Raw genomic sequence first — 115,343 nt, 5'->3', positions numbered from 1 at the left:
TGTTTTACCACTGTAAATTACAATCTCATCAAGAACTGCATTTTCTTCTTTTAAAACAATTTTAAGGTTTAAGTCACGAGGTTTTACATTAATTGTTTTGGTTTCAAATCCAATAAATGAAACTTCGATTTGTTTGTAGGTTTTGTCTGCTTCTAAATAAAACGTACCATCATCATTGGAAACAGTTCCGATGATAGAGTTTTTAAATACAACAGAAGCAAAAGGAATTGGTTCTCCTTTGTCATCAACAACTTTTCCTCCAACTTTCACTTGTGCAAATGTGAAAACGGATATAAAGAGGAAAAGAAAAAAGAATAATTTATTTTTCATCTATTTTTTTAAAATAAAAGCCTTTCACTTAACGTTGAAAGGCTTTTATTATTGTGTTAAAATTTTCTTATTTTACGTACATTACTTCTTTTACAGCATTTACTACATCGTCAGCATTAGGAAGCCACTCTTCTAATAATACTGGTGAATAAGGTGCTGGTGTGTCAGCAGTCGTAATTCTTTTGATTGGTGCGTCTAAATAATCGAAAGCTTGTTCTTGCATTTGGAAAGTAATTTCTGATGAAACACTTGCGAATGGCCAAGCTTCTTCTAAAATAACAAGTCTATTTGTTTTCTTAACTGATTTTAAGATTGTATCAAAATCCATTGGACGTACAGTTCTTAAATCGATAACTTCAGCAGAAATTCCTTCTTTTTCTAAAGTTTCAGCAGCTTTATAAGCTTCTTTGATAATTTTACCAAAAGAAACAATTGTTACATCTTTTCCTTCTCTTTTAATATCTGCAACTCCGATAGGCAATACATATTCTCCTTCAGGTACTTCACCTTTATCTCCATACATTTGCTCCGATTCCATAAAAATAACTGGATCGTTATCACGAATTGCAGCTTTTAATAAACCTTTTGCATCATATGGATTAGAAGGAACAATAACTTTTAAACCTGGTGTATTTGCAAACCAATTTTCAAAAGATTGAGAATGCGTTGCAGCTAATTGACCAGCAGAACCAGAAGGACCTCTAAATACGATTGGAATATTGATATTCCCTCCAGACATTTGTCTCATCTTAGCAGCATTGTTAATAATTTGATCAATACCAACTAATGAAAAGTTAAATGTCATAAATTCAACGATTGGTCTGTTTCCGTTCATTGCTGCACCTACACTGATACCTGCAAATCCTAACTCAGCAATAGGAGAATCAATAACTCTCTCAGGACCAAATTCGTCTAACATTCCTTTAGAAGCTTTGTATGCACCGTTATATTCTGCTACTTCCTCTCCAATAAGGAAAATAGATTCGTCTCTACGCATTTCTTCGCTCATTGCTTCAGCAATGGCTTCTCTAAATTGTATTGTCTTCATTTTAAATTGCTTTATGAAATCACAAAAATAAGGATTTATAATACACATTTACATTTAAAATCTAAGATTTTTTCTAAGCAAAAATTATTAAATATGGAATTCTTTAATTGACATGATTAAAATCAGTAGTTTTTGCTAGAAAAGAACTACCTTTAGGACGAAAATTTAAACGGAAATATCTTTAAGATGCCAATTGAAAAAATAACAAAAAACAGAAGTTATTTATAGTGTAAAGTTCTTTAAAAATAGATGTTACGCACCAAAAAAGGAGACATTTCAGCAATCCCCAAATTGAAATTTCTACGAATGATAGATATAAAACGAAATAATGTAAGTTTCATCGTTTTATAAAAAAAAATCATAACTTCGTAGCGATTATCATTAAATCACAGAAAAATTAAATAGAAATCTTCAAAATATATATTGAAAATGAAAATATTGGTTTGTATTAGTCATGTTCCAGATACGACTTCAAAAATCAACTTTACAGATAACGATTCAAAGTTCGATACAAATGGTATCCAATATGTAATTAATCCACATGATGAGTTTATGCTTACAAGAGCTATGTGGTTTAAAGAAAAGCAAGGAGCTACAGTAACAGTTGTAAATGTTGGAGATGCTTCAACTGAACCAACTTTACGTAAAGCTTTAGCTATTGGAGCTGATGATGCTATTAGAGTAAATGCAGAAGCAACAGACGGATTTTTTGTTGCAAAGCAATTAGCTGAGGTTGTAAAAAATGGAGGTTATGATTTAGTTTTAGCAGGAAGAGAATCTATTGACTATAATGGAGGAATGGTTCCAGGAATTTTAGCTTCATTATTAGGATTTAACTTCGTGAACGCTTGTATCGGAATTGAAGTTGAAGGTACAGATGCTAAATTAATTAGAGAAATTGACGGAGGAGAAGAAACTTTAAAAGCTTCATTACCATTAGTTGTTGCAGGACAAAAAGGAGTTGTAGAAGAAAAAGATCTACGTATTCCAAACATGAGAGGAATTATGATGGCTAGAAAAAAACCTTTAGCTGTTGTAGAACCAGTTGACGCTTCAGCAATGACATCTTCACAAAAATTTGAGAAGCCAGCAGCAAAAGGAGCTGTAAAATTAGTTGATGCAGATAATATTGATGAATTAATCAATTTATTACACAACGAAGCGAAAGTAATCTAATTGTCAAATCGAAGAAATCTAGCTTTAAGCTATTTATCATAAAAAATTAAAAAATTATGTCTGTTTTAGTTTTAGCCGAAACATCAGAAGGAAAATTTAAAAAAGTTGCTTTAGAAGCTACTTCTTATGCGAAGAAAGTTGCAGAGCAATTAGGAACTAATTTAGTTGCTTTAACAATTAATGCTGAAGATAATTCAGTATTATATAATTATGGAGCAGAAAAAGTTTTAAGCGTAAAAAATGATGCTTTAAAAAACTTTGATGCTAAAGTTTATGCAGGAATCGTAAGTGAAGCTGCAAAAAAAGAAAATGCTGAGGTTGTAGTTATTGATTCAAGTAGTAATGGAGTTTACTTAGCGCCAATCGCTGCTGTAAATTTAGAAGCTGGTTATGCTTCAAACGTTGTTGCTTTACCAGAATCAATTTCACCTTTTGTAGTTAAAAGAAAAGCTTTTTCAAACAAAGCATTTAATCATACAGAAATTTCTACATCAGTTAAATTAATCGGTTTAGCTAAAAACTCATTTGGAGTAGTAGAAAATAATGTTTCTGGAACTGAAGAAGATTTTGTACCTTCATTAGCAGATAGTGGAATTTCAGTAGAAAGCGTTGAGAAATCTACTGGAAAAGTTTCTATCGCAGATGCTGACATCGTAGTTTCAGGAGGAAGAGGATTAAAAGGACCTGAAAACTGGGGAATGATCGAAGAATTAGCAGACGTACTTGGTGCAGCAACAGCTTGTTCTAAACCAGTTTCTGATTTAGGATGGCGTTCACACGAAGAACACGTAGGACAAACAGGAAAACAAGTTGCAGCAAATTTATATATCGCGATTGGTATTTCTGGAGCAATCCAACATTTAGCTGGAATTAATGCTTCTAAGGTGAAAGTAGTAATTAATACAGACCCAGAAGCACCTTTCTTTAAGGCTGCAGATTATGGTATTATAGGGGATGCTTTTGAAGTAGTTCCAAAATTAATTGAGAAATTAAAGGAATTTAAAGCAAATAACGCATAATTTTTAGTAAATTGCACCCTCAAAAAAGCTGTCTAATTTTTTGAAGTCATTTCCCTTTAATTAGACAGCTTTTTTTATCATAAAATTTACTCGTATAAAATTAAGATACATGAGTTTAGTACGCCTAACAATAAAAGGGATTTCATATAGTCAAACGCAAAGTGGCGCATACGCACTTGTACTTTCCGAAGTAGAAGGTAGTCGCACACTTCCTATTGTCATAGGAGCATTTGAAGCACAATCAATCGCAATTGCATTAGAAAAAGAGATAAAACCTCCAAGACCACTTACACACGATTTATTTAAAAGTTTTGCAGACAGATTTATGATTGCAATACGTCAAGTTATAATTCATAAACTTGTGGATGGAGTTTTTTATTCTAGTTTAATTTGTGAAAGAGATGGAATCGAAGAAATTATTGATGCAAGAACTTCAGATGCAATTGCATTAGCAACTCGATTCAACGCCCCTATTTTCGCTTACGAAAATATCTTAGATAAAGCTGGTATCTATTTAAAAGAAAAAGAAGAAACAAACCCTGACGATGATCCGTATTCTTTAGAAGAATTTGAAGATGAGAATACATCACAAGAGGAAACTACTACCGAAAATGAATATGCTCATAAAACATTGAGTGAACTGAATACAATGATGGATGAGGCAGTAGCGAATGAAGATTATGAAACTGCTGCGAAAATCCGTGATGAAATTAACAAACGCAAATCTAAATAATACCCAAAGTAAAGATGATACGCAAAATCTTACTAACGATCTTTTTATTCTTTAACATTTTTATTGTAAACGCTCAAGAAGCAGCTACAAATAGTCCAATAATTGAAAGCCAAGGATTTTCAATGAACTCTTTAATAAGAGGTGTAATTGGAATGATAACTTTAGTCGGTCTGGCATATATTTTAAGTTCAAACCGTAAAAAAATTAATTGGAAAACTGTTGGAGCTGGTTTATCAGCACAATTATTATTAGCAATCGGAATTCTTACTGTTCCAATCGTACAAAGTGGATTCGAAAAAGTAAGTGGTCTTTTTGTAAATGTTTTAGAATATACAAAAGCAGGTAGTGAGTTCCTTTTAGGAGGAATGATGAATGTAGAAAGTTTTGGATTTATCTTTGCTTTTCAAGTTTTACCTACAATTATTTTCTTTTCTGCTTTAACTTCTGTTTTATTCTACCTAGGAATTATTCAAATTGTTGTAAAAGGTTTAGCATGGCTTTTTACAAAACTTCTTCATATTTCAGGTTCAGAAAGTTTATCTGTTGCAGGTAATATTTTCTTAGGACAAACAGAAGCTCCTTTAATGATTAAAGCTTATTTAGAAAAAATGACAAAGTCAGAAATCTTACTTGTAATGGTAGGAGGAATGGCAACTGTGGCTGGAGGTGTTTTGGCTGCATATATTGGTTTCTTAGGAGGAAATGATCCTGCTTTGAAATTACACTATGCAAAACATTTATTAGCTGCTTCAGTAATGGCTGCACCTGGTGCAATAATTATTTCTAAAATGCTTTATCCTGAAACTGAAGAAATCAATACAGATGTAAAAGTTTCTCATGACAAAATTGGTTCAAACATTCTTGATGCAATCGCAAATGGAACAACTGAAGGTTTAAAATTAGCTGTAAATGTTGCTGCGATGTTATTGGTTTTCGTTGCTTTTATCGCAATGATTAACGGGATTTTTGGATGGATTGGAGATTGGACAGGATTGAATAATTTAATGGCTGCAAATACGCCATACAAACAATTTTCTTTAGAATCAGTTCTTGGACTTGTATTTTCTCCACTAATGTGGTTAATTGGTGTAGCAAAAGAAGATATGATGTTAATGGGACAATTATTAGGAATTAAACTTGCCGCAAGTGAGTTTATCGGATATATCCAATTAGCAGAACTTAAAAATGCTACAAATGCAATTCATTTAACATATAACAAATCTATCATCATGGCAACTTATATGCTGTGTGGATTTGCAAACTTCGCTTCAATTGGAATTCAAATTGGAGGAATTGGTTCTTTAGCACCAAACCAAAGAAAAACATTATCAGAATTTGGTATCAAAGCATTAATCGGAGGTTCTATCGCCTCATTACTTTCTGCAACAATCGCTGGAATGATTATCGGTTAATAACTTTGTTCAAAATAAATTTCAGAATGCCTTTTAATTATTATTTAAAAGGCATTTTTTTGTACCTTATTCATACGTTATAATTTTCTCGGTTTGGGCATTTCCCTATCGGGTCGGGCTTTCCGCTATATCTTTTGCTGCAAAACTGCAAGCAGCAAAAGGATGTCGCTGCAATCCCTAATGCAAAAAAGAAAGTATCATGAGACAGTATTTAGATTTAGTACAACATATTTTAGAAAATGGAAACCAAAAAGGAGATAGAACAGGAACAGGAACAAAAAGTGTTTTTGGCTATCAAATGCGTTTTGATTTATCGGAAGGTTTTCCAATGGTTACAACTAAAAAATTACATTTAAAATCAATTATTCACGAGTTACTTTGGTTTATCAAAGGAGAAACAAATATTGCATATTTAAAAGAGAATAATGTAAAGATTTGGGATGCTTGGGCAGATGAAAATGGTGATTTAGGTCCTGTTTACGGACACCAATGGAGAAATTGGAATAGCGAAGGAATTGATCAGCTTTCTGAAGTAATTGAAACCATAAAAACAAATCCAAATAGTAGAAGAATGATTGTTTCTGCTTGGAATCCTAGTGTACTTCCTGATACTTCTGTTTCTTTTGCTGAAAATGTAGCAAATGGAAAAGCAGCTTTACCTCCTTGTCATGCTTTTTTTCAATTTTATATAAATGATGGAAAACTTTCTTGTCAACTTTACCAAAGAAGTGCTGATGTCTTTTTAGGAGTTCCTTTTAATATTGCTTCTTATGCTTTACTAACATTGATGGTTGCTCAAGTTACAGGATATGAACCAGGTGATTTTATTCACACTTTTGGAGATGCACATATTTATAATAATCATTTTGAACAAATGGAATTACAATTGTCAAGAGAACCTAAAAAACTTCCAAAAATGCTGATAAATAAAGATGTGAAAAGCATTTTTGATTTTACTTATGATGATTTTAAATTAATGGATTATGAAGCACATCCACATATAAAAGGAGCTGTTTCTGTATAAAAATATTTAGTAAATTTATAGGAAGAAACTTAAAAAGTACATCCTATGAACAATCTGGAACAGCATGAGTTATATGAAGCAGCGAGAAAAAGGGTAAGACAAAAAAAAGGAGTTTTTGTTCATTTGATAATTCTAGTAATTGTTTCTGTTTTTTTGTACATAGGAAATACAGTTTTTGACTACGGAAAACAAGAATATGGAAATTGGTATGAAGTTGTCGTATTTGTTTGGTTGTTCTTCTGGATACTTCACTTTATAAATGTTTTTATTACTCAACAATTTATGGGGAAAAAATGGGAGCGTGAGCAAACAGAAAAATTGATCAATAAATATAAAAATAAATTAGAATCTATTGAAAAAAGAATTATAGAAGACGAGATATCAAAGAAAAAAGAAGATGGTGAAGAAATGGAATAAGGAAAGAGAAATATCAAAAACAAAACCTCATTAAAACATGATTACATTAATTGCAGCGATAGGAAAAAACAATGAACTCGGAAAAGATAACCAGTTGATTTGGAAATTATCTACAGATTTAAAACGATTTAAAAATTTAACTACAGGACATGTAGTTATTATGGGAAGGAAAACCTATGAATCGATGAACAAACCTTTGCCAAATAGAACAAATATTGTGATTACTAGAAATCCAAATTTTAAAGCAGAAGGTTGTATCATAGTTTCAAATATAGAAGAAGCTTTAAAAGAAGCAGAAAAATATGATGAGAATCCTTATATAGTTGGAGGAGGAGAGATTTATAGACTTTCAATGGATATTGCAGATGTTTTAGAAATTACACATGTTCATCATTCATTTGATGCAGATGCTTTTTTCCCTGAAATATCTTTAAATGATTGGGAAGCAGTTTTTGAAGAAGATCATGTTGCAGATGCTAAAAATGAATATGATTTTAGCTTTATAACGTATCAAAAAAAATAAAACATGATAATCAAAGAAATTTTAGGAAAGAAACCACATATAGGTGAAAATTGTTTTGTTGCAGAAAACGCAGTAATAGTTGGAGATGTAACAATGGGTGATGATTGTAGTGTTTGGTATAATGCTGTAATTCGCGGAGATGTTCACTTTATTAAAATGGGAAATAAAGTAAATGTTCAAGATGGAGCAGTGATACATGCAACTTATCAAAAATCGCCAACAACAATTGGAAATAATGTTTCTATTGGTCACAATGCTTTAGTTCACGGTTGTACTGTTAAAGACAATGTTTTAATTGGAATGGGAGCAATTGTGATGGATGATTGTATAATTGAAGAAAATGTAATTATTGCAGCAGGAGCTGTTTTAACAAAAGGAACAGTTGCAGAATCAGGAAGTGTTTATGCAGGAATGCCAGCTAAAAAAATTAAAGATCTAGATGTGGATTTATTAGAAGGAGAAATCCATAGAATTGCCAATAATTATGTCAAATATGCCTCTTGGCATCATTAAAATACAAAAAGCATCTTAGAGTAAATAAGATGCTTTTTTTATCTCTATAAGTTCATTATTGTATTTCTTCAATTTTTAAACTTGGAGAAGTGAAATTCGTTAAGTTTTCATTTTCGTCTACATAAATTAAAAATGCTTTAATTTCTTTATGTTTTTCTAAAAATTCTTTTGTTCTATCTAATCCCATTGCCATAAAAGCTGTAGCATAAGCATCAACATCAGCACAATCAATTTCAGAGATTACGGTTGCACTAATCAAATCACTTTCATAAGCAAAACCAGTTTTAGGATTTATAGTATGAACAAATTTTTCACCTTTATCATTCTTTTTAAATTTTCTATAATTACCTGAAGTAGCCATAGATTCATTTTTAAGTTGTACATATTTTGTAAAACTTCTTGTTCCGTCCGTGTTTGGATCTTCAATTGCAATTGCCCAAAAAGAACCTTTTTCCAAGTTTTTACCTCTAGCTCGTACTTCTCCACCAAGCTCTACTAAATAATTATGAATTCCTTTTTTTTCTAAAAATCTGCCAATTAAATCAATTGTATAACCTTTGGCTATTGAATTAAAATCAAGATATACTTGCTTTGAATCTTTAATTATTGTTCCATTTTTAAGCTTAATTTTTTCTAATCCAACAAATTTTAAAAGCTCGGCAACTTTTGTAGAATCTAAATTTTCCAATTCTTTTTCAGGGCCAAATCCCCATGCGTTTACAAGAATTCCAACAGTAGGATCAAAGAATCCGTTAGTGTTTTCATGTATTGTTTTAGATTTTTCCATATTCTCAATAAAAAGTTCATCTACAACTATTGTTGAATCTCCTTTATTGATTTTTGAAATGTCAGAATCTTTGTGATAAGTGGAAAGAGATTTATTAACAGCATTAATTATACTATCTACACTTTTTAGATAATTTACTTGATCGGTATCAAAATATTTAATGTTAAAAGTAGTTCCTAAAGCATTTCCTTTTAGAAGAATTGAATCGTTTTTAGTATCTTGTTTACAGGAAATTATTAGTATTGTTAATACCAGAAGTATAATTTTTTTCATACTATGAAATGTTTTGATTTAAGTTCTTTAACATTTAACAAAGATACATGATATTTAATCATAAATTAATCTTAAATATGATTACATTTTCTAATTTCCATATTAATATTTTATAAATTTGGACAATATTAAATTTTTGAAATATGAGAAAACTACTTATCCTAACTGCAATTTCGTCAATTGCTTTAACGTCTTGCGTTTCAACTAAAAAGTATAATGCTTTGCAGCAAGAAAACGAGCAGAATAAAGAGCATTTAACGAATGCAAAAGCTAACCTTGAAAAGTGTTTGATTGATAAAGACAAAATAGGTAAAGAGAATCAAGAATTGGCAGAAAGAGTTGATTATTTGAAAAAGAATAATACTCAAATGTTAAGCAGCTTAACGGAACTTTCTGTATTATCTAAAAGAGAAGCAGAAAATGTAAAACGCTCATTAGAGAAAATTGAGAATCAAGATTCTTACATCAGAAATTTACAGGATGCTGTTGCAAGAAAAGATTCATTAAATCTTCAATTAGTGCTTAATTTAAAAGGAGCATTAGCGAATGTCAATGACGAAGATATTCAAATTGAAGTAGAAGGAGGAGCTGTTTTTATTTCATTATCTGATAAACTTTTATTCCGTACAGCAGGATATACTTTAAATAAAAGAGGTATTGAAGTTCTGGGGAAAGTTGCAAAAGTTGTTAATAACAAGCCTGATATTGAAATTATGGTAGAAGGTTTTGCAGATTCTCGTTCTTATGCTGGAAAACAAGGTGTATTAGTGGATAACTGGGATTTATCTGTAAAAAGAGCGACATCTGTTGTTCGTATTTTAGAAGATAAGTATAAAGTTGATCCAGAAAGAATGATTGCGGCTGGTAGAGGTAAATATCACCCAATTGCTTCAAATGATACTTCTGAAGGTAGAGCAAAAAACAGAAGAACTAAAATTGTAATTTTACCTAAATTCGATCAATTCTTTGAATTATTAGAGAAAAAGTAAAACATATTTTTTCATAAAAAATTTACTACCCTAAAGAGCGCATCCTTTATCTTTTCTAAAAAACTTTGCTCTTCAGGGTAGTTTTTTTATACCCAAAAATTGCTATCACGTTTTTTTATCACTGTTTTTTTTGTTCAAAAAAATACTTTTTTAAAATTTTCTACAAAATTTTCTACAAAATTTTTAGCTCCATTTGAAAGAATTTTGGTGTTAAAAATTTATTCTTTAAAGATTTTTTAAAACTCTAATTTAAAATTAATTAAATCAATATATTTAAATGTAAAGTATTGGTTTTAAGGTAAATGAAATGTTATTTCTTCGGTTTGTTTTTCATTTTTTTTATTAAAAAACTATAGATTTTGTAATAACTAGAAATAAATTTTTAAGTTTGTTTTAAGTTAAAAACAAGCAAGAAATTTAGACTAACTGAAAACGGTGATGTCGAAAAAACACATTTTTTGTGTATTGTGTCGAATTATGAATTACTATAGTTTTGTAAACGGGAAAAGATGAAAAAGATAAAAGTACACATTGCAGATGACCACAAGATATTAATTGACGGTATCAGCGCTGTATTGAAGATTCAAGAGGATATCGAGATTGTTGGATGTTCTCTTGATGGAGCTCAGACCATCGAATGGTTTGAAGAAAATACAGCAGATGTTTTAGTTTTAGATATTAGTATGCCAAACGTCAATGGTATCGAGGTTATGCAGTCGTTCCAAAAGAAAAGGGTAATTCCTAATATAATCATTTTATCCAGCTATGATGAAATGAAGCTTATTAGGGAAGTATTAAAAATTGGAGCAAAAGGTTTTTTGACTAAAAAATGTGCTGGAGAACATATTGTTGAGGCGATTAGATCAGTTAATTCTGGTAAACAATATTTTAGCGAGAGCATCCAGAAGAAGATGGTAGATTTTCTATCTGGAGCAGGGGAAGAAAATAATCCAGAGAGTACATTTTTTAGTCCACTAACTGAAAGAGAAAAAGAAGTATTAAAATTGATAGGTAATGAGCTTAGTACAAAAGAAATTGCTGAGAAATTATTTATCAGTGTTAATACGGTTGAAACACACAGAAAAAAATTAATGAAAAAGTTGGGAGTAAAAAATGTAGTAGGGCTGGTAATTTATGCCATGAAAAATAGGATTATTTAACATTAAAATATAAAGATAGTATTTGGGGGAAAGGAGAGGAATTCTTATAACATTATTGGACCTCTCCTTTGTTTTTGTATTTTAATTAAAAATGATTTTGTTTTTAGAATACCTCACAAATAATTTTCTTGAAGTAAATTATAAGTGTAAAGAAAGGTAAAAAATGAAATTATTTACTTATATAATTATAACATTATTTAGTTCTTTTAATTATTATTGTTTTTCTGAAGTAAAGTTTAATGATTTTACAGAAGAATTTCAAGAGAAAGACTCTATTCAAATTCAACAGCAAGAGAAAATAAAAAATTTGCTGGTGTATTTGCATAAGCGTATCAAAATAAATGATACTAAACTAATTAATGAGACTTATGATTCGATAGTGACTATTTTATCGGAAAATAAACTTTATAAAAAAACTATTTATTATTTAAAAGAATCTGAAAAATTTGCACAAACAGATTTAAGAAGAGGAGATTTAAAATTTAGAATTGGTTCACATTTTTTTCGATTAGAAGAATATGATTCTGCTAAAGTTTATTTTAATAAAGCCCTAGAGATCTTTCCAAAAAATGCCAAAAAAGGCAGGGCAATGACTTATAATAATTATGGAGCTATTGAATATTATTCAGGAAATTTTAATCAAGCTGCAAATTTTTTTGAAGAAGCTCGAAAACTACAAAATGAATTAGGAAATGTTATAATAGAAATGACAATCCTAAATAATTTAGGAGGACTTTATCACATTAATAAACAATTTAATAAAGCAATAAGTTCTTACGAAAAATCCCTGAGAATTTTAGATTCCCTTCCAGATTTAGATCATCACTCACTTAAAACAAAATACACAGTTTATTTTAATATTAGCGATGCTTACGCAGCTAAAAAAGATTTTGAAAAAGCGTTTCACTTCAAAAATGCTTATCTAGAATTAAAAGAAAGTACTGATCAAAAAATAAGAACACAAGAAATTTCTGAAATTGAAAATAAATATAAAGCTGAAAAAAATAAATCACTTATCGAATTAGAGAAAAATAAAAGATTAAAAGCACAATATATTTCAGCAATATCATTAATTGGAGTTATAGTAATTTGCATAATACTTTGGGGAATAGTTTATAATAGGAAATTAAAAAGTAGAAATGAAGCTTTAAGAAATTCTAGAGAAAGATTAAAACAAAGAAATAAACAAGGACAATTAGAAAAACAAAAAGTTGTTCAAATAGCTAGTACGACAATTGATAAAAAAGAAGCTGAAAGAAAAATTATAGCTCAGACGTTACATGATAGTGTAAGCGCATTATTATCTTCTGCAAATCTTCATTTAATGGCTTCTAAATCTCAAATGAAAGACGAAATTCCTCTAGAGATTTTAAAAACACAAGAAATTATTGAAGAAGCTTCTGAAAAAATTAGTAACCTTTCTCATAATATATTTTCAGCTGTATTAATCAATTTTGGATTGAATGAAGCAATTCAAGATTTAACAGAAAAATATTCAAATAAAAATCTAGAAATTACTTATGATTCTTCAATAAATGCAAGATATTCTCAAAGTTTTGAAATTAAACTTTATCATATAATTGAAGAATTATTAGAAAATATAAAACAACACAGTGATGCAAATCACGCTTTAGTAACTGTTAGAGAAGTCGATTCAAATTTAGAATTTAAAATTTCTGATGATGGAAAAGGTTTTGAAAAAGATGACATCAAAGATAAAGAAGGTTTAGGATTAAGCCAGATTCATCTTAGAATTAAAGCAATGCAAGGAATTATGGCGATTAATTCTGAAAAAGATTCAGGTACGGTTGTTTATATTTCTGTTCCAATTGTGAGAAAACAAGAAGTATCAAACTTTATGTAAGTTATTTTTTACCTAATTCTACAATTTCCAAATTTTCGATTTTTCCTTTATCTAAGGTAAACCTTAACATCGTTCTTACTTGATGAAATCCGTATTTTCCAGCAGCTCCAGGGTTTAAATGTAAAAGATTTAATTTTTTGTCAAACATTACTTTTAAAATATGAGAATGCCCAGAAATAAAAATTTTTGGTGGATTTTTAGTCAATATTTTTTTAATTCTTGGATTATATTTCTCTGGATAACCTCCAATATGTGTTATTAAAACATCTACATTTTCAACTGTAAATCTATTATCTAATGGAAATTCTTTTCTAGCATCTGTTCCATCAATATTTCCATAAACTGCTCGAAGTGGTTTTAGTTTTTTAATAGTATCAGTCACTTTTAAATCACCAATATCTCCTGCATGCCAAACTTCGTCAGCTTGCTTGACATATTTTAAAATTGTTTCATCAATATGACTATGTGTATCAGAAAGTAAAAGAATTTTTTTCATATGATTTAATTTAGAAAATCAGTTTTTTAAGAAAATATTTAGAAAAATCAGCAAGTTTACAAGCTGTAAAAACGGATAAGAATTTCTTATCTTTGCTCTTTCACAAAAGTAATTTATTCCTTTGAGATATTTTATAGAACTTGCGTATAACGGAAAAAATTTTCATGGTTGGCAAATTCAACCTGATGCTATTTCAGTACAAGAAGTAATTGAAAAAGGTTTATCCAAAATTTTAAGAGAAGACATACAAATTGTAGGAGCAGGACGAACAGATACTGGAGTTCATGCTTCTCAAATGTTTGCTCATTTTGAAACAAATCAAGATTTAACAAAAGCGGATTATGCTTATAAATTAAATGCTGTCCTTCCAGATGAAGTGGCTATTTACGAGATTTTTCTAGTAAATGAAGAAGCACATGCAAGATTTCATGCAACAAGCAGAAGTTATGAATATCGAATTTTCTTAGGAAGAGATCCATTTTGTTTAGATACAACTTTACAATTACATCATCAAAAACTTAACATTGAAAATATGAACAAAGCTGCAAAAGTGTTGTTTAATCATATTAATTTTAAGTGTTTTTCAAAGAGTAAAACAGATGTCAAAACATATAATTGTAAAATTTATGAAGCAAAATGGGTTTTAAACGAAAAAAACTTAACTTTTCATGTAAGTGCAGATCGTTTTCTTAGAAATATGGTTCGTGCAATTGTAGGAACTTTATTAGAAATTGGTTTAGGAAAGAAAAAAATAGAGGATTTAGAAAAAATTATTTTAAGTGAAAATAGATCTAAAGCTGGAGTTTCTGTTCCAGCAAAAGGATTGTTTTTAACAAAAGTGGAATATCCAGCAACTATCAGAGAAAATGAGTAGTAAAGTAACAGGGAAAGCATTTGATGCAAAAATATTTAATCGTTTATTGAAATATGCTTTGAAATATAAATGGCAATTTTATATTTCTGGAATTTCAGCTATTTTGTTATCTGTTTTCGCAGGTGCAAGATCTGTTTTAATCATTGATTCAGTTGATGATTATATTGCCAAAAAAGACTTAGAAGGATTATTATTTTATACAGTTTTATTACTTCTTTTTCTTTTAGGAGAGGTGATTTTACAATTGATTTTTATTTATATCGCAAACTGGCTTGGACAAAATGTAATTAAAGATATTCGTACGAAATTATTTAAACATTTAGTCTATTTCCGAACTTCATATTTCCATAAAAATGCTGTTGGAAAATTAGTAACCAGAGTTGTTTCAGATATCGAAACGATTGCTGCTTTTTTCAGTCAAGGTTTATTTATGATTGTAAGTGATATTCTTAAAATGGCTGTTGTAGCTGTAATTATGTTATATCAAAATTGGAAATTAGCTTTGATTACTTTTTTAGTTTTACCTATTTTAATTTATGCTACTAAATTATTCCAAATTGCTATAAAATCTTCTTTTCAAGAAGTTAGAAATCAAGTTTCAAACTTAAATTCTTTTGTTCAAGAGAGAGTTACAGGAATGAAAATTGTTCAGCTTTTTAATCGTGAAAAAATTGAATACCAGAAGTTTTATGAAATAAATAATAAACATAAAAAAGCATACATTAAAACAGTTTGGTACTATTCTATTTTCTTCCCAATTTCGGAAATTTTAACTTCAATTGCTATTGGGCTTTTAGTTTGGTATGGAGGTTTAAAAGCAGCTGTAGATAGTACAATTACAGTAGGAGAAATTATAGGATTTATTACGATGGCTCAAATGTTATTCCGTCCTTTACGCCAAATTGCAGATAAATTTAATACACTTCAAATGGGAATGGTAGCTGGAGATAGAATTTTTGAAGTAATGGATACGGAAGAAACGCAGCCAGATTCTGGAACGAAAACTGCACCGAATTTTAGAGGAGATATTGCTTTTGAAAATGTTCGATTTAGTTATATTCAAGGTGAAGAAGTGTTAAAAGGTGTTTCTTTTGATGTAAAAGCAGGAGAAACGATTGCAATTGTTGGTGCAACTGGAGCAGGAAAATCTACTATTATTAATTTGATAAATCGTTTCTACGAAATTGATTCTGGAAAAATTAAGGTAGACAGAACTAATATTACAGAATATACGATGGATTCTCTAAGAAATCAGGTTTCTGTTGTTTTACAAGACGTTTTTCTTTTCTCAGATACAATTTATAATAATATTGTTTTAGGAAATAAAAATATTACTTTAGAAGAAGTTCAAGAAGCTGCAAAAGAAATTGGAATTCATGATTTTATTATGTCTTTACCAAAAAATTATCATTATAATGTAAAAGAAAGAGGGGTAATGCTTTCTGCTGGACAAAGACAATTGATTGCATTTTTGAGAGCTTATTTAAGTAAACCAAGTATTTTAATCTTGGATGAAGCAACTTCTTCCATTGATTCACATTCAGAGAAACTTTTGCAAAAAGTAACAAAGAAAGTAACAAAAAATCAGACTTCTATAGTGATTGCGCATCGTCTAGCAACAATTAAAAAAGCTTCAAAAATCATTGTAATGGATAAAGGAAATATTGTGGAACAAGGAAGTCATAAAGAACTATTGAAAAATCCAGAAGGATATTATAAAACACTTTATGATATGCAATTTGCTAACGAAAAATCTGCTTAGATTTAAAATATAAAACACCTTATGGAGAAATATTGAATTGTGAAATTTGATGTATAATAGATATTAGAGATCATATTTCTCCAAAAGATGTTTCTAAAAATATATTATCAATAAGAGTTTGATTCATGATTTTAAATTAAAAATTAAATTGTAATTCGAACAAAATGGAACCTTCAAAAACCAATTCATCCGTTGCAGCGCTAATATCTTTACGCCAATGTTGGTAGTCGAACTGAAGATTTAAAATTCCAATTCCTAAACCTTCAGGAGTTTCCGCATAATCAAAATTACTATAACTTGACCTTTCTGGAGTTAATTTAAAAAAGAAATCATTTTGGAAATTATGATCTTCTTCTGGAAAACTCCAAGATGTCCAATAAGAAGATTCATCATAAGGATTTTCTCCATTAAATTCATTTGCTTCCGATATAAATAACTTTTTATCTAAAGGATCAGAATTATCTAAAGTGATAAAAATTTCTCCACCATCAAGTGTTTTTCCATCTTGATAGCCAACAAAATACTGATTTAAAATATTTGAAACTCGATACGTTGCGGCAACGGTATCCAATTCTTCATTTAATTCATAAGATTCCAATTGGAAATCCATTTTTGTTGTATAAGGAATACTCATATTGAAAAATTCATCTCCATTTGCTTCTCTATTAAATGTACTTGGTTTGAAATCAAAGTAAATATTAGAATTAGATTCATTTTCAACTCGAGTAAAATCGGTCATGTCATCATCACTAAAACAGGAGGATAATAATAGGAAAAGAATGAGTAGAGCACTCATTTTAAGTTTTTTGAATAAGCATTTCATAATAGTTAAGTTTTAAGCTAAATTCTTTTCAAAAATTAATCCTTAGTGATTTTAATTTTCATTTTTATCTAAAAATTAGCTTTTTTTATTAAATTTTTCTTTCTAAAAGTTTTATTTATATAATTGATTATCAATGTTAAAGGTGTTTATTTTTTAACAAAACTTTCGTAAATTAGAAAGAGAGAAGAGTGATTAATTCCAATAAGTTTATAATGTTTTCATTGAATCCCCTGAAGAAATACCTAAATATTATAAATAGGAATTTTGATGGAAAATAATGAATCTATTTTTAAGAAAAACAAACCAAAGTTTGCGAAGGACACAAACAGATTATGGTTTAAAGAATTACGAAAAGAGGCATACAAAATTGTGTATGAAAAGTCGAAAACAAGACAGAAAGAGATTTATTTCAAGGCTTTCTTTTTCCCTTTTTTATTCTTTTTAAATTATGCAGCAATCTTATATTTTGGGATGAATATTTCCTTATTTTATTTCTTTAATTTTTTACTTGGATTTACTTTAGTTTTCGTTTTTTTAAATATCATTCATGATGCTGTGCATGGAACAATTTTTAAAACAAAATGGATAAATAAATATTATGTTTATTTGTTCGATTTGATGGGAGCAAATAGTTATATCTGGAAAATTCGTCATTTGTATTTTCATCATAATTTTCCGAATGTAAAAGATTGGGATACAGATATGGAACAAAATGCTTTATTTAGAGTTTTTTCTCATGCTCCATATAAAAAGCATCATAAATATCAACATCTTTATGTTTTACCAATTTATCCAATCTATCTTGTAAATTGGTTAGTTTACAGAGATTTTAGAGACTTTTTTGCGAAAGATCAAATTATTCATAAATGGGGAAAAATTCCAAAATTTGAATTTTTTAGATTGATTTTTTTTAAAGGATTATTTATTTTCTATACAATTATTTTTCCTAAATATTTTCTGGATTTAACTTGGACTCAAGCTTTTGTTGGATTTGCAATTTATATGGTTACAGCAAGTATTTTTGCTTTAAGTATTTTATTGACATCTCATCCAAATACAGAAGCAATTTATCCTGAAGTTGATGAAGAAAATAAATTGCCAAATACATGGTTTATTCATACTCTTTTGACAACAAATGATGTCGATATGGATAATCCATTTACAAGATTTATGATGGGATCTTTTCAATTTCATGTAGTCCATCATCTTTTTCCGAAAATAAATCATGTATATTATCCAGAAATTACAGAAAAACTTGTTGAAATATCAGAGAAATACAATTTACCTTATCGCAAATATACACTTGGATATGCTTTGAAAAGTCATTATCAAATGTTGAAAGAAAATGGCATTTCACCAAAAGAATTATTGGAAGAAGCAATGTGAAAACATTGCTTTTTTTATGTAATTAAAATTAAAAAACCAATTGGCGTAATAAAGATGATTAAAGTTAAAATACATAAAAACAAAGCAAAAAATCTTCGTTTGTTTTTATGAAAAACTCCAAGAATAGCGAAAATTAAAGAAACTAAAAATGGAATTAAAAGTAATGAGATTAAAAACTTTACATCATTATAAATAATTGTTGATGAAATAATTCTTGAAGCTTCAATGGATTGTTCATTGGATTCTGAAAAAAAACTTATTTCAAGAATTAATTTTAATAATAGAATTACAAATGAAATTACGATTGAAATTTTAGAAAATTGTTTTTTCATGACCTCATGGAATAAAAATGAATAAACTTGCTGGGGTTACGGAAACAATTAATGTAATAATACAAAAAAATAATCCAAAATAACGATGACGATTGTAATATCGAACTCCTAAAATTGCTAAAATTAATGCTGCTAAAGATGGAATTAAACCGACAGTTATTAAATTTTGCGATTGATCCATAATTAATGAAGAAGCAAAATCATTTAAATTTCTTTTTGACGAATTGTTATTTATTAAAGTGAAAAAAGTAAATTCTATAACTAATTTAATTAAAAGAATTAAAAAAGATAACAGAATAGATAATCTTGTATAGCTATTTTTAATTTTCATGTGGCAAGTTTTTATTTGTTTTGAAAATGCTTTTATTTTCAGATAGATAAGTTTATTTTATCCAAGCCAAATGTAATAAAATTATTTACTTTTTTTTAAAATAATAATAAGTTTTGAGATAAATAAAATTAGGATAATTACAAAAGTTAAATAAAGAAAAATCCACTTTCCTTGCGTCAACATTGAAGTAATTTCTACTTGTGTTTCCGTGATATTTGGAAACTTTTTAAGAAGCCGAATTATATTGAAATTTTCAAAATAATCAAAAATGACAGTCATGATTGGGAAAATTGTCAACAAATAAGATTTGTTATCTGCATTTTTGGTCAAATTAAGAATGATAAAAAAAGCTAATAAACCATAAACAATCGGATAGACAGAATCAATTACACTTGACATATAGATATAGACATCTCTTCCTTTTTCTCCCATTGCATTGAAAAGTTTGTCAACATCATTTTTACTATAATCAAATAATTCATCAAGAATTACAACTTCACCATTTGATACGTCATTAATTATTTTCTGATATTTTGGAAATAAATAAAGAGTAAATAGTAAAAAAAGAATAAATAAAATTAATATTGTTTTCCAATTTGCTAGTTTCTTAAGTTTTTCCATATTCAATAATTTTTGAAATTTTTAGAAAATGAACCTTTAAATTTAATTATAAATTGTTGGAAATGGAATAGAAATTTAAATTAAACATTCCTTACATCTTTGTGTTAAACATTAATTTATACCATTTTTACCCGAAAAACTACTTTTTTAATAAACAGAAAGTATAGTAACTTTGCAAACAGAATGAAATCTCATTCTTTTATAAAACATGCATAAAATGATAAATAATAATACAAATGGTGTAAACATAGAATTTGTTGCGCTAATGGCTTCTTTGATGTCTATCGTGGCTCTTTCTATCGACGCTTTACTTCCTGCACTTTCTGAAATTGGAATTGCAATCAAAAGTCAAAATACTGCCGATAATCAATTGTTGGTTACAATGATTTTTCTTGGTTTAGGTTTTGGTCAACTTTTATTCGGTCCACTTTCTGATAGTTTTGGAAGAAAACCAATTATTTATATTGGATTTTCAATTTATACTTTAGCAAGTTTCCTTTGTGTTGCTGCAACTTCTCTTGATGTGATGATTATGGGAAGACTTCTTCAAGGAATAGGTTTGGCAGCACCTTATACTTTGTGTATTTCCATTGTGAGAGATACATATAAAGGCGATTTTTTAGCAAGAATTATGTCGTTTGTAACTGTAATTTTTATCTTAGTTCCAGTCATTGCTCCAAGTTTAGGAAAACTAATCTTAAATAATTTTGATTGGAAGTCAATTTTCTATTTTCAAATTGTTTTCGGTGTTTTTGTTTTATTTTGGTTCTGGAAAAGACAACCTGAAACGTTAAAACCTGAATTTAAAAGTAACTTTAATCTAAGCATTTATAAAAATGGAGTTAAAGAGTTTTTTAAATTTCGAGAAACTGTTGGTTTTACCTTAATTTCTGGATTTATTACTGGTTCTTTTATGACATACATTAGTTCTTCACAACATATTTTTGAAAATCAATATGGATTAAAAGATGAATTTCCTTTTGTTTTTGCTGGAATGGCTTTAACTGTCGGAATTGCTACTTTCACTAACGGAATGCTTGTAATGAAACTTGGAATGCATAAATTGGCATTAACTGCTCTAACAGCATTTTCAATTTTACCAATCATTTTTCTTATGACTTTTTCAAGTTCTGCAAATCCTTCTTTAATTGTTTTAATCGCTTTTATGGCTTTACAATTTTTTGCTATTGGATTTTTATTTGGAAATATTAGAGCAATTTCCATGCAGCCAATCGGACATATTGCTGGAATTGGAGCTGCAATTAATGGATTTATTTCTACTTTAATCGCTGTTCCTATTGGAGTTGTTGTTGGAAGATATATTGAAGTTTCTGTATATCCTTTATTTATTGGTTTTGCAATTTGTGGAATTCTTTCTTTTATCACATTTTTTATTGCTAGAAAACCTAAAGAAGCAAAAGTTATGTAAATAAAAAAAGAAGAGTTCTTTATTTAAAGAACTCTTCTTTCTATTTTTTATAAGCCAAAGCGTCAATTTCAATCAACATTCCATCTAAAGCCAATTTTGGAACTGGAATTAATGTACTGGTTGGATTTTTTTCTCCCCACACTTTTAAAAATTCTTCTGTTAAAATCTCTAGTTTTTCATTGTCGTGATCCACAATTAAAACAGTAATTTTTACAACATCTTCTGTAGAAACATCGTTCGCTTCTAAACCGTAAATGACATTTTGAATCGTGTTTTTTACTTGTGTTCTAAAATTTGTTGAAAATTCGCGATCTTCTTTTTTGGAACCTAATTGCCCAGAAACAAAAACATATTCCCCTTTTGCAGGAACTTTAATTGTTTGTGTAAATCCATATTTGGAAGGATTGTATAAAGTCGTAGGATTTTGTCTTATAATTTCATTTGAATTCGATGCACAAGAACCACAAATAATTCCTAAAAGTGCTATACATAATTTTTTCATGATTTCTAATGATTTAATTTTAAAACAAAATTACAATCGGTTTACATGAAAAATGTAGTTGTATTTTATGTTTTTAAGGTGATTATTTATGTTAGTTGTTTTTTCTAAAATTACTTGGAGTAATACCTGAATGTGCTTTGAAATATTTAATAAAATAAGAAGTATCTTCAAATCCTAGTAAATAAGCAATTTCTGAAACACTTAATAAAGATTGAGAAAGATGTGATTTTGCTTCTAAAACAATATATTCATCAATTACTTGTTTTGGTGTTTTCTGAATTGTTTTTTTAATGCATTCTGCTAAATAAATCGAACTGATATTTAATTTTCTTGCATAAAAAGCAATCGGTTTTCTTTTAAGTTTTGTTTGTTTGATTAATTGTTCAAATTTATAAGTAATTTCTTGACTTCGATTCTTTAAAAAACTAATATTTTGCTCAAACTTCAATTCTCTTTTTGCATTAAAAAGTAAGATATTCAAATAAGAACGTATAATTTCTAAACTATCTTTTTCATTTCTTTTATATTCTTCATTAATTTTCTCAAAAAAATCTAGAAAAATTTGCTGTTGATTTTCATTTATCTGATAACTTGATAATGTATGATGGTTGAAAAATGGAAAATTTTCATAAACATTAAAAATACTTGGTGAAAATGGTAAAAATTCGGGTTTTAGTAATATTAAAAAAGCAGAACTTTCCTTTTTCAAATGATTCACTTCCCATTTTACAATTTGTCCTGGAGAAACAAAAGAAAAATTAGTATCTATAGCATTTACTTTTTGATTTCCAATTGAAACATTTGCATCATAACCTATCGAAAATGCAATTTCAAAATATGAATGTGTATAGGAAGTTTTAGGATTTTGCAGATTTGCCTGATGTTCTTCAAATTTCACAATATAAAAATCGGAATGTCGAAGGATAGGCACACCAAGTTCAGAAAGAAAGTCATTTATATGAGAATAGGTTTTAATTTCTGACATAAGAGAATCTAAAAATAGAGGTTAATTTACTATAAAAATAAGCTATTTTTGTCAGATGACGGAAATTATAAATCGTAAATAAAAGTAGCAATTTGATTTATAATTATTGCTACTTTTAAGGAAATTGCTAATTAACTATTTTATAAGGAGTTTTGTTAATAGCATTTTTAATTTCCGTCTCATTACATCTTTGCTTTTCATACCAAACGGTTATTTGCTGTTTTTTAGTATTTGCTTCCGACTTTTTAAAGCCATCTACTTTTTTCAAAGAATACGCAACAATTCCAATACAGCATGATTTATTGAAGTTTTTTAAAGTATAAGTTTTCTGAATAATCTGATTTTCAGTTTTTTCGACTTTTGTTTGTTTTTTTTTAGTTGTTTCTGAAGTTTGACAAGAAACAGAAAGGCTAATTAATATTAAAAATAAAATATTTTGAAATTTCATAAAATTGATTTTAAAAATGGATAAATGGTAATAGTAAAATGAATAATGTAAGAAGTGCAATCAACCATAAAAATGTTTTTGATTGAAGAATTTGAACAAATTTTGATTCTTTTTTGTTCAATTTTGTAATAATTTCTTGCTGATTTAAATCACAACAATTTTCTTTTTCTTTTGGGGAATAAGCACGATATAAATTATAACTAATAGCAATCAAACTAATGAAAATAAGATAGTTTTTAATGTCTGAAAGCCAAATTAATTGAGAAGTGCTTACACCTAAAAATCCTGCGATACTTAAAAAAGGAGCCACACAACATGTACATGATAAAAGTGCTGTAAAAACAGCACTTATTGAGGTTAAAAATGATTTCATATTGCTGGTTTTAAAAAATGAAATTAAAGAAGAAACCAGATAAAATCATTCCAATTCCGATGGTTGAAAAAAATGCGAAAATCAATTTTTTTTCCATTACTTTTTTAAGTAAAAGAGCTTCAGGAAGCGATAATCCGATAGAAGCCATCATAAAAGCAATTGCAGTACCGAGCGGAACACCTTTACTCACTAAAGAATCAATAATTGGTAAAATTCCTACAGCATCAATATAAAGTGGAATCGCTGTGATTACGGCAATTGGAACAGCAAACGGATTTGATTTTGAAATATAAGTTTCAAAAAATGTTTGTGGAACATAACCATGAACAAAAGAACCAATTGCTAATCCAATAAAAATATATGGAATCAGTTTTTTCAGCGTTTTTTTTGCTTCTGCATTAATCTCGGGAAGTCGTTTTAATAAACTTCTTTTATCTTCAGATAACTCCGTCTGATTTTGCTCCAAATTTTTAATCCATTTTGCAACATAAGCAGCCATTCCCAATCTTTCTAAAATAATTCCTCCTAAAACACCTAAAGTAATTCCAGTTAGAATATAAATTAAAGTTACCTTCCAACCATAAGTTACCCAGAAAATTGCTATTGCAATTTCGTTAACTAGAGGAGAAGTGATTAAAAATGAAAGTGCAATTCCAAGTGGAATTCTTGCCTGCATCATTCCAACAAAAAGTGGAATTGATGAACAAGAACAAAATGGTGTAATTGCTCCGAGAAGTGAAGCTAAAATATTTCCTAAACCTGATTTTTTATGTTTTTCTAGATAAAATCGAATTTTATCCATTGGCAAATAACTTGTAATTATTCCCATCAGATATGTCACTAAAATCACTAAAATCACGATTTCTGTAAATCCAATAAAGAAATAATGTAAAGCATTTCCTAAAAGACTATTTTGTGTAATTTGAAGTAAATCATAAACAAGATAATCTGCAATTCCTGAGAGAAAGTTTGTTAATTGTTTCATGGCAGATTATTTTAAAAGTGAAATTAATTTTGCATCCGATTCATATAATTTATAGTCATAAACTTTATCATTTATTACTAAAGAAGGGAACGTCATTGTGCCAAAAACCATTATATCTTTTAAATCCGAAAGTTCTTTGATAGAAATTTCTAACTGATTTTCTTTTGCAATTTTCTCTAATTGATTTTTAATTTTTGTTGTTTTTGAACAACAAGAAGCATGTAAAATTTTGATTTCAGTACTCATAATTGATGTTTTTAAATTAAACTTTCTTATGAAGTCTGTAATCAAGAAGTAAAAGTCACATTTTTTTTGAAAAAAATGATTTTAATTTATTTTCTATTCAATTTGTTAGTGATTTTATGAAGAGAATCACAGGAATTTCTGATGGTACAACCTACAAAAGAACCATTTTTATCATAAGAAATTTCACAACATTCAATGAATAATCCATGTAATTCTACACGAGCTCTTTTAATGCGCATTTTTGTAGCTGAAAGTCCTAAGTTTAATTTTTTCGCAATTTTTTTTTGGGGAATATTTTCAATATCACTCATTTTTAAAGGAACAGAAAATTTTTCAGGAAGTAAACCTATCATTGGAATGATATAATCTGTTGTTAAGATTTTCGACTCAGAATCTTGTAAATCTTTAAATAAATTGATGTTTTCTTCTAAATCAATTTCTAATTTATGACTTTTAAAATAATCATAAATAGTATTTCTAGTAACTTTAAAAAGCCAAGCTTTTACATTCGTAATTTCAATTTCTTTTTGATGTGATTCAACAAGTTTCAACATCACTTCTTGAACTAAATCTTCCGCAAGTTCTTTATCATTTACTTTCTTTAAAATAAAAGCTTTTAAATAATCGTAAAAGTGTTGAACAATCTCATTTATATTACAACATTCCTTTTTCATTTTCGAAAAATTAGATTGTAAAATTACGATTTAATTTAGAATTTTATTTTTGAAAAATTGGAAGTAATAAATTCTTATTTGTTATATCTTGATTGTTGTTTATTGAATGATTTAATAGTTCATTTAAAAATAAAATGGAATTAATCGTCTCAGTAGTTTTGTTGAATTTTTCTATAAGAACTAATCGATAAATATTGACATAAGAATTCACGATTAGTTCCAAATTACAATCTTTAAAATACATATTTTCTTCAATTCCTCTTTCAATATTTTTTCGTAGAAAAAGCTGAATAATTTCACAGATTTTTTCTGCATAATGAACTTTTAAATCGGTACAAATTAAATCGATATCATTAAAAAAATCTGGAATTATTTCACTAAAATGTTCTTCAATGGAAAAATTATAAATTCGAAATTCATCTACCGCATTTTTTGCTTCTTTTTGAATTTTAAAAATCCCATTTTCAATTTGTAAAACAGCAAAATTTAAAACGTTTTCAACTAAATCATTTTTGCTACTGAAATACTTATAAATGGTCTTTTTAGAAATATTATTTTTTTGTGCAATTTCGTCCATAGAAGTATTTTTAATTCCTTCTAAAATAAATAGAGAAAGTGCAGAATTGATAATTTCGTTTTTTGTCATTTTTGGAATTTAATAGAAGAATTTTTTAAAACCTAAAAATAAAGAATTTTAGCTTTCTTTACTTCCTTTTTTCAAAGTAATTACTGTAATTTCAGGCCAAACTCCAACTCTTCCAGGATACGCTAAAAATCCAAAACCTCTATTTACATTTAAATATTGATTTTGCTCTTTATAAATTCCAGCCCAATATTTATAACGCCATTTTATCGGGCTCCATTTGATAAAACCAGGAATTTCAATTCCCATTTGCATTCCATGTGTATGTCCACTTAAAGTCAAATGGTAATGATTTTCGTCTGGAACAATTTTATCTTGCCAATGTGTTGGATCGTGACTTAAAACTATTTTAAAATCATCTTGCTGTACATTTTCAGAAGCTTTTTTTAAATTTCCTTTTTTAATAAATCCATGTCCCCAATTTTCTACGCCAATTAAAGCAATTTTCTCTTTATTTTTTTCAATAAAATGATTTTCATTTAATAAAAGTTGAAAACCCATTTCTTTTTGAATCTTTTTTAATTGCTCAAAATTTTTGATTTTATCTTCTTTTGAATTCCAATTTGCGTAATCTCCATAATCGTGATTTCCAAGAACAGAAAAAATTCCATCTTTCGCTTGAAGTTTTCCGAAAGTAGTTTTCCAAGGCTCCATTTCAGAAGCTGTTAAATTCACCATGTCCCCAGTGAATAAAATTACATCAGAATGTTGTTTATTTATTAAATCAATAGCATATTCAATTTTCTTTTTATCATCAAAACTTCCACTATGAATATCGCTGATTTGCGTAAGTTGATAACCATCAAAAGCTTTTGGTAAATCCTCAAAATAAAGAGTGTATTGTAACACTTTAAAATTATATTTCCCACGAATCATTCCATATAAAAGAGAAGTAAATGGAATTGCTGCCAATCCTAAAGCAAATTGTTTTACAAATTTTCTTCGTTCAGGAAGATGAAAAGAATTGTTTTTTTGGTTGAAAAAATTAAAAGTTGCTTTCAATATTCGGAAAATATCATCCATAAAAAATACGAAAGCAAAAGTTAGTTTTGTCAAGTAAACTAAAACAAAAATTCCAGTAATTAAATTTGAAGTTTTTATAGAAACAGATTGTCTCCCAAAAGAATAAATGTAAAAGGTTGCGCCAAGGATTGAAAAACTTAATAAAATGTATAAAATTTTACTCCAAATAGTATCAAAGGAGGATTTTATAAATTGATAGCCATAAAAATCAATTATAAAAATAGCAAGGCAAAATAAGATAAATCTAAACATAATTCTTTGGGATTACATCTGTAAAATACTAATTCTATTTTAAAGAAAGGAAAAGTGCAAAATTCATTCTTTTTTGAAGTTTAAATCTGAAATTAATTTCAGAAATGAAGTGAATTTTAAAAAAGGAATATAAAATTGATAAAGTAATATCTAGAAATAAAAAAAGCTCAACTTTTAAGTTGAGCTTTTTTTTGTGACCTCGGCAGGATTCAAACCTGCAACCTCTTGAGCCGTAATCAAGTGCACTATTCAGTTATGCTACGAGGCCAATTGCTTTGTTTTTGCGGTTGCAAATATACAAGCTTTTTGATTACTACCAAATGTTTTTGTGAAAAAAAATAAACTTTTTTTAGGTGTAATTTTTATCATGCAGTTATTCAATCGTTTACACTTTTTAAAAAATCATCAATAACAGGTTTTGCTTTGTCTAAATCTTCATCTAAAATGTAAATTTCAACAACATCAGGAGTTCCTGTGCTGAAGCCAGCCATTAAACCAGATTGAAAATCGTTTTTCACTAAAGCAGAAATTCCTATCTCGGATAATAAAGTTTTAAGATGTGTAACCAAAACTAAAGAACCTGTGTAAACTTTTATATATTTTGAATGATCTATCATAGTATTTCGAATTTAAAGAGAGTTTTTCGTAATAAAATAACGCCAAGCGACTATCATTAATTGTATTTTAGAGGCTTTACTTAAATCCAATTGTTTTTTTGAATAGGAAGGAAGCAACAATTTATTTGCTTTTGCAATTATTTTAAAAAAAGTTTTATTCATGCTTAAATATATGAAAACTTTGAATAATTAGTTATTAGAATTCAAAGATTTAATTATAAAATACAGTTAAAAATATGTATAGAACTGGAATTTATTCTGTTATATTTGCACAAAAAAAGTATAGATGTTAGATTTTTTATATATAGTCATAGGATTAGTTTTATTAGTTTTTGGAGGTGATTTCTTATTGAAATCAGCTGTAGATTTTTCTTACAGATTGAAGATTCCAAAAATTGTAATCGGTATGACAGTCGTTTCTTTTGCTACTTCTGCACCAGAATTAATTGTTAGTATTAAATCAGCTTTAGAAGGACACGCAGATTTAGCTTTGGGAAATGTTATAGGATCTAATATTGCAAATCTTGCTTTGGTTTTAGGAGTTACAGTTCTTCTGACGAAAATTACGGTTGCGAAAGATTTTTATAAAACAGATTGGCTATTTATGATGGTTGCTTCTTTGTTATTATTTGGTTTTATCAAATTTGACGGACAATTACTGCGTTGGGAAGGAATTTTATTTGTAGTTCTTTTAATTGCTTTTCTTTTATATCTTTTAAAATATCAGAAAAAAGCTGTCGAAGATGATTTATCTGACGACGATGAGATTTTATCTTTACCAAAAAGTTTAATGTTTTTAGTTGTTGGTGGAGTAGGACTTTGGGGAGGTTCAGAATTATTGATTAATGGAGCAACTGGTTTAGCAACAGATTTAGGTGTTACAGAGCGTGTAATTGGTGTTACAGTTGTTTCTATAGGAACAAGTATTCCTGAGCTTGCAGCGTCTGTTATTGCAGCTTTAAAGAAAGAAAAATCTATTTCTTTAGGAAATTTAATTGGATCTAATATTTTTAATATTCTTGCTGTTCTTGGAATAACTTCAATTGTACAACCAGTTGTAGCACAAGATCAACGATTATTAAGTAGTGATATTTATTGGATGTTAGGTGTAGCAGCTGTTTTAATTCCATTAATTTTCATTCCAAAGAAAATGGAATTAGGAAAAAAAGAGGGAATTATTTTACTTCTGATTTATGGTACTTTTGTTTATATGACATTATAAAGTTATTTAAAAAAGAAGGATTGAATTTCAATATTTTAGCTTATTCATTTTTTTCTTGATAAAAAAAGAATCAAAAAAATCAAGACTTATATTTTTTTAATCTAAAATCTATAAAATTTAAAAAAGACTCAAAAAACTCGCTATTGCTCAAACAGTTTTTCGTCTAATTTTTTCAAATTTCTTGATTTTTAAGATTTAAAAATAGGTTAATTAAATTGGAATAATTTATATAAAAAAACCTCAAGAATTCGACTCTTGAGGTTTTTTTCTTTAAAAGAAAACAATATATATGTAAAGTATATGATTTTTACGCTTTTTTATACTTGATTTTACCTAATTCTATCTGAACTCCAGTTCTAGCTAAAATTGTGAAAATAAACGCTCCTAAAGCCCAAATTCCTACAGTAACTCCAATTTCTACATTTGTTGGTGTGTATTCAACAATTGCTCCCCAAGGTCCAGGAATAAATCCAGGAATGATTAATCCAAAACCTTTTTCAATCCAAATTGCGATAAATAATAATCCACTCACAAAATATAAGAAGTTAAGATTGTTTCGCAGTTTATGAAATAGAAGACTTATTGTTGCAAAAACATTGATGATAATAGAAATTCGCATCCAAGGAACTAAAGCATCTTTTCCGTCAATACCAAAGAATAAGTAGTGTGCACTTTCACTATGGTGTGTTGGGAAATAGAATTCTTTAAAGAATTCAGATAATAACATAATTAAGTTGATTTGTGCAGCAACTGTAATCACTAAACCTAATTTCCTTAAAGTTTTATCTTCAATTTTAAAGGCTGTAAACTTTCTAATAATTGCTAATGCAATAATAATTAAAGCAGGTCCAGCTGTAAATGCTGAAGCTAAGAATCTAGGTCCAAGTAAACCTGTATTCCAGAATGGTCTAGCAGGAAGTCCTTGATATAAGAATGCTGTTACCATATGAATTCCAACTGCCCAAAAAACAGAAAGAATAACTCCAGGAATATACACTTTTGGATTTGGTGTTTTTCCTTGATAACGCATAATTAAGATATAAAGTGGAATTGTAATATTAATAATTAAATATCCATTTAATACTACAACATCCCAAGCAAGCATTGAATTAGGAAAGTTAAATACACCGATAAAAGGAATGATATGCCATAATCTAGCAGGTCCTCCCATATCTACAACAACAAAAGCCAAACACATAATAAGTGCAGCAACTGCCATTCCTTCTCCAATTAATACAGCTTGTTTAAAATCGACATCGTTTAAAATATAAGTTGGTAAAACTAACATTACAGCTGCCGCAGCAACTCCAACTAAGAACGTAAAGTTTGAAATATATAATCCCCAACTTACTCTGTCAGTCATACCTGTAACTTGTAATCCTTCAGAAATTTGTAAACCATAGCAAAACGCTCCAACTAGCATGATGAAAGTTAAAACTCCCATCCAAACATGATAAGCTTTGTTTCCTTGTACAATTGATTTACAACTGTCTTTTACTAAATTTGTAAATACTCCCATAGTTCTTGTTTTTAATCCATGTAATACCAGAACTTAGGTTCTGTTCCTAATTCTTCTTTTAAACGAAATACTTTTTTATTCTCAATAATCCAACGAATATCACTATTTGGATCTAATAAGTTACCGAAAACTCTAGCTCCAGTTGGACAAGCTTCTACACAAGCAGGATTCTTTCCGTTTCTTGATCTTTGAATACAGAAAGTACATTTTTCCATAACACCTTGTTTACGAAGTCTATTTCCAAGATAATGTTGGTTTTTGTTTACTTCTTCTTCTGGAACTTCAGGAGTTTTCCAGTTAAATCTTCTTCCATCATAAGGACATGCAGCCATACAATATCTACAACCAATACACCAATCGTAATCGATTACAACAATTCCATCTTTTTCTTTCCAAGTAGCTTGTACAGGACAAACTTCTACACAAGGAGGGTTATCACAATGGAAACATTGTGTTCCGATATAGAAATGATTTGCAGCAGGAACTTCATGATAATAAGTATCATCACCATTTTTAAATTCAATACCACTTCCTTTTTCTATTTCATGAATTCGAATGTATTGCATTTGAGATTCTCTATCTTGGTTATTTTCTTCCACACATGCATTGATACAATCCATATAACCTTGACATTTCGAGATATTAAAAGCATAACCATAAAGAACATCATCAATTGGTCCAGCAGCAGACATATTAATTTTTTTACCTGTTCTTAATTCATAAGAACGTGTAAGTCTATCTACTGTGTTTTGCTTTTCTTCATCTGTCATTAATTTGTAATTTCCCTTAAAGTACTCTTCCCAATCAAGATCAGATTGTTCTTTGGCTTCATCACTTTTGGAAACACTACAAGAGGAAGAAACTGCTCCAGCTCCAATAAGTAAACCAGCAGTAAGTTTTTGAATGGCATTTCTTCTGTCTGTTTGAGCATTTAAAACCTGATCAAATCCATCATTTGTTTTTTCTGATTTACAAGAGCAAGGTTTATCTGAATCACATGATTCATTTACCACTCTTTTAGAACCGATAGAAAACCATTTTTTTATATTATTACCCATTTCATTCACTTTTTGAAGTTATTCTAAATCTCTTTGTTCAATCATCTGTGTATTCAAACGTGATGGCCAGCGATGTTTAATTGCAGGATCATGTGGATTATGACATCCTACACATGTTTGTCTAACTTTAGGTTCTCCCCATCCAGTTAATTGTTTTCCATGTGCTCCATTTTTCCATTCATTAAATTGTGTACTATGACATTGGCTACAAATTTGGTAACTATTGTTGAAATTGATATTTTTATTAGTTAAACTAGATAAATTATTCATTTCATCTTGGTTATGACATGTAGCGCAATTCATCGCATTATCATCCGCATGATTTAAAGAAATATTCCAATGAGATTTTTTTAAATATTCATGACAAGATTTACAATCTTTTGCAGTAACTCCTTCATGTGCTTTATCTTTAGGAGTAACAAAATTTCCTCCTTTGCTTTTTAATTCATCAATAGAAACAGCATGACACTTATTACAAGGATAAGAATCAACCATGGAAGTTCTTTTCGGAATTCCAAAATGATGTGCTGCAACCGTATCAAGTGCAACTTGTACTGTATCATATTCTATCTCAGAATTATTTTGTACATAGAAAGGCTTATAATGTTCGCTCTTATGTTCAATTCTTTTATGTAAGCTCCCATATTCTTTTTCTGGATCTTCTGTTTTACAAGAAAACAGTGTTGTCAGAATTATTATTATGTATAAAAATCTTTGCATAATCTGTATTTTTTTACTCAGACTTTCTTGTAAAATCTGGAACAGGAACAACTTCTAAATTATTAACAACATGACATTGACGACAATTTACTCTTTCAGGGTGTGTTACACGAATTTCTTTTGGTGCTGAAGGTCCAGCATGACAAGCCAAACAATTTTCATGTAATTGTAATTGATGAGGTATCACTGGTGGACTAGAAACTAATGCTTTATTTCCAATTGATGGAGCTTCTAATCTTTCATAATTCGAAGCTTTAAATAAAGAATTTGTCTCTTTAGTTACGTGACATTGACGACAATTTACTTTTTCTGGATGTGGAGTAACTGGTGCATAAGCATCATAAATAACTACAAATCCTCCGTTTTGGTGACATTGTAAACACTGACCATCACCAATATTTCTATCATCAGAAACTGGATGTGGAACATAAGGTGGTGCTCCATGATAAGCTTGTGTTTTATAATAATCACTTAAATCTCTTTCTCCCGGAATATCATAAGGAAGATTTTCATAATCTGTTGCATATTTTGCTCTTTCAAATACACCTTGCTCTTTTGGTAATATAGTGTATTCATCATCGACTGGTTCGATGATTGGCGTATATGCATCCTCATTGGTAGCCCGTAAACTATTTGCGACAATCATTGCAGCAGCAATAATTAGTAAGGCAAAAAATAATAAAATGAATAACCGTTTCATAGTACGTTATTTTTTAAGGTTATGCCTTTTCTACTCTAACTGCACATTTCTTATAATCTGGTTCTCTTGAAATAGGATCATAAGAATCTAATGTCAATTTATTTACTAACATATTCTCATCGAAGAAAGGTGTAAATACTTGCCCAACTGGAGGTAAACCTCTTCCATTAATTAAAGCAGGCATTTTTAATTGTCCTCTTTTTGATGTTAATAAAACCATATCTCCGTCTGTAATTCCAAGTCTTTTTGCATCTACAGGGTTTATCTCTACATATGCATGTGGCATTGCTCTGTGTAAAACTGGAATTCTTCTTGTCATAGAACCTGTATGCCAATGCTCTAACACACGTCCTGTATTTAACCAGAAAGGATATTCTTTCGTAGGAACTTCTGCTGGAGCTTCATAAGGTCTTTGCCAAATAATAGCTTTTCCCTCTGGTTTTCCATAGAAATCAAATCCTTCTTTTGTACAAGCTGGATCGTATTTAGAATTATATCTCCATTTTGTTGGTTTTCCATCTACATAAGGCCATTGCATTCCTGCTTCTTTTTCAAGAACTTCAAGTGGAGCCATATTATGTTTTTTGTTATCGTGGAATTGACGATATTCATTGTAAATCTCCGCAACATGAGTTTCTTCTTTGTATGGGAATTGCTCATTGAATCCAAGACGACGAGCAACTTCAATAATCTGCCAAGTATCACTCATACATTCTCCAGGCGGTTCGACCATTTTTTTCCAGTATTGCGTTCTTCTTTCTGAATTTCCAAATAATCCTTCTCTTTCAACCCACATTGCTGATGGTAAAATTACATCTGCAACGTCTGTAGTTGGAGTAGGGTAGATATCAGAAACTACAACAAAACGTCCTTCTTTTTTAGCTCCTTCTGTATATCTGTTTGCATGCGGAAGCGATACCATTGGATTGGTAACTTGAATCCACATAAAACGAATATCACCTCTATCTAATGCACGGAACATTTCAACAGTATCATAAGTTGGCTTTGGTGGAATATTCGATTCTGGAACTCCCCAAATTTTAGCTGCAAACTCACGACTTTTCTTATTCATCACAACTCCTTTTGGAAGTTTGTGAGTTAATGTTCCAACTTCTCTTACAGTTCCACAAGCACTTGGTTGTCCAGTTAATGAGAAAGGACTGTTACCTGGAGTTGAAATTTTTCCAGTTAATAAGTGAATGTTATAAACTAAATTGTTAATCCAAGTTGCACGAGTATGTTGGTTCATTCCCATACACCAAAAAGAAGTTACTTTCTTATTTGGATCTCCATAAAGAGATGCCATATATTTAATATCTTTCGCAGAAACTCCAGAGTATTTTTCTACTTTTTCAGGAGAATAATCTTCTAAGAACTTTCTATAATCTTCAAAAGAAATTGGTTCTGGTTTGTCTTTAAATTTAAATTTATCTTCTAATCCATAACCGATATTAGTAAGACCTTTATTTAAATTACAGTTTTGCTCAATAAAATCTTTGTTTTCCCAACCATTTCTTAATATTTCATGGCAAATTGCATTTGCAACAGCTAAATCTGTTTGTGGTTGGAATAAAATGGATTTATTCGCAGCTACACTTGTTCGAGTAGTTCTTGTAGCAAAATCAATAATAACTGCATTTCTCTTATATTTTTGATCTAGCATTCTTGAGAAAAGAACTGGGTGCATTTCTGCCATGTTATTTCCCCATAAAACGAAAACATCTGCATGATCAATATCTTCATAACAACCCATTGGCTCATCCATTCCAAAAGAAGTTACAAAACCTGTTACTGCTCCCGCCATACAAAGTCTGGCATTTGCTTCCACATTATTAGTACTTAAACATCCTTTGAAAAGTTTTGAAGCTACATATCCATCAGGAATAGTCCATTGACCTGAACCGTAAATAGAAACACTATCTTTTCCATATTGGTCACGAGTTTCTTTTAATTTAGAAGCTACTAAATCAAGTGCTTCTTTCATGCTTGTTTCAACATATTTTCCATTCTTTTTAACTAAAGGTTTAGTTAAACGGTCTTTTCCATACATTGAAATAACTGCGTGATAACCTTTCACACAACATAATCCTTTATTTACTGTAGAATTCGGGTCTCCTTTAACAGCAACTGCTTTTCCATTCTCAATTCCTACTTTCACACCACAACCTACACCACAAAATCTACAAGGAGCTTTTTTCCATTCCAAATCTCCAGCAGGTAAGCTTTTTGTTTGCTCTTCAGCGAATAATATTCCAGGGAACATTGCTGTAGCTGTTGTAACAGCGGAAAGAATTGCCATTTTCTTAAGAAATGATCTACGATCTTCTGTTTGTTTATACATAGTTTTTCGTTTTATTAATTTGTATCAAAACCTGCTACCATTGATAGCATCATTAAACTATTTACTTCTTTCAGTCTTGCTTCGAATACTTTTTCTTCTTCTTTGGAGTTGGTTTCTGTAATCACAATTACGATATCATGATTTTCAGAAGGAATTACTTCACATTCCTCGAATTTTTTTAAGGTATTTATTAGCTCTTGTCTCTTCCCTTCGGCAGGGTAAGCGATATAACTTTTAATGGGCATGATATTGATATTTTATGGGTTTAAAAAATCATCAAAATCAGTTTGTGAAATGGACCTTTTTTTGAGTTGAAAAAATCCATTTTTTTTCGTGATAATTTCAATAATTATGTAGTTAAATTACTCATTTTTGTCCGAAGAAAGTCTTGTGAAAATTCTAAAAAACAATATTTAAATTTAGACTGAATTAAAACAAGGAAATTGTTTTTAATTTTAATGTGTAAAAAATGATATTTTAACAAAAAGTAGATTTTAAAATTAAAAATATGTTAAAATTCTTTTTATTTCCTTTATTCACTCCGAAAAATAGGAATTAAGGATTATTTTGTCTTTTTATGACCTATATCATGTTTCTAAAATTGAAAATCATGAAAATCCTATAGATTTTGTAGGAAATTAGGAAGTGAAAATAAGTGAAAAATCAGTCAAAAAAAGGCATAAAAAAACGCTCTAAAAAGTTTAAAATTTAGAACGTTTTTTTGATGTATTTTAAACGCTTTTTTAGCTATGAATTGGTCTATTATCTGTAGCAGCTAAACAAGCTTCTTTTATCGCTTCTGTAAACGTTGGATGTGCATGTGACATTCTTGAAACATCTTCAGCAGATGCTCTGAATTCCATTGCAACAACAGCTTCAGCAATCATATCTGCAGCTCTTGCTCCAATCATATGAACTCCTAAAATTTCATCTGTTTCTTTATCAGCTAAAACTTTTACTTGTCCTTCAATATCCATACTAGCTCTTGCTCTACCTAAAGCTCTCATTGGGAAACTTCCAGATTTGTAAGCAACTCCTTCTTCTTTTAATTGCTCTTCTGTTTTTCCAACAGCAGCAACTTCTGGCCAAGTATAAACAACCCCAGGAATTAAATTATAATTAATGTGTGGTTTTTGTCCTGCAATAAATTCAGCAACCATCGTTCCTTCTTCTTCTGCTTTGTGTGCTAACATTGCTCCTTTAACAACATCACCAATTGCAAAAATATTAGAAACATTAGTTTGTAAATGATCGTTTGTTTCAATTTGACCTCTTTCATTTACGTTAATTCCAACATTGTCTAAACCTAATCCATCAGTAAAAGGTCTTCTTCCAACAGAAACTAAAACATAATCTCCTTTAAATTCTACTGATTTTCCTTTTTTATCATCAGCAGTTACCACAACTTCATCACCATTGTTTGTAACAGAAGTCACTTTGTGAGAAGTGTAGAACTTCATTCCTTGTTTCTTTAATGATTTTTGTAATTCTTTAGCTAACATTTTATCCATTGTAGGAATAATTGTTGGCATAAACTCAACTACAGAAACTTCAGCTCCTAATCTTTTATAAACAGAACCAAGCTCTAAACCGATAACTCCACCACCAATAATAATCATGTGTTTAGGAATTTCTTTTAATTTTAAAGCTTCAGTTGAAGTAATTACTCTTTTTTTATCTAAAGTGATAAATGGAAGTGTAGATGGTTTTGAACCTGTTGCAATAATTGTTTTTGCAGCTTCAATTGTTTCTACGTTTCCGTCCTCTTTTGTAATATTGATATTTGTAGCGTCTTTAAAACTTCCAATTCCTTGGTAAACATCAATATTGTTTTTACTCATTAAGAAATTGATTCCTTCTGTAGTTTGAGAAACTACTTCATCTTTACGAGAAATCATTTGTCCTAAATCTACTTTTAAACCGTCAACACCAATTCCGTGTTTTTCGAAATGATGCACTGCATCGTGATAATGGTGAGAAGAATCTAATAATGCTTTTGATGGAATGCATCCAACATTTAAACAAGTTCCTCCTAAAGTAGAATATTTTTCAATAATTGCTGTTTTTAAGCCTAATTGTGCACATCTAATTGCTGCAACATAGCCACCAGGACCAGAACCAATTACAGCCACATCATATTTGTTCATAATATTTTTTCAAAATTTTAATAGTTACAAAAATAAATAAATCATCAAACTAAAGAGAGCAATGTCGTTTTTTTTTCAATTTGGAGTAAAATTGTATTTTGTCTTTTTATTTTGAAAATATAATTTAATAAGAAGAATTTTAGGTTTTATTATTAAAAATGCTTGTTAAATAGATGTTAATTGGATAAATGTTAAAAATTTATTTTTATAATAACAATTAATTTTAAGATAAGAATTTGAATAAACCCCAATTTCATGGAAAAATCGAGAAGTAAGAAAATTGAGAACTTAAGTTCTTTTGAAGAAAAAGCAGCAGATTCTCTATTTAAGCAGTTGGATAAAAATGAAAAAGGATATGTAAATCCTGAAACCATTTGGAGAAAATTGGAAAATATGGGAATTTTGGAAGACGATATTCGTCTGAATGAATTTCGAACAACCTTAGAAAATTCTGTTACCGAAAAAGGTATTGACAAAAAATTGTTTTTAAAGCTAGGAAAACAAGATAATTTAGTAAGAAGAGCACTTTATAGAGATTTAATCATTCCTGATTTTAAAGATTTTTGTAAAGAAATAATAAAAATTTATCACGAAGTAGAAGTAAATAAAAAAGGAGAAATTGCAGATTATATTCCTCAGTTAGCACGTGTAAATCCTGAACATTTTGCGCTTTCTATTTGTACAGTTGATGGGCAACGATTTTCGATTGGTGATTCCAAAGATAATTTTTGTGTACAATCTACTTGTAAGCCTATAAACTATTGTATTGCAATGGAAGAACTTGGTGAAGAAACAGTTCACAGACATATTGGACGTGAGCCAAGTGGACGTTCTTTTAATGAGCTTTCCTTAAATCATAAGGGTTTACCGCATAATCCGATGATTAATGCAGGAGCAATTATGGCTTGTTCCTTAATTAAAAGAAATAGTGCAATTGCAGATCGATTTGAGCATATTTCTAGTATTTGGAAGCATTTATGTGGTGGAAGAAACGTACATTTTAATAATTCTGTGTATTTATCAGAAAGACAAACAGCAGATAGAAACTTTGCCTTGGCTTATTTTATGCGAGAAAATAAAGCATTTATGCCAAAAACGGATATTACAGAAACTTTAGAATTTTATTTTCAATGTTGTTCTATTGAATCATGCACGGAAAATTTATCAATTGCAGCAGCAACTTTTGCTAATTCTGGAATAAATCCTTTAACTGGAGAAGCAATTTTTAACGAAAATACTGTTCGTCATTGTATGTCTTTAATGTCTTCTTGTGGAATGTATGATTTTTCGGGAGAGTTTGCTTTCCGTGTTGGAGTTCCTGCAAAATCTGGAGTTTCAGGTTCGCTTTTAGTTGTGATTCCAAATGTAATGGGAATTAGTATTTGGTCGCCTCGTTTGGATAAAATGGGAAATAGTGTTCGTGGTGTAGAGTTTTGTAAGAAGTTAATTGATAAGTTTAATTTTCATATGTATGATTCTTTAATGGAGCAAACTTCTAAGAAAGATCCAAGAAAAAGAAAACATGAATCTAAAGTGAATAAATTAATTAATCTGATTTATGCTGCTGGATATGGTGATTTAAATGAATTACAACGTTTGGAAGCAGAAGGAATGTCTTTAAATAGTTCAGATTATGATGGAAGAACTGCTTTACATTTAGCAGCTTCAGAAAATCAAGTAGAAATTGTGAAATATTTATTGGATAAAGGAGTAAAACATGACTTAAAAGATCGTTGGGGAAATACACCTTTAAATGATGCAATTCGTGGTGATAACAAAGAGATTGTAAAGATATTGGAAGAGGAAATGGTTTTAAAAGATAAGAAGAAAATGAAGTAAAAAGGATTCATTTAATATTTCTAGCTTTTTATTGAAAAATTTTAAACTAAAAAGCCAAAAAATAATACAATTTGAATAAAATTAATAAATATTATAATTCGAATTAGATATATGAATTAATTCGCTGATAAAAAATAACATTCAAAAATAGTTTCTTGCACAAATTTTTCGATTTTTAATGCTAAAAAACCATTAAAATTTCTTAAACTTGGCATTATTTTTTTTAAAAAACATAAGATGAAGAAACTATTTTTGTTTATTCTAGCTATTTCCACAGTAGCTACAGCACAAAAAAAAGATATAACTTTAGAAGAAATTTGGGGAGGAGAATTTAGACAAGACTATCTAAACTCTTTAAACTCAATGAACGGAGACTTTTATACGTTGCTAAACTTTGACAGAGCAACAAGAAGTACATCCGTTGATAAATATTCATATAAAACGCTAGAAAAGGTTGAAACAATTGTAAATTCAAACGATTTACAACAACTAAATTATTTTGATAGCTATGAATTTAACAATGATGAAACAAAATTAATTCTTGGAACAGAATCAGAGCCGATTTATAGACATTCTACTCTGGCTTATTTTTATGTTTATGATATTAATTCACAAAAATTAGAATTAGTTGACGAAGCAAAAATCCAAGAACCAACTTTTTCTCCTGATAGCAAAAAAGTTGCTTATGTAAAAGATAACAACATCTTCATTAAAGATTTTACAACAGGAAAAACAACACAAGTTACCACAGACGGAAAGAAAAATAAAATCATTAATGGAATTACTGACTGGGTTTACGAAGAAGAATTTGCTTTTGTAAGAGCTTTTGACTGGAGTGCAGATAGTAAAAATATTGCTTTTATCCGTTTTGATGAAACAGATGTTCCAGAGTTTTCAATGGATATTTATGGAAATAAATTATATCCAACACAACAAGTTTTTAAATATCCAAAAGCTGGAGAAAACAATTCAGTTGTTTCACTTCATATTTATAATTTAGGGAAAAAAGAAACTACAAAAATCTCATTAGGAGATTACGAATATATTCCAAGATTAAAATGGTCAAATGATGCAAATAAATTAACTGCAATCACTTTAAATCGTCATCAAAATGATTTAAACTTATTTTTTATTGATGCTGCAACATTTGATGCTAAGCCAGTTTTACATGAAACTGATAAAGCTTATATTGAAGTAACAGATTTAAATTTTGAGTTTTTAAAAGATGGATCTTTTGTTTGGACAAGTGATAGAAGTGGATACAATCATATTTATCATTATGCAAAAGATGGGAAGTTAAAAAAGCAGATAACTTCTGGAAATTGGGATGTGACAAAATACTACGGATATAATGAAAAATTAAAAAGAATTTATTACCAATCTGTAGAAGATGGTTCAATTAATAGAACTGTTTATAACATTAAATTAAATGGAAAATCAAAGACGAAATTAAGTGAAAAAATAGGAACAAATAATGCTTCTTTCAGTAAGAATTTAAACTATTTTATCAATAATTTCTCAGATGCTACAACACCTTTAGAATTTGATTTATACAATGCGAAAGGAAAAAAATTAAAGCACGTAAAAGACAATAAAAATTTAGCTAAGAAATTAGCAAATTATAATATTGGAACAAAAGAATTCTTCACAGTACAAACAGGTGAAACAACATTGAATGCTTGGATGATTAAGCCAAAGAATTTTGATCCAAATAAAAAATATCCTTTATTAATGTTCCAATATTCTGGACCAGGTTCGCAACAAGTTGCTAATAGATGGAATAGTTCTAATGATTTTTGGTATTATATGTTAGCTTCAGAAGGTTATATTGTTGCTTGTGTAGATCCAAGAGGAACAGGATATAAAGGAAGAGATTTCAAGAAAGTTACTTATAAAGAATTAGGAAAATATGAAGTGATTGATCAAATTGCTTCTGCAAAGATTTTTGCTAAAGAAGATTTTATTGATGAAAATAGAATCGGAATTTGGGGTTGGAGTTTTGGAGGATTTATGTCTTCAAACTGTTTATTAAAAGGAAATGATGTTTTTAAAATGGCAATTGCAGTTGCTCCTGTAACTTCTTGGCGTTTTTACGACAGTATTTATACAGAGAGATACATGAGAACTCCACAAGAAAACCCAAGTGGATATGACGATAATTCGCCAATTAACTTTGTGAATCAAATGAAAGGAAAGTATCTATTAATTCATGGAAGTGGAGATGATAATGTACATGTGCAAAATACTATGCGTATGATTAATGCAATGATCGAAGCAGATGTTCCTTATGATTCAGAGATTTATCCAGATAGAACACACGGAATTTATAGAGGGAAAAATACACGATTACACCTTTATAAAAAAATGACTAATTTTGTTCGCCAAAATTTATAGAAGCATGAAAAAGTAAAGTGATTTGAACTAAACAGTTGAAGTCACTTTATTTGTTATTAAATGAAATATTAATTAAAAAACATTATAGAAATATGTCGAGTACCGCCATCAATAAACCTCATGAAAGAGAGCTGTTTGGGCATCCAATAGGATTATATATTTTATTCTTCACAGAGATGTGGGAGCGTTTTTCATACTATGGAATGCGAGCTTTATTAACTTTATACATGGTTGCAGAAACTATGGGAGAGAATCCAGGTTTAGGATGGACTTCAGGAGAAGCTTTAGCATTATATGGTTGGTATACGATGTTGGTTTATTTAGTTTCAATTCCAGGAGGATTAATCGCTGATAAATGGCTTGGACAAAAGAAATCAGTTCTAGTTGGAGCATGGATTCTAGTTGCAGGACATGGAGTTTTAGCAATTGAACAAGATTGGGCATTTTATACTGGTTTAGGATTAGTTATTCTTGGAGTAGGTTTATTAAAGCCTAATATTTCAACAATGGTTGGAGGACTTTATAAAAAAGGAGATATCAGAAGAGATAAAGGATTTAGTATTTTTTATATTGGAATTAATTTAGGTTCTTTATTAGCAACAACAACTGTTGGTGTTACTGCTGCTGTTTATGGATGGCATGCAGGATTTGGATTAGCAGGAATTGGAATGTTATTAGGTTTATTAGTTTATATATTTGGTCAAAAATATTTAATCCATGTAGGAAATAAACCTTCTGAAATCAAAGCTTCAGATAAAGGAGAAGAATCTTCAATTGGTCAGATTTTTGCTGATTTATTAAGATCTCCACTACAATTAGGAATTGTTGCTTTAATCTGTGCATACGGAATTTATGCAGGATTTACATATGAAGGAAATGATAGTTGGGCATTTACAGCATTATTTATTTTTATTGGTTTAATTGCTGGAATGTTAATGATGATTTATAAAGAATTAACTACAAAAGTAATGAAAGATAGATTTCTTGTTTTATTACTTTCCTTCTTAATTGTAATTGTTTTCTGGGGAGCTTTTGAGCAAGCTGGAGGATTAATGAGTATTTATACAGAAGAAAAAACAGACCGTAATTTCTTTGGATTATTTGAAATTCCAACGGCAGTTTTTCAAGGATTAAATGCAGCTTTTATTATTATTTTTGCAACATTAGTAGCTAATTATTGGGCAAAAAGAAGACTAAAACATAAAGAAGCTTCTTCTTTATTCAAAATGGGTATAGGTACTATTATTATGGGACTTGGATTTGTTTTTATGATTTTTGCTGTAAGAGATTATGAAGCTTTAGGAGCTTCAGATATGTATTGGTTAGTATTCGCTTATTTATTACATACAATTGGAGAGCTTTGTGCTTCACCAGTTGCATTATCATTTATTACAAAATTAGCACCTGTAAAATATGTTTCATTAATGATGGGAGTTTATTTTGCTTCTACAGGATTAGGAAATAAAGTAGCCGGACTTTTAGGAGAGAGCGCTTCTGAATTGGGAGAGTACGCAATTTTCGCTGGAATTACAGGGTTTACCGTTATTTTTGGTTTATTAGTTGTTTTATTAATTAAACCATTAAAAAGATTAACACACGGAGCAGAAGATCACGAGAAAGAAATAGCACATTAAAATATAGAAATATACGAAACGAACATGGATAGTATTAAGAAACCTAATTTTTTTGATTCAAACGTATTAGGCCACCCAGCTGGTTTATTCGTTCTGTTCTTCACAGAAATGTGGGAACGTTTCTCTTTCTACGGAATGAGAGTATTATTAATTAACTTCTTAACAATGGCATTGGTAGGTTATAACCCTGGATGGGAATGGACGGCTGAAAATGCAGGAGCATTGTTTGGAACTTATGCAATGCTTCTTTATTTAACACCAATTGTTGGAGGGGTTATTGCAGATAAATTTACTGGATATAGATGGGCAGTTGTAATTGGAGCGATAATTATGACTCTTGGTCACGCAGCAATGGCAATTGAAACAGAATTCTGGTTGTATGTTGGTTTAGCATTACTTGTAATTGGTACAGGTTTCTTTAAACCAAATATGACATCTATTATTTCTGAAATGTATAAAGATTTACCAGAAAAGAAAGATGGTGCCTTCACAATTTTCTATATGGGAGTAAACGCTGGAGCATTTTTCGGAATGTTACTTTGTGGTTACTTAGCTGAGAAAGTAGGATGGAGCTGGGGATTCGGACTTGCTGGAGTATTTATGTTATTAGGTACTTTACAATTCTGGTTAGCAAAACCTTTATTCGGTAAAATTGGAGATGTTCCTTCAAAAGTTAAAAAAGACGAGACAGTTGAAACTAAATCTAAAGCTGCTCCTCAAGTTGATGAAAACGGAGATAAATTAAATCCATTTACTTTAGTTGATAAAATATTAATTATCATTACTTCGGTAATTGGTTTAGGATACGCAATTAATGATCCACTTTCTAAAATTGGAAATATTGATTTATTCCCATTTGAAATAGGAGGAATTAGTGGACAATATATAATGGCATTATTTGGATTAGTACTATTCTTATTCCTTGTTATTACTCGTATTGCACGTTATACAAGAATTGTTCGTGATAGAATGATTGCTGTAATTATTTTTGCATTTTTCACCGTATTTTTCTGGATGTCTTTCGAGCAAGGAGCTACTTCATTAGTATTATTTGCAAGAGATTCTGTAAACAGAAGTTTAACTGGGAATGCGGCTTTAATTTATAATATTATTAATGCATTATTAACATTAATCCCATTAGGAATTATCACTTGGGTTTTAATATTATTAGCGAAAAGAACTTGGAATAAAATTCCTGGATCAAACATTGTTTTAGCAATATGTTTTGCTGGAGTTTGGGCGATTGTTGGATGGATGTTAAATAGAGATTTCTCTACAACTTCTTATGATGTTTCTTATAAAGTTGTTGAAATGCCAGTAATGAAAGATGGTATTCACCAAAAAGATGATGAAGGGAAATTAATGTATTCGGAAGTTCCAATGTCACATGATATGGAAGTAAAACCAGAATATAAAGTAATTGAAAAAACAGCATCAATTGCTGAGCCTGTTGAGTTAACTTTACATCAAGATGTAAAAATTATTACAAAAGATAAAGATAATTCGAGCTTTGGATACTTAGATGCAGAAAGATTACAAGCTGCATATGATAGAGCTGCTGAATTAGGAGTTGATCATGCAGTTGTAAATGCAAAAGTTACACAAATTAAAGATAATGAAGTTGAAATTACTGTATCTTGGTTTAGTATCTTAAACTCATTCTTTATTATTGCTTTTGCTTCTATGTTCTCAAAATGGTGGGATAGTAAATATAATCCTTCAGCTGCAACAAAATACGCTTTAGGATTAATAATTATGGCAATCGGATTTGGATTATTAGCATTCGGATCTCATGGTTTACAGGAAGGAATGAAAGTAAGTATGATATGGCTAATTTTAGCATATCTATTCCATACACTTGGAGAATTATGTCTGTCACCTGTAGGACTGTCCTATGTATCTAAATTAGTTCCAGCTAGAATGATAGCATTCATGTTTGGGATGTGGTATTTAGCTATCGCAATCGGAAACAAATTAGCAGCTGTATTGGGTTCTCAAATTGAAAAAATTACAGAAGCTTATTCATTATCAACATTCTTCTTAATCTTTACAATAGTTCCTGTTGTAGCAGGTTTAATAATTTTATTATTAAACCCTATAATTAAGAAATTAATGCATGGAGTGAAATAAGCCAAAAGAAAATATATTTACTTTAAAAACGTCTTAAATTGTGTATTTAAGGCGTTTTTATTTTATTTGTACTATCTTAATGATGTAAAAAAAGCTATTGAAAAACGACAAATTAAGTAACAAAAATATATTTACGATGAAAAAAACTATATTATTAATGTTCGTAATGATGTTATCTGGTTTTACTTTTGCACAACAAGCAGAAATTAATTGGATGACTTTAGAAGAAGCTGTTGAAGCTCAAAAAAAAGAACCAAGAAAGATTATCATGGATGCTTATACTGTTTGGTGTGGTCCATGTAAAATGTTAGATAAAAATACATTTCATAACCCAGATGTTGTTGCTTATGTGAACAAACATTTTTATGCTGTTAAATTTAATGCAGAAGGAAATGAAACTGTAAAATTTAAAGGAAAAACTTTTACAAATCCAGGGTATCAAGCTTCTAGAAAAAATTCTAGAAATAGTTCGCACCAATTAAGTCAAGCTTTTGGAATTAGAGCTTATCCAACATTGATTTATTTGGATGAAAATGCGAATTTAATTGCGCCAGTTCCTGGATACCAAACTCCACAAAACATTGAATTATATTTAAAATTATTTGCTACAGATAAATACAAAGAATTTAAATCACAAGAAGACTTTGTAAATTACCAATCATCGTTTGTGGCAACTTTTAAATAAAAAAAATACAAACTTCATTAAAGAGCCTTTTTAGGCTCTTTTTTTATTTAAATTCGCATCATAATTTTAATTTTTGAAAAAGCATGAAATCTTTTAAAGACCAAATGGGAAGAGAGGTGAACATTGAAAATACACCAAAACGAATCGTAACTTTAGTTCCTTCACAAACAGAATTATTATATGATTTGGGATTAGAAGATCAGATTGTAGGGATTACAAAATTTTGTGTTCATCCATTGCATTTTAAATCGACTAAAAAGATTGTTGGTGGAACTAAAAAAGTGCATTATGATAAAATTAAAGATTTAAATCCAGATTTTATTTTGTGTAATAAAGAAGAAAATGCACAAGATATGTTGGAAGAATTAGAAAAAATAGCTCCTGTTTATTTTTCTGATGTAAAAACAATTCAAGATTCTTTAGATTTAATTTCAGACTTAGGAGAATTATTAAATCGACGTTTTGAAGCAACGAAAATTATCTCCAAAATTAATTTTCATTTAAATGATTTCAAAGAGTTTATAAAAACACAGCCAAACAGAAAAGCTGCTTATTTTATTTGGGCAAAACCTTGGATGGTTGCTGGTCAGGATACGTTTATAAATGAATTGATGAAGTTAAATAAGTTTGAAAATATATATGAGGAAAAAGGAAGATATCCTGAAGTTGAAATTAAGAAAATTAGACTAGAAGGAGACCCAAAAATAGTAATGTTATCTTCTGAACCATTTCCTTTTAAAGACGAACATGCATTTGAATTAGGAAGATTTACACACCATGGAAAAACGATTTTTGTGGATGGAGAAATGTTTTCTTGGTTTGGTTCTAGGTTGATAAAAGCTTTTCCATATTTTAAACAAATACACGAAAGATTAACAATTCAAAAGTAACTTATTAGATTGATTTTTAAATTCGTTTATTTGATAATTATCATAAACCTTTTTATAAAAATCATATACATTTGCAACTGAATAACAAATGGTTTTGAATTTGAAAAATCGTTGTTTTGTTTTAACCTATTTTAATTTGTGTTAAGATAAATATTAATTCATTCCCCAAATTTACTGAATTAAAAAGCATTATTTTTTTCAATTATAGTAATACACAGATTAAAAAAATAAAAGAGGCAAATTGCCTCTTTTTTATACTGTAATAAATGCTTGGAAACCTTCTCCTGGAGCAGTTTTATATTCGATTTCTCCTTTAATTAATTCCACACGACTATCAATATTACTCATCCCAAGTCCTTTTGCTTTTTGAACTTTTTCTAAATCAAATCCATTTCCATCATCTCGATAACTCATTTTAATAGAATCATCATCATTGGTTATGATTTTAATTAAAATATCATTTGCTTTTCCATGTCTTACAGAATTATTGACAAGCTCTTGAAAAATTCTGTAAATATTTAATTCATATGTGGCATTTAATTGCTTATTCTCATATTGAATAAATTGAGTTATTTCTACTTGATCACTTCTATTGTAATCATCTTGCATTTGCTCTAAAGCGGTTTTTAAACCAAATTTTTCTAAAACAGGAGGTAATAACCCATGTGCAATTTTCCTCGAACTGTCAATAGTTTGATTTAAAGTATTAATTGCAGAAACAATATTGTCTTTCGAATTTCCGGTTGTATCTGTGTTATATGTTTGAAGCATTAATTTTACGGCATTCAAACTGGAACTTACATCATCATGTAAATCTTTTGCAATTCTCTTTCGTTCCTTTTCTTGTGTTATGATAGTTTCATGAAGAATTTTAGTTTTATGTTCTACTTTAATTCTTTCCTTATCTAATTGTTCTTTTAAAATCTTCTTCCTTGAAAGAAAGAAAAATACAACAACTAAAGTAGAAAGTAATAAAATAAATATTATACTACCTATTATAATCGTTAATAAGTGCTCTTCAAGGGCTTCATTTGTAATCATAATTTACCGTAGAATGTGGTTGGGAGGTAAATATAAAAATATTTATTCTAATTAAATATGTCTTATTAATATTAAATATGTAGGATGATTTTCGTTAATATATTCTAATTATCTAAAAGATGTTTAGGTTCTAGTATTTCTTTATAAGATTCTCTTAATTGCCTAAAATTGTAGAAAACAGCAGTTAAAAAAGACAAATAAATAATATTATTTATCATTAAGATTAATATTAAAGAATCGTTTTGATTTAATTCAATGAAAGTTTTATAAGAGAAGAAAATAATTAAACTACATGAAAAATAGATAAGTATTGCAGAGTTTATATAAATTAATTCATTCATTTTCTTATTAGAAATGGAAAGAAAACATATATAAAGTGCATAAAAAATAATGAAAGGATAGGTAGAGAAAAACCTAAAAGAATTAAAGAGATAAGTATCACTTATTTGGAAATATGCATATATAATTCCCGTAATAATTACTCCAGTTACAGTTAAAACACTGTATTTTATGATTTTATTTTTTAAGAAATTTTGGAAATAATATGATAGTATTCCAAACTGGAGTACTATCATATAATTTTGTAAAAATACATTGCGGTACCCTAATTTCTGCATTATATTCATGACTAATTCAACAGAAAATCCTGCTATTATATATAATATAAAAGGAAATAGAGTTTTTACTCTATATAATTTATTTCTGAAAATATATATTACTAAAAAAATGTAATATAACAAGATAGCATCTCCTAATCGTCTAAGAATAAAATACAGCAAAATAATATTAATTTAAAGGACTACAATCATTACTTAAATTTAATGGCGGCTCTTGACTACTCATGTCATATACATGATGTCTAGAAGAATCCAAAGCAATTAAATCTCTGTCATTTTCGTCTGCTCCAACAATAAGCAAAACCATTTCGCCACAGTCATTTACACCCAAATAAGATTTTACTCTTTTGACTCCTGGCTCTGATAGAACTTGTTCAAAATTTACTCTATCATGTGAAATTGAAATGATAGAATTTAGCTGAAATTTACATGTGCCTCGCCTCCAATTTTGAATCCATTCTTTAGCTTTTTCAATTGTAATCGCATTGGTAATTGTTTGATTACTCATAGTAATTAATTTTTTAAATTAGACTTCTTTTTCGAGGGCTAAAAATAAAAAAATATATGTGAAAACCAATGATTTAGGTATTATTTTTTTGTAAATATAATTATGATGTAAAAAGATTAAAAACTTTTCAAAAATATTAACATGAATATAGTTTTACAAATTTTTACTTATCTGATTACCTTAGTAATAAATTATTCAATTTTAAAATAAATATAATTTAAAAATTAAACAACGGAAAGTATAAAATATAATTAAGATTAGTTATTACTGATTTTAATCTAAAGGACTAAACTTAGGTGCACATCTTGGTGGACAAACTTTTGAAAAATCGTAGATATGATGATTTGAAGGATCATTCGCAAATAAATCATTATCAAAATCATCTGTACCAACTATTAACAAAACCATTTGATTTTGATCATTTACACCTAAATATGATTTTACTCTTGTAACATTTGGTTCCGCTAAAACTTGATCAAAATTAATTCTTTCCATACTGATTGATTTGATAAAAGTAGGATTTATAATTGTTCCTTTTCTCCAATTTTTTACCCAACGAATTGCAGTTTCTAGTGTTATTGTATTCTTTAAATTTCTCATAGTATTTAATTTTAAATTAGACTTCTTTTTCATGTATCATTTTGATTAAATATGCGTTAGATTCATATTTAATCTTTCTTTTTTGGCAATAGAATTTCATGTCGCTTTTTGAAAGCAACTTTTAAAATTCTTTTATTAATAAATTATGGTAGAATACTTTTATTCTGAATTTTTAGGGTATAAGAATTTAGGCTTATAAAAGTGAGATTTTCATTTTATAAACATTAAAACCAAAAAATATTCATTCAAATAAAAGCGAAAAAATAGGACATTTCCCTATTGTTTATTGGAGGGGAAATATTGTAAAAATATATGTAGAAATTGTATTTTCACAGATGTGTGTTTCCGTAAATTATCAAGTACAACCAAATTTTTAATTTCTCGATTTTTCATAGCAATTCCCTTTATTATATAACCTTTTCTTAATTTTATTATAATAAAAAAAAACTAAAAATCCAAATTAAATTTTATTTTGATGAAAATAATAGCTTATTAGGATAAGATTTTATCTTTTTTTCGTTAATTAACATTTTTCTAAAACTTCCTTTCATGTACATTTCTGATTGATCTTTATAATGTGGGCTTAAAGGGTTTCCTGATTGTCCTGTTGGTGAAATACTGACAGCATTTTCTACATCATTAAAATCGATAATTCTTCTTGTCGAAGGTCCTGCCACAACTTTATAAATTCCAGTACTATCATATTTTGTTTCTTGGTTATTAATAACCTCTCTAGCACCTGGAGCTTCAAATGGACCAACATTAAAAAATGGTCTTAATAAGGCAACTTTTCCTAAAGGGTGTGAAAATTCAACTGTTTGTACTTTTTTCCATTTCCATTTAGCAATATCATCACCAAGTTGATTTTCTAGAAAATCAATTGTTTCTTTAAAAGATTTGTTAACAACTTCTGCTTTATTTTCAACCATCACTGTTCGAACATTATCCCACCAAATTGATTCCTCTTTTTCAGCCAATTGAATGATTGATTTTTTTACTGTAAAAGTTCTTAAAAGTTGCTTGAAAAGTGGTGTTCCAAGCTCGTCTTCATAGGTGTTTCTCAAGAAATTATATTCAAATTTATAATAGATTGTAGAAGCGATACTATTTAATGGACTATCTCCTTTCCAATTTTTTAAAATATTCCAAGCTTTTAATTCATTTCTTGAAAATTCTGTTGTATCAATTGATTGTGCAATATTTGCAACAATTGTTGGTGTTACAGCAGAAGTAACATCTACAATCATTTTTTCTGCATTTTTCGTATCCCATTTTTCATCTTTATCCAAGAAATATTTAATTCTTTTTGCACGATTATCCGGTGCATAATAACCTGGATATAAAAATCCATTTACAGCTTCGGGCTGATTGTTAGCGGAAAAAACATAATTCCATGGTGGATTTATTGCATATGGATTACTTTCATGATCTAAATATTCTGTAGGTAAATCATGTGAAGTTGTTCCATCTAAAATAAATTTACGATTAACTCCTTGATTATTTTTATACAATTTTCCAACAGCAAACCAAGCGATAGAATCTTTATTATTTCCATACATTACATTCAGTCCTGGAGCATTTATCAAATGCATTGCACTTTTAAAATCATGTAAATTTTTAGAATGTGACATACTGTAAACAGCCTCTAGAAGTTTTCCCGGAAATTGTGTATGCATCCACCACATGGCAACAGGTGTTTTCATTTCTACATCATCAAAAACATCATTGATGATTGGTCCTAAATTGCTATATTTTACTGTGTGAATACAAACATCCCCTCCTTTAATTCTAATTTCTTTATTCTTTAAATTATAACGTTCCCAACCCATTTCTGAACGATATTCGTTTTTATTTTTAGAATTATCCTCCAAAGCATAAAAATCTAAATCATCATTTTCAAACATCGTTAAACCATAAGCATATTCACGATTGTGCGCCAATAAAGGAAACGGTGAACAAGCTAAATAATAACCATACATTTCATAATTTGGCGTATTTATATGAGCTTCATACCAAACTGCTGGCTGAGAATAACTAATATGTGGATCATTTGCAAAAAGAACATTTCCATTTTTTGTTTTTTCTGAAGATAAAACCCAACTATTGCTTCCCATAAAAAGAGGAACTTCGGATTCATCTAGAATTTTATTGATTTTTTCCGAAAATTGATTTTTTATATTTTCTTTATCAAAAACAGGAATTTTGGTATAATCTTCTGGTGTAACTAAAGGTAATTCTTTGATATAAGCTTCTCCAAGTTTTTCTTTAATTGCTGTCATCAATGGATCTGTTTTCTGACCTAAAGCAAAACTAAAAGCCATATATCCATAAATATTATAAACATCTTCCAAAGTAAAACGTTCTTTTTGAATACCAAGTAAATAGAATTCTATTGGTGTTGCTCCATCTTCTAAAAATTGATTTACACCATCCAAATATGCTAAAGAAAGTTTATAATGCGTACTGTTTTTATCCAATTGCTGCACACAAAATCTCGAAGTTTCTGCAATTTCCATGGAAGTAAACATTTTATCTACTTCTAACATATCTTTCCCGAAAATTTCTGAAAGTCTTCCCGGACCAATTCTTCGCATTAATTCCATTTGCCAAAGTCTATCTTGTGCATGAACATAACCCAAAACTCGCATAGCATCTTCTTCGTTTTTTGCATAAATATGTGGAATCCCATAATCATCAAAATAAACAGAAGTAGAATCTTTTAAATTTTCAATTCTTAAATGACCTTTATATGTAGGTTTTAAATATTCTTTGAAGAAAAATCCTAAAATCAATAGGATGATAATTAATACAGAAAGTACTTTAAATAATTTTTTGAAAAAGCGCATACCAAATCGTTTTCCTTAAAGATAATTGCTTTTTTTTAATAAGTGAAATTTTAGACCTAAAGCAATTCTAAATATCGTTCTTTTAATATATTTTGATGATGTCTTTGATGTCCAGAAATTAAATATCCTAAAGCACGAACTGAAATATAATTTTTACTTGCAATTCCTTTTTTTAATAGCATTTCTTTTGAAAAAGAAGAAAATAAAGCAATAGATGATTTTCTTACAGCTATAAATTCATCGATAATTTCTTTTTTTGTTCGATTGTTTGCATTGCTATATGGAATGGTTTCTTTTTCATTATAATCAGGCAATTCTGTAAAATCATTTCTTGAAAATCGCATCGCTCGATATCCAAAAACTCTTTCATTGTCAATGATATGTTGCATTAATTCTTTAATCGTCCATTTTCCTTGTTCATAAGCATAATTAAAATCTTCTTCTGAAATAGAAAGAAGCATCGAAATAAGCTCTTTTTCAGAGTTTAACATTGCCTGAATAATATTATTTTCTTGATTTAATTGAAAATAACTTTCATAAAACGGAGCATATTCTTGCGTAGATAAAATGTGACTTTTGTGCATAAAAAAGAATTATAAAAAAATAAATATTTGGTGTAACAATTTAAGGAAAAAGTAGTCTAGTTAGTATATGTTATAAATTAATCAATCGAAATTTTAAAAAATACCAAAAACTTTTGTTTGCTTATATAAAAGGGGTAAGTAGATTTGAGGCTGAATTTTTCAGCCTCTTTTTTTTACACTAAAAAAAGAAAAAAAATTGTAGATGGAATTGTATTTATAATTCGTTGTACAGATTTGATTTATTCGTATTTTTGTGAAATTCATAAGATAATACGATATGAGACAACTTCAAATGGTTGACTTAAAAAGTCAATACGAACATATTAAATCACAAGTAGATAAAGCAATTATTGACGTAGTAGAATCGTCAGCATATATAAATGGACCAGAGGTTCACCAATTTCAAAAAGATTTAGAAGATTATTTAGATGTAAAACACGTAATTCCTTGTGCAAATGGAACGGATGCGTTACAAATTGCAATGATGGGACTTGGCTTAAAACCAGGTGATGAAGTAATTACTGTTGATTTTACTTTCGCTGCAACTGTGGAAGTTATTGGGCTTTTAAATTTAACTCCTGTTTTAATTGATGTGGAAGAAGATACTTTCAACATGGATATTGAAGCATTAAAAAAAGCAATTACTCCTAAAACAAAAGCAATTGTTCCTGTTCATTTATTCGGACAATGTGCAAATATGGAAGAAATTTTAAAAGTTGCGAAAGAACATAATTTATTCGTAATTGAAGATACTGCGCAAGCAATTGGTGCAAATTATACTTTCTCTAATGGAGAAACAAAAAAAGCTGGTACAATTGGAGATGTTGGTACAACTTCTTTCTTCCCTTCTAAAAACTTAGGTTGTTACGGTGACGGTGGAGCAATTTTTACAAATAATGATGATTTAGCACATACGATTCGTGGAATTGTAAATCATGGAATGTATAAAAGATATTACCATGATGTAGTTGGAGTAAATTCACGTTTAGATAGTATTCAAGCTGCAATTTTAAGAATTAAACTTCCTTTATTAGATGGTTATTGCGATGCGAGAAGAAAAGCTGCAACTTATTATAATGAAGCTTTCGCATCAAATGAAAACATCGAAACTCCTGTTGTAAGTGATTTCACAACACACGTTTTCCACCAATATACTTTAAAAGTGAAAAATGTAGATAGAGATGCTTTACACCAACATTTATTAGAAAACAAAATTCCTAATGCAATTTATTACCCAGTTCCTCTTCATTCTCAAAAAGCATATGCTGATGAAAGATATAATGAAGATGATTTTAAAGTAACAAATGAATTAGTGAAAACTGTAATTTCTCTTCCAATGCACACAGAATTAGATGAAGAGCAATTAGCATTTATTACAAAAACTATAAACGATTTTGTAAATAACAATTCAAAATAAATGCAAAAAATTCTTGTTACAGGAGGGTTAGGTTTTATAGGTTCTCATACTGTAGTAGAATTGCAAGAATCTGGATATGAAGTTGTGATTATTGATAATCTGTCAAATTCACAAATTTTTGTCTTAGATAGAATTGCAGAAATTACAGGAAAAAAACCAGAATTTCATCAAATTGATTTAAGAAATAAAGAAGATGTTCAACAGTTTTTTAAATCACAAAAAATTGATGGTGTAATTCATTTTGCTGCTTCTAAAGCTGTAGGAGAAAGTGTAAAAGAACCATTAAAATATTATGAAAATAATATTTCAACTTTGGTTTATGTACTGAAAGAGATGACAGAAAATAATGTAAATCACTTTATTTTTAGTTCTTCTTGTACAGTTTATGGTCAAGCAGATGAATTGCCAATAACAGAAAAAGCTCCTATGAAAATTGCTGAATCTCCTTATGGAAATACCAAACAAATCGGTGAAGAAGTTCTTAAAGAAACAACATCTGTTTCCGATTTAAATGGAATTGCATTGCGATATTTTAATCCAATTGGAGCTCATTCATCTGCAAAAATTGGTGAATTACCAATTGGTGTTCCACAAAATTTGATTCCATATATCACACAAACTGCGATTGGAATTCGTGAAGAACTTTCAGTTTTTGGTGATGATTATGACACAGAAGATGGAACTGCAATTCGTGATTATATTCATGTGGTTGATTTGGCAAAAGCACATATTAAAGCTTTAGAAAGATTGATAAAAAGCAGCAATAAAGAAAAGTTTGAAGTTTTCAATATTGGAACTGGAACTGGAAATTCTGTTTTAGAAATTGTAAAAGCTTTTGAAAAAGTAACCAATCAAAAATTAGCGTATAAAATTGTCGAAAGAAGAGCAGGAGATATTACTGCCGCTTTTGCAGATACAACTTTGGCTGAAAAAGAATTGGGTTGGAAAGCAGATTTAAGTTTGGAAGATTGCCTACTTTCTGCTTGGAATTGGGAAAAAGCAATTCGTAAATAAAAAAAAACAGAACAATTTTTAGTTGATTTATAAAAATAATTGGGAGCTTTCCCCGCATAACATGCGGGGTCGGGCTTTCCGCTATATCTTTTGTTCCATACTTCCACAAAAGGATGTCGCTGCAATCCCTAAGCCGAAGTTCTCCTAAAACATACTTTCGAAATTTTAGAAGATTTTTTAAAATAAAAAACACACTTAAAAAAGTGTGTCAAAAAATCAAACTTAAAATGAAAGCTCAATTTTCACTTAAAAAAAGCAAAAATACGAGCTTTCTAAATCAAATAAACTTGAAACTGAATTTTTACTTTATCCTTAATTGTACTATCCATTAATTCTGTCAAACTAAATAATTTTTCAGATTTTGGACCAATTTTCCATAAAGTTCTATCGATATAAAATTCTTCAGATTTTAAAATAAGTTGCGCATTGTCTTTTTTAATTTTTGCTGGAAAAGAAATTTCGTTTTCAATTCCTCGCATCACCAATTTTCCAGTAATCATGCCATTTGAGAAATCTGTAATATGAAAGTTTGCTTTTGGAAATTTGTCTGCTTCAAAAAAATCAGGATCTATCAAATGATTATAAATTTCCTCATAATCATGATCATCTTTTGGAATATCTGTTACTTCCAATTTCTTGATATCAAATTCAAAACTTCCTTTGATTACATTTTCATTATTTACTTCTAATAAACCTTTTGCCACAGGGAAAATTCCAGTATGTCCACCAGAGATTTGTTTTGCTTCCCAATTTAAAACCGATTTTTCAGTATTTACTTTATAAACTCCATTTATGATTTTTGGAGTTTCATTTACTTGTTCTTGAACTTTAACGGCTGTTGTTTGTTTTGGTTTTTCATTGCAGGAAGCAAAAAATAAAACACTTAAAATGCTAAATAAAATTGTTTTTTTCATGATTATTTATGATTGAAGGTATAAAAGCCTTTGTTTTTGTTAGTTGATTTTAATTCTAATTTTGAAAATAGATTTGGTTCTAATTTCAAAGTATCTTTATGTTCGATAATTGCTTGAAAAGATTCTTTTGTTTTTATTTTTTTCTGAACATCTTTAAAACTGATTTGCTTAATTTTTCCTTGACTATAAAATTGACTGGAATAAGTTTTATCATTTAAATAGAAAAGGGGAGTTTCTTTAGAATTATTTTCCAATAAATATTTATCAGATTTAATGTAGAATTCAAATTGATTTGTCGATTTACTATAAATGAAAACGATAATCGCTAAAAATGGAATCAGAAATCCAATAATAAGTTGTGTTTCTTTAAATTTTATAGTGCTCCACCAATGTGTAATTAATAAAGCAAATGGAACCATTACTGGTAAAATATATGGATGAATTAGACTTTTTGAAACAGTAAAGAAAATTGGTGTCCATATGAACCATAAAAAAAGAAAACTTATCCAAGGATTTTTTATTAATTGTTTTTTTTGTTTCCATAATTTATCAAGAAGAGAGAAACACCAAGGAATTGTGAAGAGAAGTAGGAAAACCCAAACAATTCCTAAAGGTTGAATTTTAGGAAATCCATACTTATCTCCACTCCAAGATGCATCAAAAAAACGTTTGAAGTGCTCACCAACAATAAAATAATTAATAAAACCTTCTGATTCCTTTTCAGCTAAAATATACCACGGAATCGAGACAAACCCCACGATGAATATTCCGATTATCCATGGGAATTTTTTCCAGACGATTATGTGTTTTTTAAAGAGAATTGTCCAAAGAAAAAGAGGAGGAAAAGTCAGGATAAAAACTATCGGTCCTTTTGCTAAAAGTCCAAAACCTAATCCAACAAAAAACAAGTATTTCCAGTATTTTTTAGAATTCTCTCGAAGAGTTTCCCAGAAAGATAACATCACTAGAATAATACAAAAAGAAAGACTGACATCCGTAGAAACCACACCCGTATGAAGTACAAATTCAGGGATTGTCAGCAAAATCAATCCAGGTAAAAAGAAGGAAAGATTTTCTCTTTTTGCATATTTGCCAACCAAATAAATGATGATTATTGATACTAATAAAGACGGAAATCGAACAAAGAATTCGCTAGCTCCAAATAAAGAAATACTTATTGCAGAAAGCCACGTAGAAAGTGGAGGTTTTGCCCAAAAAGGAACTCCATAATCTATTTGCGGTATGATCCATTCATTTGTTTCTGCCATTATCCTAGCAATTTCAGCATAACGAGCTTCTGTTTTATCCATAAAAGGAATCACAGCATTTAAAAAAGCTCGAAGAAAAAGGATACTTAATACAAGAAGTGGAATTGCATTTTTAGTTTTAAGATAACGCATTTTCTAGAGCTTTTTTATTGGTTCTACCCGTCGTTTTATATTTATTTTTAATTCGAAGTAAATCAAACCAAAGTTTAAAGAAATAGGAGAATTTTACTTTCGAATCATCTGTGTCGATCCAGTTTTTTAGAGGAATTTCCAAGCAATTATTTTTTACTTCTTCCTGTCCGAAAGAATGAATTAATCGATGAAAAATTTCCACATCAAAAAGCCATTTTGAGATAAACTTTTCGTGAAAAATATTGCCTGCAATTTCTTTAGAGAAAACTTTACAACCACATTGTGTGTCATAAACTTTGACTTTAAGTTGTAAAGAAATAAGAGTTGCAATTATTCTTCCAATAAAAAATCGATAAAATTTTCTGTCAATTGTAGTGTCTAATTTTGCAATTCGAGAGCCAAAAGCGAAAGAATAGTTTTCATTTAATCTTTGATGAATTTCATAGCATTCTTCCAAGGAAGTTGATAAATCTGCATCAAGATAAGCGATGTTTCGAAACTCAAAACATTTTAAGCAAAGTAAAATTCCTGCTCTTACAGCAAAAGCTTTTCCTCTATTTTCTTTTAAGTTTAAAACTTCAACTTGATTTGGAAATTTTTGTTCTATAGATTCTAAAACTTCTTTTGTATTGTCAGAAGATCCATCATTTACAAAACAAATAAATCTGCTTAAATCCAGAGATAAATATTTTTCAAATATTGCTACTTGAAGTCTATTTTCCTCGTTAAAGCATGGGATTACGATTATTAATTCATGATTAAATTGCATTCTTTGAGGTTTAAAATTGTCAAAAAAATTTCCACAAAATTAAAACCCAATTTCATGTGTAACGATTTGAATAAGTTCTAGAAACAGATGTCGAACTTATTTAAAAACGTATTAATTAAATCATTGAAAATTTTCGTCTTTTTTTTCTAGATTCTTTTTAAAAGCATTTGGAGTCATTCCTTTTTCTTTCTTAAAACAAGTGTAAAAAGAAGTTTTTGAGCTAAATCCAACTTCAAAAGCAATTCCTAATAAAGTATAATTTTTAAATTTTTCATCTTGCAAAGCATTTATAAATTCTTCCACACGATATTTATTCAGAAGATCTTGAAAATTTCCACCAAGATGAAGATTTAAAATTTCCGATAATTGTTGTCTAGAAATTCCCAATTGTTTTGCAACATCATTTACTTTAATTTCCTTGTTTTTAAAAATTTTTTCCTTTTCAAAAAGATCTAAAATTCGTTGCTTTTGTAATTCAATAGTATCTTTTTTTAAGTTAGAACTTTTATATTTCTCCATTTTTGGTTTTGGTAAAATCGATTTAGGATGAGTGATGAAATTAAAAATAATAATATAAAATAAAAGAACAGATAAACCGATGATTCCATAACTTTCGATAAAAGGAATACTATCATGTTGTTGGTAAACAATGTCTGCGATTTTTTCAACTAAAAAAATAAAAGTATAAGGAATCAAAAAGTATAAAACCCATTTTTTCTCTGCTTTTTTATACGTTATATATATAGTGTTGAATAAATAATAGGAAATTGCAATCATTATTGGAATTCGAAGGAAAATTGTAGTAATTGCATTTTCTTCAAAAAAGATATTTTCAAAAATTTCAAAAATTGCAAAGATTAAATAAGGTATAAAATAAACAAGATCTTTTTTGTCAAAGGTTTTTTTATCGGAATATTGGTATTTTATGAACAAGAAGAAAAAAGTGATAAAAAGCAAATCATAAAAGAAAAACCAATGCGCATCTTTCACAAAAAGATTGTAATCATCATCGCCAATCGAATAACCTATAATGGAAATTATAAGTCCAATTAAAAGCCAAAAATTTACAGGTTTGAATTCTTTTTTTTGTCTTATTAAAATTAATAATAAGAATAAACCTTGAAGAATGGCTATAATTTGGATTGTTTGTAACATAAAATACTTTAAAGTTTAAGCTAAGATAATTAAGAATTTTAGGAATCCTTTTGGAAAATAAATTTAAAAAATGCAAAACTATGATTCCGATTAATTTTTTTGAGAAAAAAAGGTTCCAAAAACATATTTCGAACCTTTTTAAAAAATAGGAAAAATATAAATTATTGATATTTATAGGTTTGTGTTTTTTTGTGAAAGTGAATAATTAATTGTTCTTTTAAGCTTTTTAATGATTTTGCTTAAGAATATTATTTAAAAGAGAAGATTTTATTGTAATTTTTCTGAGAATAAATTAAGAAACAATCGTTGATTTCTCTTTATTCATTGCAGAAATAAAATAAACATTGTGTAGTTTTTTTCTTCGAATTAATAAATAAACAGTTGTTGTTCCATTTGCTATAATACAAGAAATAGGATACATAATTGTTGTCAAAGTATAATTTCTTAAAGCAAAAAGAGATAAGATTTGGGTTACATTTGACCAAGTATAAACGGTTAATCCTTCTTCTAAAGGTTTGTTCCAAGATTTTCTCATCGTAGGAATATATGCAACTAAATTGACAACACTTACAATAAGTTCTGAGAGAAAAGGTGTTTTTGTTAGCATCCAAGCAGGAATTGCTCTGATCGACCCAATGAAAAGAAACCAATCTGATTTGGTGATTTTTTTCTCACCATTAGAAATACAAAGAATTGCGATTACAAGACACAATGTTCCATTCATAAAAGTTGGAACAGCTCCCCAATAAGCTCCACCTTTCCATTGTCCAGCAGCTGCGATATAAGTTTGGATTGTCCAAATAATCCATGTGAAAATATGAGGTTTTATTTGCTTTTTAATGATACCGTAGATATAACCATAATTTCCCAAAATCAACACAAGAACTGCAATTATGGAAAGACTTTCTTTGGTTAATAGAAAAGATAAATAGAGCAAATTATAGAAGATTTTTAGTGTTTTTTAAATTATAATAGTTTTTATCAATCATAATTTTTTATACATTCACTTAAAATTAAAACAAAAGATTTGTTTCTACAAATAGTAAAAAAACATTTAAAAAAGTTTAAATAAAAAAACAGCAATTAAATAACTGCTGTTTCTTATTAATTTATTTTTAAACCTAATTTTATTTGATACTAAGCTTCGAATTTCCTTCTTCAAAAGAAAACCAAGTAATTTTCTTATTCAGAATCACTTCATAAATAAACAATCCATAAACAATTGTATATTCAAATCCGATTAGCCAATAATTTTCTTGATATACATTATTGGAATAAGCAATGTAACTCAACATAATCAAGAAACTCCAAACTAATGGAAATTTATAATTTGTGAAAACACTTAAAACTAGTGGAACTGCAATATACCAAGGATGAATTACAGATCCGATAAAATAGTAACTACAGACTGCAATTACCATTGATTGAAAAAGAATAATGTGTTTTTCGTTTTTTCTTATAAATGTCAATAAAAGAACAATGGTAAGAATGATAAAAGGCGTAATTTTCCCTACAGTTTGAATAATATTATATCCAACTTGATGATAACCAATTTCTCGAATGATATAATAAATACTCGCGTTAAATTCGAAATTCTGGAAATACAAATGAATACTTTTCATAAAATTATCATACAATTCTGTACTAACAAATGGAAGAAAAAGTACAACACTTGTCAATCCAACAATACAATAGAAAAAGAAACTTTTTTTGAATTTTAATTTTCTAAAAAATAGTGGTAAAAATAAAAGTGGAATCAATTTTACAGAAACAGACAACGCGAAAACCACCGCAGAAAGTTGCCATTTGTTTTTGAATAATAAATAAAGAGACCAAACTAAAAGGAACAGCATAACACCTTCAAAATGTAAATTTCCTGTCATTTCTATAATTAGAAAAGGATTTAAAATATATAGAAAAATACTTTTTGGAGAAAGATTAAAATGTTCTAAAAGTTTTTTACCAAAATATAAAGTTCCAAGATCAGCAAGAATTATTAAAATTCGCATCACAATTGTACTTCCTAATAAATTCTCTGAAAAAAATATAGAAGGAATAAAAAATGCAAATTGATTTACAGGTGGATAACAAGTGAAATGACTTCCATTCATACTTCCCATTCCTGCATAAAGTTGTGAACCTTCTACAATTAAATCTGGATTGTTTTCAGGTAAAATTAAATAAGGATTCCATCCGTTGTAAATCATTCTTCCATCCCAAATAAATCGATAAAAATCATTGGATAAATTCGGAATTACAGGTAAAAATACCAATCGAAAAATAATTGCTAACAATACTAAAGTTTTAAAATCTAGTTTTTGTTTCATCAAAACTAAAAATCCTAAAAAAGCAACAGAATATAATCCGATAACTTGAGGAAAATCTTCTCTGACTGTAAAATAAGCCAGAGAAATATATGCGATTAAAGAAAACAATATCGCAAAAATGCTGGGGTTGTTTAATTTTAATATGTTTTTCAAGATGCTGTTCGTAAAGAATTAATAAATACAAATCCGAACCCTAAAAAAGACATTAAATAGAAAGGAAGTAACCCGAAATCCATCAATTTAAATGCACTGAAAATTCCGAATAAGAAATACAACATTAAAAGTCCTTCGATAATTACAGAAAGTGATAACTTCTTTGTTAAATATTTATTTCCTTTCCAAGAATCTTTGATAGAATTTACATTGAATTTTGGCGTACGAATAAAAGCACTTTTTTTCCCTAGATGACCTTCGATTACTGCAATAGAATTATGAAATGAAAATCCAATTGCAACAGAGAAAAATGTAAAGAAATGTGCGATGTATTTACAGAAGTTTTTAATTCCGCCACCATTTACTTTTTTGAAAGTAAACCAATAAGAAACAAAGAATAAAATTGTACTCAAAATAAAGAAACTTGTCGCCAAGAAATAATTTCTATATTCTGGACTTGAGCTTTTGATATATAACATTGGAATACTTAACAATCCTACAATAAATACATTCACGAACATTGAACTATTTAATAAATGTAGAATTCCGTGAATTTTAGTTTTTAAAGGCGTTTTCTTACATGTTAAAACTCGCCATTTCATTTTCTTGAAATTTTCTGCTCCACCTTTATTCCATCTAAATTGTTGCGATTTTGCTGCGCTAATTACCATTGGCAATTCTGCTGGAGAAACAACATTTTCTAAGAATTTAAATTTCCAACCTTTTAACTGAGCTCTATAACTTAAATCCAAATCCTCTGTCAAAGTATCTCCTTCCCAGTTTCCTGCATCAAGAATACATTCTTTTCTCCAAACACCAGCAGTTCCATTAAAATTGATGAAATGTCCACCAATATTTCTTCCAACTTGTTCTAAAGTAAAATGTGCATCTAAAGCAAAAGCTTGAATTTTAGTAAGTGTTGAATAATCTCTATTTAAATGTCCCCAACGAGTTTGAACAACTCCAATATTTTCATCTTTAAAAAATGGAATTGTTTGGTAAAGAAAATCTTTTTCTGGTAAGAAATCTGCATCAAAAATGGCAATATAATCACCTTTTGCAATTTCCAAACCTTCTTTTAAAGCTCCAGCTTTAAAACCAACTCGATCTACACGACATATATGAGAAATATCAAATCCTAATTCTTTTAATTTATGTACTTTTTTTGCAGTAATTTCAACAGATTCATCTGTAGAATCGTCCAAAACTTGGATTTCTAACTTATCTTTTGGATAATCAATTGTAGCAATTCTATCTAAAAGTCTTTCTACCACATATAATTCATTAAAAAGTGGTAATTGAATAGTAACCACAGGAATTTCATCTGGATTGTTAAAATCAAATGTAGGACTTGAATCGTTTTTTCTCTTTGATTTTAAATAATTAAAAAGCAAATTCAATTGCATTAAACTATACGTAAAAATTAAAAAAAGAGAAACACTGTAAATTAAAATAACAACAACTTCCATCTATCGAATACTGTATTTAAAAATTAACATAATTATCTTGTAACCTGCCATAATTGTTCCTTTGACAGTCCCTGAAACTTTTGAAACTCCAATTCTTTTTCTGTATTTCATTGGAATTTCACAATAAGTAAATTTTTGTTTTAAAGCTTTAATCTGCATTTCAACCGTCCAACCATAAGTTTTGTCTTGCATATTTAAAGCCATAAGTTTATCATATTTAATCGCTCTAAATGGACCTAAATCAGTAAACTTTGCTCCATAAATCCATTTCATTAAAGTTGTTGCCAACCAATTTCCAAAAACTTGCTGTGGAGTCATTGCACCTTTTTCTCGGAAAGCTGCACTTCTCGCACCAATTACCATATCGGTTCCATTTTTTTCAATCGGTTCAATCAATTCTAATAATTGTTCTGGATAATCAGAATAATCGCCATCTAAAAATACAATAATATCTGGTTTATCTGTCTGATTTTCTATGTATTCCATTCCTTTTAAACATGCGTAACCGTATCCTTTTCTGTTCTCTCTCAATACAGTTGCACCTGCTTTTTTGGCATTAATTTCCGTTGTATCAGAAGAATTGTTATTTACAACAATCACTTCTTCCACAATGTCAGGAATGTCATTCACAACATTTGCAATGGAATTCCCTTCATTATAGGCAGGAATTATTACTTTAATTTTGGTCATTTTAAATCGGATAATTTATTTTCTTTTCGGAAGCTACTATAGCTTGTCCATTCATTCACCTTTTTGTCGTTAACATACTTCTCAGCTTTCACTAATTTTTCATTTTCGTAAACCAAGCAGTAGCCACTACATTTATCATCTACAAATTGACACTTTTTTTGAACTTCTCCAACTGAATTGTAAAAAACCCACCATTTTGTTTTCAAGCCGTTTAAATAATGACCTTCTTCTTTTTTCGTTTTATTTTGATGAAAGAAAACCCAAAATTGTTCTCTTAAATTATTTTTATAAAATCCTCGTTCTTTAATCGTACCATTTTCAAAATAATACAACCAATAAAGATCTTTTTTATTTTGCACATATCTTCCTTCTTCTTTTAATTTTCCATTCTGAAAATAGGATTTCCAGTAATTATTTTTTTGATTATAAGAATAAGAACCTTCATTTTTTAGTCTTCCATTTTCAAAATAGGATTTCCAATAATTTTCTTTTAAACCATTTTTAAAATGACCTTCTTCTTTTAAAGTTCCATCCGCATAATAATATTTCCAATAACGAATTTTTTGCGTTCCTTTTTTCCAACCTTCCGACTTAACTTGTCCGTTGTCAAAATATTCTTTTAAATAAACTTCCTCTTGGCTGGCAAAAACCAAAAGAGGAAGTAAATACATACAAACTGAAAGAAAATTTAGGATTCTTTGATATGGGCGTTTCCCTCCGTCGAACTTCGGGTCGAGCTTTTCGCTATATCTTTTTGCTGCAAAACTGCTGGCAGCAAAAAGGATGTCGCTGCAATCCCTAACGCTTGTTTTTTTATTTGAATTTGGAGGATAATTCATCTTTGAGGTTTTTAGTTTCTTAAGTTTATAGTAAATGAATTTCTTAATAGGAAATAAGGTATTTCTAGAAAAATCCCCTCTGAAGTAATAGAGGGGAAATATATATTATTTGTCTTTCAACATTTTCATTAAATCGATATCGTTTCCAAGTAATGTTGGGTTTTCTTGGATTCTTCCTTCTTCTGGTCCGTTTTCTAATTTTAATACTCCTCTTGGACAAACAGCAGAACAAACTCCACATCCTACACAAGATGCACGAACAATATTTTGTCCTTTTTGTGCATAAGCTCTTACATCAATTCCTTGCTCACAATAAGTTGAACAGTTACCACATGAAATACATTGTCCACCATTTGTTGTAATACGGAATCTTGATTTGAATCTTTGTACAATTCCCATATAAGCTGCAAGTGGACAACCAAAACGACACCAAACTCTGTTCCCCATTACAGGATAGAATCCTGTTCCGATTACTCCTGAGAAAATAGATCCAATTAAAAATCCATAATAGAATTGTAAATCATAAGTTTTAATTCCAAATAAAGAATCAACTCCTGTGAAATAAGTATATAAAGTCATTGCAGTCATTATAATTGCAAAAACTAATACAGAGTGAATCAAATATCTTTCAATTTTCCATGCTTTCATCGATTTATCAGAAAGTTGTCTATAAGGATCTCCTAAAGTTTCGGCCAATCCTCCACATCCACAAACCCATGAACAATACCATCTTTTTCCATAAAAATAAACTACAATAGGAATGATAATGATAGAGAAAATCGTTCCCCAAACTAACATGAAAATTCCTAAAGTTCCACTGTTTATTAAACTTTTAATATTCCAATCAAAAAAGAAATCATAATCTAATGGCCAAGCATTTTTAAAATCAAAATATGGCATATTAAAACGAACTAAAATTTCTGGAATTAAAAATGCAAAAGCAATTTGGAAGAATAAAACAGAAGCTGTTCGAATAACTTGATATTTGTTATGACGATATTTGATGAACATTCGAATTCCCATCACAACCATCACAGTACAATATAAAAATCCATATAAAAACCATTGACTTGCAGCATTTCCACTTAATGATTTACTGATTGGATCTACTAAATAAACTAAGTTGACGATGTAATCCGCATAGAAATAAAGTAAAATATAAAAAGAAACAAGGTAGATAAAAGCCAAGTAACCAATCCAACCTCTATTTGTTGCTTTACTTTGGTAAATTCCATTGTTTTTAATTCCTGGAGGACCAAGTAAAACGACATCAGGAATAATGAACATTAAGGCTCCAATAATTCCTAAACCAAAAGTTAGAAAGAAAAATAAACCTTGATTATCTACAACAATTCCTTTTGCTGATGGTTTTATTAAACTATAAGATAAAGAATGTGGTTTGTCCCAAATTACTTTATCCCATTGTTGTTCTTTTTTATAAGTTTCGTTTGCGTTTTCAAGTGCAGAAGTAATATCTGATGACAATTCAAATTGATTAGAATATGTCTTTCCTACGACATTTTTCTGAATATCATCGATAAATAATTCACTTTTAAATCCTCTGCTTTTTACATAAGAATCAAAAGTGCTTTCTGTTAATTCATATTTCCCAATAAAAATAAGGGAGGTGAAAATAACAAGACCAATGATAAAAAGGGTTAGTCCTAATTTTTTTATAATTTTCATGATGTTGTTTTTGGGTTGGAGTTTGTTTAAAAAGTTGTAAAGATGCGTTTCCAGCTTTTCTTCTTTGGTTGGATATTAGCATTGAATTTTTGATTAAATCCATTGATAATTTCCTCTTCATGTTGCTTGTAAAACTCTGGATCAAAGTTTGCATCTTTCAAATATTCTAACACATGTTCGATTGATTTTTTCTCATTTAACCATCTATCAAACATTTCATGACGTAATCGAATTCCGAAAGTATTAATACCTACAAATGATTTATCATTTTTGTCAAATACTAAATGAATTGCTTTTTGACCACATGAAGATTCCCAGTAATAATCTTGTTCATCTTCTTGAATTCTTGCCGTAACCCATCCATAAGTTTGATATTCGATATCAAAGAATTTTGCTGAATTAAACCAATGTCCAGGATTGTATTGTCTACGATTTCCACAAAGTGTTTGTGCAAGCGTTTCTCCCATCATTCTTCCTGTATACCAAACTTGCTCAATTGGTCTTCTTCTTCCGATTGCGTTTTCTTGTTCTGCACAATCTCCAATTGCATAAACATCAGGAATATTTGTTTCTAAATGTCTGTTGATTAAAATTCCTCTATTACATTCAATTTTAGAATCACGAACAAAGTCAATATTTGGCGAAACTCCAGCTGTCAATCCAACAAACTGACAATCGATTGTTTCTCCTTTGCTCGTAAGAACTGCTTTTACTCTTCCATTTTCATCTGGAATAATTTCTCGAAGTTCTGTATCTAATTTTAAATCAACATGATGACTTTTTACATGATTTGTAATCAGTTGAGAGTCTTGTTTTGGTAAAACATTGTTCCAAAAACTTGTTTCTCTCACTAAAAAAGTAACAGGAATCTCTCTTGAAATTAGCATTTCTGCAAGTTCAATTCCAATTAAACCACCTCCAACAATTACAGCTCTTTTGATGTTTTTTGTGTATTTTTCTATAGCATCTAAATCTTGTTTAGAATACATTCCAGAAACTCCATCTAAATCTTGACCTTTCCAACCGAATTTATTTGGTTTAGATCCAGTTGCAAGAACTAATTTGTCATACGTAATTTCTTCACCGTTTTTCAGAAGCAATTTTTTTGAATCTGTGTCGATTTTTTCTACTCTATTTTTTATTAAATTGATTCTGTTTTTCTCCCAAAACCAATTTTCGTAAGGTTGTGTGTTTTTGAAAGGCATATGCCCCATATAAACATACATTAAGGCTGTTCTAGAAAAGAAATAATCTGTTTCATCTGAAATAATCGTAATTTTTTGATCACTCATTTTTCGAACGTGCCTCGCAGTTGTTACCCCCGAAATTCCATTTCCTATTATAACTACATGCTTCATATTTCGATAAAAATTTTAAATACCTTTTTTGTTCAATTACTTCGGTTTAGTAGTAAAAAATGGTTGTTGATTACAGATGTTTCAAAAAAAAAATAAAAATTTTTGTAAGTAACTTAATTCTTGTTTCGACTTAGTGCTTGTTATCTTTTCAATTTTAACGGTAAATTATTGTGATTTATGAATAAAAAAATCTTACTAGTTGTTGTTATTGTATTTACTACGATTACATCATACGCACAGACGACAAAACTTAATTCGTTTTTAGATAAATCGGATACCTTTTTTAAAAAATATGTGACAGATGGGTTTGTTGATTATAAAGGGTTATCTAAAAATACGAAAAGTTTAGATGAGTTGATAGAACTTTCGAATGAAATTACTGTACCAAAGTCAAATGCAAATGAATATAAAGCATTTTGGATCAATGTGTACAATTTAGGTGTGATTAAACAAATTGCAGATAATTACCCAATAAATTCTCCTTTAGATGTAGGTGGTTTTTTCAAGTCGAATAAAATGAATTTAGGAGGAAAAAAGATTACTCTTAATGATTTAGAGAACAAATTGTTAAGAGGAAATTTCGAGGATCCACGTTTTCACTTTGTATTAGTTTGTGGAGCAATTAGCTGTCCTCCAATTACTGATTTTGCATATCGTCCAGAAATTTTAGATAAGCAAATGGACAAGCAAACAAAATTAGCTTTAAACAATCCAGAATTTTTAAGAGTAAAACCTGCTGAAAATACAGTAGAAATGTCTCAAATTATGGTTTGGTATACAAAGGATTTTACAAACACAGGTAAAACATTAATCCAATACGTTAATCAGTATAGAAAGAATCAAATTCCAGAAGATTATAAAGTAAAATATTATAAATATAACTGGAAATTAAATGATCAAGCTGGTTCTTCTATTTTAGGTGGTGAAACTGCTGAAGGTTCAAATATTCAGGTATTTACACCTTCAAAATTATTAAAGAAAGGACAATGGGATTTTAAAATCTTCAACAACTTATATACGCAGACGAAAGCTGCAAATGAAGATGGAGATGTTCAAGATGTAGAGCGTTCAAATTTCTTTACAACTACTTTAGAAGTTTATACTGGTATTTCTAAAAACTCTAGAATTAACGTGGGTCTTATTGCAAATATTAAATCGAATTCTCAAGGTGGAGAAAGTGCAACTAGCGTTTTCAAATATAAAAATGATCCAAATGTTTCTGCTTTCGGATTGACTTCTATTGCGCCTTCGATTAAAATTCAACCTTTCAAAAATGTTTCAAATTTCTCTTTCCAATCTTCTTTCTTTATTCCTTTAGTGGAAAATGAATTAAAAGATGGTGTTTTCTTAGACAAGAAAAGTTATGTTTGGGAAACAAGATTCTATTATGATTATTCTTTTGGAGCAGATAAATTCCAATTCTTTGGAGAAATTGATTTCGCATATAACTTCGGAGAAAAAGGAGAAGGATTTGCAAATAATAGTTTAGGAGTTCCTGTAAGTGCTTTCTTAAGTTATTTCCCATCTGATATTATTACAGTTTATGTAAATGGACAACATTATGAGTTAATTGATTTAGGAAATGAATTCTCTCAAAATTATACATCAGCTGGATTTGGAGCAAAATTCCAAGTTACACCTTCTTTAAATGTAGAAACTTCTTATTCTAAATTCTTAAGAGGAAAAGCAAGTGGATTAGGACAAACATTTAACCTAGGATTAAGATATATCTTATCTAAATAAATTTTAAAAGATGAACTTTAAAATTATTTGGATAGTATTAATAACAAGTTTTTTTACCAAGTCTTGTAATAAAGACGAGGTTGGTTTATCATCCCCCGTAGCCACAAAAGTTAATCCTGTAAATGGGATTAGCTTTGAGGCTATTAACGAGGTGATTGATCCAGAAGATGTTGTACATGTTGAAGACGTAAATGCCAATTGGTCTGCTTTAATTCCTTTTGGTTTTATGCAAAACTTAGAAGCAACATCTATTTTTTACAATACTGAGCCAGGACAAGTTTGGTGGGGAGAAACAGAAGAAGGAATCCGAGAAATTTCAAAGCTGTTTCATCAAAAAAACATCCAAGTTTTATTAAAACCACAAATTTGGATTCCAGGATCTTTTACAGGAGATATTTCTTATAATTCGGAAGAAAAATGGCAAATTTTTGAGACAAATTATGAAAATTTCATTTTAACTTATGCTATCATAGCAGAAAGATATAATCTTGAAATGTTTGCTATCGGAACAGAAATGAAAAAATTTTCTGTTGAAAGACCAATGTTTTGGAAACAATTAATTCCGAAAATTAAAGAAGTATATTCTGGAAAATTAACTTATGCAGCAAACTGGGATGAATATGAACATGTGAGTTTTTATGAAGATTTAGATTTCATCGGAGTAAATGCTTATTTCCCACTTTCGGATGCACACACGCCAGAGTTAGAAGCTCTAAAAACTGCTTGGCAAGCAATTAAAACTAAATTACAAACCAAATCTGAAACGATTCAAAAGAAGATTTTGTTTACAGAATTTGGATATAGAAATATTGATTTTAATACAAAAGAGCCTTGGGATGCTAGTCATGCAGATCAGCCAATAAACCATCAAGCACAAATTAATGCTTTAAAAGCAGTGTTTGAAACTTTCTGGGAAGAAGAATGGTTTGCTGGAGGATTTATTTGGAAATGGCATCAAAATGATGAAAATGTAAATGGAGAAACAGATAATCGATTTACAGTTCAAAATAAACCAGCCGAAGAAATTTTAAAAGAGCAATATGAAAACTAGATTTTTAACCAAATTAATTATTTTTTGTTGTACCATCTTTTTCATTTCGTGTTCTAACGATGATGATACAGCAACAACAACATTGACCCTAGATAAATATGCAGAAAATTTTGCTGAAATTGATGCATACAATGTAATTGCTTGCGCAGCTTCTGCAAAAGAACAACAAGAAACTTCTTGGGTTTTCTTTTATCCAATTGAAGGTGCTACGAATTTTAAATATTTTGAAACAACTTCAATTCAAGACGATAAAAATAATTTAGCAAACTATAAAGAATTTAGCTCTTTCCCTTTAGAAGATGTTTTTAATGGACATTTAAAAAGGTTTGTAAGAGCGAAAGAAAATGAGACTTGGGTAATCGTAACTTTTGAAGTAGGAGATAAGTTTTATACTTCGAATCCGATTTATTTGAAACATAACACGCAACCAACAAATTGGATTTCAGAAGTAAATATTACACAAAATGCAGATTTAAGACCAACTTTTGAGTGGAGCGCTTCTGTTCATGATAATAGTTTTGTGTTTTTTGAAGTAATTTCTAAATTAAACGGAGATTTACTTTCAGGAACTTATACTTACGATCCAATGTTTACTTACCTTGATTTTACTAACGTTTCGCTTTCTGTCCATCATCGTACGCCTCCCGAACTAGAATCCGGAGAATCCTACAACTTTACGATGATGGGAGTAAGCGAAGATAATTGGGTAAATACTGTAATTCAAAAAGAATTTATGCCATAATTATGAAATCAAAACTTATCATTTTTGTTGCAGTTCTTTTTACAACAATTGGTTTTGCACAAGAGAAAATTATTAAAAAAATAGAATTTGAAGGATTGGATAAAACCAAACCATCTTTTGTGAAGTCTATTATTAAAGTGAAAGAAGGAGAACCATTAGATTCTTTAATCTTAAATAAAGATATAGATCGTTTACGTCGATTACCATCTTTTGCTCATGTTTATTTTCAAGTGAAAGATGATGTAGTAACATATCATTTTCAAGAAAATTTCACGATTCTTCCTGATATTAATTTATGGACAGTTTCCGATGAACTTTGGTTTAAAGTTGGAGCTTATGAATACAATCTTTTAGGAAGAAATATCACTTTGGGTGGATTTTATCAATATAATACACATAATTCTTATGGAGTAAATTTGAAAATTCCTTTCCTATTTGGTTCTCGATTTGGAGTTGAATTAAATCATATGAATTGGACTTCTGATGAACCACTTTATTTCGGACCAAATGATATCGAAGCTACCTATACTTATCAAAATCGTTCCATTGAATTATTAGGTTTTTATGAATTAGATTTTAAAAATACTTTTTCAGTTGGTGGAACTTTTTTTAATGAAAGATATAACCATGTAGAAGGAGCAGATGAAATTACAGATAAGCCTTTGACTTTAAATATTGATAAATGGTTGTTGAAATTTAATTATGAATATAATAATGTAAAACAACATTTCTTCTATGTTGATGGAATTGCAAATAGTTTTTATTTCCAATCTGTAAAAACAGCAGAAGGAGTTGCGGATGATTTCTTGATTGGATGGAATGATGTCAAATATTATAAAAGAGTAAAAGAAAAAGGGAATTTAGCTTTTCGTTTTCGAGTTGGTTTAGCAACAAATAACGATTCGCCTTTTGCACCTTTTGCTTTGGATAACCATATTAATATTCGTGGAATTGGTGATAGAATTGATCGTGGAACTGCGACTGTAATTTTAAATAATGAATACCGACATACATTATACGAAAATGATTGGTTAGGAATTCAAGGGGTTGGATTTGTCGACACAGGTTTAATTAGACAACCTGGAGAGGATATTTCTAACTTTTTAAGAGCAAATAAAGTAAATGTATATCCAGGAATTGGATTACGTTTTTTACATAAACGAATTTATAACGCAGTCATAAGAATTGATTATGGCTACGGAGTCACTAGAAATTCTTCGAATGGATTAGTGATAGGATTAGGACAATATTTTTAAATATTTTTTGATTTTTTTGAAGGTTAAACACAAACAGTTTGTCGAGTTCAATAATTTATTGGACTCGATTTTTTATAAAAAATTGTAGAGTAAAAAAATGCTATTTATTTTCTGAAAATTGGATGCTTTTGAAAAAGAGGCTAAAAACTATTTTTTAAAATAGAATCTATATTTTTTTCATTTTTTAAGAAATTTTTTATGAATTATAAAATAAAAAGAAGATTTCTTATTTATATCAAAAATGAAAGAATATTAATATTTTATCATATATTAATATTCTTTTAACATAAATTAGTATTTTAACTTGATTTTTATATATTTACAAACGAGTAAAAAAATATAGATGTTATCACGGTTAGATTTACATATTCTTAAAGATTTACCTTTTTTATTGAATAAAAAATTACTATTAGCAATTTCTGGTGGAGTAGATAGTATTGTTATGCTGTATTTATTGCATAATTTAAAACTAGATATTTCTATTGCACATTGTAACTTTCAATTAAGAGGAAAAGAGAGTGATGAGGATGAAAATTTTATTAAAAATGTAGCATCTGAATTACAAATTCCAATTTATATTCAATCATTTGAAACAGAAAAGTACGCTAAAGAAAAACAGTTATCTATCCAGATGGCTGCAAGAGAATTGCGATATAATTGGTTTCAAGAAATTGCAGAAAGCGAAGAGTTTTCTTATATCTTAACCGCACATCATTTAGATGATGTTTTGGAAACATTTTTGATTAATTTTACAAGAGGAACAGGATTAGAAGGTTTAACTGGAATTCCTGAAATAAATGAAAATATTGTGCGTCCATTATTACCTTTTTCAAGAGAGGAAATTTTGAAATATGCAAAGGAAAATAAAATAGAATGGCGAGAAGATAAAAGCAATGCTTCTACGAAATATTTTCGAAATAAAATTAGACACCAAATTGTACCAATTTTAAAAGAATTAAACCCAAATCTTTTAGATTCTTTTCAAAATACAATAGATCATTTGAATAATAGCGAACATATTATTTTAAATGAAATTGAAAATTTAAAGAAAGAAACATTTGAATATGAAGACGATTATATTAAAATTGAAATTCAAAAATTACTTTCTATTTCTAATGTAAAATCTTACTTATATTATTTATTAAAAGAGTTTGGATTTACTTCTTGGGACGATGTTTTTGATTTATTAACTGCACAATCTGGAAAACAAATTTTTTCAAAAACACATCGATTAATTAAAGACAGAGAATATTTACTTTTAATTTCAATACAAAAAGAACAGGAAACACCTAACCCAATTATATTAATCTCGGAATCAGATGTCAGTATCGATTTTCCAATACGACTAATAATTGACACTTTTTCAGAAAAGAAACTAATAAATACCCCTCAAGAAATTCTTGTTGATAAAGATTTGTTAAAATTTCCATTAACCCTAAGACTATGGAAAGAAGGAGACTATTTTTGCCCTATTGGTATGGGTGGAAAGAAGAAACTCAGCAAATACTTTAAAGATGAGAAATTCTCTATTCTCGAAAAAGAAAGAACATACGTTTTATGTTCTGATGAAGCTATTGTTTGGATTGTTGGAAAACGTATGGATCGTCGATTCCAAACCACTAAATTAACTACCAATTTCTTAAAAATTAAACTTAACAAATGAGAAAAATTTTAAGCTTGTTTGTCGTTTTACTCTTTACAATCACGAGTAAAGCTCAAATTCATGACCCCGTAAAATGGAAAACTTCCATTGAAAAGATTTCGGATTCAGAATATTTTCTGGTTGCAACTGCTAAATTGGAAAAAGGATGGCATTTGTATTCACAAAAAGTTCCTGAATTTGGACCAATTCCTACTACTTTTTATTTTAAATCTGAGAATAATCATTTTGAAGTAGTTGGAACACCAACAGAGCCAAAAGGGCATAAAGTTTTCGATAAGCAATTCAATATGGAAGTTGTTTATTTCGAAAAAGAGGTTGTTTTTAAACAAAAAATAAAACTTCTTACAGATGAAGAAATTACCATCAAAGCTGAAGTAGAATATATGGTTTGTGATGATTCTCGTTGTTTGCCTCCAACTTTTAAAGATCTAGTTTTTAAAGTAAAAGGAAAAAAAGCGACAACAGATAAAATTGAAGCACAAACAAATATTTTTCAATCTGAAACTAAAGAAGAAAAAAAATCAGAAATTTTAGATCCAGTAAAATGGTCAACTTCTGTTGAGAAAATCAATGATTCAGATTTTTATTTAGTTTCAACAGCAAAAATTGATAAAGGTTGGCATTTATATTCTCAAAATATTCCTGTTGGAGGACCAATTCCGACGAATTTTCTTTTAAAAGATTCTTTAAATACTTTTCAACTTATTGGAAAACCAATAGAACCTAAAGGGCATGCAGTTTTAGATAAACAATTTGAAATGGAACTTGTTTATTTTGAAAATGAAGCTGTTTTTAAACAAAAAATAAGACTTTTAACGGATGCTAAAGTAGATATCAAGACGGAAGTTGAATACATGGCTTGTGATGATGGTCGCTGTACACCTCCGACTTATAAAGAATTAACTTTTTCTCTTCAAGGAAAAGCTGGAGAAAAATTAGAGAATGCTTCTGAAATTATTGTAAAGGAAGATCAAGATAAAAATGAAAAGAAAGGAAAATCTGCTGTAAAGAAAAAGAAACAAAAAGATTTATGGACAATCTTTATTTTAAGTTTCTTAGCAGGATTTGCAGCATTATTAACACCTTGTGTTTTCCCAATGATTCCGATGACTGTAAGTTTCTTTACAAAACAAAGCAAAACAAAAGCAGAAGGAATAAAGAAAGCAATTTTTTATGGAATAGCAATTATTGTAATTTATATGGTTTTAGGACTTGTTGTTACATGGATTTTTGATGCTAAATTTTTAAATGAACTTTCAACAAATGAATGGTTTAATTTAATTTTCTTCATTATATTAATTGTTTTTGCTGCATCATTTCTAGGAGCTTTTGAAATTATGTTACCACAGTCTTGGGCAAATAAAATGGATTCAAAAGCTGACAGAGGTGGGATTATAGGTATTATTTTTATGGCTCTAGCACTCGCTATTGTTTCTTTTTCATGCACTGGACCAATTGTAGGAACTTTATTAGTAGAATCTGCATCCAAAGGTGGAATTGCTCCAGCTGTAGGAATGTTTGGATTTTCTCTTGCTTTAGCTTTACCTTTCTCTTTATTTGCAGCATTCCCAGGTTGGATGAATTCTTTACCAAAATCTGGGGGATGGTTAAATACTGTAAAAGTTGTTTTAGGATTTTTAGAGCTTGCTTTAGCTTTTAAATTCTTATCAAATGCAGATATAGTTTTACAATTACATTTTTTAGAAAGAGAAGTATTTATCGCTATTTGGATTGCAATTTTTGGAGCATTAACCTTATATTTATTTGGAAAAATCCAATTACCACATGATTCTCCATTACATCATATTTCAGTAGGAAGATTAATGTTAGGATTATTAACACTATCATTTACAGTGTATATAACTCCAGGGTTATGGGGAGCACCAGTAAAATTAGTATCAGCATTTTTGCCTCCAATGAAATATAGTGAATCACCTTATGGAGTTGGCTTTATGAAAAAACAAATAGGTGGAACAGCTTCATTTCAAGCTTTACCTGAAGGAGCAAAATATGGACCTCATGATATTCCTTCATTTACAGATTATGATAAAGGGGTTACATATGCGAAAAAAGTTAATAAGCCAATTTTAATTGATTTTACAGGTCATGCTTGTGTCAATTGTCGAAAAATGGAAGCAAATGTTTGGTCTGACGAACAAATTTTGAAAATATTGAATAATGAAATAGTTTTAATTTCATTATATGTTGATGAGAGAAAGAGTGCAAATGGAGAAATTTCAAAAATAACCGGTGAACCTTATCGTTATATTGGACAAAAATGGAGTGAAATGCAAGTAGAAAAATATAAAACTAATGCACAACCATATTATGTTCTTGTAGATTTAGAAGAAGAAAAACTAAATGAACCTTCAGCTTACAATCCAGATATTGATGAATATAAAGATTGGTTAAGAGAAGGAATAGATAATTTTAATAAAAATAAAAAACATTAAACAAAGATGGGTTGAAGAATTTACTTCAACCCTTTTTTAAATATCTCTTTTGGCAATATTTTTGTTATTAAGAATTTCAAAAATATTGTTTAAAATTAAAATTCTATGAAAAGAAAAATACTTATTACAACAAAATGCTTTCTATTATTTTTTTTGACTTTATCACTTACTAATTGTGCAACTATTTTATCAAAACAATATCAAGATGTAAATATTAAATCTGGAAAAAAAGATGCAAAAATTTATGTTGACGGAGATAAAGTAGGAGAAGGCGAGATTGTAAAATCAAAATTATTAAAAGACGGAAAGGTAAAGCAAATTAGAATTGAAAGAGAAGGTTTTAAGGATTTTTATACAATTCATAAACAATCAAGTAAACATCCTTTGTATATTTTATCTTGTATTCCAGGAGGGGCTTTAGCTTTTATTCCACCACTTTTAGATACGGGGCCAAAATCTTTTATTTACGATAAAAGTTTGAGGATTTCTCAAGATTTTTATGTTGAAAAAAAGTTTAGAAATGATGATGAAGTATTTTTAAAAATTTCTAAAGTTAAATTATCTCTTCCTAATGATTTATTTAAAGTAAACGAGTTTACAGAGAAAAATTATTTGAAAGCTAAAAGAGGTACAATTAAAGAGTCTAATATTAGACAAGGAAAAGCTGGTTTTGATTTTTATGTTTTTTATGATATTGTAGAAAAGCTTTTAAGGATTCATAATTTTAAAACAAAAAATAAAGATGAAACTCAAAATTCCTTGAAAATATCTTCTGAAATAATTGATTTGGAAATTAATTCTATTGAACAACAAAATAAATGGAAACACAGATATTTTACAACTGATTTAGTTATTAATTGGTCAATATTAAATGAAAAAGATGAAATATTATATTCGAATCGATTTACAATAAAATCAGATGAATTTACAGATGATTATTGGAATAATGCCACAAAGAAATCTATAGAAGATGCAATTACAAAATCATTTTACCATTTTTTAAGTTTAGAAAAAGCTAGAGAAGTTCTGAAAAAATAAAACAGAATAAATTAAAATAATTACAATAGAAAAGGAGCTAATACTAGCTTCTTTTTTTATGATTTTAATTATTTGTATCTTTGCAGCCCAAAAACAAAATAGATTTTGACTAATAAGAAGAAAGACATACGAGCTTTAACAAAAGAGCAATTACGTGATTTTTTTGTAGAGAATGGAGATAAAGCTTTTAGAGGAAACCAAGTTTACGAATGGCTTTGGAGCAAATCTGCACACTCTTTTGAGGATATGACAAATATTTCAAAAGCAACTAGACAAATGCTGGAAGATAACTTTGTGATTAATCATATTCGTGTGGATCAAATGCAAAGAAGTAATGATGGAACAGTGAAAAATGCTGTGAAATTACACGATGGCTTGGTTGTAGAATCTGTTTTAATTCCTACAGATACAAGAACAACAGCTTGTGTTTCTAGTCAAGTTGGTTGTAGTTTGGATTGTAATTTCTGTGCAACTGCACGTTTAAAACGTATGCGAAATCTAAATGCAGATGAAATTTTCGATCAAGTTTCTGCAATCAATCAAGAAAGTCTTCTTTATTACAACAGAAAATTGTCAAATATTGTTTATATGGGAATGGGAGAGCCATTGATGAATTATAACAATGTTCTGAAATCTATTGAAAAAATTACTTCTCCAGAAGGTCTTGGAATGTCACCTAAAAGAATTACGGTTTCTACTTCAGGTGTGACAAAAATGATTCGTAAAATGGCAGATGATGAAGTGAAATTCAATCTTGCAGTTTCCCTACATTCTGCAATTGAAGAAACAAGAAATAAAATCATGCCTTTCACGAAAAAATTTCCATTGACTGAACTTCGTGAAGCTTTGGAATATTGGTATGCAAAAACAAAACGAAAAGTTACTTATGAATACGTTGTCTGGAAAGGAATCAACGACAAACGTGAAGATATTGAAGCTTTGGTAAAGTTTTGTAAATATATTCCTTGTAAAGTGAATTTGATTGAATACAATCCAATTGACGATGGCGAATTTCAGCAAGCTTCTCAAAAAGCATTGACTGATTATATCAGTATTTTAGAAATGAATGATATTGTTGTAAATGTTCGAAGAAGTCGAGGAAAAGATATTGATGCAGCTTGTGGACAATTAGCAAATAAAAGCTAGTTTCGATTTCGCTCAACTATCTGTTTTTTTATCAGGAAAAGAATAAATAAAATTATTAAATATTATAAATAATAATAGAAAGACTGTATTTATGCAGTCTTTTTTTGTGCTTCCCTGCGGGACGAGCTTTTCGTTACAAGTTTTTTATTATTTAAAAAGAAATTCTAAGCAATCCTTGGGCTCATTGCCAATCGCCTCCGTTTGCTAAGATTTTCTATTTTTAAAAAATGAAAAAGCTTTTCACTTCTATCTCTAAGCTAAAACTATATTAAAATCAACTTCAATATAGAATTATATTCTTAGAAAATCATTAACTTCTAATATTGTAAAAAAAACTTGTAAACTCTTGTTTTTTTTTACGTCTTAATGTCAAGAAGTATTTTATAACCATAAAATTATACAAGTATGAAACTGAGAATTCTTATAGTAGCTTTTCTTACAATGATGTTGTCAGAAGCAAACGCACAAACTTCTGTGTGGAATGGAGAATTACAAAAATATGTAAGTAATTCTGGAAATGTTGATTATAAAAGTTGGAAAAAATCACCACAAAAATTAGATGTATATATTACTTATTTAACGAAAACTTCTCCTAATAATTGGTCAGCTGACAAAGAGAAAGCTTTTTGGATCAATGCTTATAATGCATATACTGTGAAACTTATTTTAGATAATTATCCTTTAAATAGCATTACTGAAATTAAAGAAAATGGAAAAAATGCTTGGGAAATTCCTTTTGCAAAAGTTGGTGGAAAAACATATACATTAAACCAAATTGAACACGAAATTTTAAGAAAGAAGTTTGATGATCCAAGAATTCATGTTGGAGTAAATTGTGCTTCTTATTCTTGTCCACAATTAGCAAATTATGCTTTTACAGAGAAAAATGTAAATTCTAGTTTAGAGAAATTAATGAAGCTTTTCATCAATGATTCTAAGAGAAATAGAATTGCAACAAATAAAGCACAACTTTCTGAAATATTTAACTGGTTTAAAGGAGATTTCACGAAGAATGGTACACTTGTAGATTACATTAATAAGTATAGCAACACGAAATTAAATTCGAATGCTTCTATTTCTTATCTACAATATAATTGGAATTTGAATGGAAAGTAATATTTTACAGCTGTAATTTATTATAACAGAAAATTCTTATTAATTAAATAAAACTAAATTAAAATGCAAAAGACATATTACGATCCAAAAGATTTAAAAAAGTTTGGAAAAATCACAGAATGGAGTGAGGAACTAGGAGAGAAATTTTTTGAATATTATGGGAAAGTATTTGAAGAAGGAAGTTTAACAGCAAGAGAAAAATCATTGATTGCACTTGCTGTTGCACATACAGTTCAATGTCCTTATTGTATTGATGCTTACACAAAAGACGGATTACAAAGAGGAATTGAAAAGGAAGAAATGATGGAGGCTTTGCATGTTGCTGCTGCAATTCGTGGAGGAGCAAGTTTAGTGCACGGTGTACAGATGATGAATAAGGTTGAAAAATTGAGTATGTAATTTTTATGACAACAAAATCTTTATTAGCTAGAAAAAACGATTTATCTCAACCAGAAAATCAATTGCATGTTTTAAGCAATGGAATTTTTGGAAATGGAGAATTACCAACATTTAAAGAATCTTTAGAAAAAACAAATAGATTTCCTTTAAAGCCAACAAAACTGGATATTTTCCAAGTTAATGTTGGTTATATGTGTAATCAAGTTTGCTCACATTGTCATGTGGACGCTGGTCCAGATCGTAAAGAAATCATGACAAAAGAAACAATGCAACTTTGTTTGGACGTACTAAAAGCAAGCGGAGCGAAAACATTAGATTTAACAGGTGGAGCTCCTGAAATGAATCCAAATTTTCGTTGGTTTGTAGAAGAAGCTGCAAAAATTGGAGTGGAAGATTTTATCGTTCGTTCAAATTTGACAATTATTTTAGCTAATAAGAAATACCACGATTTACCAGAATTTTTTAAGAAATATAATGTACATGTAGTTTCTTCTTTACCTTTTTATAAGAGAAATAAAACGGATAAACAAAGAGGAAATGGTGTATTTCAAAAATCAATTCAAGCATTGCAAATGTTGAATGAAGTTGGGTATGGAAAAGAAGGAACTGGATTAAAACTAGATTTAGTTTACAATCCAGCAGGTGCTTTTCTTCCAGCAAATCAAAGTGATTTAGAAAGTGATTTCAAAAAAGCTTTAAAAAATGATTTTGATATTGATTTTAATAGTTTATTCGCAATAACAAATCTTCCTGTTTCTAGATTTTTAGAATATTTAATTGCTTCAGATAATTATGAAGATTATATGGAAGCTTTAGTGGAAGCTTATAATCCTATTGCAGTGGATGGTGTAATGTGTAAAAATACACTTTCTATTAGTTGGGATGGTTATTTGTTTGATTGCGATTTTAATCAAATACTTGGATTAAAAGTAAATGCTAAATCACAACATTTAAAAGATTTCGATTTAGAAAGTTTACAAAATAGAGAGATAATTATTTCGCAACATTGTTATGGTTGTACGGCTGGAGCAGGTTCTAGTTGTCAAGGAACAACTGTTTAATAAATTATTTCTCTTAAAAAAAGAATGAATGTATATTTAAATTAGTATTATATGAAGCATTTTTATGTCCTGATTCTTTTATTTTTTACTGCTTTTTGTATGCAAGCGCAAAACAAAAAATTAGATAGATTTTTAAACAAAGAGTTGAAAAAATCGGTTCCTTTAATTACAGTGAATGAATTGCATAAAATGACTGATTCAGTGATATTGATTGATGCAAGGTCATTGAAAGAATTTAAAGTTAGTCATATTGAAGGAGCTTATTTTGTAGACTATGATACGTTTACAAAAGAAGATTTACCCGAAGATTTACAGATAACAGGTAAGAAAATCGTGATCTATTGCAGTTTGGGAATTCGAAGTGAACATATTGGAGAAAAAATAATGGCATTGGGATATGAGAATGTTTTTAATTTAAAAGGTGGAATTTTTGAATGGAGTAATTTTGAACTTCCACTTGTTTCTGATAAAGGAACAGATACAGATAAAGTACATACATTTTCAAAAGAGTGGAGTTCGTGGTTACAAAAAGGAATAAAGATTTATGAGCACTAAAAACCTTTTAATAATTTTTACGAAAAATCCTGAATTAGGAAAAGTAAAAACACGATTGGCAAGAACAATTGGAGATGAACGAGCTTTGACTGTGTACAAAGCTTTGTTAGATTATACACATAAGATTACAAAAGATTTAGATGTGGAAAAACATGTCTATTATTCGAATGAAATTGGAGAAAATGATCTTTGGAAAGCAGGATTTAAGAAATATGTTCAAGAAGGAGCAGATTTAGGAATTCGAATGAAAAATGCTTTTTTAAATGGTTTTGCGGAAGGGTATGAAAATATTGTGATTATCGGAAGTGATATGTTTGCAATAACAGAAAATCATTTGAAAGAGGCTTTTGAAAAATTGAGTTCGAATGATGTAGTTATTGGTCCAGCAGAAGATGGAGGATATTATCTTTTAGGAATGCAAAAAGATCAAACTTTTGTTTTTGATCATAAAGAATGGAGTACAGAATCAGTATTTCCAGATACTGTAAAAGATATTCAAGAAAGAAATTTATCTTTCGATACGATTGAAACTTTAAATGATATTGATACGGAGGAAGATTTGATGAAATCTTCTGATGAAGTATTAGAGAAATTGGGTTTTGTGAAATAATCTAAAAATAAATTTGCGTTAGGGATTGCAGCGGCATCCTTTTTTGCTTTTCTTCATTTAGTTGCATTAGCAAAAAAGATATAGCGGAAAGCCCGACCTTATACCTGAGCGGAGTCGAAGGAGAAGGGAACGCCCAAAAAAGAAAACGATGATAACACAAATAAATGAAACAGTTGAATTTTTGGAATCAAAGAATATTTTGAATCCAGTAATAGGAATTGTTTTAGGAACTGGTTTAGGAAAACTAGTTGAAAAAATAGATATAGAAATTAGTATTGATTATGATGAGATTCCGAATTTTCCTGAATCAACAATGGAATTTCATCATGGAAAATTACTTTTCGGAACTTTAGAAGGGAAGAAAGTTTTGGTGATGCAAGGAAGATATCACCTATATGAAGGATATTCTTTGAATCAAGTTGTTTTTCCAATACGAGTTTTTAAAAAATTAGGAGTTCAGAAGTTGTTGATTTCAAATGCAGCAGGAGCGATTAATTTAAATTATGAAAAAGGTTCATTGATGTTATTGGATGATCATATTAATTTACAAGGAGGATCACCTTTACTTGGAACAGAAGTAAAAACTTTAGGAAATCCATTTGTAGATATGTCAGCGCCATATAACAAAGAAATGAATGAAAAATTAAAGCAGATTGCAGTAGAAAATGATATTACACTTCATGAAGGAGTTTATGCAGCTGTGATTGGGCCTCATTTGGAAACACGAGCAGAATATAGATATTTAAAAGTAATTGGTGCGGATGCTGTTGGAATGTCCACAGTTCCTGAAGTGATTGCTGCAAATCATGTGGAACTTCCATGTGTAGCGATTTCTGTATTGACAGATTCTTGTGATCCAGATAATTTACAACCGATTAATATTCCAGAAATTTTAGCTTTAGCAGAGAAAGCAGAGCCAAAAATGATTACGCTTTTTTCTCAATTAATTAAAACACTTTAGTCATGTCATATTTAGACGCAACAGAAGATTTATATAAGAAAGCAGCATTAACCCCAGATGTTGGTTTATGTTGTACGACAACTCCAGTTTGGAAATTTCCTGAATTAGAAATTCCAAAAATTATGTTAGAAATGAATTACGGATGTGGAAGCACTGTAAATCCAAGAGATTTAGTAAACAATCCGAAAATTCTATATGTTGGAGTAGGTGGAGGAATGGAATTATTACAATTCTCTTATTTCTCAAGACAAAAAGGAGGTGTAACAGGAATTGACATTGTCGATGAAATGTTAGATGCTTCAAAGAAAAATTTTAAAGAAGCAGAAGAATTAAATCCTTGGTTTAAGTCTGATTTTGTAGACTTAAAAAAAGGAGATGCTTTAAACTTACCAGTAGAAGATGAAAGTATTGATGTTGCAGCTCAAAACTGTCTTTTCAATATTTTTAAATTAGACGATTTAAAGAAAGCTCTTAAAGAAATGTATCGTGTGTTAAAACCACATGGAAGATTGGTATTATCAGATCCAATTTGTGATCAAGATATGCCAGAAAATTTAAGAAATGATGATCGTTTGAGAGCATTGTGTTTAAGTGGTTCTATTCCTTTAAAAGATTATATCAAAATGTTGACAGATGTAGGATTTGGAACTATTGAAGTCCGTGCAAAACGTCCGTATAGAATTTTAGATACAAATCATTATGATACAGATGAAAATATCATGATTGAAAGTGTAGAAGTTTGTGCAATTAAAGATCCGATTCAGGAAGATGGAGCTTGTGTTTTCACTGGGAAATCTGCAATTTATTTTGGAAACGAAGATTTCTTCGATGATAAAAAAGGACACGTGATGATGCAAAACCAACCTTTAGCAATTTGTGATAAAACTGCTGGAGCTTTAGCAGACTTAAATAGAGACGATATTTATATTTCGGAATCGACATATCATTATGACGGAGGAGGATGTTGTTAGGAATGTTTTCCTTTTCCGACTAATCTAACATGTTATTAAAAAATCTACAGTAAATACACAATAATTATCAGATTTTGTAGATATAATGAAACATGATAGATAACAGTTAATGTTGAGTAGAGATGTGTTTCAAAATGCATCTCTACTTTTTTTATATATGACGATTATGGAATATACCCTAGAATCCTACTTTTCCGTTTTTAAAAATTCATTTGGGAACTATTTTAATTATTTAGTTCACGAAATTTCATCTCCCTCAATTCAAAACTATTTTTATGCTTTAATTATAATTTCTATTGCAGTTTGGCTTTTAGAAATTGTATTTCCATGGCGTAAAAAACAAGGAATCTTCCGAAAAGATTTTTGGTTAGATACTTTTTATATGTTTTTTAATTTCTTTCTCTTTAACCTAATTATTTTTGTTGCCCTTTCAAATACAATTGAGCATTTTTTCAAAAATATTTTAAATGTCATAGGTTTAAGTGTTAATTCTTTTCAACTTTTTGATGTTGATAATTTACCAAAAGCTATAGGATTATTAATTTTCTTTTTAGTGACTGATTTTGTACAATGGTGTACGCATGTTTTATTGCATAAAGTTCCGTTTTTATGGAATTTCCATAAAGTACATCATTCTGTAAAAGAGATGGGATTTGCTGCGCATTTACGCTATCATTGGGCAGAAACATTTGTATATAAATCATTACTTTATATTCCACTTGCAATCATCGGTGGATTTGATGCAAAAGATGTAATTATTGTTCATTTTATTACGATAATTATCGGACATTTAAATCATGCAAATTTCCGATTACCACTTGGTCCATTGAAATATATTTTAAATAGTGCAGAAGTTCATATTTGGCATCATGCAAAAGAATTACCTAAAGAAAAACAAGATGGAATTAATTTTGGAATTAGTTTAAGTATTTGGGATGTGATTTTTAAAACATTTCATTTGCCACATTCTGGAAAAGATATTGAAATTGGATTTGAAAATGATGAGAAATTTCCAGATAATTTTATCAAGCAAGAGTTATATCCTTTGACAAGAAAGGATTAAGGTTTTTATTATAAAAATTAGTGATAAAAAAAGCGTAAGAAATTCATCTTACGCTTTTTTGTTTTTTATAAAAAGATAATAATTACATATTTCTACGATATTGTCCTCCAACTTTAAATAAAGTATCTGTAATTTGACCTAAAGAACAACGTTTTGTTGCTTCCATTAACATCTCGAATAAGTTTTCATTGTTAATAGCAGCTTCTTTGATTTTCTCTAATTCTACTTTTACATTTTCTTCATTTAACTTGTGAAGATTCTCTAACATCGAAATTTGATATTGTTTTTCTTCTTCCGTTGCACGAATTACCTCAGCAGGTGTAACAGTTGGCGAACCATTTTTACTTAAGAAAGTATTCACACCAATAATTGGGAAATCTCCATTGTGTTTTAAAGTTTCATAGTATAAACTTTCTTCTTGGATTTTTCCTCTCTGATACATTGTTTCCATTGCACCAAGAACTCCACCACGCTCTGTAATTCTATCGAATTCAGCATACACAGCTTCTTCTACTAAATCCGTTAATTCTTCAATGATAAATGCTCCTTGAATTGGGTTTTCGTTTTTCGCTAAACCTAATTCTTTGTTGATAATCAACTGAATTGCCATTGCTCTACGAACGGACTCTTCTGTTGGAGTTGTAATTGCTTCGTCATACGCATTTGTATGTAAAGAATTACAGTTATCATAAATTGCATAAAGTGCTTGAAGTGTTGTACGGATATCGTTGAAATCAATTTCTTGTGCGTGAAGCGAACGACCAGAAGTTTGAATGTGATATTTCAACATTTGCGCTCTTGAATTCGCTTTATATTTCATCTTCATCGCTTTTGACCAAATCTTACGAGCAACTCTACCGATTACTGCATATTCTGGGTCAATTCCGTTTGAGAAGAAGAAAGAAAGGTTTGGACCAAATTTATTGATATCCATTCCTCTTGATAAATAATACTCAACATAAGTAAATCCGTTTGCTAAAGTTAATGCTAACTGCGTAATTGGATTTGCTCCTGCTTCTGCGATGTGATAACCAGAAATCGAAACAGAGTAGAAGTTACGCACATTCTTTTGGATAAAATAATCCTGAACGTCTCCCATCATACGTAAAGCAAATTCTGTTGAGAAAATACAAGTGTTTTGTGCTTGATCTTCTTTTAAAATATCTGCCTGAACTGTTCCACGAACTTGTGTTAAAGTACGTAATCTGATTTCTTCGTAAACATCTTTTGGTAAAACTTGATCTCCTGTTACTCCTAATAAGAATAATCCTAAACCATCGTTTCCTTCTGGTAAATCTCCTTGGTATTCTGGACGTTTTGTTCCACTTTCTTTGAAGATTTTTTCGATTTTCTTAGAAACTTCTTTTTCTAAACCATTTTCCTTAATGTAAAGCTCACATTGTTGGTCAATTGCTGTATTTAAGAAGAATCCTAACAACATCGGAGCAGGTCCGTTAATTGTTAAACTTACAGAAGTCATCGGGTGTGCTAAATTGAATCCTGAAAATAATTTTTTAGCATCATCTAAACAACAAATAGAAACTCCTGCATTTCCGATTTTTCCGTAAATATCTGGTCTTAAATCTGGATCATTTCCATATAAAGTTACACTATCAAAAGCAGTAGAAAGACGTTTTGCTGGCATTCCTAAACTTACATAGTGGAAACGTTTGTTTGTACGCTCTGGTCCACCTTCTCCTGCAAACATTCTTGTTGGATCTTCTCCAGTTCTTTTAAATGGGAATAAACCAGAAGTATAAGGGAATTCTCCAGGAACGTTTTCTTGTAATCTCCAATAAAGTACATCTCCCCAAGATTCGTATTTTGGTAAGGCTACTTTTGGAATTTGTGTGTGAGAAAGTGATTCTGTATGTGTTTTAATGTTAATTTCCTTATCTCTTACTTTAAAAGTATAAATAGGGTCTTTATAACGTTTTACAGTTGCTTCCCAGTTTTGGATTAATTCCCAGTTGTGCGGATTTAAATCCATTTTGATTCTAGCGAATTCTTTTAATAATAATTCTAAGAATTGCTTGTTATCTTCTGTTGCATTTTCTAAAATTTCTTCTTCATTAACTCCAAATTTTGTCAATTCAATTTTAGTTCCAGCAACTGTTTCAATTGTCTTGTAGATTCCATAAAGTTTTTGTCCTACTTCTTTTTGTTCTACAGACCATTTGTTATAAGCTTTGTTGTTTTCTGTAATTTCAGATAAATAACGTGTTCTGCTTGGTGGAATGATAAATTGTTTCTCAGACATTGCATCCGTAATTTCGAAAGAACTTTCAAAATTTGCATTTGTCTTTTCGTTTAATTTATCGATTAAAACTCTGTATAAAGTATTTGCTCCAGGATCATTGAACTGCGAAGCGATTGTTCCATAAACAGGCATTTGATCCATCGGGATATCCCAAAGATTGTGATTACGCATGTATTGTTTTTTTACATCACGAATTGCATCTAAAGCTCCTCTTTTATCAAATTTGTTTAAAGCAATTACATCAGCAAAATCAATCATATCAATTTTCTCTAACTGTGTTGCAGCTCCATATTCAGGAGTCATCACATAAAGAGAAACATCTGAGTGATCTAAAATTTCTGTATCTGATTGTCCAATTCCAGAAGTTTCTAAAATGATTAAATCAAAATTAGCCACTTTTAAAATATCTAAAGCATCATTTACGTGTTTAGATAAAGCTAAGTTTGACTGACGAGTTGCTAAAGAACGCATATAAACTCGATTGTTTTTAATTGCGTTCATACGAATTCTATCTCCTAATAAAGCTCCACCAGTTTTTCTTTTCGATGGATCCACAGAGATAATTGCGATATCTTGATTTTCGAAATCATTTAAATAACGACGAACTAATTCATCTACTAAAGAAGATTTTCCAGCTCCTCCAGTTCCTGTAATTCCAAGAACGGGAATCTTAGATTCTTCTCCTTGTTTGCGAACTTCATTTAAGAATTCCTCGTATTTTTCTGGGAAATTTTCTGCTGCTGAAATAGTTTCTGCTAAAATTTTTGGATCTTTTGATTGAATTCCTTCGAAAGTTGCTTGGATATTTTCTCCTGTAGCAAAATCACATTTTTCAATCATATCGTTAATCATACCTTGAAGTCCCATTTGACGACCGTCGTCTGGAGAATAAATTCTACAGATTCCATAATCCATCAATTCTTTGATTTCTTCTGGTAAGATTACTCCACCACCACCACCAAAAATTTTGATGTGACCAGCACCTTTTTCATTTAGTAAATCATACATGTATTTGAAATACTCATTGTGTCCTCCTTGATAAGAAGTCATCGCAATGGCATTTGCATCTTCTTGAATTGCTGTATTTACTACTTCTTCAACACTTCTATCGTGTCCTAAATGTATTACTTCAACTCCAGTTGATTGAATGATGCGTCGCATGATGTTAATCGCAGCATCGTGTCCATCAAATAGAGATGCAGCAGTAACAATACGTACTTGGTTCTTTGGTTTGTAAGGTTGTATGTTGTCCATGTTTTTAATTCTAAATAAAAAGAAGCTGCAATTTACAATATTCAGTAAGATATGGAAAGAGGAATCAATTTTATTAGTTTAATTGTAGTTGAATTCTTTTAAAAATTAAAGATTTTGAATTATTTTACCTCTAAAATTGTATCTAATTCATAATCAAATTGAGTAGATTCGGATTTAATAGTCACTTTTCCTTTTAATTGATGTTTTCCTTTTGGAAGAGAATCTAAAGGGATAAATCCATGTCCAATTACATTTGAAATTTGAACCTTTGGATTTTTAATTTCTTCTTTTTGGTTTTCGATTTTATCAATGGAAACAAAACGTGTAAAAGATTCTAAAAATATTTTGTCATTTCCTAAAAGTAACATATGGTTTTCATTCTCATCTTTGATTAATTTAGATTCGATTTTTGGATTACTAGCCACAATTTTTTCAATATTTCTAAAAGAGGAATAATATTTATGATAATGAATCGAATCTAAATATTGATAAAAAGCTGTCATTACATCTAATTTTAATTTTAAAATGACCAATCTTTTATCTAGATTTTCAAAATCTTCTAAGTTTTTAAAAATTGTTTTTCTTGGGAATTTAGTTTCTTCAAAAAAATCTGTATATAATCGAAAAGCTCTTTCTTTATCTTCCAAAAGAGGATCTTGTATATCTAATTTTTCAATATATTTTTTCTTTAAACCTTCTTCTTTTTCAACAGAATATTGATTAGGTTGTTCTTTTGATTTTACTTTTAATTGTTCCAATGAATTGTAAGTTTCATCCTTTCTTAATTCATATTGTTCAGAGAAAAAAGTGACAAGTTCTTCATTTTGAATATCATTGTTTTTACAAGAAAAATATAAGATTGAAAAGAGAAAAATAAATAGTTTAAATAATTTTTGTTTCATAGATTAATCAATTGTGAATTGTTCTTGAAAAGGGATTTCAAATTTATCTTTAAACGTATAAAAAGTAATTTTCCCAGATGCCTTATAATTTCCTTTTTCTAGATTATTTAAATAGATTTTTGAGAAAGAACTAAATTTTTCTATAGTTGCTTTTATAGAATCTTTTTTGCTATTTAAAAAATAAAAAGACATGTCATGATCTAATATGTTGGAATATTTCATTTCAATTCCAAGAAAATCTTTTTCATCAATTTTATATTTTGAATATTTTAGATTCTCTATTCTTAATCCACAAAATGTAAATAGTCTAAAATTATTTTTTTTGTAAAGTGCTAATAATCGAATTTTTAATAAATGCTTTTTAAAATTTTCAGATAGTTCTTTATCTAAAAAATCAAAGTTTTGTTCATTTTTAAAATTCTTTGAAGATTGATTTTTAATTAAATTAATAAAATATTCTTTTTGAGAATATAAATCTAACTCTGAATTATTGGAAAATACAGAATTTATTTTTTCTTTAAAATCAGTTAAGTTTTTTAGTTTTTCTTCATTTTTATAATCAATCGATTTTAATAAAAACTTATTTAAATCATAATTTGAATTTTTGATTTCTTCCTCCAAAAATTGTTTAATTAATTTTTCCTCTTTATTCTGACAAGAAACCAAAATAACCGAAAGTAACAATAGTTTTAAAAATATCTTCATAACTAATTATTTTGTTCAATAACTAAATGAATTTTATCTTTTGAAAAATCATCTTCATACTGACATGTCATACAATCATAACAAAACTCTAAATCATCAGGAAGGTTAGAAGGAATATTGTAACTTCCTCTTAAATCAGAAATTTCAATTTTCATCTTTTCCAAAATATTTTCACCTGAACTGTTCTCTAGGTTTTCAAGTACTAAATGTACATTATCTTCTATATAAGACAGGTGATTTCTTTTTAATAAAGACAAATCATCATTCTCTACTAAAACCACATACGTGCTATCTGGTAATTTATAAGAATGCAACAAAATTCTTTGATTTTCATTCACTAATTCTTCTATTTTTTTAAGAGAATAAGTTCTAAAAATACGGTTTTCTAAAAAAGCATTGAAAACATCTAATTTAAGCTTCAAAATAATAACTTGATCATCTAATTCAGCTAGCTCATCTAAAGAATTGAAGTTTCGTTTTCTAGGAAGCTTTGTTTCCTCAAAAAAACTCGTATACAAATCAAAAATTCGCCTTTTTTCTTTTTCATCAATATTTTCAGAATCTAAAGACTCAATATATTTTTTGTAAATCCTATTTTCATTTTCATACAATGCTTTAAATTCATTAGGTTGTTCATTCGCCCTTATTGCTAAATGATTAATTTCTCTTAAAGCTTCAATTTTTCTCTCTTTTATTTTTCCAGAAAAAAAGCTGATGATTTCTTTTCTTTCTTCTAAATTTCGATTACAAGAACATAGCATTAGAAAAATAATTATAACAAAGAATTTTAAACATTTTGTTTTCATAGCATTATTTAATTTGAATTTGTTCTTCAAAAGGAAATTCTATTTTACCATCCATCGTATAGAGAAACAGCTTTCCTGAAAAAGTATAAGTTCCTTTCGATATATTTTTCAAATTAACTTTATAGAAAGAATTTGTCCTAGTTAGAGGAGTTTCAATCCATTTTCTATCAAAATGTTTCAATTTTGGAGTACAGTTTTTTTCCCAACAAATGTTTGCATTCCGAGCTATAAATTTGTTAGATAAATTCTTATCGGAGCTTTTTTTTACCAATGCAGATTCATAAGTAGTAAGACCACAAAAATTGAAATCATAATCAAATTCATATTGAGGTAAGGATAATAATTTATCTTTTAAAAGTAATCTTTTAGAATTTTCAGAAATATTTGATTTTAAAAAAGAAAAATTTGGGTTTTCATTAAAAAAACCTTTCCAGCCTTCCTTATCTATTTTATTCAAAAAATAAGTTTTTAACTCTAAAACCTCTTCCAATGTTAAATTTTTATCGAGCTTTGTTTCGACTTCCTCTCTATACGAGTACATCCATTCTTTTAGCGTTAAGGATTTCTCTTTTTGAGATTTAATAATTTTAAACAAACCTTTATTGATTTTCTTAAAAGAATATTCGGTTTCGTCTTCAAGAAAACTTTCCATTAATTTTTGCTCTTTATTCTGACAAGAGCTAAAAACAATAGAAATCATTAAAAACAAGTAGAGTTTTTTCATTTCAATTTTAATTTTTCGCTAAATATATATTTTTAAAATGAAAAAAGCTCACTTACAAATCAAAACAATCTGTAAATAAGCTTTATGAAAAATAAAAATAAGATTTCGTCTAAAAAGAATGTCCGTTGATTTGTAATAATTCTTCTAAAAACATTCTACTATTGGAAAGCCTAGGAACTTTATGTTGTCCGCCGAGTTTTCCTTTATTTTTTAACCATTGATAGAATAATTTTTCTTTTGCAACATGAATTTTAGGAGCGTCTAATGTCATGTTTAAATATCTCTTTGCTTCATAATCAGAGTTCAAAGTTTTTAATTTTGTATCTAAAATCAAAGAAAATTCGTCTAAATCTGAAGGTTGCTTCTTAAATTCAATAATCCATTCATGTCCACCTTTATTTTGTTCAGACATAAAAATCGGCGCAACTGTATATTCTACAATTTCTGTTTCTGTTTTTTGCGAAGCATATTGTAAAGCTTCTTCCGTGTTTTCAATAATTAATTCTTCTCCAAAAACATTGATAAAATGTTTTGTTCTTCCTGTAATTTTAATTCGATATGGATTTAAAGAAGTAAATTTTACAGTATCACCAATCAAATAACGCCAAAGTCCGCTATTTGTCGAGATTACTAAAGCATAATTTTTATTTAATTCCACCTGATCCAAAGAAATTGTATCTGAATTTTCACCATCAAATTTTTCCATTGGAATAAATTCATAGAAAATTCCATAATCCAACATCAATAACATTTCATCATTGTTATTTAAATCTTGAATTCCAAAAAATCCTTCAGAAGCATTATACGTTTCATAAAACTGAAAATTTTCATTCAGAATTAATTGTTCATATTGCTTTTTATAAGGTTGAAAATTTACACCACCATGAAAATAAACCTCCAAATTTGGCCAAACTTCAGAAATAAAATTCTTTCCAGTTGTTTCCATTACACGTTGTAATAAAACCAACATCCAAGAAGGAACTCCAGCCAAACTTGTGATATTTTCATTCATTGTTTCTTGAATAATGGCATCCATTTTTGATTCCCATTCACTCATCAAAGCAACTTCTTGTTTTGGTGCGCTACTATAATCTGCCCAAAAAGGAAGGTTTTCTATAATGATTGCAGACAAGTCTCCGAAATAAGAATTATTGTCTTCATAAATTGCACTACTTCCTCCTAAACGCAAACTTTTTCCGGTGAATAATTGCGCTTCTGGATTGTTGTTAATGTATAAACACAACATATCTTTTCCTGCTTTAAAATGGCAATCTTCAATTGCTTCTTTACTTACAGGAATGAATTTACTTTTTGCATTTGTTGTTCCGCTAGATTTTGCAAACCACGTAATATTGGAAGGCCAAAATACATTTTGAGCTCCTTTTCGCGTTTTTTCTATCAAAGGTTCGATACTTTCATATTGTTGTATCGGAACTCTTTTTTTATATTCCTCTATAGATTTTATAGAATCAAAATCATACATTTTTCCTATTTCTGTCGATTTTGCTTTCTTCAATAATTTCATAAGTAGTTCTTGCTGAACCTCATTCGGATATTTTAAAAAAAGTTCTATTTGGTGAATTCTTTTTTTCAATATCCATGAAATAATAGAATTTACTATAGGTACTGGCATCTTAATTTGCTTATCTTTATCCAAGTTTAAAATTAGTAAAAATCTTTTATGCAATACCAAGGTGTTTTAAAAAAAATGGCAACTGAATTTGACTCGAAAATTCAGTATTATTTAGACATGGAGAATGATTTTTTGAACTTAAATCAATTGTTAGATAAAGAACTTACAATTAGGTTCAAAGAGTATAAATGTTTGAATTGTGGAGAGAATAAAAAAATATTTCGTCAAGGATTTTGTTACGATTGTTTCTATAAAATTCCACAAGCTGCGGATTGGATTATGAAACCAGAATTGAGTAAAGCACATTTGGATATCGAAGATCGTGATTTGGCTTATGAGAAAAAAGCACAATTACAACCACATATTGTGTATTTGGCGCTTTCTTCAAGTGTGAAAGTTGGAGTAACTAGAAAATCACAAATTCCAACACGTTGGATTGATCAAGGAGCTTCAAAAGCAATTCCGATTATTGAAGTTCCGAATCGTTATTTGGCAGGAATTACGGAAGTTGCTTTAAAAGATAAATATGTAGATAAAACAAATTGGCGAAAAATGTTGAAAAACGAAGTGATTGAAGCTGATTTGACTGCGGAACTTCCAAAAATTAAAGAAGTTTTACCAGAGGAAGTAAAAGAATATTTTTCAGAAGAAGCACAAGAAGTAATTACATTAAATTATCCTGTGGAGAAATATCCAACAAAAGTAAAAAGCTTAAATCTTGAAAAAACACCAACTTATTCTGGAAAATTAATGGGAGTCAAAGGACAATATTTAATTTTTGAAGATGGAACAGTTTTCAATATTCGAAGCAATGAAGGTTATGTTGTTGAAATTGATTTAATATAAAAAAATAAACAAAAAATTAAAAAGCGAAATGTAATATAAAACATTTCGCTTTTTTTATCTAAAAAGTTTAAAATTAGACTTTTTTAAGCTAAAGAAAAGAAGTAAATTAATAGTATAAAATTGGAAAAATGTATCGATTAAAAAGAACACAAAAATTACCAATCGATTTAGAAACTTGCTGGAAGTATTTTTCTAGTCCAAAAAACTTGGAAGGAATGACGCCAGATAGTTTGAAATTTAAAATAGTTTACGGTGCAGATACAGAGATGTTTTCTGGGCAAATTATTAAATATAAAGTAAGCCCTTTTTTAGGAATCAAAATGAATTGGGTGACGGAAATTACGCATGTTGAGGATAAATATTATTTTGTTGATGAACAGCGATTCGGACCTTATAAATTTTGGCATCACAAACATTTTTTTAAAGAAATTGAAGGTGGAGTTGAAGTGATTGATATTGTAGATTACGATCTTCCAATGGGAATTTTAGGAAAAGCAGCTCATGGAATTTTTGTAAAAAAACAATTGGAAGACATTTTTGAATTTAGAGTTAAAAAACTTGAAGAATTATTTGGGAAATATTGACAATTAAAAAAATACATCATGAAAAACTATCTAATAATCGGAGGATCACACGGAATTGGAAAAGAAATCGCAGCTATTTTAAAGAAAGAAAATAATGTTTTTGTTGCTTCAAGAACAATTGAAGAAACAAAAAATATTACACATCTTTCTTTGGATGTAGAACGACAAACAATCAATCCAAATTTACTTCCTGATTCGTTAGATGGTTTTGTGTATTGCCCTGGAAGTATCAATTTAAAACCTTTTAAAACGTTGAGTGTTGATGATTTTCAAGCTGATTTAAACATAAATTTTCTGATTATGATTGAAAATTTACAAATAATTCTTCCAAAATTATTGAAACCAGAAAATGCAAGTATGGTTTTTTTTAGTTCTATTGCAGCGACAAAAGGAATGAATTTTCATACGAGTATTAGTGCAGCAAAAAGTGCTATTGAAGGATTTGCCAGATCTTTTGCTGTGGAATATGCACCGAAAATTAGAGTCAATGTAATTGCTCCTTCTTTAACAAAAACACCACTCGCAGAAAAATTGCTAAATAATGATTTAAAAATTAAAAAATCTTCAGAAATGCACCCTTTAAAAAGAATTGGTTCTGTAGAAGACATTGCCAATGCTGCTTGTTTTTTACTTTCCGAAAAGGCTTCTTGGATTACAGGACAAACGATTCATGTAGATGGAGGATTAAGTATTTCTTAATTTAGTTTTGGGTTTTAAATAACATTTTTGATTCTACTTTTTGCTTGAAAAAGAAGTAACTTAAATTGAATTTTTAAAAAGCAGAATCATGAAAAAAATTATCGTATTCTTATTATTTGCAGTTAGTTTTTTAAATGTAAATGAAGTTAAGGCACAAAAAGATTTTGAAGGAATTTTAGTGTATAAATTTGAATATTTACACCTGCCAGAAGAAATGATGGCTTACAAAGATCAATTGCCAAAATTTTCTACAGCTTATAGAAAAGGAGAAATGTTCAAGATTGAGCAAGAAATGATGGGAGGAATGCAAACATTTATTGCAGATAATAAAAAAGAAGAATTGAGTATGCTTTTAGATATGAACGGACAAAAAATGGGAATGAAGTTCGATTTAAAAGAAGAAAAAATGGATGTGGATAAAGTAGATTTAAAATTTTCGGAAGAAACTAGAGTCATCAAAGGATATAAAGCTAAAAAAGTAACTTTTAATCAAGATGGAAATCAAGTTGAATTATGGTATACAGAAGAATTACCAAATAAATTTAATGTGTTTTTAGTTCCAGTGAATGGAATGCCTTTAGAATACACAACAAGTGTGGATGGAATGAAGATGAAAGTGAGCTTAGAGTCTGTTGAAGAGAAAAAATTAGAAGATAAAGTTTTTGAAGTTTCAGAAGCATATACAATGATGGATCCGAAAGCGATGGGAATGGAAAGTCCTTTTGAAAAATAAACTTTGAAGTATCGGTTTTTCAGCTAAATAAAAACTTGTAAATTTGAAAACCCTTAAAAAAGAATTTAAATATGACATTTAAAGAACAAATATTACAAGGTATTCCAAAGGAAATTCCAGCAGAACAACCTTATGATACTTCTATAAATCATGCACCAAAACGTAAAGACATTTTATCTAAAGAAGAAAAGCAGTTAGCAATTCGTAATGCTTTACGTTATTTTGATAAAGAACAACATGAAGTTTTAGCGAAAGATTTTGCTCATGAGTTAGAAACTTATGGTAGAATTTATATGTATCGCTATCGTCCAAATTATAAAATGTATGCTCGTCCAATTGAAGAGTATCCTGGGAAATCAGAACAAGCCAAAGCAATAATGCACATGATTCAAAATAATTTGGATTATGCAGTTGCACAGCATCCACATGAATTAATTACTTATGGAGGAAATGGAGCAGTTTTCCAAAACTGGGCGCAATATCTGTTAACAATGCAATATTTAGCAGAAATGACAGATGAGCAAACTTTAGTAATGTATTCTGGACATCCAATGGGATTATTTCCTTCTCATAAAGAAGCTCCAAGAGTTGTTGTTACTAATGGAATGATGATTCCGAATTATTCAAAACAAGATGATTGGGAAAAATTTAATGCTTTAGGAGTAACACAGTATGGACAAATGACGGCAGGAAGTTATATGTATATTGGTCCACAAGGAATTGTACATGGAACAACTATTACAGTTTTAAATGCTGGAAGAAAAATTTCAAAAGACGGAGAAGGATTAGCAGGAAAATTATTTGTTACTTCAGGATTAGGGGGAATGAGTGGAGCACAGCCAAAAGCAGGAAATATTGCAGGATGTGTTTCTGTAGTTGCTGAGGTAAATCCAAAAGCTACACATACTCGTCATTCTCAAGGTTGGGTTGATGAAGTGATTTCTGATTTAGACGAATTAACGAAGAGAGTTCTTAAAGCAAAAGAGAATAAAGAAGTTGTTTCTATTGCTTATCAAGGAAATATTGTAGATGTTTGGGAACATTTCGATAAAGCAGGTGTTTATATTGATTTAGGTTCAGATCAAACTTCATTACATAATCCATGGGCTGGAGGATATTATCCAGTTGGAGTTTCTTTTGAAGAAGCTAATGAAATGATGGCTAATGAACCAGAATTATTTAAAGAAAAGGTTCAAGAAACTTTAAGAAGACATGCAGCAGCAGTAAATAATCATGCAGCAAAAGGAACTTATTTCTTTGATTATGGAAATGCTTTCTTATTAGAATCGAGTAGAGCGGGAGCAGATATTTTTGCAGAAAATGGAAGAGATTTTAAATATCCTTCTTATGTGCAAGATATTATGGGACCAATGTGTTTTGATTATGGGTTTGGACCATTCCGTTGGGTTTGTGCTTCAGCAGATCCAGAAGATTTAGCTAAAACTGATGCCATTGCTTGTGAAGTTTTAGAAGAAATCAAAAAGAAATCTCCAGCAGAAATTCAACAGCAAATGGAAGATAATATTCGTTGGATTAAAGGAGCGCAAGAGAATAAATTAGTTGTAGGTTCACAAGCGAGAATTCTTTATGCAGATGCAGAAGGAAGAATGAAAATCGCAGAAGCTTTCAATAATGCAATTGCAGAAGGAAAAATCGGAACTGTTGTTTTAGGAAGAGATCATCATGATGTTTCTGGAACAGATTCTCCTTTTAGAGAAACATCAAATATTTATGATGGTTCAAGATTTACAGCTGACATGGCGATTCACAATGTAATTGGTGATTCATTCCGTGGAGCAACTTGGGTTTCTATCCACAACGGAGGTGGAGTAGGATGGGGAGAAGTAATCAATGGAGGATTCGGTATGGTTCTTGATGGTTCGAAAGAGGCTGATACTCGTCTGAAACGCATGTTATTCTGGGATGTGAACAATGGTATTGCAAGAAGAAGTTGGGCAAGAAACAAAGAAGCTAACTTTGCAATTGAAAGAGCAATGGAGGTAGAGCCAAACTTAAAAGTGACGATGCCGAACACAGTAGAAGATCATTTGTTAGAAGATTTATTTTAATTGATAAATAAAACTGCCGATATATAATTTACGATTGAAATAGATTTTATGAATGATATTTTATAAGAAATAGAATTAATTCAAAAATAAAAGATATGAGAGTTATAAAATATATATTAGGTATTGTATTAGCCATTTCAGTAGTTTCTTGTGCTTCAATTCAAGTAAGCGAAGACTATGATACTTCTGTAAATTTTACGAATTACAAAACATTTGCTTTTGATAAAAAAGGAATTGATAAAGCAAAGATTTCAGATTTAGATAAAAGAAGAATCCTACATGCAATTGAAGATAACTTAATTGCAAAAGGAATGACAAAATCTGAAAATCCAGATATGTTAGTGAGTATTTTTACAAAAGCAAGAAAAGATGTAAATGTGTACCAGAATAATTTTGGTTGGTATGGTTATGGTTATTACGGATGGTATCCTTGGTATTATGGAGGTTTTTATGGTGGATGGCCTAGCACACAAGTTACAGAATCTACTACTGGAACCTTATTTATTGATTTTATAGATGCTGAAAAATATCGATTGATTTGGCAAGGAGTTGGACAAGGAGCGATTTCAGAAACGACTTCAAATCCAGAAAAGAAAACGCAACAAATTAATGAGTTTGTTGCAGAAATTTTAAAACAATATCCACCTGGTCAATCAAAAAAATAAAAAAAGAGAACCTCGATTTTTCGAGGTTTTTTTATAAATAAAGAAATGGATTTTAAAAGATTACCTAAATTAGAACCAGAAGATTTTTATCTAACGAAAGAAGGATATAAGGTTTTTACAGAAAAGTATCATTTGAAAAGAGGATATTGTTGTAAAAGCGGTTGTAGACATTGTCCTTATGGCTATGATAAAAAATCAGATACATTTAAACCAGTTAACAAAAACAAATAATATGAAAAAACATATGGTGAAAGTTGGTGTTATGGCATTGACACTTTCTTTTTTTTCGTGTGCAGAATTACAACAAGTAGCAAATAATTTGCCTTCAGATATTTTAACACAGCCTCAAGCGTTAACTAGTGCGCAAATTGGAAATGGTTTAAAAGAAGCTTTAGAAAAAGGTGTAAAAGTTGAGGTAAGTAAACTTGCAATGGAAAATGGATTTTACAATAATCCACTTGCGAAAATTCAATTACCAGAAGATTTAAAAAAAGTAGATCAAACGTTGCGTGATATTGGTTTAGGAAATATAGCGGACAAAGGTGTGATGAAATTAAATGAAGCAGCTTCAGAAGCAGTGAAAGAAGCAACACCAATTTTTGTTTCTGCAATTAAAGAAATGACTTTTGAAGATGCGAAGAAAATTCTTTTAGGAAATAAAGATGCTGCAACACTTTATTTAGAAGCAAAAACAGAATCACCATTATACACGAAATTTAAGCCAATTATTCAAAAATCATTTGATAAAGTTGGAGCGAATGATATTTGGAATACAATTATTACGAAATACAATGCGATTCCTTTAACAAATGATATTAATCCGGATTTAACAGATTATGTGACGAATGAAGCTTTAAAAGGAGTTTATAAAATGATTGCTGTTGAAGAAGAGAAAATTAGAGCAGATGTAAAAGAAAGAACTTCAGATTTATTGAAAAAAGTATTTGCTTTACAAGATAAAAAAGAAGGATAAATAGAAAATATTTTTAGTTGAAAACAGTTGTAAAGTCAATTTTACGACTGTTTTTTTTATGTAAAAAAGCTAAAAAGCATATAATTTACTTAAAAATAATATACCTATTAAAAAATCTATTGGTAAAAATTAGGAAAACTAATATCTTTGCACTCATTAAATTTAAACATATATGATTAAAGTTACACTACCAGACGGTTCAGTTAGAGAATTCCAAGAAGGGGTTACAGCAATGGAAGTTGCAAAAGATATTAGCGAAGGTTTTGCAAGAAACGTAATATCTGCAAGATTTGATGGAAAAACCATTGAAACTTCTACACCATTGACCACGGACGGAAGTTTAACTTTGTATACGTTTAACGATGATGAAGGTAAAAAAGCTTTTTGGCATTCATCAGCACACGTATTAGCAGATGCAATCACACATTTTTATCCAGATGCGAAATTAACAATCGGACCAGCTATTGATAATGGTTTTTATTATGATATTGATTTAGAAGGTGAAACAATTTCAGATAAAGATTTCAAAAAAATAGAAGATAAAATGTTAGAAATTGCTCGTGGTAAATATCTTTTCGAGATGCGAGAAGTTTCAAAAGCAGATGCTTTAGATTTTTATAAAAAACAAGGAAACGAATATAAAGTTGAGTTAATTGAAAACTTAACAGATGGAGATATTACTTTCTGTGATCATTCGAATTTTACAGATTTATGTCGTGGAGGACACATTCCAAACACGGGAATTATTAAAGCTGTAAAAATTATGAGTGTTGCAGGAGCTTACTGGAGAGGTGATGAGAAAAATACGCAGTTAACTCGTGTTTACGGAATTTCTTTCCCAAAACAAAAAATGCTTAAAGAGTATTTAGAAATGTTAGAGGAAGCAAAGAAAAGAGATCACCGTAAATTAGGAAAAGACTTAGAGCTATTTACATTTTCTCAAAAAGTAGGACAAGGACTTCCTCTTTGGTTACCAAAAGGTGCTGCACTTCGTGAGCGTTTAGAGAATTTCTTAAAAGCTGCACAAAAGAAAGCAGGATATGAAATGGTTGTTACACCACATATTGGACAAAAAGAGCTTTATGTTACTTCTGGTCATTATGAGAAATATGGTGAAGATAGTTTCCAGCCAATTCATACGCCAAAAGAAAATGAGGAATTCTTATTAAAACCGATGAACTGTCCACATCACTGTGAGGTTTATAATACAAAACCTTATTCATATAAAGACTTACCAAAGCGTTTTGCAGAATTTGGTACAGTTTATAGATATGAGCAAAGTGGAGAATTACATGGATTGACGAGAGTTCGTTGTTTTACACAAGATGATGCACATATTTTCTGTACTCCAGATCAATTAGATCAAGAGTTTAAAGGAGTTATTGATTTAGTACTTTATGTTTTCAAAGCTTTAGGTTTTGATAAATTTACTGCACAAGTTTCTTTAAGAGATCCAGAAAATAAAGAAAAATATATTGGTTCTGATGAAAATTGGGAAAAAGCAGAAAATGCTATTATGAATGCTGCAAAAGAAAAAGGATTAAACACTGTAGTAGAATATGGTGAAGCAGCTTTCTATGGACCAAAATTAGATTTTATGGTAAAAGATGTTTTAGGAAGAAGTTGGCAACTTGGAACAATTCAAGTAGATTACAACTTACCAGAGCGTTTTGATTTATCATACAAAGGTTCAGATAACCAACTACACAGACCAGTAATGATTCATAGAGCACCTTTCGGATCTATGGAAAGATTTACAGCAATTTTACTTGAACATACAGGAGGAAATTTCCCATTGTGGTTAACTCCAGAACAAGTTATCTTGCTGCCAATCAGTGAAAAATATCAAAAATATGCGGAAAAAGTTTCTAGTTTGCTAGAAAATTCCGAAATTCGCGCCCTGATTGATGATCGAAGTGAAAAAACAGGAAGAAAGATTAGAGATGCAGAAGTAAATAAGATTCCTTACATGTTGATTGTTGGAGAAAATGAAGAGAAAGAACAGACAGTTTCTGTACGTAAACATGGAGAAGGAGATTTAGGAGTTTATACTATCGAAAATTTTGTATCTTTAGTCAAATCTGAAATTCAGAATTCATTAGAACAGTTTTAAAGTTTAATTTTAAATTTTTTAAGTCATAGCATTAAATAAAAAAAGAGGTCAAAGAAGACCTTGGAGAGTAGAGAAAGAGGAACAGCATAGAATTAATGAAAAAATAAAATATGTTCCTGAAGTACGTTTAGTTGGAGATAACGTAGAAGTTGGTGTATACAAAATCGAAAAAGCTAGAGAGTTTGCTAGAGAGCAAGAACTAGATTTAGTAGAGATTTCACCAAAAGCAGTACCACCTGTTTGTAAAATTATTGATTACAAAAAGTTTCTTTACGAACAAAAGAAACGTGAGAAAGCGTTAAAATCGAAAGCGACAAAAGTAGTTGTTAAAGAAATTCGATTTGGACCACAAACAGATGAACATGACTATGAATTTAAGAAAAAACACGCCATCAAGTTTTTACAAGATGGAGCGAAACTTAAAGCTTTTGTGTTTTTTAAAGGTAGATCAATTATATTCAAAGATCAAGGACAAATCTTATTATTAAGATTAGCGCAAGATTTAGAAGAATACGGAAAAGTGGAGCAAATGCCTAAATTAGAAGGTAAACGTATGATTATGTACGTAGCTCCTAAAAAGAAATAGTATATAAGCAAGCTTAAAATAAGGACAGAAGATGCCTAAAATGAAGACTAAATCTAGTGCCAAAAAGCGTTTCAAGCTTACAGGTTCTGGAAAAATTAAGAGAAAGCACGCTTTTAAAAGTCACATCTTGACAAAAAAGTCTAAGAAGCGTAAATTAAAGTTAACTCATGCTGCATTAGTACATAAGTCAGATGAGGCTAACATTAAACAACAATTAACTTTAAAGTAATTTATAGTTAATTACGGTAATTTATTAACCCTGTAATAGTGCTTCAAGAAATTAAACTTATAATTCGCCTATTACAAAAAACAATTTAAAATTATGCCTAGATCAGTAAATTCTGTTGCTTCAAGAGCTAGAAGAAAAAAGATTTTGAAGCAAGCCAAAGGTTACTTTGGAAGAAGAAAAAATGTTTATACAGTAGCTAAAAACGCGGTTGAAAAAGGAATGTTATATTCTTACAGAGACCGTAAAAACAAAAAGAGAAACTTCCGTGCTTTATGGATCACTCGTATCAATGCAGGTGCTCGTCAATACGGAATGTCTTACTCTAAGTTCATGGGACAAGTAAAAGCTAACAACATCGAATTGAACCGTAAAGTTCTTGCAGATTTAGCGATGAATCACCCAGAAGCTTTCAAAGCTATCGTAGATAAAGTAAAATAAATTTTTAACTTCTTGCTTATATATATAAGGAAAATCCTAGATGAAAATCTAGGATTTTTTTTGTTTAAAAAGTAATTGTGTTTTTAAGTTGATGAATTTTTCTATGGCTTAGGGATAGAAGCGACATCCTTTTGTGGAGGAACGGAATAAAAGATATAGCGGATAGCCCGACCTTTTTTGTAGCTTGTCGGAGGAAAAGGGAAGCTCCAAAATTTAAACAAAGAAAAAGCCCAAACATCTTAGATATTTGAGCTTTTTGTATGTTGAAAAGAAAATAGAGTTTTATAAAACTTCTCCTAATTCTTTTAGTTTTTCTGTGTTTTCTGTAAGCTTCAATTCTTCAATGATTTTTTGGATATCACCATTGATAATATTACTTAAATCGTAAAGCGTTAATCCAATTCTGTGTTCAGTTACACGACCTTGTGGATAGTTGTATGTACGAATTTTTGCAGATCTATCTCCTGAAGAAACTAAAGAATTACGTTTTGCAGCATCTTCTGCTAACTTTTTCTCTAATTCTTGCTCGTAGATACGTGTACGTAATACTTTCATCGCTTTATCTTTGTTCTTATGTTGCGATTTTTGATCCTGACATTGTGCAACAATTCCAGTTGGAATATGCGTTAAACGAACGGCAGAATAAGTTGTATTTACCGACTGACCTCCAGGTCCTGAAGAACAGAAGTAGTCAATACGAATATCGCTCATTTTTAAATCGATATCGAATTCTTCTGCTTCTGGTAAAACCATTACAGTTGCAGCAGAAGTATGCACACGTCCTTGTGTTTCTGTTTGTGGAACACGTTGTACACGGTGAACTCCAGATTCGAATTTCATATCACCATAAACATCTTCACCAGTAATACTGAAAATAATTTCTTTAAATCCACCAGAAGTTCCTTCACTCAAATCTTCTACTTCGGCTTTCCAACCTCTACTAGCACAATATTTAGTGTACATTCTGTATAAATCTCCTGCGAAAATACTTGCTTCATCTCCACCAGTTCCTGCACGAATTTCAACAATTACGTTTTTCGCATCTTCAGGATCTTTAGGAATCAGCATGAATTTAATCTCTTCTTCTAGCTGTGGAATTCTAGCATTTGCTTCCTCTAATTCCATTTTCGCCATTTCCGTCATTTCAGCATCTGAACCATCTGCAATAATTTCTTTGGCTTCTTCAATGTTTGCTAATAAAGATTCATATTCATTTGCTTTTTCAACAACTTGACCTAAGTCTTTATATTCTTTATTAAGCTTAACATAACGTTTTTGATCTGTGATAATATCAGGTTGAATGATCAAATCTGATACTTCATCATAACGTTGTTTTACTATTTGTAACTTGTCTAACATTTCTTCTATTTTCTTGGATTGCAAATTTACAAAAATAAATACAATTTTGTTTTAAAGCTTTGTTATAGTCTTCTTATTCAATTTCTTTTGAAATATTTTACCTAAAAACCTTTTTAAAAACAGTGAATTAGAATTTTTCATTTATTCCTTTTTGAAATAAAAGAATAATTTATAAATTACTGAAAAATTGCACTTTATGAAAAAAATGATGAGTTATGTACCTGCGTACATAAGTTTGTTCTATACCTTTGGTTTAGTCTTAGGTTTCTATTATAATTTTCCAATAATTTATCAATTTGGAATTCTAATTTTCCTTTTAATTTCTGTGTTTTTAATACATATAAAAATTTCAAAGCCAATGTGTTTTTCAAATTCAAATTGGTTTTCTGTTTTTGCTTTTTTACTATGTATTTCTATCGGATTTTTAAATATTTCTCTTCAAAAAAATGAAAATCAAAAAAGTTATTTTGCTAATTCTTTACAGGAAGAAAATACTTCCGAAATTGAAATTCTTGAAGTTTTAAAACCAACAAAATTTGCGAAAAGATATTATGGAAAAATAATACGATGTAACCAGTTTAAAACATCTGGAAAAATTCTGATTTATACAGATACAATTTTTCCGAATTTAAAAGAAAATACGGTTATTATAAGTAAAGCACAGCCTAGAAAGTTATTACAGAAAAATACTTTTGGGTTTGATTATGTTGGATTTTTAAAGAAGAAACAAATTTTTTACGATATAAAATTAAATTCTGGAAATTCTAAAGTTTTACAAGAAAACTCTTCTATTTTTTCAGCAAGTAATCTTCGAAATAAAATCATTGAAAGATTACAAAATTTAAATTTACCAAATGATGTTTTTGCAATTACAAAAGCTCTTTTTCTTGGAGAAAAACAAGATATTTCAAAAGAATTATATCAAAATTATACATATGCTGGTGTAATTCATATTTTAGCTATTTCTGGATTACACATCGGAATTTTACTTTTTTTATTAGAGAAAATTTTCTTCTTTTTAAATAAAAATCAAAAGACAAAAGTCGTAAAAGTAATTCTTCAAGTTTCGTTTTTGTGGTTTTTCGCTTTCGTTACTGGTTTTAGTCCTTCTGTGACAAGAGCTGTAACAATGTTTTCTGTAATTGCAATTGGATTAAATTTATCTCGAACTACTTTTATTTTTCAATCTATTACTATTTCTTATTTCATTTTATTATTAATCAATCCTTTTTGGCTTTTTCAAGTTGGATTTCAATTAAGTTATATCGCTGTAATTTCCATCGTAATTTTAAAACCTATAATTGATAAATTATATAAACCAAAACAAAGAATATTCTCTAAAATTTGGGATTTATTTTCTGTTTCAGTTGCTGCTCAAATCGGGATTTTACCAATTAGTTTATTTTATTTTCACCAATTTAGCGCATTGTTTTTTCTTGCAAATATTTTAGTTCTTTTTCTATTGGAAATTGTCATCGCTTTTGGCTTAATTTTATTGATTTCATTGTTGTTTTATTCTGAGAAAAGTTTCCTTTCAATTACTTATGAAAAATTGATTGAATTTATGAATGAAATCATTGCTTTTTTTGCTTCTAAAGAGCATTTTGTATTTACAAATATTTCTTTTTCTTCTCTTGATTTAATTCTTTTTTATGCATTATTAATTTCCATTTTTATCTATTCTTATAGTAAAAAAACATACAAAACAACTTTTGCTGTTTTATTAATTATTTTCTTTGTTCAAATTGCTTTTTTTCAACAGGAATTCTCAAAAGAATCTTCTTCCAAGTTTATTGTTTTTCATAAATATAAAACCAGTTGTTTTGGCTTTTTACAAGAGAAAAATTTAGAAACTTTTGGTAAAGAAATTCCAATTATTCAAGAATATAAAACCAATTTTAAAATAGAAAATCATCAACATGTTGATTCGATAAATCCGCTTTATTTTTGGAAGGATAAAAAGATTTTAATTATAAATAAACCATATTTGGTGGAGAAAAAATTAAAACCAGATTTTCTTTTAATGCAAAAAAATCCAAAGATTAATTTTGAAAAATTAATTCAAGAACAAGAACCAAAATTCATAATTTTTGACGGTTCAAATTCTAGATTTTATGTCAAAAATTGGACTAAAACATGTAAAAAACACCAAATTCCATTTTATAATACTTTTGAAAATGGAAGTTTTGAGATTTCAAACTAAAAAACCGAATATTCCATTAGAATATTCGGTTTTACATGATATAATTTAAATAATTATTTATAAAACAAATCTAGTCTGGTAATCTATCTCTTTCGTTTTTCTTTCTATTAAATCTATAAGTTAATGTTCCACTAATTCTTCTTCCACTGTTGGTTTGGTCGTAATTTATTTGGAAGTTTTCACCTGTAACATATCTTTTTTCAATTCTTGAATCGAATACATTGTACACAGATAATGAAAACGACATTTTATCATGTAAAAAATCTTTACTTAATCCTAAACTTGTCCAAGACATTGCATCCACTGTCGTTTGTACATTTTCTCTTTTTCCTTGAAAAACTGTAGAAATTTGAAAAGAAATTTTCTTTGGCAAACGCATACGAGCATTGATTTTTGAATTCCAACTATCATTTTTCGAACTATAAGAAACATTGTTATAATCTCCTTTTTGGTTGAATTGATAATAATTAAATTCAGATGATAATCTAAGCCATTTTAAAGGACTATAATTGATGGATATCTCAGCTCCAATTCGATCTTCTGTATCTAAATTCACAGGCGAAGTGAATAATTTTCCATCAGGTAATTCAGAAGTGATAAAAGTGACAAAATCTGTTGTATGTTGGAAATAAATTGAAGGATTTAATTGAAATTTTCCAACTCTCCAAAGGTTTCCAAGTTCAAACATATTTGTATACATCGGATCTAAATCTGGATTTCCACCAAAAATTGTCTGGTTGTTTGAGATTCCACCAAAAGGATTCAGTTGCCAGAATCCTGGTCGTGAAATTCGTTTGCTATAGCTTAACTGTAAATTGTTTTTCTCTGTAAATTGATATGTTAAATGTACAGTTGGGAAAAGATTGATATAATTTTTTGTTCTGTCAAAAATATTCTTTTGATCTAAAATTTCAATATTTGAGATTTCCGTTCTTAAACCAAGTAAATATTTGAATTTATTTTTACTGTTTTTGTATTGTATATACGCTCCGTAAATTCCTTCATTATATTTGAATAAATTTGTGAATTGTTCTACTAATTCTCCATTATCCATCACATTATAATTACTACGAATTCTTCGATATTGTCCTTTTACACCCATTTCCAATCCACCTTTTTCACCAAAAGGAGTTTCAAAATCTGTTTGAAAATATAAATCTTTACTGCTTTCAATATCTCTACTTGTAATATGATCAATTTCTGGATTTATCGGTTCAATTGTTTGTGCAATAATCGATTCATTTTCATCATCATTCCAAAAATCATATTGTAAATTCATTCGAAGTTTTTTTCCTTTTTTATTAAAGGTTTTTAAATAATCAATCTCTAATTGATTGTACGTTTGTGGCTCTTCATATTTTTCAATTCTTCTATAAACATCAGTTAATTCTTTATTTTCATTAAATGAAGAGAATAAAAAAGTAGAGTTTCTCTCATTGTCATTTCGATTTCTTGTGTATGTAAGCGAAATAGTATTTTTATCATTAAAATAATAATCTCCACCAACATAAATATTATAATTCGATCTACTTCTTTCTAAATCAGTGTCCATATTTTGGAAACTTATAGGAACACCATTTACAAAATTTGTTCTTTCAAAAGATTCTCTTGGCTCAACTGTTTGCAAACGATAACGAAGATTTGAGAAAATATTGAATTTTTCTGTTTTGTAATTTACATTCAAATTAATTCCATTATTTTCAGGAAATCCACCTTCTAATTTTACAGAACCAGCCAATCCTGATTTTTTATTTTTCTTTAATACAATATTGATTATTCCGGCAGTTCCTTGTGCCTCATATTTTGCAGATGGATTTGTTATTACTTCAATTTTTTCAATACTTTCTGAAGGAATTTGATCCAAACCTCCATTTGAAGTTAAAACAGAAGGTTTTCCATTAATTAGAATATTTACACCAGAATTTCCTCTTAAACTTACATTTCCTTGAACATCCACACCAACAGAAGGAACATTTTCTAAAATATCGATTGCAGAACCAGCTTTTGAAATAATATCTTTTCCAACATTAAAAACTTTCTTATCTAATTTATATTCCATCGAAGATTTTTCGGCTGTAATCTCTATAGTATTTAAAACTTCAGAGTTTTCTTCTAATAAAATTGTTTCTAAAGTGGTGTTTTGGTTAATTTTTCGATCATTGATAAAAACATCTTTAAAAGCAAGATATTCTACTTTAATATCATAAGTTCCTGTTGGAATTTTAAATTTAAATTCTCCTTTTTCATCGGTAACACCTCCTGTAATAATTGTTTCATTATTGTAATTAAAAATCGTTACAGTTGCAATTTCAAGAGGTTGTTGTGTCGTTTTTTCTACAATTTTTCCTTTAATTGTGACATTGCTCTTCTTCTGAGAAAAGAGCATATTGCTCAAAAGAAAAGCAAAAATAATTAGTAATATTTTATGGTTCATGTTTACGTTTTTTCTTTATTTAACTGTTGCAAATGTGAAACAAAAAGAAAAATAGAATTTGGAAAATCGACAAATGAACGTTTAAAATCGTCCAATTTTAAAAAAAATAGAAAAACGCAAATTCGTCGATGATTTTATAGTATTCGGCATTTTTTTCGAGGAATTTATCTTTGAATGATTTTTAAATTAGATTTAGAACTAATTTTGAATAAAGATTCTAATAAAAAGTAGAAAATTGATAAAAACAACAGAAATATATAATCGTTTTACAAATTCAAAATGGATGATTGACATCGTTTTTTGGATTTCCGTGTATCTTTTGGATGTGATTAAAGATTATGGTATTCATACTGAAGAACCATTTTTAAGTATTATGGTTTATGACTTTTTTACATTAATTCCTTCCTTAATCGGAGCTTATTTTATCTACCTTTTTCTGATTCCATATTTATACATTCAAAAGCGATATTTAATATTTTACATTCTCTTAATTGCGAGTTTTTATATTTTCACAGCTTATGGTAGAGTTTTAATTGTTCATGTTGCTGAAACACTAGTTAGAGAAGGGGAATTTACGCAAGAATCACTAATGGAAATTATGACAGATTGGAAAGTTTTAGTGATGAAATATTTCCCTGCGATTTACATGCCTGTTTTTATTTTTCTTTTGGTGAAATTTGTCTTGTATTTTAAGAAGAATGAAGAGAAAAGATTGTATTTAGAAAAGGAAAAATCTGTTGCAGAATTGAATGCTTTAAAGTCACAATTAAATCCACATTTTTTGTTCAATACATTAAATAATATTTATTTATTAGCAATTGAAAAATCGCCTAAAATTCCTGAAGTTATTGAGAAATTATCTGCAATTTTAGATCATATTTTATATCGTTGTAATAGTGAAACCGTTTCGATTTCTTCTGAAATTACGCTACTTGAAAATTATATTTCTTTAGAAAAATTACGTTATGATGAACGATTAGAAGTGATTTTTGAAAAAGATATTAAACAACCAATTTCTATCGCGCCTTTGATTTTACTTTCTTTGGTTGAAAATGCTTTTAAACATGGAGCAGGAGAGGATAGTGGTTCGCCGAAAATTAGAATTGTATTAAAAACAGAAAATAATCGAATTGAATTTCAAATTTCTAACACAATTTCTGAAATCAAAACTTTAAATGAAAGTAAAAATTCAATTGGTTTATTAAATATTAGAAAGCAATTAGATTTGATTTATCCAAACAATTATAATTTGGAAATAATTAAAGGGAAATCGTTGTTTATTGTAAAATTAGAGATTAGTGCTTTTTAAATGGAAAATTCAATTAAGCTAACACTTATTTTATTGAAGAAATAAACATAAAATAAATAGAAAAAAATGATAAAATGTTTAATTGTTGATGACGAACCTTTAGCGATTCGTTTGATTGAAAATCATATTTCACAATTAGAAAATCTGGAAGTTGTTGCAACTTGTAATAATGCGATGAAAGCATTTGAAATTTTGCAGACAAAAGAAATAGATTTACTGTTTTTGGATATACAAATGCCGAATATTACTGGAGTTGATTTTTTACGTTCTTTAAAAAATCCGCCAAAAACAATTTTTACAACAGCTTATCGAGATTATGCAATTGAGAGTTATGAATTGGAAGTTGTAGATTATTTATTAAAGCCAATTACTTTCCAAAGATTTTTTCAATCAATAGAAAAATTTTATCGTCTTTCAACACCTGTTTCTTCACAAATTATTCCACAAGAAAATAAAACAGAAGAAGATTTTGTCTTGTTAAAATCAGGAAATAAATACCATAAAGTTCCTGTACAAACAATTTCTTATATCGAAAGTTTAAAAGATTATATTTCTGTGTACACAGACTCAAAAAGAATTGTTTCAAAGTATAAAATCAGTGATATTGAACAAAAATTAGAAAGTCATCGTTTTCTGAGAATTCATCGTTCTTATATTGTGAATTGTGCGAAAATAACTGCTTTTACAACTAATGATATCGAAATAAATGATAAAGAATTACCAATCGGAGCAAGTTATAAAAAGCAAGTTTTAGAGTATTTAGAGAGTTTGAAGTAGAGATAAATTGTTTATTGAAAAAGTAATATTTAAAACTTTAAACAAAAAAAAGCTCCTCAAAAATTGAGAAGCTTTTCGCGGTCTGGACGGGACTCGAACCCGCGACCCCATGCGTGACAGGCATGTATTCTAACCAGCTGAACTACCAGACCGTTTGCTTGATTGCGGTGCAAATATACAAGCTTTTTTTATTTTTGCAAGGCTTTTGAAAAAAAATTATAACATTTTTTTTCTACTAATCAAGTAAGAGATTAGAATCTGTTCAAAACCTTTATGAATATCTACAGGAATGTAATCAATTTTATACTTCATACAAGTCATTTTTAACTCTTGAAAGTATTTGTCTATTAATTCTTTATAAGAATCTTTGACATTTTCAGCGAATAAATTAATCGATTCACCAGTTTCTACATCTACGAATTTCTTAGGCTTATTATCAAAATCAAAATTATATTCTAAATTTCCGTCATAAGTATGAAAAAGTACTAATTCGTGCTTGTTATATTTTAAATGACGAAGAGCTTCAAATAATTCTTCTTGATTTTTATCCACTTGAAACATATCTGTAAAAAGAAAAATCAAAGATCTTCTATGAATATTTTCTGCAATTTGATGTAAATATTTATAGGTATCCGTTTTAGAAGTAGATTTCTTAGAAATCATATTAGAAAGTTCTGTCAATAACATTCTTCGATGACGTTCACTTCCTTTTTCTGGAGCATAATAATCATATTTATCACTATAAATACTTAATCCAACAGCATCACGTTGTCTTTTTAAAATTTCTGTCAGAGCAGCAGCAGCAATGGCTGAAAAACTAATTTTATTTAAGTTTTGGATGTTTGGATTTTTAATATCAGGAAAATGCATCGAAGCTGAATTATCCACAATTATATGGCAACGAAGATTCGTTTCTTCCTCATATCTTTTTGTATAAAGCTTTTCTGTTTTTGCAAATAATTTCCAATCAATATGTCTTGTGCTTTCTCCTTTGTTATACAGTTTATGTTCAGCAAATTCAACAGAAAATCCATGAAACGGACTTTTGTGCATTCCAGTGATAAAACCTTCAACAACTTGTTTGGCTAAAAGATCAAGATATTTTAATTCGGAAATTTGTGCGACAGAAATTTCTTTCATATAGAATAAATATTTATGCTTTTTAAATGTTTTCGATAATTAATTTGGCAGTATTTTCAGAAGCTCCTTTTCCGCCTAATTTTTCTTCTAAATCGTAATAGTTTTCAAAAATTTCTTCACGTTTTTCAGTTGTTAAGATTTTTTCTAATTCAGAAGTAAGACGTTTTGTATTAAATTCTCCTTGAATTAATTCTACCACAATTTCTTTATCCATAATTAAATTAACCAAAGAAATAAATTTTAAATTGATTAATCTTTTTGCAATTTGATAAGAAATGTTACTTGTTTTATAACAAACAATTTCAGGAACTTTAAATAAAGCAGTTTCCAAAGTAGCAGTTCCAGAAGTAACCAAAGCAGCATAAGAAAGTGAAAGTAAATCGTAGGTTTTATTGCTGATAAACTTCACATTGTCTTTAGAAATAAATTGTTTATAAAAACTAAAATCTTGACTTGGAGCTCCAGCAATTACAAATTCATAATCAGTAAACTTTTCTGTAACAGAAAGCATCACTTCCAACATATTTGTAATTTCTTGTTTTCTACTTCCAGGAAGCAAAGCGATGATTGGTTTTTCAAGATCAAGATTATTTTCTTCACGAAAAGTTTTATCATCCACTTGTTTTCTATCTGCAATTGCATCAATTAATGGATGTCCAACAAATTGTACAGGGAAATTATGTTTTTTCTCATAAAAATCTTTTTCAAAAGGTAGAATCACATACATTTGATCTACATCACGTTTGATTTTTTTGATTCTTCCTTCTTTCCAAGCCCAAATTTGTGGGGAAATATAATAATCCGTTCGGATTCCATGATTTTTAGCAAATTCAGCAATTCGCATATTAAAACCAGGATAATCGATGAAAATAATTGTATCAGGTTTGTATTCTAAAATATCAGTTTTACAAAATTTGATGTTTTTTAGAATTGTACGTAGATTCATTAGAACTTCGATAAATCCCATAAAAGCAAGATCTCGGTAATGTTTTACCAAAGTTCCTCCAACGCTTTGCATTAAATCTCCTCCCCAAATTCGGAACTCTGCTTCTGGATCATTTTTTAAGATGCTTTTCATCAAATTAGATCCGTGTAAATCACCTGAAGCTTCTCCTGCAATTATATAATATTTCATCTATTATAAAAATTTAAAAATCATTGTTAAAGCTGCGATAACAATTGTTGCCAATAAAACACCTCTAGCTCTATAATCTTTATTTTTTTTGATAAAAATAAAAAACACAATAAGGTTTGCGATGGCAGCTAAGCTGATAACTTTTCCAAACAAACCTTCTTCAAGAATTCTTTGAAGAGAATTTGTAAATTCTCCGCTAAAAA

The 115,343-nt window shown here is 29.0% G+C and carries 107 protein-coding genes and 2 tRNA genes (2 of these 109 only partly in view); 55 read left to right on the top strand and 54 right to left on the bottom strand.

Annotated features, from left to right (window positions below):
* Nucleotides 1–330: the 5' end (the start) of a DUF5686 family protein gene (locus tag I1A51_RS02645; RefSeq protein WP_196890871.1), read on the bottom strand. It extends 2,163 nt beyond the left edge of the window; 330 of the gene's 2,493 nt are visible here — the first part of the coding sequence; its start codon is at nt 328–330; its stop codon lies off the left edge, out of view.
* 67 nt (nt 331–397) lie between these two features.
* Entirely contained in the window at nt 398–1,378 is a 981-nt protein-coding gene (locus I1A51_RS02640; RefSeq protein WP_196890869.1) for a pyruvate dehydrogenase complex E1 component subunit beta, read from the bottom strand.
* 429 nt (nt 1,379–1,807) lie between these two features.
* Here I1A51_RS02640 and I1A51_RS02635 point away from each other — a divergent pair, with 429 nt between their 5' ends.
* The 8 genes from I1A51_RS02635 to I1A51_RS02600 all read left to right on the top strand — a co-directional run bounded on the left by I1A51_RS02635 (nt 1,808) and on the right by I1A51_RS02600 (nt 8,195).
* Complete coding sequence (locus I1A51_RS02635; RefSeq protein ID WP_196890867.1) at nt 1,808–2,554, top strand: electron transfer flavoprotein subunit beta/FixA family protein; 747 nt, start codon at nt 1,808–1,810, stop codon at nt 2,552–2,554.
* 56 nt (nt 2,555–2,610) lie between these two features.
* Entirely contained in the window at nt 2,611–3,573 is a 963-nt protein-coding gene (locus tag I1A51_RS02630) for an electron transfer flavoprotein subunit alpha/FixB family protein (RefSeq protein ID WP_196890865.1), read from the top strand.
* Nucleotides 3,574–3,682: 109 nt separating this feature from the next.
* Nucleotides 3,683–4,306: a bifunctional nuclease family protein gene (locus tag I1A51_RS02625; protein WP_196890863.1), complete on the top strand. Its 624-nt coding sequence runs from the start codon at nt 3,683–3,685 to the stop codon at nt 4,304–4,306.
* 14 nt (nt 4,307–4,320) lie between these two features.
* Nucleotides 4,321–5,718, top strand: a complete 1,398-nt coding sequence (locus I1A51_RS02620; RefSeq protein ID WP_196890862.1) for a NupC/NupG family nucleoside CNT transporter — start codon at nt 4,321–4,323, stop codon at nt 5,716–5,718.
* 199 nt (nt 5,719–5,917) lie between these two features.
* The gene (locus tag I1A51_RS02615) at nt 5,918–6,742 is read left to right on the top strand and encodes a thymidylate synthase (protein ID WP_196890860.1); all 825 of its coding nucleotides are present in this window, start codon (nt 5,918–5,920) and stop codon (nt 6,740–6,742) included.
* 45 nt (nt 6,743–6,787) lie between these two features.
* Nucleotides 6,788–7,159 (top strand): 2TM domain-containing protein, encoded by a 372-nt coding sequence (locus tag I1A51_RS02610; RefSeq protein ID WP_196890858.1) that lies wholly within the window; start codon nt 6,788–6,790, stop codon nt 7,157–7,159.
* Nucleotides 7,160–7,196: 37 nt separating this feature from the next.
* The gene (locus I1A51_RS02605; RefSeq protein ID WP_196890857.1) at nt 7,197–7,682 is read left to right on the top strand and encodes a dihydrofolate reductase; all 486 of its coding nucleotides are present in this window, start codon (nt 7,197–7,199) and stop codon (nt 7,680–7,682) included.
* Between the two features lie 3 nt (nt 7,683–7,685).
* Complete coding sequence (locus I1A51_RS02600) at nt 7,686–8,195, top strand: gamma carbonic anhydrase family protein (protein ID WP_196890855.1); 510 nt, start codon at nt 7,686–7,688, stop codon at nt 8,193–8,195.
* Between the two features lie 55 nt (nt 8,196–8,250).
* Here the strand turns inward: I1A51_RS02600 and I1A51_RS02595 are convergent, their stop codons facing one another.
* Nucleotides 8,251–9,255, bottom strand: a complete 1,005-nt coding sequence (locus I1A51_RS02595; RefSeq protein WP_196890853.1) for an FAD:protein FMN transferase — start codon at nt 9,253–9,255, stop codon at nt 8,251–8,253.
* Nucleotides 9,256–9,398: 143 nt separating this feature from the next.
* Here I1A51_RS02595 and I1A51_RS02590 point away from each other — a divergent pair, with 143 nt between their 5' ends.
* The 3 genes from I1A51_RS02590 (at nt 9,399) to I1A51_RS02580 (ending at nt 13,268) form a co-directional block, all read left to right on the top strand.
* Nucleotides 9,399–10,244 carry an OmpA/MotB family protein gene (locus tag I1A51_RS02590; RefSeq protein WP_196890851.1) on the top strand — a complete coding sequence of 282 codons (846 nt, stop codon included), beginning with the start codon at nt 9,399–9,401 and terminating at the stop codon, nt 10,242–10,244.
* 509 nt (nt 10,245–10,753) lie between these two features.
* Nucleotides 10,754–11,404: a response regulator gene (locus I1A51_RS02585; protein ID WP_196890850.1), complete on the top strand. Its 651-nt coding sequence runs from the start codon at nt 10,754–10,756 to the stop codon at nt 11,402–11,404.
* A 163-nt stretch (nt 11,405–11,567) separates the two neighbouring features.
* Nucleotides 11,568–13,268: a tetratricopeptide repeat-containing sensor histidine kinase gene (locus tag I1A51_RS02580; RefSeq protein WP_196890849.1), complete on the top strand. Its 1,701-nt coding sequence runs from the start codon at nt 11,568–11,570 to the stop codon at nt 13,266–13,268.
* A 1-nt stretch (nt 13,269) separates the two neighbouring features.
* On the opposite strand, the gene I1A51_RS02575 is transcribed toward I1A51_RS02580, so the two are convergent.
* The gene (locus I1A51_RS02575; RefSeq protein WP_196890848.1) at nt 13,270–13,764 is read right to left on the bottom strand and encodes a metallophosphoesterase family protein; all 495 of its coding nucleotides are present in this window, start codon (nt 13,762–13,764) and stop codon (nt 13,270–13,272) included.
* 121 nt (nt 13,765–13,885) lie between these two features.
* Between I1A51_RS02575 and truA the strand changes: the two genes are divergently transcribed.
* Together truA and I1A51_RS02565 are read left to right on the top strand one after the other, a co-directional pair.
* Nucleotides 13,886–14,638: a tRNA pseudouridine(38-40) synthase TruA gene (gene truA, locus I1A51_RS02570; RefSeq protein WP_196890847.1), complete on the top strand. Its 753-nt coding sequence runs from the start codon at nt 13,886–13,888 to the stop codon at nt 14,636–14,638.
* Nucleotides 14,631–16,400: an ABC transporter ATP-binding protein gene (locus I1A51_RS02565; RefSeq protein WP_196890846.1), complete on the top strand. Its 1,770-nt coding sequence runs from the start codon at nt 14,631–14,633 to the stop codon at nt 16,398–16,400. Before truA ends, I1A51_RS02565 begins: the two co-directional genes overlap by 8 nt.
* 136 nt (nt 16,401–16,536) lie before the next feature.
* On the opposite strand, the gene I1A51_RS02560 is transcribed toward I1A51_RS02565, so the two are convergent.
* Nucleotides 16,537–17,196 carry a hypothetical protein gene (locus I1A51_RS02560; protein ID WP_196890845.1) on the bottom strand — a complete coding sequence of 220 codons (660 nt, stop codon included), beginning with the start codon at nt 17,194–17,196 and terminating at the stop codon, nt 16,537–16,539.
* Between the two features lie 294 nt (nt 17,197–17,490).
* Here I1A51_RS02560 and I1A51_RS02555 point away from each other — a divergent pair, with 294 nt between their 5' ends.
* Complete coding sequence (locus tag I1A51_RS02555; RefSeq protein ID WP_196890844.1) at nt 17,491–18,609, top strand: fatty acid desaturase family protein; 1,119 nt, start codon at nt 17,491–17,493, stop codon at nt 18,607–18,609.
* Between the two features lie 14 nt (nt 18,610–18,623).
* On the opposite strand, the gene I1A51_RS02550 is transcribed toward I1A51_RS02555, so the two are convergent.
* The 3 genes from I1A51_RS02550 to I1A51_RS02540 form a co-directional block, all read right to left on the bottom strand.
* A complete protein-coding gene (locus I1A51_RS02550; protein WP_196890842.1) occupies nt 18,624–18,941 on the bottom strand; it encodes a hypothetical protein in 318 nt (105 codons plus the stop codon).
* Nucleotides 18,942–18,945: 4 nt separating this feature from the next.
* Nucleotides 18,946–19,272 carry a hypothetical protein gene (locus I1A51_RS02545; RefSeq protein ID WP_196890841.1) on the bottom strand — a complete coding sequence of 109 codons (327 nt, stop codon included), beginning with the start codon at nt 19,270–19,272 and terminating at the stop codon, nt 18,946–18,948.
* A gap of 81 nt (nt 19,273–19,353) precedes the next feature.
* Nucleotides 19,354–19,893 (bottom strand): hypothetical protein, encoded by a 540-nt coding sequence (locus I1A51_RS02540; RefSeq protein WP_196890840.1) that lies wholly within the window; start codon nt 19,891–19,893, stop codon nt 19,354–19,356.
* A 217-nt stretch (nt 19,894–20,110) separates the two neighbouring features.
* Here I1A51_RS02540 and I1A51_RS02535 point away from each other — a divergent pair, with 217 nt between their 5' ends.
* A complete protein-coding gene (locus I1A51_RS02535; protein ID WP_196890839.1) occupies nt 20,111–21,322 on the top strand; it encodes a multidrug effflux MFS transporter in 1,212 nt (403 codons plus the stop codon).
* A 40-nt stretch (nt 21,323–21,362) separates the two neighbouring features.
* Here I1A51_RS02535 and I1A51_RS02530 read toward each other — a convergent pair whose 3' ends face one another.
* The 11 genes from I1A51_RS02530 to I1A51_RS02480 form a co-directional block, all read right to left on the bottom strand.
* Nucleotides 21,363–21,824, bottom strand: coding sequence for a RidA family protein (locus I1A51_RS02530; protein WP_196890838.1), 462 nt, complete (start codon nt 21,822–21,824; stop codon nt 21,363–21,365).
* Between the two features lie 91 nt (nt 21,825–21,915).
* Entirely contained in the window at nt 21,916–22,809 is an 894-nt protein-coding gene (locus I1A51_RS02525) for a helix-turn-helix domain-containing protein (RefSeq protein WP_196890837.1), read from the bottom strand.
* A gap of 127 nt (nt 22,810–22,936) precedes the next feature.
* Nucleotides 22,937–23,257, bottom strand: coding sequence for a heavy-metal-associated domain-containing protein (locus I1A51_RS02520; RefSeq protein WP_196890836.1), 321 nt, complete (start codon nt 23,255–23,257; stop codon nt 22,937–22,939).
* Nucleotides 23,258–23,267: 10 nt separating this feature from the next.
* Nucleotides 23,268–23,630 carry a hypothetical protein gene (locus tag I1A51_RS02515; protein WP_196890835.1) on the bottom strand — a complete coding sequence of 121 codons (363 nt, stop codon included), beginning with the start codon at nt 23,628–23,630 and terminating at the stop codon, nt 23,268–23,270.
* Between the two features lie 10 nt (nt 23,631–23,640).
* On the bottom strand, nt 23,641–24,615 hold the full coding sequence (locus I1A51_RS02510) for a permease (protein ID WP_196890833.1): 975 nt from the start codon (nt 24,613–24,615) through the stop codon (nt 23,641–23,643).
* Nucleotides 24,616–24,621: 6 nt separating this feature from the next.
* Entirely contained in the window at nt 24,622–24,861 is a 240-nt protein-coding gene (locus I1A51_RS02505; protein WP_196890831.1) for a thioredoxin family protein, read from the bottom strand.
* Between the two features lie 86 nt (nt 24,862–24,947).
* Complete coding sequence (locus I1A51_RS02500; protein ID WP_196890830.1) at nt 24,948–25,535, bottom strand: sigma-70 family RNA polymerase sigma factor; 588 nt, start codon at nt 25,533–25,535, stop codon at nt 24,948–24,950.
* 43 nt (nt 25,536–25,578) lie between these two features.
* A complete protein-coding gene (locus I1A51_RS02495) occupies nt 25,579–26,181 on the bottom strand; it encodes a TetR/AcrR family transcriptional regulator (protein WP_196890828.1) in 603 nt (200 codons plus the stop codon).
* Nucleotides 26,182–26,229: 48 nt separating this feature from the next.
* The gene (locus I1A51_RS02490; protein ID WP_196890826.1) at nt 26,230–27,453 is read right to left on the bottom strand and encodes a metallophosphoesterase; all 1,224 of its coding nucleotides are present in this window, start codon (nt 27,451–27,453) and stop codon (nt 26,230–26,232) included.
* 194 nt (nt 27,454–27,647) lie between these two features.
* Nucleotides 27,648–27,721: transfer RNA gene (locus I1A51_RS02485), tRNA-Arg, on the bottom strand.
* A gap of 109 nt (nt 27,722–27,830) precedes the next feature.
* On the bottom strand, nt 27,831–28,070 hold the full coding sequence (locus I1A51_RS02480; RefSeq protein WP_196890824.1) for a putative signal transducing protein: 240 nt from the start codon (nt 28,068–28,070) through the stop codon (nt 27,831–27,833).
* Between the two features lie 286 nt (nt 28,071–28,356).
* On the opposite strand from I1A51_RS02480, the gene I1A51_RS02475 reads away from it, so the two are divergent.
* A complete protein-coding gene (locus I1A51_RS02475; protein WP_196890822.1) occupies nt 28,357–29,292 on the top strand; it encodes a calcium/sodium antiporter in 936 nt (311 codons plus the stop codon).
* Between the two features lie 307 nt (nt 29,293–29,599).
* Here the strand turns inward: I1A51_RS02475 and dsrP are convergent, their stop codons facing one another.
* The 7 genes from dsrP to lpdA all read right to left on the bottom strand — a co-directional run bounded on the left by dsrP (nt 29,600) and on the right by lpdA (nt 37,777).
* Nucleotides 29,600–30,811 carry a sulfate reduction electron transfer complex DsrMKJOP subunit DsrP gene (dsrP, locus tag I1A51_RS02470; RefSeq protein WP_196890815.1) on the bottom strand — a complete coding sequence of 404 codons (1,212 nt, stop codon included), beginning with the start codon at nt 30,809–30,811 and terminating at the stop codon, nt 29,600–29,602.
* 11 nt (nt 30,812–30,822) lie between these two features.
* Entirely contained in the window at nt 30,823–31,869 is a 1,047-nt protein-coding gene (locus I1A51_RS02465; protein WP_196890813.1) for a 4Fe-4S dicluster domain-containing protein, read from the bottom strand.
* Nucleotides 31,870–31,887: 18 nt separating this feature from the next.
* Complete coding sequence (locus I1A51_RS02460) at nt 31,888–32,589, bottom strand: cytochrome c3 family protein (RefSeq protein WP_196890811.1); 702 nt, start codon at nt 32,587–32,589, stop codon at nt 31,888–31,890.
* A gap of 13 nt (nt 32,590–32,602) precedes the next feature.
* Nucleotides 32,603–33,289, bottom strand: coding sequence for a cytochrome C (locus I1A51_RS02455; RefSeq protein WP_196890810.1), 687 nt, complete (start codon nt 33,287–33,289; stop codon nt 32,603–32,605).
* Between the two features lie 19 nt (nt 33,290–33,308).
* The gene (locus I1A51_RS02450) at nt 33,309–35,630 is read right to left on the bottom strand and encodes a molybdopterin-dependent oxidoreductase (RefSeq protein WP_196890808.1); all 2,322 of its coding nucleotides are present in this window, start codon (nt 35,628–35,630) and stop codon (nt 33,309–33,311) included.
* A 14-nt stretch (nt 35,631–35,644) separates the two neighbouring features.
* Nucleotides 35,645–35,875: a hypothetical protein gene (locus I1A51_RS02445; protein WP_196890806.1), complete on the bottom strand. Its 231-nt coding sequence runs from the start codon at nt 35,873–35,875 to the stop codon at nt 35,645–35,647.
* Between the two features lie 498 nt (nt 35,876–36,373).
* The gene (lpdA, locus tag I1A51_RS02440; protein WP_196890804.1) at nt 36,374–37,777 is read right to left on the bottom strand and encodes a dihydrolipoyl dehydrogenase; all 1,404 of its coding nucleotides are present in this window, start codon (nt 37,775–37,777) and stop codon (nt 36,374–36,376) included.
* A gap of 255 nt (nt 37,778–38,032) precedes the next feature.
* Between lpdA and glsA the strand changes: the two genes are divergently transcribed.
* The 6 genes from glsA to I1A51_RS02410 all read left to right on the top strand — a co-directional run bounded on the left by glsA (nt 38,033) and on the right by I1A51_RS02410 (nt 47,349).
* A complete protein-coding gene (gene glsA / locus I1A51_RS02435; RefSeq protein WP_196890802.1) occupies nt 38,033–39,616 on the top strand; it encodes a glutaminase A in 1,584 nt (527 codons plus the stop codon).
* Between the two features lie 237 nt (nt 39,617–39,853).
* Nucleotides 39,854–42,010, top strand: a complete 2,157-nt coding sequence (locus tag I1A51_RS02430) for a S9 family peptidase (protein ID WP_196890801.1) — start codon at nt 39,854–39,856, stop codon at nt 42,008–42,010.
* A 92-nt stretch (nt 42,011–42,102) separates the two neighbouring features.
* Nucleotides 42,103–43,644, top strand: a complete 1,542-nt coding sequence (locus I1A51_RS02425) for a peptide MFS transporter (protein WP_196890799.1) — start codon at nt 42,103–42,105, stop codon at nt 43,642–43,644.
* 24 nt (nt 43,645–43,668) lie between these two features.
* Entirely contained in the window at nt 43,669–45,774 is a 2,106-nt protein-coding gene (locus I1A51_RS02420; RefSeq protein ID WP_196890797.1) for a peptide MFS transporter, read from the top strand.
* Between the two features lie 136 nt (nt 45,775–45,910).
* Nucleotides 45,911–46,459, top strand: coding sequence for a thioredoxin family protein (locus I1A51_RS02415; protein ID WP_196890795.1), 549 nt, complete (start codon nt 45,911–45,913; stop codon nt 46,457–46,459).
* An 83-nt stretch (nt 46,460–46,542) separates the two neighbouring features.
* Entirely contained in the window at nt 46,543–47,349 is an 807-nt protein-coding gene (locus I1A51_RS02410; protein ID WP_196890794.1) for an ABC transporter substrate-binding protein, read from the top strand.
* Nucleotides 47,350–47,601: 252 nt separating this feature from the next.
* Here the strand turns inward: I1A51_RS02410 and I1A51_RS02405 are convergent, their stop codons facing one another.
* The 5 genes from I1A51_RS02405 to I1A51_RS02385 all read right to left on the bottom strand — a co-directional run bounded on the left by I1A51_RS02405 (nt 47,602) and on the right by I1A51_RS02385 (nt 53,545).
* Nucleotides 47,602–48,390 carry a sensor histidine kinase gene (locus tag I1A51_RS02405; RefSeq protein ID WP_196890792.1) on the bottom strand — a complete coding sequence of 263 codons (789 nt, stop codon included), beginning with the start codon at nt 48,388–48,390 and terminating at the stop codon, nt 47,602–47,604.
* 786 nt (nt 48,391–49,176) lie between these two features.
* Nucleotides 49,177–49,515, bottom strand: coding sequence for a hypothetical protein (locus I1A51_RS02400; RefSeq protein WP_196890790.1), 339 nt, complete (start codon nt 49,513–49,515; stop codon nt 49,177–49,179).
* A 273-nt stretch (nt 49,516–49,788) separates the two neighbouring features.
* A complete protein-coding gene (locus I1A51_RS02395; protein ID WP_196890788.1) occupies nt 49,789–50,115 on the bottom strand; it encodes a hypothetical protein in 327 nt (108 codons plus the stop codon).
* Between the two features lie 467 nt (nt 50,116–50,582).
* Nucleotides 50,583–52,961, bottom strand: a complete 2,379-nt coding sequence (locus tag I1A51_RS02390; protein WP_196890786.1) for a penicillin acylase family protein — start codon at nt 52,959–52,961, stop codon at nt 50,583–50,585.
* 56 nt (nt 52,962–53,017) lie between these two features.
* Nucleotides 53,018–53,545, bottom strand: coding sequence for a DinB family protein (locus I1A51_RS02385; protein WP_231373942.1), 528 nt, complete (start codon nt 53,543–53,545; stop codon nt 53,018–53,020).
* Nucleotides 53,546–53,822: 277 nt separating this feature from the next.
* Between I1A51_RS02385 and I1A51_RS02380 the strand changes: the two genes are divergently transcribed.
* Nucleotides 53,823–54,962, top strand: coding sequence for a DegT/DnrJ/EryC1/StrS family aminotransferase (locus I1A51_RS02380; RefSeq protein WP_196890784.1), 1,140 nt, complete (start codon nt 53,823–53,825; stop codon nt 54,960–54,962).
* Complete coding sequence (gene galE / locus I1A51_RS02375; RefSeq protein WP_196890783.1) at nt 54,963–55,976, top strand: UDP-glucose 4-epimerase GalE; 1,014 nt, start codon at nt 54,963–54,965, stop codon at nt 55,974–55,976.
* 272 nt (nt 55,977–56,248) lie between these two features.
* Here the strand turns inward: galE and I1A51_RS02370 are convergent, their stop codons facing one another.
* The 11 genes from I1A51_RS02370 to I1A51_RS02320 form a co-directional block, all read right to left on the bottom strand.
* Nucleotides 56,249–56,890 carry a YceI family protein gene (locus I1A51_RS02370; protein ID WP_196890781.1) on the bottom strand — a complete coding sequence of 214 codons (642 nt, stop codon included), beginning with the start codon at nt 56,888–56,890 and terminating at the stop codon, nt 56,249–56,251.
* 2 nt (nt 56,891–56,892) lie between these two features.
* Nucleotides 56,893–58,290 carry an ArnT family glycosyltransferase gene (locus tag I1A51_RS02365; RefSeq protein WP_196890779.1) on the bottom strand — a complete coding sequence of 466 codons (1,398 nt, stop codon included), beginning with the start codon at nt 58,288–58,290 and terminating at the stop codon, nt 56,893–56,895.
* Nucleotides 58,277–59,059 carry a glycosyltransferase gene (locus tag I1A51_RS02360; protein WP_196890777.1) on the bottom strand — a complete coding sequence of 261 codons (783 nt, stop codon included), beginning with the start codon at nt 59,057–59,059 and terminating at the stop codon, nt 58,277–58,279. Before I1A51_RS02360 ends, I1A51_RS02365 begins: the two co-directional genes overlap by 14 nt.
* A 120-nt stretch (nt 59,060–59,179) precedes the next feature.
* Nucleotides 59,180–60,214 (bottom strand): helix-turn-helix domain-containing protein, encoded by a 1,035-nt coding sequence (locus I1A51_RS02355; RefSeq protein ID WP_196890775.1) that lies wholly within the window; start codon nt 60,212–60,214, stop codon nt 59,180–59,182.
* Nucleotides 60,215–60,506: 292 nt separating this feature from the next.
* Nucleotides 60,507–61,151, bottom strand: coding sequence for a hypothetical protein (locus tag I1A51_RS02350; RefSeq protein ID WP_196890773.1), 645 nt, complete (start codon nt 61,149–61,151; stop codon nt 60,507–60,509).
* A gap of 190 nt (nt 61,152–61,341) precedes the next feature.
* Nucleotides 61,342–62,694: a glycosyltransferase 87 family protein gene (locus tag I1A51_RS02345; protein ID WP_196890772.1), complete on the bottom strand. Its 1,353-nt coding sequence runs from the start codon at nt 62,692–62,694 to the stop codon at nt 61,342–61,344.
* On the bottom strand, nt 62,691–64,163 hold the full coding sequence (locus tag I1A51_RS02340) for a cellulose synthase family protein (RefSeq protein WP_196890770.1): 1,473 nt from the start codon (nt 64,161–64,163) through the stop codon (nt 62,691–62,693). Before I1A51_RS02340 ends, I1A51_RS02345 begins: the two co-directional genes overlap by 4 nt.
* Complete coding sequence (locus I1A51_RS02335; RefSeq protein WP_196890768.1) at nt 64,164–64,853, bottom strand: glycosyltransferase family 2 protein; 690 nt, start codon at nt 64,851–64,853, stop codon at nt 64,164–64,166. It lies immediately after the preceding gene.
* The gene (locus I1A51_RS02330) at nt 64,850–65,692 is read right to left on the bottom strand and encodes a toxin-antitoxin system YwqK family antitoxin (protein WP_196890766.1); all 843 of its coding nucleotides are present in this window, start codon (nt 65,690–65,692) and stop codon (nt 64,850–64,852) included. The genes I1A51_RS02335 and I1A51_RS02330 overlap by 4 nt, the downstream gene beginning before the upstream one ends.
* Nucleotides 65,693–65,797: 105 nt before the next feature.
* The gene (locus I1A51_RS02325) at nt 65,798–67,378 is read right to left on the bottom strand and encodes a 4Fe-4S binding protein (RefSeq protein WP_196890764.1); all 1,581 of its coding nucleotides are present in this window, start codon (nt 67,376–67,378) and stop codon (nt 65,798–65,800) included.
* 26 nt (nt 67,379–67,404) lie between these two features.
* Nucleotides 67,405–68,736, bottom strand: a complete 1,332-nt coding sequence (locus tag I1A51_RS02320; RefSeq protein ID WP_196890762.1) for an NAD(P)/FAD-dependent oxidoreductase — start codon at nt 68,734–68,736, stop codon at nt 67,405–67,407.
* A gap of 177 nt (nt 68,737–68,913) precedes the next feature.
* Between I1A51_RS02320 and I1A51_RS02315 the strand changes: the two genes are divergently transcribed.
* From I1A51_RS02315 to I1A51_RS02240, 16 genes are all read left to right on the top strand, one after another.
* Nucleotides 68,914–70,479 (top strand): DUF547 domain-containing protein, encoded by a 1,566-nt coding sequence (locus tag I1A51_RS02315; RefSeq protein ID WP_196890760.1) that lies wholly within the window; start codon nt 68,914–68,916, stop codon nt 70,477–70,479.
* A gap of 10 nt (nt 70,480–70,489) precedes the next feature.
* Nucleotides 70,490–71,530 (top strand): glycoside hydrolase family 113, encoded by a 1,041-nt coding sequence (locus I1A51_RS02310; protein WP_196890758.1) that lies wholly within the window; start codon nt 70,490–70,492, stop codon nt 71,528–71,530.
* A complete protein-coding gene (locus I1A51_RS02305; protein WP_196890757.1) occupies nt 71,520–72,272 on the top strand; it encodes a hypothetical protein in 753 nt (250 codons plus the stop codon). The genes I1A51_RS02310 and I1A51_RS02305 overlap by 11 nt, the downstream gene beginning before the upstream one ends.
* A gap of 2 nt (nt 72,273–72,274) precedes the next feature.
* Nucleotides 72,275–73,528, top strand: a complete 1,254-nt coding sequence (locus tag I1A51_RS02300; protein ID WP_196890755.1) for a POTRA domain-containing protein — start codon at nt 72,275–72,277, stop codon at nt 73,526–73,528.
* A 343-nt stretch (nt 73,529–73,871) separates the two neighbouring features.
* Entirely contained in the window at nt 73,872–75,191 is a 1,320-nt protein-coding gene (gene tilS, locus I1A51_RS02295) for a tRNA lysidine(34) synthetase TilS (protein ID WP_196890753.1), read from the top strand.
* Complete coding sequence (locus tag I1A51_RS02290; protein WP_196890747.1) at nt 75,188–77,644, top strand: protein-disulfide reductase DsbD domain-containing protein; 2,457 nt, start codon at nt 75,188–75,190, stop codon at nt 77,642–77,644. Before tilS ends, I1A51_RS02290 begins: the two co-directional genes overlap by 4 nt.
* A 105-nt stretch (nt 77,645–77,749) precedes the next feature.
* Entirely contained in the window at nt 77,750–78,682 is a 933-nt protein-coding gene (locus I1A51_RS02285) for a hypothetical protein (protein WP_196890746.1), read from the top strand.
* 105 nt (nt 78,683–78,787) lie between these two features.
* Complete coding sequence (gene rlmN, locus I1A51_RS02280) at nt 78,788–79,828, top strand: 23S rRNA (adenine(2503)-C(2))-methyltransferase RlmN (RefSeq protein WP_196890745.1); 1,041 nt, start codon at nt 78,788–78,790, stop codon at nt 79,826–79,828.
* Between the two features lie 405 nt (nt 79,829–80,233).
* Entirely contained in the window at nt 80,234–80,944 is a 711-nt protein-coding gene (locus tag I1A51_RS02275; RefSeq protein ID WP_196890744.1) for a DUF547 domain-containing protein, read from the top strand.
* Between the two features lie 63 nt (nt 80,945–81,007).
* Entirely contained in the window at nt 81,008–81,343 is a 336-nt protein-coding gene (locus I1A51_RS02270; RefSeq protein WP_196889645.1) for an arsenosugar biosynthesis-associated peroxidase-like protein, read from the top strand.
* Between the two features lie 5 nt (nt 81,344–81,348).
* A complete protein-coding gene (gene arsS / locus I1A51_RS02265; RefSeq protein ID WP_196890743.1) occupies nt 81,349–82,404 on the top strand; it encodes an arsenosugar biosynthesis radical SAM (seleno)protein ArsS in 1,056 nt (351 codons plus the stop codon).
* Nucleotides 82,405–82,455: 51 nt separating this feature from the next.
* Nucleotides 82,456–82,959 carry a rhodanese-like domain-containing protein gene (locus I1A51_RS02260; RefSeq protein ID WP_196890742.1) on the top strand — a complete coding sequence of 168 codons (504 nt, stop codon included), beginning with the start codon at nt 82,456–82,458 and terminating at the stop codon, nt 82,957–82,959.
* Nucleotides 82,949–83,569 (top strand): TIGR04282 family arsenosugar biosynthesis glycosyltransferase, encoded by a 621-nt coding sequence (locus tag I1A51_RS02255; protein ID WP_196890741.1) that lies wholly within the window; start codon nt 82,949–82,951, stop codon nt 83,567–83,569. The genes I1A51_RS02260 and I1A51_RS02255 overlap by 11 nt, the downstream gene beginning before the upstream one ends.
* 148 nt (nt 83,570–83,717) lie before the next feature.
* A complete protein-coding gene (locus I1A51_RS02250; protein ID WP_196890740.1) occupies nt 83,718–84,530 on the top strand; it encodes a purine-nucleoside phosphorylase in 813 nt (270 codons plus the stop codon).
* A 2-nt stretch (nt 84,531–84,532) separates the two neighbouring features.
* Complete coding sequence (gene arsM, locus I1A51_RS02245; protein WP_196890739.1) at nt 84,533–85,501, top strand: arsenosugar biosynthesis arsenite methyltransferase ArsM; 969 nt, start codon at nt 84,533–84,535, stop codon at nt 85,499–85,501.
* A 166-nt stretch (nt 85,502–85,667) separates the two neighbouring features.
* Nucleotides 85,668–86,564 (top strand): sterol desaturase family protein, encoded by an 897-nt coding sequence (locus I1A51_RS02240; RefSeq protein ID WP_196890738.1) that lies wholly within the window; start codon nt 85,668–85,670, stop codon nt 86,562–86,564.
* Between the two features lie 82 nt (nt 86,565–86,646).
* Here the strand turns inward: I1A51_RS02240 and I1A51_RS02235 are convergent, their stop codons facing one another.
* The 6 genes from I1A51_RS02235 to I1A51_RS02210 form a co-directional block, all read right to left on the bottom strand.
* Complete coding sequence (locus I1A51_RS02235; protein WP_196890737.1) at nt 86,647–90,078, bottom strand: methylmalonyl-CoA mutase family protein; 3,432 nt, start codon at nt 90,076–90,078, stop codon at nt 86,647–86,649.
* 119 nt (nt 90,079–90,197) lie between these two features.
* Complete coding sequence (locus tag I1A51_RS02230; protein WP_196890736.1) at nt 90,198–90,980, bottom strand: hypothetical protein; 783 nt, start codon at nt 90,978–90,980, stop codon at nt 90,198–90,200.
* Between the two features lie 3 nt (nt 90,981–90,983).
* Nucleotides 90,984–91,685: a hypothetical protein gene (locus tag I1A51_RS02225; RefSeq protein ID WP_196890735.1), complete on the bottom strand. Its 702-nt coding sequence runs from the start codon at nt 91,683–91,685 to the stop codon at nt 90,984–90,986.
* A 2-nt stretch (nt 91,686–91,687) separates the two neighbouring features.
* A complete protein-coding gene (locus tag I1A51_RS02220; RefSeq protein WP_196890734.1) occupies nt 91,688–92,491 on the bottom strand; it encodes a hypothetical protein in 804 nt (267 codons plus the stop codon).
* A gap of 4 nt (nt 92,492–92,495) precedes the next feature.
* Nucleotides 92,496–93,215 (bottom strand): hypothetical protein, encoded by a 720-nt coding sequence (locus tag I1A51_RS02215; protein WP_196890733.1) that lies wholly within the window; start codon nt 93,213–93,215, stop codon nt 92,496–92,498.
* A gap of 109 nt (nt 93,216–93,324) precedes the next feature.
* On the bottom strand, nt 93,325–94,848 hold the full coding sequence (locus tag I1A51_RS02210) for a GH3 auxin-responsive promoter family protein (protein WP_196890732.1): 1,524 nt from the start codon (nt 94,846–94,848) through the stop codon (nt 93,325–93,327).
* A 48-nt stretch (nt 94,849–94,896) separates the two neighbouring features.
* Here I1A51_RS02210 and I1A51_RS02205 point away from each other — a divergent pair, with 48 nt between their 5' ends.
* From I1A51_RS02205 to rplT, 12 genes are all read left to right on the top strand, one after another.
* The gene (locus I1A51_RS02205; RefSeq protein ID WP_196890731.1) at nt 94,897–95,694 is read left to right on the top strand and encodes a DUF2797 domain-containing protein; all 798 of its coding nucleotides are present in this window, start codon (nt 94,897–94,899) and stop codon (nt 95,692–95,694) included.
* A 128-nt stretch (nt 95,695–95,822) separates the two neighbouring features.
* A complete protein-coding gene (locus I1A51_RS02200; protein WP_196890730.1) occupies nt 95,823–96,278 on the top strand; it encodes an SRPBCC family protein in 456 nt (151 codons plus the stop codon).
* Between the two features lie 18 nt (nt 96,279–96,296).
* On the top strand, nt 96,297–96,977 hold the full coding sequence (locus I1A51_RS02195) for an SDR family NAD(P)-dependent oxidoreductase (RefSeq protein ID WP_231373941.1): 681 nt from the start codon (nt 96,297–96,299) through the stop codon (nt 96,975–96,977).
* An 88-nt stretch (nt 96,978–97,065) separates the two neighbouring features.
* A complete protein-coding gene (locus I1A51_RS02190; RefSeq protein ID WP_196890729.1) occupies nt 97,066–97,710 on the top strand; it encodes a DUF4412 domain-containing protein in 645 nt (214 codons plus the stop codon).
* A 71-nt stretch (nt 97,711–97,781) separates the two neighbouring features.
* On the top strand, nt 97,782–99,779 hold the full coding sequence (locus I1A51_RS02185) for a urocanate hydratase (RefSeq protein ID WP_196890728.1): 1,998 nt from the start codon (nt 97,782–97,784) through the stop codon (nt 99,777–99,779).
* 95 nt (nt 99,780–99,874) lie between these two features.
* Nucleotides 99,875–100,444 (top strand): DUF4136 domain-containing protein, encoded by a 570-nt coding sequence (locus I1A51_RS02180; RefSeq protein ID WP_196890727.1) that lies wholly within the window; start codon nt 99,875–99,877, stop codon nt 100,442–100,444.
* Between the two features lie 45 nt (nt 100,445–100,489).
* The gene (locus I1A51_RS02175; protein ID WP_196890726.1) at nt 100,490–100,675 is read left to right on the top strand and encodes a DUF5522 domain-containing protein; all 186 of its coding nucleotides are present in this window, start codon (nt 100,490–100,492) and stop codon (nt 100,673–100,675) included.
* A 1-nt stretch (nt 100,676) separates the two neighbouring features.
* Nucleotides 100,677–101,417 carry a DUF4197 domain-containing protein gene (locus tag I1A51_RS02170; protein ID WP_231373940.1) on the top strand — a complete coding sequence of 247 codons (741 nt, stop codon included), beginning with the start codon at nt 100,677–100,679 and terminating at the stop codon, nt 101,415–101,417.
* A 172-nt stretch (nt 101,418–101,589) separates the two neighbouring features.
* The gene (gene thrS / locus I1A51_RS02165; protein ID WP_196890725.1) at nt 101,590–103,530 is read left to right on the top strand and encodes a threonine--tRNA ligase; all 1,941 of its coding nucleotides are present in this window, start codon (nt 101,590–101,592) and stop codon (nt 103,528–103,530) included.
* Nucleotides 103,531–103,555: 25 nt separating this feature from the next.
* Nucleotides 103,556–104,116, top strand: a complete 561-nt coding sequence (gene infC, locus I1A51_RS02160) for a translation initiation factor IF-3 (protein WP_317192834.1) — start codon at nt 103,556–103,558, stop codon at nt 104,114–104,116.
* Between the two features lie 31 nt (nt 104,117–104,147).
* The gene (gene rpmI / locus I1A51_RS02155) at nt 104,148–104,345 is read left to right on the top strand and encodes a 50S ribosomal protein L35 (protein WP_196890724.1); all 198 of its coding nucleotides are present in this window, start codon (nt 104,148–104,150) and stop codon (nt 104,343–104,345) included.
* Nucleotides 104,346–104,438: 93 nt separating this feature from the next.
* Nucleotides 104,439–104,783, top strand: a complete 345-nt coding sequence (gene rplT, locus I1A51_RS02150; protein WP_196890723.1) for a 50S ribosomal protein L20 — start codon at nt 104,439–104,441, stop codon at nt 104,781–104,783.
* A gap of 282 nt (nt 104,784–105,065) precedes the next feature.
* Here the strand turns inward: rplT and prfA are convergent, their stop codons facing one another.
* Nucleotides 105,066–106,142 carry a peptide chain release factor 1 gene (gene prfA, locus I1A51_RS02145; RefSeq protein WP_196890722.1) on the bottom strand — a complete coding sequence of 359 codons (1,077 nt, stop codon included), beginning with the start codon at nt 106,140–106,142 and terminating at the stop codon, nt 105,066–105,068.
* A gap of 196 nt (nt 106,143–106,338) precedes the next feature.
* On the opposite strand from prfA, the gene I1A51_RS02140 reads away from it, so the two are divergent.
* Nucleotides 106,339–108,345, top strand: coding sequence for a ComEC/Rec2 family competence protein (locus tag I1A51_RS02140; RefSeq protein ID WP_196890721.1), 2,007 nt, complete (start codon nt 106,339–106,341; stop codon nt 108,343–108,345).
* Nucleotides 108,346–108,415: 70 nt separating this feature from the next.
* Here I1A51_RS02140 and I1A51_RS02135 read toward each other — a convergent pair whose 3' ends face one another.
* Nucleotides 108,416–110,779, bottom strand: a complete 2,364-nt coding sequence (locus I1A51_RS02135) for a TonB-dependent receptor domain-containing protein (RefSeq protein ID WP_196890720.1) — start codon at nt 110,777–110,779, stop codon at nt 108,416–108,418.
* Between the two features lie 235 nt (nt 110,780–111,014).
* Here I1A51_RS02135 and I1A51_RS02130 point away from each other — a divergent pair, with 235 nt between their 5' ends.
* Together I1A51_RS02130 and I1A51_RS02125 are read left to right on the top strand one after the other, a co-directional pair.
* Complete coding sequence (locus tag I1A51_RS02130) at nt 111,015–112,088, top strand: sensor histidine kinase (protein ID WP_231373938.1); 1,074 nt, start codon at nt 111,015–111,017, stop codon at nt 112,086–112,088.
* A gap of 66 nt (nt 112,089–112,154) precedes the next feature.
* The gene (locus tag I1A51_RS02125; RefSeq protein ID WP_196890719.1) at nt 112,155–112,865 is read left to right on the top strand and encodes a LytR/AlgR family response regulator transcription factor; all 711 of its coding nucleotides are present in this window, start codon (nt 112,155–112,157) and stop codon (nt 112,863–112,865) included.
* A 78-nt stretch (nt 112,866–112,943) separates the two neighbouring features.
* Here I1A51_RS02125 and I1A51_RS02120 read toward each other — a convergent pair.
* The 4 genes from I1A51_RS02120 to I1A51_RS02105 all read right to left on the bottom strand — a co-directional run.
* Nucleotides 112,944–113,017 (bottom strand) — tRNA-Asp (locus I1A51_RS02120).
* Between the two features lie 64 nt (nt 113,018–113,081).
* Entirely contained in the window at nt 113,082–114,005 is a 924-nt protein-coding gene (locus I1A51_RS02115; protein WP_196890718.1) for a DUF58 domain-containing protein, read from the bottom strand.
* A 22-nt stretch (nt 114,006–114,027) separates the two neighbouring features.
* Nucleotides 114,028–115,140 carry a lipid-A-disaccharide synthase gene (lpxB, locus tag I1A51_RS02110; RefSeq protein WP_196890717.1) on the bottom strand — a complete coding sequence of 371 codons (1,113 nt, stop codon included), beginning with the start codon at nt 115,138–115,140 and terminating at the stop codon, nt 114,028–114,030.
* Between the two features lie 3 nt (nt 115,141–115,143).
* A protein-coding gene (locus I1A51_RS02105; RefSeq protein WP_196890716.1) for a hypothetical protein crosses the window boundary here: on the bottom strand, nt 115,144–115,343 show its 3' portion. 79 nt of this gene lie beyond the right edge of the window; 200 of the gene's 279 nt are visible here — the last part of the coding sequence; its start codon lies off the right edge, out of view; its stop codon occupies nt 115,144–115,146.

Source organism: Aureivirga marina (assembly GCF_015767265.1).
Classification (GTDB): domain Bacteria; phylum Bacteroidota; class Bacteroidia; order Flavobacteriales; family Flavobacteriaceae; genus Aureivirga; species Aureivirga marina.
This window is presented reverse-complemented; position numbering and strand designations above follow the sequence as displayed.

Excerpts from the sequence above, each read along its gene's own strand:
- I1A51_RS02640 (WP_196890869.1), bottom strand. The coding sequence starts at position 1,378 with ATGAAGACAATACAATTTAGAGAAGCCATTGCTGAAGCAATGAGCGAA.
- I1A51_RS02635 (WP_196890867.1), top strand. The coding sequence starts at position 1,808 with ATGAAAATATTGGTTTGTATTAGTCATGTTCCAGATACGACTTCAAAA.
- I1A51_RS02630 (WP_196890865.1), top strand. The coding sequence starts at position 2,611 with ATGTCTGTTTTAGTTTTAGCCGAAACATCAGAAGGAAAATTTAAAAAA.
- I1A51_RS02625 (WP_196890863.1), top strand. The coding sequence starts at position 3,683 with ATGAGTTTAGTACGCCTAACAATAAAAGGGATTTCATATAGTCAAACG.
- I1A51_RS02620 (WP_196890862.1), top strand. The coding sequence starts at position 4,321 with ATGATACGCAAAATCTTACTAACGATCTTTTTATTCTTTAACATTTTT.
- I1A51_RS02615 (WP_196890860.1), top strand. The coding sequence starts at position 5,918 with ATGAGACAGTATTTAGATTTAGTACAACATATTTTAGAAAATGGAAAC.
- I1A51_RS02610 (WP_196890858.1), top strand. The coding sequence starts at position 6,788 with ATGAACAATCTGGAACAGCATGAGTTATATGAAGCAGCGAGAAAAAGG.
- I1A51_RS02605 (WP_196890857.1), top strand. The coding sequence starts at position 7,197 with ATGATTACATTAATTGCAGCGATAGGAAAAAACAATGAACTCGGAAAA.
- I1A51_RS02600 (WP_196890855.1), top strand. The coding sequence starts at position 7,686 with ATGATAATCAAAGAAATTTTAGGAAAGAAACCACATATAGGTGAAAAT.
- I1A51_RS02595 (WP_196890853.1), bottom strand. The coding sequence starts at position 9,255 with ATGAAAAAAATTATACTTCTGGTATTAACAATACTAATAATTTCCTGT.
- I1A51_RS02590 (WP_196890851.1), top strand. The coding sequence starts at position 9,399 with ATGAGAAAACTACTTATCCTAACTGCAATTTCGTCAATTGCTTTAACG.
- I1A51_RS02585 (WP_196890850.1), top strand. The coding sequence starts at position 10,754 with ATGAAAAAGATAAAAGTACACATTGCAGATGACCACAAGATATTAATT.
- I1A51_RS02580 (WP_196890849.1), top strand. The coding sequence starts at position 11,568 with ATGAAATTATTTACTTATATAATTATAACATTATTTAGTTCTTTTAAT.
- I1A51_RS02575 (WP_196890848.1), bottom strand. The coding sequence starts at position 13,764 with ATGAAAAAAATTCTTTTACTTTCTGATACACATAGTCATATTGATGAA.
- I1A51_RS02565 (WP_196890846.1), top strand. The coding sequence starts at position 14,631 with ATGAGTAGTAAAGTAACAGGGAAAGCATTTGATGCAAAAATATTTAAT.
- I1A51_RS02560 (WP_196890845.1), bottom strand. The coding sequence starts at position 17,196 with ATGAGTGCTCTACTCATTCTTTTCCTATTATTATCCTCCTGTTTTAGT.
- I1A51_RS02555 (WP_196890844.1), top strand. The coding sequence starts at position 17,491 with ATGGAAAATAATGAATCTATTTTTAAGAAAAACAAACCAAAGTTTGCG.
- I1A51_RS02550 (WP_196890842.1), bottom strand. The coding sequence starts at position 18,941 with ATGAAAAAACAATTTTCTAAAATTTCAATCGTAATTTCATTTGTAATT.
- I1A51_RS02545 (WP_196890841.1), bottom strand. The coding sequence starts at position 19,272 with ATGAAAATTAAAAATAGCTATACAAGATTATCTATTCTGTTATCTTTT.
- I1A51_RS02540 (WP_196890840.1), bottom strand. The coding sequence starts at position 19,893 with ATGGAAAAACTTAAGAAACTAGCAAATTGGAAAACAATATTAATTTTA.
- I1A51_RS02535 (WP_196890839.1), top strand. The coding sequence starts at position 20,111 with ATGATAAATAATAATACAAATGGTGTAAACATAGAATTTGTTGCGCTA.
- I1A51_RS02530 (WP_196890838.1), bottom strand. The coding sequence starts at position 21,824 with ATGAAAAAATTATGTATAGCACTTTTAGGAATTATTTGTGGTTCTTGT.
- I1A51_RS02525 (WP_196890837.1), bottom strand. The coding sequence starts at position 22,809 with ATGTCAGAAATTAAAACCTATTCTCATATAAATGACTTTCTTTCTGAA.
- I1A51_RS02520 (WP_196890836.1), bottom strand. The coding sequence starts at position 23,257 with ATGAAATTTCAAAATATTTTATTTTTAATATTAATTAGCCTTTCTGTT.
- I1A51_RS02515 (WP_196890835.1), bottom strand. The coding sequence starts at position 23,630 with ATGAAATCATTTTTAACCTCAATAAGTGCTGTTTTTACAGCACTTTTA.
- I1A51_RS02510 (WP_196890833.1), bottom strand. The coding sequence starts at position 24,615 with ATGAAACAATTAACAAACTTTCTCTCAGGAATTGCAGATTATCTTGTT.
- I1A51_RS02505 (WP_196890831.1), bottom strand. The coding sequence starts at position 24,861 with ATGAGTACTGAAATCAAAATTTTACATGCTTCTTGTTGTTCAAAAACA.
- I1A51_RS02500 (WP_196890830.1), bottom strand. The coding sequence starts at position 25,535 with ATGAAAAAGGAATGTTGTAATATAAATGAGATTGTTCAACACTTTTAC.
- I1A51_RS02495 (WP_196890828.1), bottom strand. The coding sequence starts at position 26,181 with ATGACAAAAAACGAAATTATCAATTCTGCACTTTCTCTATTTATTTTA.
- I1A51_RS02490 (WP_196890826.1), bottom strand. The coding sequence starts at position 27,453 with ATGTTTAGATTTATCTTATTTTGCCTTGCTATTTTTATAATTGATTTT.
- I1A51_RS02480 (WP_196890824.1), bottom strand. The coding sequence starts at position 28,070 with ATGATAGATCATTCAAAATATATAAAAGTTTACACAGGTTCTTTAGTT.
- I1A51_RS02475 (WP_196890822.1), top strand. The coding sequence starts at position 28,357 with ATGTTAGATTTTTTATATATAGTCATAGGATTAGTTTTATTAGTTTTT.
- dsrP (WP_196890815.1), bottom strand. The coding sequence starts at position 30,811 with ATGGGAGTATTTACAAATTTAGTAAAAGACAGTTGTAAATCAATTGTA.
- I1A51_RS02465 (WP_196890813.1), bottom strand. The coding sequence starts at position 31,869 with ATGGGTAATAATATAAAAAAATGGTTTTCTATCGGTTCTAAAAGAGTG.
- I1A51_RS02460 (WP_196890811.1), bottom strand. The coding sequence starts at position 32,589 with ATGCAAAGATTTTTATACATAATAATAATTCTGACAACACTGTTTTCT.
- I1A51_RS02455 (WP_196890810.1), bottom strand. The coding sequence starts at position 33,289 with ATGAAACGGTTATTCATTTTATTATTTTTTGCCTTACTAATTATTGCT.
- I1A51_RS02450 (WP_196890808.1), bottom strand. The coding sequence starts at position 35,630 with ATGTATAAACAAACAGAAGATCGTAGATCATTTCTTAAGAAAATGGCA.
- I1A51_RS02445 (WP_196890806.1), bottom strand. The coding sequence starts at position 35,875 with ATGCCCATTAAAAGTTATATCGCTTACCCTGCCGAAGGGAAGAGACAA.
- lpdA (WP_196890804.1), bottom strand. The coding sequence starts at position 37,777 with ATGAACAAATATGATGTGGCTGTAATTGGTTCTGGTCCTGGTGGCTAT.
- glsA (WP_196890802.1), top strand. The coding sequence starts at position 38,033 with ATGGAAAAATCGAGAAGTAAGAAAATTGAGAACTTAAGTTCTTTTGAA.
- I1A51_RS02430 (WP_196890801.1), top strand. The coding sequence starts at position 39,854 with ATGAAGAAACTATTTTTGTTTATTCTAGCTATTTCCACAGTAGCTACA.
- I1A51_RS02425 (WP_196890799.1), top strand. The coding sequence starts at position 42,103 with ATGTCGAGTACCGCCATCAATAAACCTCATGAAAGAGAGCTGTTTGGG.
- I1A51_RS02420 (WP_196890797.1), top strand. The coding sequence starts at position 43,669 with ATGGATAGTATTAAGAAACCTAATTTTTTTGATTCAAACGTATTAGGC.
- I1A51_RS02415 (WP_196890795.1), top strand. The coding sequence starts at position 45,911 with ATGAAAAAAACTATATTATTAATGTTCGTAATGATGTTATCTGGTTTT.
- I1A51_RS02410 (WP_196890794.1), top strand. The coding sequence starts at position 46,543 with ATGAAATCTTTTAAAGACCAAATGGGAAGAGAGGTGAACATTGAAAAT.
- I1A51_RS02405 (WP_196890792.1), bottom strand. The coding sequence starts at position 48,390 with ATGATTACAAATGAAGCCCTTGAAGAGCACTTATTAACGATTATAATA.
- I1A51_RS02400 (WP_196890790.1), bottom strand. The coding sequence starts at position 49,515 with ATGAGTAATCAAACAATTACCAATGCGATTACAATTGAAAAAGCTAAA.
- I1A51_RS02395 (WP_196890788.1), bottom strand. The coding sequence starts at position 50,115 with ATGAGAAATTTAAAGAATACAATAACACTAGAAACTGCAATTCGTTGG.
- I1A51_RS02390 (WP_196890786.1), bottom strand. The coding sequence starts at position 52,961 with ATGCGCTTTTTCAAAAAATTATTTAAAGTACTTTCTGTATTAATTATC.
- I1A51_RS02385 (WP_231373942.1), bottom strand. The coding sequence starts at position 53,545 with ATGCACAAAAGTCACATTTTATCTACGCAAGAATATGCTCCGTTTTAT.
- I1A51_RS02380 (WP_196890784.1), top strand. The coding sequence starts at position 53,823 with ATGAGACAACTTCAAATGGTTGACTTAAAAAGTCAATACGAACATATT.
- galE (WP_196890783.1), top strand. The coding sequence starts at position 54,963 with ATGCAAAAAATTCTTGTTACAGGAGGGTTAGGTTTTATAGGTTCTCAT.
- I1A51_RS02370 (WP_196890781.1), bottom strand. The coding sequence starts at position 56,890 with ATGAAAAAAACAATTTTATTTAGCATTTTAAGTGTTTTATTTTTTGCT.
- I1A51_RS02365 (WP_196890779.1), bottom strand. The coding sequence starts at position 58,290 with ATGCGTTATCTTAAAACTAAAAATGCAATTCCACTTCTTGTATTAAGT.
- I1A51_RS02360 (WP_196890777.1), bottom strand. The coding sequence starts at position 59,059 with ATGCAATTTAATCATGAATTAATAATCGTAATCCCATGCTTTAACGAG.
- I1A51_RS02355 (WP_196890775.1), bottom strand. The coding sequence starts at position 60,214 with ATGTTACAAACAATCCAAATTATAGCCATTCTTCAAGGTTTATTCTTA.
- I1A51_RS02340 (WP_196890770.1), bottom strand. The coding sequence starts at position 64,163 with ATGGAAGTTGTTGTTATTTTAATTTACAGTGTTTCTCTTTTTTTAATT.
- I1A51_RS02335 (WP_196890768.1), bottom strand. The coding sequence starts at position 64,853 with ATGACCAAAATTAAAGTAATAATTCCTGCCTATAATGAAGGGAATTCC.
- I1A51_RS02330 (WP_196890766.1), bottom strand. The coding sequence starts at position 65,692 with ATGAATTATCCTCCAAATTCAAATAAAAAAACAAGCGTTAGGGATTGC.
- I1A51_RS02325 (WP_196890764.1), bottom strand. The coding sequence starts at position 67,378 with ATGAAAATTATAAAAAAATTAGGACTAACCCTTTTTATCATTGGTCTT.
- I1A51_RS02320 (WP_196890762.1), bottom strand. The coding sequence starts at position 68,736 with ATGAAGCATGTAGTTATAATAGGAAATGGAATTTCGGGGGTAACAACT.
- I1A51_RS02315 (WP_196890760.1), top strand. The coding sequence starts at position 68,914 with ATGAATAAAAAAATCTTACTAGTTGTTGTTATTGTATTTACTACGATT.
- I1A51_RS02310 (WP_196890758.1), top strand. The coding sequence starts at position 70,490 with ATGAACTTTAAAATTATTTGGATAGTATTAATAACAAGTTTTTTTACC.
- I1A51_RS02305 (WP_196890757.1), top strand. The coding sequence starts at position 71,520 with ATGAAAACTAGATTTTTAACCAAATTAATTATTTTTTGTTGTACCATC.
- I1A51_RS02300 (WP_196890755.1), top strand. The coding sequence starts at position 72,275 with ATGAAATCAAAACTTATCATTTTTGTTGCAGTTCTTTTTACAACAATT.
- tilS (WP_196890753.1), top strand. The coding sequence starts at position 73,872 with ATGTTATCACGGTTAGATTTACATATTCTTAAAGATTTACCTTTTTTA.
- I1A51_RS02290 (WP_196890747.1), top strand. The coding sequence starts at position 75,188 with ATGAGAAAAATTTTAAGCTTGTTTGTCGTTTTACTCTTTACAATCACG.
- I1A51_RS02285 (WP_196890746.1), top strand. The coding sequence starts at position 77,750 with ATGAAAAGAAAAATACTTATTACAACAAAATGCTTTCTATTATTTTTT.
- I1A51_RS02275 (WP_196890744.1), top strand. The coding sequence starts at position 80,234 with ATGAAACTGAGAATTCTTATAGTAGCTTTTCTTACAATGATGTTGTCA.
- I1A51_RS02270 (WP_196889645.1), top strand. The coding sequence starts at position 81,008 with ATGCAAAAGACATATTACGATCCAAAAGATTTAAAAAAGTTTGGAAAA.
- arsS (WP_196890743.1), top strand. The coding sequence starts at position 81,349 with ATGACAACAAAATCTTTATTAGCTAGAAAAAACGATTTATCTCAACCA.
- I1A51_RS02260 (WP_196890742.1), top strand. The coding sequence starts at position 82,456 with ATGAAGCATTTTTATGTCCTGATTCTTTTATTTTTTACTGCTTTTTGT.
- I1A51_RS02255 (WP_196890741.1), top strand. The coding sequence starts at position 82,949 with ATGAGCACTAAAAACCTTTTAATAATTTTTACGAAAAATCCTGAATTA.
- I1A51_RS02250 (WP_196890740.1), top strand. The coding sequence starts at position 83,718 with ATGATAACACAAATAAATGAAACAGTTGAATTTTTGGAATCAAAGAAT.
- arsM (WP_196890739.1), top strand. The coding sequence starts at position 84,533 with ATGTCATATTTAGACGCAACAGAAGATTTATATAAGAAAGCAGCATTA.
- I1A51_RS02240 (WP_196890738.1), top strand. The coding sequence starts at position 85,668 with ATGGAATATACCCTAGAATCCTACTTTTCCGTTTTTAAAAATTCATTT.
- I1A51_RS02235 (WP_196890737.1), bottom strand. The coding sequence starts at position 90,078 with ATGGACAACATACAACCTTACAAACCAAAGAACCAAGTACGTATTGTT.
- I1A51_RS02230 (WP_196890736.1), bottom strand. The coding sequence starts at position 90,980 with ATGAAACAAAAATTATTTAAACTATTTATTTTTCTCTTTTCAATCTTA.
- I1A51_RS02225 (WP_196890735.1), bottom strand. The coding sequence starts at position 91,685 with ATGAAGATATTTTTAAAACTATTGTTACTTTCGGTTATTTTGGTTTCT.
- I1A51_RS02220 (WP_196890734.1), bottom strand. The coding sequence starts at position 92,491 with ATGAAAACAAAATGTTTAAAATTCTTTGTTATAATTATTTTTCTAATG.
- I1A51_RS02215 (WP_196890733.1), bottom strand. The coding sequence starts at position 93,215 with ATGAAAAAACTCTACTTGTTTTTAATGATTTCTATTGTTTTTAGCTCT.
- I1A51_RS02210 (WP_196890732.1), bottom strand. The coding sequence starts at position 94,848 with ATGCCAGTACCTATAGTAAATTCTATTATTTCATGGATATTGAAAAAA.
- I1A51_RS02205 (WP_196890731.1), top strand. The coding sequence starts at position 94,897 with ATGCAATACCAAGGTGTTTTAAAAAAAATGGCAACTGAATTTGACTCG.
- I1A51_RS02200 (WP_196890730.1), top strand. The coding sequence starts at position 95,823 with ATGTATCGATTAAAAAGAACACAAAAATTACCAATCGATTTAGAAACT.
- I1A51_RS02195 (WP_231373941.1), top strand. The coding sequence starts at position 96,297 with ATGAAAAACTATCTAATAATCGGAGGATCACACGGAATTGGAAAAGAA.
- I1A51_RS02190 (WP_196890729.1), top strand. The coding sequence starts at position 97,066 with ATGAAAAAAATTATCGTATTCTTATTATTTGCAGTTAGTTTTTTAAAT.
- I1A51_RS02185 (WP_196890728.1), top strand. The coding sequence starts at position 97,782 with ATGACATTTAAAGAACAAATATTACAAGGTATTCCAAAGGAAATTCCA.
- I1A51_RS02180 (WP_196890727.1), top strand. The coding sequence starts at position 99,875 with ATGAGAGTTATAAAATATATATTAGGTATTGTATTAGCCATTTCAGTA.
- I1A51_RS02175 (WP_196890726.1), top strand. The coding sequence starts at position 100,490 with ATGGATTTTAAAAGATTACCTAAATTAGAACCAGAAGATTTTTATCTA.
- I1A51_RS02170 (WP_231373940.1), top strand. The coding sequence starts at position 100,677 with ATGAAAAAACATATGGTGAAAGTTGGTGTTATGGCATTGACACTTTCT.
- thrS (WP_196890725.1), top strand. The coding sequence starts at position 101,590 with ATGATTAAAGTTACACTACCAGACGGTTCAGTTAGAGAATTCCAAGAA.
- rpmI (WP_196890724.1), top strand. The coding sequence starts at position 104,148 with ATGCCTAAAATGAAGACTAAATCTAGTGCCAAAAAGCGTTTCAAGCTT.
- rplT (WP_196890723.1), top strand. The coding sequence starts at position 104,439 with ATGCCTAGATCAGTAAATTCTGTTGCTTCAAGAGCTAGAAGAAAAAAG.
- prfA (WP_196890722.1), bottom strand. The coding sequence starts at position 106,142 with ATGTTAGACAAGTTACAAATAGTAAAACAACGTTATGATGAAGTATCA.
- I1A51_RS02140 (WP_196890721.1), top strand. The coding sequence starts at position 106,339 with ATGAAAAAAATGATGAGTTATGTACCTGCGTACATAAGTTTGTTCTAT.
- I1A51_RS02135 (WP_196890720.1), bottom strand. The coding sequence starts at position 110,779 with ATGAACCATAAAATATTACTAATTATTTTTGCTTTTCTTTTGAGCAAT.
- I1A51_RS02125 (WP_196890719.1), top strand. The coding sequence starts at position 112,155 with ATGATAAAATGTTTAATTGTTGATGACGAACCTTTAGCGATTCGTTTG.
- I1A51_RS02115 (WP_196890718.1), bottom strand. The coding sequence starts at position 114,005 with ATGAAAGAAATTTCTGTCGCACAAATTTCCGAATTAAAATATCTTGAT.
- lpxB (WP_196890717.1), bottom strand. The coding sequence starts at position 115,140 with ATGAAATATTATATAATTGCAGGAGAAGCTTCAGGTGATTTACACGGA.